The organism is Vibrio tapetis subsp. quintayensis (genome assembly GCF_030409945.1).
Taxonomy (GTDB): Bacteria; Pseudomonadota; Gammaproteobacteria; order Enterobacterales; family Vibrionaceae; genus Vibrio; species Vibrio quintayensis.
The window spans coordinates 1-115,343 of sequence record NZ_JAUFQV010000023.1 but is presented as its reverse complement, the minus strand read 5'-3'; the positions used below and the strand labels follow the sequence as shown (position 1 = coordinate 115,343).

Below are 115,343 nucleotides of genomic sequence, written 5' to 3'. Positions count from 1 at the left end.
AGATAGCCGTTTAGAGGAACACCACTTAAGGCAGCTTCGTCAGCGAATTTCATTCAGTGCTAATCTGCGCAGTTTATCCATGGCTGAAACGTTTGCTTATATTGAACACAGGCTGCAGATCAGTGGTGGCAATACCAAGTTGTTTGATAATACAGTGAAGAAAGCCATTTGGAGAGCGTCAAGAGGCGTACCAAGGTTGATCAATCAGGTATGCCATAAATCGTTACTCTTAGCATTTACACACAAAGATACACATGTGCAAAATAGCCATGTGTTCGATGCGATTAACGATACGTTAGATACGCTAAAGCCAAAATTTAAAAAACCTGTGTTATGGGGATGGGGGCTTGCATGAGTGTAATCAATAAAGCGCTCTCTGATATGACAGAGAAAAAAGGAAGTACTGCACAGCCTCTTGAGAAAGTGAATGTTGCGCCAATTAAAAGCAGCAATAAGGCCGTAAGTCTGCTCGCGGCTGGTGGTTTGGTAGTAGGAGTAAGTGCTGGTCTGTTTTTCTGGTTGAATTCAGCTGAATCAGAAGTTCCGAGTTCGTCGCAAGTTGTTGAGCCAGCAGTAATGGCAAAACAAAGCCCGCAGCCAAGCAGTCAACCGGTAACTACCACGGTTTCTCTCACTACTCCTCAAGACTCACCTCCAGAGAGTGAGCCTGTTTTAGTTAAACCGGCTCCTCGAAAAGTCGAACAAGTGAATATTGAGTCAAGCATTGCTGATGGAACAGAATTAAGTGATGAGGACTTCGCTCAAGTTACCCCCGCAGTAAGCGTGGAATCATCGCCTAAGGCTAAACCAGCGGCTCCGAAAGTCGAGACGCCTAAACCAAAATCCACTCCAGCTAAAACAACAAAGGTTGAAAGCCCGGCTCCTATTGTGAAAAACGAGCCAGCTCAAACAGCCAAACAAAACGTTTTAGAAACGGGTGTGATGGAAGTGGTTCAAGTTGAGTTAACACCACAACAATTGGCAGATAAAGCCAGCTCCCGAGCGAGAAAAGCACTGGATGCTAACGATTATGGCAGTGCAATAAAGGCTTATGAATCCGCACTAAGATATACCCCAAGAGACGAAAACATACGCAAGCGTGTTGCTGCACTTTATTATGGCCGTAGCGACACTCGAAGGGCGGTGAGGGTATTACAGCAGGGCATTGAATTAGATAATGACAGTCAAAACTTACGTTTAGCATTGGTTAATATTCTGATTAAGCAGGAGTTACCTCAAGCTGCACTTGGTGTTATTGAGCATTTACCAGAAAATCCTGATGTTGATTATTTGGCTGCAAGAGCAGGCTTAGCTCAGCAGATAAAAAGACAAGAATTAGCACTAGAAAGCTATCAATTACTGACTGAAAAAGACGGCAACAACGCTAAATGGTGGCTTGGTTTGGCTATTTCCCAAGAGCGAAGTGACCAATTGGATAGCGCAAAGGTTTCGTACAATAAAGCACTGAATCGAGTCGGATTATCCAATAAAACTCATGATTTTATTCGTAGTCGTTTGGTTGTGATTCAAGAGACGAAGAAGGTTCAAAATGCAGATTAAACTGAGAAAACGACTCGGAGACTTGTTGGTTGAAGAGGGGATCATTTCTGAACCTCAAGTTGAGCAAGCATTGGCTCATCAAAAACAAACGGGCCGAAAGCTTGGTGATACCCTGATCCAACTGGGTTTCTTGACCGAAAGCCAAATGCTGAACTTTTTATCTCAACAACTTTCACTGCCGTTAATTGATTTAGGTCGAGCGAATATTGATGTCGAGGCCGTACAACTACTTCCCGAAGTTCATGCGCGTCGTTTAAGGGCGCTGATTGTAGGCAGGCAAGGTGATGTACTGCGGGTCGCGATGAGTGACCCAGCGGATCTATTCGCTCAAGAGTCACTACTTAGTCAATTGCAGCACTACACCATTGATTTTGTCATCGCACCAGAGCGTCAGTTGGTTGATGGCTTTGATCGCTACTACCGAAGAACAAAAGAAATTGCTTCATTCGCTGAACAACTTCACGCAGAACACCAGACCACCGACAGCTTCGACTTTAGTTTTGGTGATGATGAAGACAGCGATGAAGTTACCGTTGTTAAACTGATCAATTCCTTATTTGAAGATGCTATCCAAGTTGGAGCTTCCGATATACATATCGAGCCAGACGCAGGAGTTCTACGGCTTCGTCAACGTATCGATGGTGTGTTGCATGAAACGCTTTTAAATGAAGTTAACATTGCTTCTGCTTTGGTGTTGCGTTTAAAGCTGATGGCTAATCTGGATATATCAGAGAAGCGCTTGCCTCAAGATGGTCGTTTTAACATTCGAGCTAAAGGTCAGTCTGTTGATATTCGTATGTCGACTATGCCAGTCCAACACGGTGAATCAGTGGTGATGCGTTTACTTAACCAGACTTCCGGAGTGAGAAAATTAGAAGAGTCGGGCTTACCAGAAGATCTACTGCTTCGTCTAAGAAAGCAACTCAGACGGCCACATGGCATGATCTTGGTTACTGGACCAACAGGTTCCGGTAAAACAACCACGCTATACGGTGCCTTGTCTGAACTTAACGAGCCCGGTAAGAAAATCATTACCGCGGAAGACCCGGTTGAATACCGCTTAGAGCGAGTTAACCAAGTTCAAGTTAACAGTAAAATTAACCTCGATTTTTCGACCATACTGAGAACTTTCCTTCGTCAAGATCCCGATATCATTTTAGTGGGGGAAATGCGTGACCAAGAAACCGTTGAAATTGGGCTCAGAGCAGCACTAACCGGTCACTTGGTGTTAAGTACGTTGCACACCAATGATGCGATCGACAGTGCGTTGCGTATGATGGATATGGGTGCTCCGGGTTATTTAGTGGCGAGTGCCGTAAGAGCGGTTGTCGCGCAGCGATTGGTTCGTAAAATCTGCCCAGATTGCAGTGGTCATGATGAAGTGGATGAAGCTCGTCATCAGTGGCTTGTTTCTCGATTCCCAAATCAACAGGGTGCTAAATTCTTTAAAGGCATGGGATGCCAAAACTGTAATTTGACCGGCTACCGTGGGCGAGTCGGGGTATTTGAAATGCTTGAGCTTGAAAATCACATGATGGACGCATTGAGATCGAGTGACGCGGTAGAATTTGCTCGTCAAGCAAGGTTATCGACCAATTACAAACCTTTGCTGGCCTCTGCGATGGAATTGGCTTTAGAGGGTGTCGTGAGCCTAGATGAAGTCATGAACCTAGGTGAGGGTGATGCATCCGGTTCTGCTGACCCTATATTGATTTAGAGACAGATAAATGGCGACTTATCAATATCAAGGTAGAAACGCTCAAGGCCAAAAGGTCAATGGCCAGGTTGATGCACCAACGGAAGAACTAGCAGCAGAAGCGCTGGTTAACAAAGGCGTTATCCCAACGGCGATCGTAAAAGGAAAATCAGCCGAAGCGAGCAGTTTTGACATAAATAACCTGTTCGCTCAGGCGATACCGTTAGAGATCTTAGTGATTTTTTGTCGCCAGCTGTATAGCTTAACCAAAGCTGGGGTGCCTTTGTTACGAGCGATTAAAGGCTTAGTGCAAAACTGTGCGAACAAACAATTGAAACACGCTTTAGAAGAAGTGGGGCATGAGTTGACCAACGGGCGCAGCTTGTCTGCGTCTATGCAGCTACATCCTAAAGTATTCAGTCCTTTGTTTGTTTCAATGATCAACGTGGGTGAAAATACCGGTCGTTTAGATCAGGCATTGTTTCAGCTTTCTCAATATTATGAGCAAGAATTGGAAACTCGAAAGCGCATCAAAACCGCCATGCGTTACCCGATATTCGTGTTGAGCTTTATCAGCATCGCGATGCTGGTACTTAACATTAAAGTAATTCCACAATTTACTAGTATGTTTGCAAAGTTTGGTGTGGATCTGCCATTGCCGACTCGAATTTTGATCGCAACGTCTGACTTTTTTGTTAACTACTGGATGTGGTTAATTGCTGCTTTAGTCATGATGTTTTTTGCGTTTAAATCATGGATTGGAACGGAAGTCGGCAGAGAAAAATGGGACAAGTTTCGCCTACGAGTGCCCATTGTTGGCGACATCGTAAATCGTGCCCAGTTGTCTCGATTCTCGCGTACTTTTGCTCTAATGCTAAAATCGGGTGTGCCACTAAACCAGTCTTTGGCCTTATCAGGTGAAGCGCTTGGGAATAAGTTTTTAGAGCTGCGTATTTTAGAAATGAAATCGGCCATTGAAGCGGGGAGCACCGTTTCATCCACCGCGATTCAAAGTGAGATATTCACTCCGTTGGTGATTCAGATGATTTCTGTCGGGGAAGAAACTGGCCGAATTGATGAGCTATTATTAGAGGTGTCAGATTTTTACGATCGTGAAGTTGATTATGATCTTAAAACGCTGACGGCTCGAATTGAACCTTTGTTACTCGTGATTGTTGCGGGCATGGTATTGCTACTTGCGTTAGGTATATTTCTACCTATGTGGGGCATGCTGGACGTCGTTAAGGGATAACATGGGCAATATGATAAGCATACCGAGAGTCGCAATATGGCTTGCGGTCATCGTAGCACTGTTGGCGTTTCTTAATTTCAATTGGAATAAAGTGGATCAGAAAGCAGAAAACACCACCTTTGATGTGGTGGTTGGTCAAATAAATGAACGTGCAAACGGTTACCGCCAGCAATGGCTTGTAAATAAACAGCCAGATGTACTGTCTGTCGCAAAACAGACGGTGCACTACGATCATAATGGTTGGGTAAAGCCGATTAACGGTAACCAAGTTGATTGTGATTGGTGGCTTTCAATATTGTACCCGAATCTTGGGTGGGGCTACGTAGACATACCTAAGTCGACCTTAAAAAGTGACGGGTTGGTTTATCAGTGCCGGTACCAGTTTGAAAATAATAAGGTTTTAAATCTTAAGTTGAGTGACAAAAAATTGGCAATAACTGTCGAAAAATAGACGGCAGAGTAAAGTTTGTGATGGGCTTACATGAAAGCATACGATATAATATGCACCTGTAAGCGGTATGATAATATTAAGAAATAGGTGAAGTCAGTGAAAAAACAGTCGGGTTTTTCATTAGTTGAATTGGTAGTAGTGATTGTGATTCTGGGGTTACTGGCCGCAGCGGCATTGCCTAAGTTCTTGAATGTTACAGACGAAGCAAAAAAAGCAAGTATTGAAGGCGTTGCTGGTGGTTATGCGACGGGCGTGTTGTCTGCGCGTGCACAGTGGGAAGCCAAAGGCCGACCAGGAGATGGCACGGGAAATGCAAAGCAACACTGGATAGAGTACGACGGTGTCGAATTTTGGCTTACTCGTTCATTTGACAACAGTGGCAACGAAAGCGGCTTCCGCGATGGTTACCCAATTGCGTTAAAAGTTAGCGGTGAGACGACAGCACCAACCACATTAACCTCAACTGCATGTGTTGATTTAATGGACAACTTGCTGCAAAATCCGCCAAAAGTTGGTGATGCGAGCGATACAGATTTAAAAAATTTAAAATACACTGCCGAAGCAAATACGTCAGAAAATCCTGACAACACGTGTACTTATGTACAACAAGAAGGCAGTGATCACAAATTCATTTATGAAGTAAAAACAGGTCGTGTGACCGTAGAATTGCAATAACTACCTTTTAGTATTGCGTAAAATTTAAACATAGAGAGATGTAACTATGAAAAAACAAGGCGGTTTCACCCTTATCGAGCTAGTGGTGGTAATTGTAATTCTAGGTATTTTGGCTGTGACTGCAGCACCTAAATTTTTGAACCTGCAAGATGATGCTCGCGAGAGTGCTCTGCAAGGGCTTAAAGGTGCTATGGGGGGAGCTGCAGGTATCGTTTATGGTAAAGCGGCAGTTTCTGGTCTTGAATCTGTATCGCAAGGTAAATCAATATCAGGTGCAGGTACTGCTAATATTGCATTAGTTCATGGCTATCCAAAAGCGAGTTCTGATGGTATTGGTAATGCTGTATCTGGATTATCAGCTGATTGGTCAGTAGTTAGTACTCCATCAAATTCAATTGTTTATGGGTTTAAAGGGGATACTGATACAACTAAATGTGTAGTTACTTACTCTATTACTCCAAGTGCAACAGCTCAGGAACCAACAATTGCTATTACTTCTTGTAAATAGAAGTTAACTTTGTAGTCGCGTAAAATGTAGAAAAGAAGGCTAGCAACCATGTTAGCCTTCGACTGGTTGGCAATTATGATACATTATTGCTCGTCCCACAAAATAGTGTCCCCTTTCGAATAAATCATATACTACCTTGCATATCTTGCGCATTTTAACGGTAACTTATCTAAAATTCTTATATCCTATAAGGGCTTATTTCTCATAAATCCAAGGCAAGCAGTATGTCGTCACTGGGCAAGCGTAGCGCAGGCTTTACTTTAACCGAATTGATCATTGTAATCTTGTTGATTGCGATTATGTCTGCTTACGCTGCAAGTAAGTACAGCGGCCCTAGCCAGTTTTCTGTTTACGCCGCTCGCGAACAAGCCATATCTGTTATTAGACAAATCCAACTTGGCAGAATGCAGTCTAATATCGATCCTACTTTTCTTGGTGCTACTATCCCCGATCGTTATGTTTTAAGTATTAGTGATAACGGCAAGTGCTTGTCAGCTAAAAACAGTGAGTGCCTAGAAAATAACGGCAGCAGTAATTTTGTTTACATCAATAATAGTGATTTTTCATTCAGCCCTAACTCTATGGAATTGTCGTTTGATCTTACGGGCAAACCTTCGTGCCAATTGTTAGGGGCGGCTTGTCCTGCGGCAAATAATGGGGACGGATATAGAATTGATATTGAGAACTCGTTTGATTCCTTAAGTGTGTGCATTAACAGTGAGGGCTTTGTTAATGACTGTCTATAAAGAAAAAGGCTTCACATTGATCGAAAGTATCGTCGCTATTGTAGTACTCGGTATTTCAATGACGGTATTAACCACTGTGCTATACCCTCAAATTGAAAATTCGGCTTCTTCGCATTATCAAGTAAGAGCGTCAGCTCTAGCTCAAGGCATGATGACGGATATTTTATCTCGTTCTTTTGATCATGTTGGAGATATTAATGGCGGGATTTGGCGTTGTGATGAGACTGGGTACTCAACGTGCTCGGTGGTTTTAGGTGCTGAAACAGGAGAAGAGCCTAAAGACTTCAATGATGTCGATGATTACATTGGATGCTGGTATACCAATGACGTAAGTCGTTCAAGTTGTGATTCTTTACCTGAAAGGAGTTTAAAAGATATTTTAGGGCAAGATATTAGCGCTAAATATCCCAACTTTAGAGTTGAAGTGAAAGTGGAGCATGACAACCAGGGGAGCTTAACTCCTGCACCTCAGCCAGCAGGAAAGAAAATATTCAAGCTAATTACACTCACGGTATATCCGGGGAAATATGGTGAATATCGATTTGTAGCGCACAGAGGGAACTATTGATGAAAAGAAGTGGTTTCACCTTAATAGAAATGATCGTGACCATTTTAGTTGTTTCTATCATGTTTCTTGCAATTGCTGGTTTCTTGGAGTTAGGCACCAAAGGATATGCCGATAGTGCCAAACGTCAGGCACTGCAAAATCAGGCTCGATTTGCTCTTGAGAAAATGTCTCGGGAAATCAGACATGCCGTGCCAAATAGCCTTTCTGTGAGCGCCAATAAACAGTGCTTAACGTTTTACCCAATCTTGTATTCTGGTTTTTATAATGTCGATTCAACGACCATAAGCGGTGGCGAAGATACAATTCGTTTTGTTGTCGGTAACGATAACCCAGATGTGCTCGGTGCTGCGGCAAATGGAGCTAGGTTAACAATAAACCCTAGCCGAATTGAAGACTTAGATACTTCAAATTCGGGCTCAATTTCTATTGTCGGTGTCGCTCAATCTGGCTCTGTCTATTCGATTCCGGCTTCGTTTCCTAGTTATTCAGTGGGGAAAAGGCACTATATATACCAGCCAGCGGATAAAGTTGATTACTGTTTTGAACCTTCGAGTCAGTTTATCTGGGTTTGCAGAGGTTTATCCAGTACAGAAGATTGTGCGAGTCTAGTTAATACTCAAGGTGTAAAAATTGGTGAAAAAGCCACTTCAGGGGCTTTCCAATACGAAGACCCGTCATTGATTCGCGGTGGAATCGTTCATATCGATATGACCTATAAGAACGACGATGAAGTGAGTGAATACAAACATGATGTGCAGGTGCTGAATGTCCCGTAAGAAAAATCAATCAGGTAGCGTTTTAATTATCGCCGTATTTGTCATCGTAGTGATGGGGATGCTGGGGCTTACGCTCACGCGACTCCAGTGGTCGAATCAAGACACCCTTACTCGAGAAGTCCTCGGTACTCAAGCGTGGTTTGCTGCAAATTCTGGAAGTGAGTGGGGGCTTACTCACCTTTATCCACTCGATCAAAGTGCTTCAATTGCCAATATACAAGCTAGGTGCACAGAGTTTTCGAGTTACGGCAGCACTATGTCAGTTTCTGCCGCGGCGGCCATTATTCAAACGACCAATGATCGCTGTTCATCTCTAGCCATAAAATGCGCTGAAATAGGATCTGGAGATCTAACTTTTTTCAAAATAAGCTCAAAAGCAGTATGTGGAAATCAACAATATGAAGTGCTACGTGAACAAGAAGTATGGGCTAGAGGGTTAGAGGAATGAAAGTAATGATTAAATGGTGCTTTCTTTCTATTGCTCTTTTTTCCCAGTTTGCTTTTGCACAGTTTCCGTTTCCTAATGGTGAGTGCAAGCTTAAAACAGGGGTTCATACTTGGACGTCGGCAAGTAGCCCAAAGTTGGAAATTGAAGACAAAGCTCAAGTGCTTAATCCTAGTAACTCAAAGTTAGTTGGCTTTTCAGCAATTGAAGATAATCATTCGAATAGTTGCGGTCACCGAAATAGCTGTGAGCCTTCCCCTCAATTGAGAACGGATGAACCTATATTTAACCCAAACAAAAGCTATGGGGAAAGGGAAGAGGAGTTTAAGAAAAACGGTTCTCTCGCTTCAGGTACCTTCAAGAAAGTTGAGATTAAAGATAGTGCTAGAGTCACCTTTCTCGGCGGGATTTACTGGATAAAAAAGTTAGAAATTAAGGAGCACGCTAAGCTCATTGTTAATAATGAGACCGTTATTAACGTGGAAGAATTGGTGGTTGAAGGGAGAATTACCAACAGTGGTGTTCCTGGGGATTTGATTATTGTTGCTCATGATGATGACAAAATAGAAATTAAGTCTAAGAATAGCCACGAGATAAAAGCTTTCTTTATTTCACAGAATGAGATCGAAGTTAAAGAGAAATCTCGCATAAGAGGTGCGTTATTGTCGAGGAAAATAAAACTGGATGATGATGCTAGAGTTACGACTGATTTACGTGGTTGTGATGCTCCACCGCCTCCGGTTGATGACGTGAAACTAAAATTTGGTGTTCAAAGCTGCCCGGATATTCTGACTCTAGGGTGTGAGATAGATTTCGGCCAAACATTTAGTTCAGTTCCTATTTTGGCTGTTATGCCTACTATCGACAAGAACTTCCCAGATCTCGATCAGCCTTCTACTCTCGTAGTGGAGTCTATTTCGTCCACCAAAGCGAAAGTTAAGCAAGTTTTTCCACCTAACCTTCCGTGGGTTTTTCCGCCGACTGCGATGACAAGTGTCTCCTTCATTGCGATGGAAGAAGGGACTGCAACGGTAGATGGGCATACGATTTTAGCTGGAAGTTTTGATACACGAAGTACATTAGATAGCACGAGTGATTGGAACTGGGACACTATGTCTTTCGTGTGGAATTATGGTGTGTGGTTTAATGAGAGACCAGCGCTTATTACGCAAGTTCAATCGGATAATAACAATGGTAGTTGGATGACTTCGGCTATTTCAGGTTTAACAGACGTAGGCTTTTGGGGGGCTTTAGATTTGTCCCGATCTTGGGATATTGGTAGTTACAATAAAGAAAAAGTAGGTTTCATTGCGACAGAGCCTTTTGACGCGATAATCGATGGAAAGAAAATCTCTTTTTCTAATGAAGTGTACACTCTATCGACTAAGGGAAAAAATCCGACAGCTTTAGCTGACGAATGTGATTACGTCTATGACCTTCCTTTCGATGCTCAAGGTGTTGTAGGAAATAAAGTCACAAGGAAAGGCCCCAATGGTGGCTGGGCTAGACGATGTAGGTTGGAAAATAATCAGGTCAGTTTTGTTATTGATGAGGATTTCCACAATCGCGCACATACTCGGGAAGAAATTGGTTATGTAGCCTTTGAAGCCAGCCCCCCTTTACCTGATTTTGATGTATGTGCAGCGTTTCCATATCCTGCGGGCGCTTGGAAGAGTAATTCTAAATTGACAATGAATAATGCTCCGCTATTACCTAAAAATCAGGACCCTAAGTATTTTATTGGAGGTTGGGCTGGTAAGCACTGCTCACCGAACGAGCACAACTGTACATCGGTTTTGACGTCTTTTGATCGAATTACTGATAACACTAACTTAGCACTAACATGTCAATCCGGTGTGTGTAGTACGGGGGGGCAGAAAGTTGATACGTCTGGTTTGCCCAATGTTGCGCTACCTGCTTTGTCAGGAAACGCCATTCTAAATTACTCCCGCCCAGATGAATATCATGGAGCTAACAATGACATTTGTGATGTCACCTTGTTGGGAGATAGCTGCCATGCACCAGGCCAAGGCGATGGAGAGATCACTCTTCGAAATAGTGTTCGTAAATTGCAACCCAACTACAGTGGATTATCAAGCTATCCAGTTACCTATATCGTTCCGGACAATACAACGGTTTATATTGACCAGTTGACCTTTAACTCGACGTACTCAAAGTTGAAAATTGGTAACAATGCCACGCTGGTCGTAAGGCAACTCACAATGAATCACAACACAAATAGCATCGAAGCAGGAATGAATAGTAGAATTTTGGTGAGTCAGTCGCTTACATTGCAAGATTCGATTCCTGTGAATCCGGATGGTAAGCCGGATGATCTCATCATTTATGCCTTGAATGATAATTCTCACGCTACCTTTAATTTCAAAACAGATAATGTTTTAGTAAATGCCCACTTACTATTTGATAAAGTGACAATAAATAGCCAAGGTGGAGACTTTGGCGGTTCAGTGATCAGCAACAATCTCATTATCCATGATCCCAAGACAATTATTCGAGGACAGAATGCTTGTTATAACACACCACAAAACTACACTCTAGAGCTGACACCACTCAAACAATTCTTCTTATTGTGCGAGAATCCGCTCGCAACCTTTAAAGTGCTAAAAGAAAGTGGTGGGGTTGCCGAGAGTTATTCTGGTGACATAGACATTACACTTCCTACTGAACTCTCTGTGAAAGAGGTTGTTGTCGGGCAGTATGTGAGTGGCGGTAAATATCGACCTTCTAAAGGCGTGCTAAAACTTCGCCTAACATCGTCTAAAATTGGTAGTTTTAGCATGCAAGGCCATCTTTCTACAGACACTAAGCAGGCTCAAACCGCAAGCTATTATATTGCGCCATATAAGTTTGATGTACCTGCCGTTGATGCAGTAGCTGGTAAGTCGACTAAATTTGACATTCAAGTGCTCGCGTGTAAAAACGACAAGATAACTCCAGTTACTGGTTATGATGGAGATCGAATACTTACTTATACGGATTCCACATTGGCAAAGCCTATTGGTGGAGCCAACCCCAACCTAGATATATCGGCCAGTGAAAACACGCCAAATTCAAGTAAACAAGTGAAGTTGAATTTCTCTTCAGGCAAAGCGAACGCTTATATGAAATATCACGAAGTTGGTGCAATATGGTCGCAAATTTCTGACTTGAGTTTCAAATGCCCGATAGGTTTCGACTGTGATACTGAAAACTCTGAGCAGTGGTCTGGGTTAAAGGGCACCTTAAATGTGAATCTGCGCCCTTGGACTTTTGCTATCTGTGAATCTAATGCTAATAAAATGAACGGAACAGCAACAAGTGGAGACCCGTTTTTAGCCGCTGGTGAAGAGTTTGATATTCAGTTAAAGCCAGTTATTTGGAAGTCAGGTCTTGATGCTGCTTTACAAAAATCTAAGTATTTGGATTTTTGTTCTCTTGACGTTACCCAGAATTTCTTTCACCAAAATGCCAGAAGCTCTAAAGTGAGTTTACAAGCTGAGCTGCCAAAAGATTTTGTTGGTACGCTAAGTGGGGCCGATCGTGACAAACCGAATACTGAAGGAGAGTCCAAAAAATACATTCCTTTCGAAAAATTGAGTTTCTCTGATGTGGGGCACATGACTCTAAAAGTTGATGCGTCTGGATACGCAGATATTCAGGGGGGGATAGATACAGCGAAACGCGAAATTGGTCGCTTCTATCCTAAGCACATCATCGTGAAAAGTAATCATTGGAACTACGCCAGTAAACACGATGGATTTGCCTATTTAGATCAGCCAATATCGATTGATTTTGTTGCCGAAGCACAAAATGTAACGAATGGGGCTACGCTGAATTACTCTCAATTGGCCTCTTCATATAAAGCGACCTTAATTCCCTTTTCTGCGGATGGTGACGGTAATGCGGATTGGAATACTCGAATGTTAGCTACGTGGGAGGCCCATGCTTGGAATAAGGCTGAGCTTCAAGCCAACGCTCAACCATTTACGTTATTAAGGTTGATAGAAAAGGCAATACCAAAAACGACGCGCATTGATGGCCCATTTAGTGGCGCTAACTTAATGACGGGGATAAAGATAAAGCAGGGGTTTTCTGAACCTACGCTGATGAAAAACCAAGATTCCTCTGCTCATAAAGGAGATAAATTCCCAACACCTCTTAAAGCTCGCTACGGACGCGTTATTCTCGAAGACCTCGGTGGAAGCATTGCTCAAAATTTAACGATACCCCTTCGCACTGAATTTTGGAACGGTAATGAGTTTGTCACTAACACCGACGATAGTGGAACCAAGTTTGATGGCACAGGGTATTGTTCGTTAGGCATATGGCCAAATACGACTTCAACGGCTCACTTATCTGGCGATAGTGACGTTGTTAATGGTCGCTCAAGTAAACTTGTCGCAACTCAAGGTACAGCAGGTCGTGAACAAGTTAGGCTTTGGTTAAGAACGGCGTCTCAAACGCCGAGTGGTGTGGCTACAGGTAATTGTAAGGGTTCTAACAAAGTTCAACCTTGGCTTAACTTCAATTGGCGCGATAAAGGAGATGAAATCCCATCTACTGTTATCACTTTTGGCTCATTCCGAGGCAACGATCGAGTGATATTCCGTGGCGAAAGCCGAATGACGGGGCAATAAAACTGGTTATTTCGGCGCTTATGTAAAGAATCTGCAAGAAAAAGCGAGATTCAGCCCATGTTTACCTACCAATGCCTTGCTGATAACGCGAGGCATTGGTACATTTAATGCAATTTTATGTCTTCTAATGCTCTCAGGATGAACGAAGAATATGTTTAAAAAACTTCGTGGCATGTTTTCAAACGATCTTTCCATCGATCTAGGTACAGCCAACACACTTATATATGTAAAAGGCCAAGGCATCGTCCTTGATGAACCTTCCGTAGTTGCTATTCGTCAAGACCGTGCAGGTTCGTCTAAAAGCGTTGCTGCTGTTGGTCATGATGCTAAGCAAATGCTTGGCCGTACGCCAGGTAATATCTCTGCAATCCGTCCAATGAAAGATGGCGTTATCGCTGATTTCTATGTGACAGAAAAAATGTTGCAGCATTTCATTAAGCAAGTACACGATAACAGCGTGCTAAAGCCAAGCCCTCGCGTATTGGTTTGTGTACCTTGTGGTTCTACTCAGGTAGAGCGTCGTGCTATTCGTGAATCAGCGTTAGGTGCTGGTGCTCGTGAGGTGTACTTAATTGACGAGCCAATGGCGGCGGCAATTGGTGCTGGTTTACGTGTATCTGAGCCAACGGGTTCAATGGTTGTTGATATCGGCGGCGGTACCACAGAAGTTGCGGTTATCTCGCTAAATGGCGTGGTTTACTCTTCGTCTGTACGTATCGGTGGCGATCGCTTTGATGAAGCTGTCATCAACTACGTTCGTCGTAACTACGGCAGCTTGATTGGTGAAGCAACAGCAGAGAAAATCAAACATGAGATTGGTTCAGCTTATCCTGGTGATGAAGTTGAAGAAATTGAAGTGCGCGGCCGTAACCTTGCAGAAGGTGTACCTCGCAGCTTTACATTGAATTCAAATGAAATTCTAGAAGCGCTGCAAGAACCACTGTCAGGTATTGTTTCAGCGGTAATGGTTGCCCTAGAACAGTGTCCACCAGAGCTGGCTTCTGATATTTCAGAAAATGGCATGGTATTAACCGGTGGCGGTGCGCTGCTTAAAGATCTGGACCGTTTGTTAACCGAAGAGACGGGTATCCCTGTCGTTGTTGCAGATGAGCCTCTCACTTGTGTGGCTCGTGGTGGCGGTAAAGCCTTAGAAATGATCGACATGCATGGTGGCGATCTATTCAGTGAAGAATAACGCTTTTTTACGTTCACCGCGTAGGTAAAGGCGATGAAACCGATTTTTGGCAGAGGACCTTCTCTGCAATTGCGTTTGTTTTTTGCCATCGTACTATCAGCCAGCCTTATGCTGGCTGATAGTCGTTTAGATGCATTTTCAAATGTACGCTATTTTTTAAATAGCCTTGTTGCTCCTATTCAATATGCGGCAAATTTGCCTCGCAGTATGTTTGATGGCGTGTATGACCGATTTCATACTCGCGAAACCCTTGTCACTTCCAATCAAACCCTAAAACGTGAAGTACTTCGGCTTAAAAGCGATATGCTTTTACTCGATCAGTACCGTGAAGAAAACAAGCGGTTACGTAAGCTATTAGATTCTCCTTTCGTACGTGATGAAAAGAAAGTCGTGACGGAAGTGATGGCGGTAGACTCTTCTCCATACCGACACCAAGTCGTGATCGATAAAGGCTTGATTGATGGGGTGTATCAAGGTCAACCTGTGATTAATGAAAAAGGTATTGTGGGCCAAGTTACCTTTGTTGCCGCGCACAACAGCCGAGTATTACTGATCACCGACGCCAACAGTTCCATTCCAGTTCAAGTGGTCAGAAATGACATTCGAGTGATTGGGTCTGGTAATGGCAGCATTGATAAAATTCAACTGGAACACATTCCAAGCAGCACCGAAATTGAAGAGGGAGACTTGTTGGTCACCTCTGGTTTGGGTGGTCGCTACCCTGAAGGTTATCCAGTTGCTTACGTTTCAACGGTAGAGCGAGACAATCGACGTCAATTTGCATCAATCATCGCTAAACCTGTGGTTGAGTTTGAACGATTGAGGTATTTGTTACTCGTTTGGCCAAACGAAGGGCGTCAAGCCGATTTAAATATAGAGGCTGAGTCCAATGGCGAATAGAGCATTCAAAGGCCGTATGGTGATTTGGGCGACGTTCTTCATTGCCCTTATTTTTCAAGCGATACCGTGGCCTGGTATGTTGGAAATATTTCGCCCGGCATGGTTGTTGCTGATTGTCTTTTATTGGGTGTTGGCATTGCCTCATCGAGTCAATGTAGGAACCGCGCTGATATTAGGCCTGCTGTGGGATTTGCTAATAGGTTCAACCTTAGGTGTTCGCGGCATGATGATGTCGATAACCGTTTATCTGGTTGCACTTAACTTTCTTGTTCTTAGGAATATGGCGTTGTGGCAGCAAGCGGTGGTTATTGGCGTGCTCACTGCGTTAGCTGAAGTGCTCGAGTTCTTGGGTGAATACCTGATTCAAGATGTGACTTTTAACCCGTTGTCGCTTTGGGCGGCGTTAGTGAACTGCATATTGTGGCCTTGGATATTTTTGCTATTACGCCGAGTAAGGCGACATTGGCATATTCGTTAATTAATAAAGGCAGGTCATATGAGTACTGATAAACGCAAACTTCTGCTCGCGTCAGGTTCCCCAAGACGTAAAGAGCTGCTGTCTTTTCTTGGGCATTCGTTTGATATTGTTGTGCCTGATATCGAAGAGCAGCAGCAAGTCAACGAAAGTGCACCGGACTACGTTCGCCGTCTGTCGGTTGAAAAAGCGCAAGCAGGTTTACGGCTTGTCGCTGATGAAAATGTGGTGGTTCTAGGATCAGACACGATCGTCGTCGTAGATGGCGAAGTGTTAGAAAAGCCGAGAGATTGCGAACACAGTATTCAAATGCTGACTCGGCTTTCCGATTGCCAACATCAGGTGATGACAGCCGTCACCGTTGCCGATAAAAATTCGTGTCAGACAGTTTTGGTTGAAACACAAGTTTGGTTCAAAGCGCTCTCTCGCCAAGAAATGGTAAACTATTGGCAGACAGGAGAGCCGTGTGATAAAGCTGGAAGTTACGGCATTCAAGGGATTGGTGGGCGCTTTGTTGCGCGTATTGATGGCAGCTATCACGCTGTAGTTGGGTTACCACTAATGGAAACAGACCAGCTCTTACAGAATTTTATAAAATAATAATAGAGGCGCGTCATGAGTGCAGAGTTGTTAATTAACGTTACACCGAGTGAAACACGGGTAGCGATGATCGTTGGTGGTATTTTACAAGAAGTCCATATTGAGCGTGAATCCCGTCGCGGCATCGTTGGCAATATCTACAAAGGGCGAGTAAGCCGAGTTTTACCGGGCATGCAAGCCGCATTCGTGGACATAGGTTTAGATAAAGCGGCGTTTCTACATGCATCCGATATCGTTCCGCACACTGAGTGTGTAGCGGAAAATGAGAAAAAACAGTTTCAAGTTCGTGATATTTCCGAGTTAGTCCGTCAAGGGCAAGATATTGTGGTCCAAGTGGTTAAAGATCCTCTGGGTACCAAAGGGGCTCGCCTTACAACGGATATCACGCTGCCATCTCGCTACTTAGTCTTTATGCCTGGAGCAAGCCATGTTGGTGTCTCTCAGCGTATTGAAAGTGAAAAAGAGCGTAATCGTTTAAAGAAAACCGTTGCTGATTATTGCGATGAAAACGGCGGTTTTATCATTCGTACCGCAGCGGAAGGCGCGGATGAAAAAGAATTGGCACAAGATGCGGCATTCTTAAAGCGTTTATGGACTAAAGTGATTGAGCGCCGTGCGAAAAATAAAACCCGCACGATGCTTTATGGTGAGCTTGGGCTTGCACAACGCATAATACGAGACTTTGTCGGTACTGAACTAGACCGCGTACAAATTGACTCTCGCTTAGTATTTGAAACACTGAAAGAATTCACTTCTGAGTTTGTTCCTGAGTTAACTGAGAATTTAGAACTGTATGAGGGTGATAAACCCATCTTCGACATGTACGACACGGAAAATGAAATCCAACGTTCACTTGAGCGTAAAGTTGGATTGAAGTCAGGCGGTTACTTAATCATCGATCAGACTGAAGCGATGACAACAGTAGACATTAACACCGGTGCATTCGTAGGTAGAAGAAATCTAGAAGAAACGATATTTAATACCAACGTTGAAGCGACCCAAGCGATCGCAAGACAACTTAGATTGCGTAACCTCGGTGGTATTATCATTATCGATTTTATCGATATGATGTCGGAAGAACATCGCAAACGTGTTGTTTCTTCACTCGAGATAGCGCTTTCTCACGATCGAGTAAAAACCAACATAAACGGCTTTACTCAGCTTGGCCTTGTGGAGATGACTCGTAAAAGAACCCGTGAAAGTATTGAACATGTGCTCTGTTCGAGTTGTCCTACTTGTGAAGGTCGTGGCAGCGTGAAGACAGTCGAGTCGGTATGTTATGAAATTTTACGAGAAGTGACTCGAGTCAACCGTGCGTATGATGCCGATAACTTCGTTGTTTATGCTTGCCCTGCGGTCGCAGAAGCTCTTGAGGGTGACGAGTCCCATGCGCTTGCTGAACTAGAAGTTTTCATTGGTAAACAAGTGAAGATTCAAGTTGAGCCTTTGTATATTCAAGAACAATTTGATGTCGTGATGATGTAAATGGAGCCGATTTAACTTCCATGCTAGTGCGCTTTTGGCGGTTTGTACTTTGTAGCCTTGTAATTGTAATGGTGATCCTCGCGGTCGCCGTTACTGCTTTACGGGTGGCTTTGCCGCGTCTAAATCAATATCAATCCGAGATAGAACAATGGGTCAGTAGCTCTACTGGCATTCACTTTCAGATATCAGATGTTCAAGGGTATTGGCGTAATACCCACCCGTTTGTTTCTCTACAGGGGCTGCAAGCGGTACTTCCAGACCGTGACAATACGACTATCGCCCTTGATGGGGTTGAAATCGAAATCGACCTTGTTGAAACCCTGCTGCAATTGAAACCAACCGTGTCGACGCTTCGTGTTAGCGGCTTAAATCTTGATATCAGTAAAATTCAGTGGCTGCCAGAAAATAGCGACAAGACATTAGGCCCTACTCAAAAGTCGTTGTCGAATTCTCCTGAGGTTCTGCTTGATCTTCAGCAACTGCTGTTACATCAACTCACCAACTTTTCACTAGAAGATTCGCAAGTCAGTTTTCAAACTTTTACTGGTGAAGTGAAAACTATTGATATTGAATCTCTGAATTGGCGAAACCAAAAGAGCCGCCACCGTGGTGACGGCGTGGTTAGCATTGCCAATACCGATATTAATAGCCTTTCTATTCAAGTTGATTTTGAAGAAACCGATGATTTATCAAAATTGAATGGCGAGTTTTTCATCGCCGCAGACAGTTTGCAAGTCACCCCTTGGTTAACTCGTTACCTCAAAAAAGAAACGGGCATTGATGCTGGTATTGTGAGCTTTAACTCTTGGTTTACTCTTGAAAACGGTGAACCGATCGATGCCTATGTTGAGTTATTGCCGTCTGAATTGACTTGGAGCAAACATAAAGATCACCAGCTATCGATTGATAAAGGCATTCTGATCCTAAAGCCTAGTGAGGATGGATGGCAGGTAAACGGCCATGAGTTAGGTATTCGTACCGACGAGACTCACTGGCCATCACTGGATGTCGCCTTTAATTGGCAGCCAGAACGTTGGGTTCTTAATGCTTCCGAACTCGATATAGGTGCTTTAATACCTATAGGGCACTGGCTTCCTCAAGCTCAAGATTTAACGTCATGGTTGGAAGAAGTGGAGCTTGGCGGTGAACTGGAAGACATTCGAGTCAGTATGGAAGACTCGCTAGAAAGCTTACGTTTCTCTACGGAGCTATCTGGTGGCAATATGAAGCAGTGGGAACTGCTTCCTGAAGTGCACTTGTTGCAAGCATCGATATCAGGCAGCACGAGCCAAATTAATGCTCAGTTAAACCTGGTGGATGACGTGTTGCCTTACGGCGACGTATTTCAGGCGCCGCTGAAAATTAAGCAAGGGCAAGTAGACATCGTGTTTGAACATGATGACAAAGGCTGGTCTCTGTGGGCAGATAAAGTCACCGCCGCGACACCTGACTTGCAAATTCTAGGTGCATTCAAGCTAGATTTTCCTCATGAAGGGAACTCGTTTCTGTCATTTTACGCTGAAGCCGACGCATTTAATGTGAGTGAAACATGGCGTTACCTACCCACATTAGCACTAGGGCAAGATCTTACGGATTACCTTTCTACTGCTATTCAAGGCGGAAAAGCCAAAACGGCGAAGCTACTGTGGTTTGGTGAGCTGGCACAGTTCCCTTATCAAGATAACAACGGAATGTTCCAAGCGCTCGTGAATTTAAAGCAAGCGAAGTTTGGGTTTGATACCGCATGGCCGTTGATCACCGATTTACAGCTAGACTTGTTATTCCAAAACGCCGAAATGCACTTGGACTCAAGCAGTGCGCAACTCATGGATGTAAAAGCCCGTCGTATTACCGGTCGAATTCCAGACCTCGGTGAGGGGGGGCACATAGAGATTGAAGCCAAAGCGAGAGCTGAAGGTCGAGATGTTCGCGATTATATGATGGCAACGCCTCTTATCGACTCTGTTGGTGCTGCGCTGACCGCTATTGATGTGGCCGGCCCCGTCACTTCTGAGTTTCAACTTTTTATCCCGTTTGATGGGGATAATAGCCGTGCGTGGGGTTGGGCTGATTTAGACAAAAATCACATTCACATTCAAACGCCCGAAATGATCTTAGAGCAAGCGTCTGGCCGCATTGAGTTTGATGATGATGTAGTTCAAGCGTCAGGGCTAACTGCGCAACTGCTCGATCAGCCGATAGCGTTAGATTTTAAAGGTGAGTCGGTAGGCAAGAAATACACGGTAAACATCGATACCATTGGTGATTGGGAAGTTGAACCATTAGGCCCATACGTTGGTGAAGGATGGGTGAAGCGTGTTCAGGGGCATTCGCCTTGGACTATGGGGATTGATCTGCAATTGGACGATATTGGTTTTACCTACCAGATTGACGCTAAAGCGAACATGCAGTATCTGGCGAGCCAGTATCCTGCGCCTCTGAATCAACAAGTAGGAAAAAAAGGCCAGGCTCAACTTCAAGTTTCAGGCAATCAACAGACATTGTCGGGTCGATTGCAATTGCCGGGAGTGAAATATCAAGCTGAAATCGATATTAGTAATCGTGCCCCCGTATTCGCAGCGACGAATTTAGTGGTAGGAAAAGGCGCATTTAAAACCAGCCCTATCGTTGGTCACAGCATGTCGGTGCGGACTAATAAGTTCAACTTAGATGATTGGTTTGGGTTATTCGTAGGGCCTGTGAACGGGGCTGAAGTGTTAGCCAGTGAGCTCAGTGTTCCTGAACTGCCAATGCCGACTAAGGTTGATCTGAGTGTACCTACTTTAGTGTTTGGCGGAGTTGATTGGCATGAGATGGAATTTAAAGCGCGTAAGAAAAATCTTGCGTGGCGAATCGACCTTGATAGTGCTGAAGTTAAAGGCCGAGCAAATTATTTAGAGCCTTACGACTTAGCTGTGGCGTTAGAGCATCTGCAAATATACGTCCCCGCACTTGATGAACAAAAAAATGAAGAATCGGTTGTCGCGGAAGTGATTGCTGAGTCAGAAAAGACAAAACCGTTAGAGTTGGTAACGGCGCTTGATCGTCATCTGCACCAGACTTTGCCTAATCTAACGCTTTCTATTAATGAATTTTGGTTTCAAGGTTACAAGGTTGGCAAAGTGAATGTCGACTTCCAACGCCAAGGTGACCGCTTAGTTTGGGACAAAATCTCATTACGCAGTGGCGCGAACAAATTTGATGCAAATGGTTGGTGGAAACTGTCTGATGAAGACAATCAATCGCATTTTGAATTCAGTATGTCAGGTGACAATAATACGGATCTAATGGAACGCTTTGGAATTACATCAGGCATTCAAAAAGCGCCGTTTGAGATGAGTTCGTCATTAACGTGGAGTGGTTCACCTTGGAGCCCACAAATAGAAACACTTAATGGTGATATTAACTCTAAATTAGGCAGTGGTATCATTTCTGATGTCAGTGGAGCAGCACGTTTAATGGGGTTGTTCAGCTTAGATTCCATTTTAAGAAAAATGCAGCTCGATTTTACTGGCGTGTTTGATAAGGGCATGGCATTTAACAGTATTTCTGGCAGCGGTGCGATTGAAAACGGCATTTTTGTGACTAATGACATCGAGATGGATGCGGTTGCGGGTAACATGACGATTCGGGGCCTTGCGGACTTACGAACGCAGCAAGTGGATGCGGAAGTGGAATTTACTCCGGATCTTACTTCGGGTATTCCTGTTATATCTGCCTTTGCAGTCGCACCTCAAACCGCTATTTTGGTGTTTGCAGTAACAACGGCGTTGTCTCCGGTTATCGATGTGATCACCCAAGTACGTTATGAGGTCAAAGGGCCGTTGGAATCGCCTCAGGTGAATGAACTCTCTAGAAGCAAAGGCTCTTATAAAGTGCCAGAAAAAAAATAACCGCGAATATGGATTAAACGCAGGGGGCAGCAATGGCAATGATCGGACTGATTCAAATGACGTCGGGTGCAAACATTGAACAGAACTTTGAATACATTGTGCAAGAGACGTGTACACTGGCTAAGCAAGGCGCTTTGCTCGTTACAACACCTGAAAATGCGTTGTTATTTGCCGGCAGAGAGCAATATCATAATTACGCAGAGCTGCTTGGAGACGGTGAATACCAGACCAAACTAAGCGCGCTGGCTCAATCGACAGGTTGCTGGCTGCACATCGGCAGCTTTCCCATCCGATGGGGAAATGAAGTTACGACGACCAGTTTGATGTTTTCTCCAAATGGAGAGTTAGCAGGCCACTATAGCAAACTGCATATGTTTGATGTTGATGTGGCGGATTCGTACAAAAGCTATCGCGAATCAGATTGCTTTGCCGCAGGTGAATCGGTTTCCTTAGTTAACTTGCCATTCGCACAGTGCGGTTTAACGATTTGCTACGATGTTCGATTTCCGAGCTTGTTCCAGACGCTGAGAGCGAAAGGTGCGAATTTGATGATTGTTCCCGCGGCTTTTACCGCAGTGACAGGTAAAGCTCATTGGGAAGTCTTATTAAGAGCAAGAGCAATAGAGACTCAGTCTTGGGTCATCGGTGTAGGGCAAGCGGGCGCGCACCCATGTGGGCGAATCACACATGGTCATTCGATGGTGGTGTCTCCGTGGGGCGAGATTGCTCTTGAATTAGATGACACCCCTAATAGTGCTGTATGCGATATTGCATTGGAACAAACAGAACAAATCAGACAAGACATGCCTGTGGTGAAACATGCGCGTTTTGTTGTTGAATTAAAAGAAGAGCCAAATAATGACGATTAATTTAGTAGAACAAGAATTGCTAGCGCCGACAGGCCTGACAGAAAAAGACATCAGTAACACATTGGGCATCATAGCAACACGAGATGTGGACTATGCAGATCTGTACTTTCAATCAAGCTGGCATGAATCACTGGTTCTAGAAGATTCCATTATCAAAGATGGCTCATTTAATATCGACCGTGGTGTGGGCATTCGAGCCATCACGGGAGAGAAAACGGGTTTTGCTTACTCAGATCAAATCAACTTGGATAGCCTTAAGCAAAGCGCTATTGCCGCAAGAGGCATTGCACAACAAGGTCAAACCGGCTCTGTTAAGACGTTTAACCGCACCAGTAATCAAACGATTTACTCAGCGGTAAACCCTCTGGAAAGCCTTCAGAAACAACAAAAAATCGAATTACTAAAGCAGCTAGACGCATACATTCGAACCAAAGAACCTATGGTTCAAGAGGTATCCGTGAGCTTAAGTGGTGTTTATGAGCAAGTACTCGTAGCCGCAACCGATGGCACTTATGCTGGCGATGTACGCCCTCTAGTTCGTTTGTCAGTAAGCGTTTTAGTTCAAAAAGGCGATAGCCGTGAGCGTGGTAGCTCAGGTGGCGGTGGTCGTTATGGTTACGAATATTTCCTTGAATCTGAAGCGGGCGAACAACGCGCGTATCACTTTGCTGATGAAGCGATTCGTCAAGCATTGGTAAACCTTGATGCCGATCCTGCGCCTGCTGGAACCATGCCCGTTGTGTTAGGTGGTGGTTGGCCTGGAGTGTTGTTACATGAAGCGGTAGGTCATGGGTTAGAGGGTGATTTTAACCGCAAAGAATCATCGGTTTTTTCTGGAAAAATTGGCCAGCAAGTGACGTCTCCACTGTGTACCATTGTTGATGATGGCACCTTGAAAGACTTACGAGGCTCAATCAACATTGATGATGAGGGTGTTGAAGGGCAATACAATACACTGATTGAAAATGGTGTACTCAAAGGCTACATGCAAGATAAGCATAACGCGAGTTTGATGGGAGTTGCGCCAACGGGTAATGGCCGTCGTGAATCTTATGCGCACTTGCCGATGCCACGCATGACAAATACCTATATGTTGCCAGGTGAGCATACTCCTGAAGAGATTATTTCTACCGTTAAGAAAGGGCTGTATGCGCCTAACTTTGGTGGAGGCCAGGTGGATATCACTTCAGGTAAGTTCGTATTCTCGACCTCGGAAGCCTATTTAATTGAAGATGGCAAAATTACTCGCCCTGTGAAAGGCGCAACTTTAGTTGGCTCTGGTATCGAAGCGATGCAACAAGTGTCTATGGTGGGTAATGACCTGTCGATAGACCGTGGTGTAGGCGTTTGTGGTAAAGCAGGCCAAAGCGTTCCAGTTGGCGTCGGTCAGCCAACGTTAAAACTGGATGCGATTACAGTGGGCGGCACTGAATAAGAGTTAGTTAACTAATGCTCATTGCAGCATGAACAGTGCCAGTTAACATTTTAAGTTAATAAAAAAGCTGCCCAAATAAGGCAGCTTTTTTTGGTTCTGAACTCTATTAAATTTGCTCTTCGTCGAGCAAACCTTTCAGTACTTGGAAAATTTCACGGTAAGACTTTGGTGGCTTACTGTTTTGTTTTTCTTTGGCAGCCTGACGAGAAAGCTGACGCAAGCGCTGACGATCGGCACTTGGAAAACGTTCTAACACGTCTGCGATAGCACTATCACCTTCTTCTACAACTCGGTCACGAAGTGTTTCCAATTTGTGTAATTCAGCGGTCATTTGCGAGTGCTTATTTCGAATCTTATCTAAAGCGGCTTGAATTGGCGCTGGATCTTCAGATCGCATTAACCTACCGATGTATTGCAGTTGACGACGCTTAGCTTCATTTTTAAAGCGTTGACCATTATCGATAGCGTCACGCAGTTCTTCTCGCAATGGAATTTTATCTAGTACTGATGGTTTCAGTCCTACCAGCTCTTCGCCTAGTACTTGCAGAGCTTCCATGTCTTCTTTCATCTCGGTTTTACTTACCCAGATGATTTCCTCTTCCTCTTCCCAAGGCGCTTTTTGGTTTTTACGAGCCATATTTGCTTGCCTATTTCATTATCTGTGTCTAATTGTCGCTTATTTTAGCAAGAATTATGGGGAGAAAGCGAAAACCTTGTTATTCTATTGAAATAAAATTTTAAAAGCAGTTATTTCAGTATGGATGTAAAACAGCAAATCGCTCAACAACGAGTGGAATTAGAAGCCGCTGTAGCAAAAGCGTTAGAGCTAGCAACGGATACCGCAGACGCTGCAGAAGTCGCGATTTCTAAAAGCACAGGCATTAGCGTTTCTACGCATATGTGTGAAGTTGAAAACGTAGAATTCAATAGTGATGGTGCATTGGGGATCACGGTTTATCGTGGTCACCGAAAAGGCAGCGCATCGACTTCTGACTTAAGTGAAAAAGCCATACACCAAACTGTTCTAGCTGCGTTAGATATTGCTAACTACACATCAGAAGATCCTTACGCGGGCCCAGCCCCGAAAGAGCTAATGGTTCAAGATATTCCTGATTTGGATCTTTTCCACCCTGATCAACCGGATCCTGAGCGTGCAGCGGAAGTGGCAATAGAAGCTGAGCGTGCTGCTTTGGCCTACAGTGACAGAATTAAACAAAGTGATGGTGCGAGTTACGATAGCCATTACGGTGTACGTGTTTATGGGAACAGCCACGGTTTACTCGCGAGTTTTCCTTCCAGCCGTCACAGTGTAAGTTGTTGTGTTATCGGTGAGAGTAAAAATGGCGACATGGAGCGCGATTACAGCTATTCCGTTTCAAGACGCGTACAAGATTTGTGGACTCCGCAAAGCGTTGGTATTAAAGCGGCTGAGAAAACAGTAAGCCGCCTTGATGCTAAGCGTCTAGCAACAGGTAAATATCCGGTGATGTTTGCTGCAGATGTCGCGACAGGTTTAATTGGTCACCTTGTCATGGCGATCAGCGGTGGCAGTTTGTACCGCAAGTCCTCTTTCCTGTTAGATAAGTTGGGCGAAAAAATCTTACCGGACTGGTTCAATATTGAAGAAAACCCCCACGTGCTGCGTGGTTTAGCTTCTAGCCCGTTTGATAATGAAGGTGTGTTCACCCAAGATCGACAAATCATTACTGATGGTGTGTTGTCGACGTACCTTTTGACTAGCTATGCTGCGCGTAAAATGGACATGACGCCGACCGGGCATGCTGGTGGTATCCACAACTGGTCTGTTAAATCAACCGGACAAGATTTCGATGCGATGCTTAAAACCTTAGGGACTGGCTTTTTGGTCACAGAGCTTATGGGGCAAGGTGTGAATATGGTCACCGGTGACTACTCTCGCGGTGCCGCCGGTTTTTGGGTCGAAAATGGTGAAATTCAGTACGCAGTTTCAGAAGTGACCATCGCGGGTAACTTGGTAGATATGCTGCAGCAGATTGTTGCAGTGGGTACCGATATCGAAACTCGATCTCAAATTCAAACCGGTTCTATCTTATTGGAATCGTTGAAAGTCGCTGGTGAGTAATCACTTACTATAGCTTTAAAATATAAAGCCGATGCCATTACTGACATCGGCTTTTATGATCTTGTAACTGGTAATGCTATCCAATCATTACCGTCGCTAGGCCTAAGAACACCAATAAGCCGATCACATCGGTGATCGTTGTGAGGGCCATTCCACCAGCCAGTGCAGGGTCTATATTCATTTTCTTCAAGAACAGGGGAATGCTTACCCCTGCAATTCCGGCGACTAGTAAGTTGGTCATCATTGCGGCTGAGATAATGCCTCCAAGCATCCAACTGTCTTTCCAGACCACTACGATACCACCGATGATTAACGCCCATAGAAGGCCATTGAGGAAGCCTATCGCCGCTTCTTTGAGTAGTAACTCTCGTTTGTTCGAGTCACCAATATGACCCAAAGCGATACCACGAATCACTAAGGCAACGGTTTGGTTACCAGCAACCCCTCCCATTGAAGGAACGATGGTCATCAGTACGGCGATGGCTGCCATTTGTTGTAATGTGGCTTCAAATAGGTTTGATACAGAAGCGGCCGTTAATGCGGCCAGTACGTTTGCACCAAGCCAGATACTCCGTTTACGAGCCGATTTAAATACCGGGGCAAACGTGTCTTCGTCGTCGTCCATACCAGCCATACTCATCATGGAGTGTTCTGCATCTTCACGAATAACGTCAACAACATCATCAATGGTGATACGACCGACAAGATGATTATTTTCATCAACTACCGGAGCAGAAACCCAATTGCGTCGCTCAAAAAGGCTGGCTACATCGGCATCACTGGCAGTGACGGAAAGTGCTTCGTCTGGCGTTTCCATGATTTCGCTAATGGCAACATCAGGCTGAGAGGTAAGTAGGGTGGTAAGGTGCAAGAAACCCGTCAGCTTTTCTTCTGAATCCAGCACGTAAAGAGCATCAGTGGCTTCAGGTAATTCGCCTTTCATTCTTAGATAGCGAAGTACAACATCGACATCAACATCGCTACGGATGGTGACAAAGTCGGTGTTCATCATACTGCCGGCGGTGTCTTCTTCGTAAGCAAGAGCGGTTTCTACGCGATGCCTATCGGCACTGTCCATTTGAGAAAGAACTTCCCGTGAGACGTCATCGGGTAGGCTTCGTAAAACGTAAGCAACGTCATCGGTATCCAGACCTTCAGTCGCTTCAGCTAACCGTTCCGGGGCCATTTTCGATACAAGGTTATCTTTTACGTCTTCGGATAATTCATCGAGGATCTCACCGTAATCTTCAGGATCGGTAAGTTGCCACAGCACTTCACGGCTTTTTCGCGGAGAAGCTTCAAGTAAGTGGGCAATGTCTTCTGGCTCCATGTCTTGGAGCATACGGCGTACATGAACAAAGCGGCCACTGTCTAGAGCGTCACTAACTTCTTGTAGGGTTTGATGAGTTTGGTCAAATTCTAACTGCTCGGCCATTCTCGCCCCCTAAATTTGAATTGGTTACAATATGTTGAATAATATCCTAATTCTAGGCCTTGTTTAATAAGATATCGTGAAACCGGGGGATTTTATTTATCGAGTAGTTTATTCATCTTCGTCAAAGCGGTGTTCGATAAGTTCACAAACGGCACTCAATGCGGCCTCTGCTTGTTCACCCGTTGCTGAAATGGTTACGCTTTGGCCCTGGGAGGACTCAAGCATGAGTAACCCCATGACGCTGTCTGCCCCTGCTTGTTTTTCACCATTGCTTACCGATACTTGAGCATCATAGCTTTGCGCTAATTCGACCAATTTAACTGCGGCTCGTGCATGAAGCCCCAGTCGGTTTAGAATTAAAATGGTTTTGCTGCATTGTTTCGGAATGCTTGGGGGATTTGCTGGCATCGACTAACCCTTATGATTCTTTTCTAAGCTAACATGACGGATCTGTACTTGATGGCCCAGCTTTGTGAAGTGCTCGCCAATCTGTTGGGTGATGTAAACTGAGCGATGTTTTCCGCCGGTACAGCCGATAGCGACAGTGAGGTAACTGCGATTGTTTTTTTGCAGTAATGGGAGCCATTTTTCGACAAACCCTTGTATCTCTGATTTTAACTCGAGTACTTCGTCATGAGTTTCAAGAAACGCTTTGATTGGAGCGTCAAGCCCGGTCAATGGACGAAGATCAGGATCCCAATGAGGGTTTGGCAAAAAGCGTACGTCGAATACGTAGTCGGCGTTGTTCGGTAGGCCGTATTTAAAACCAAAAGATTCAAAGACCATGACCAACTCTTTGCTTTCTCTGCCGTCTATGCAGCGTCTTACGGTTTCGCTTAATTCATGTAACGACTGATCACTGCTGTCTAGAACGATATCCGCCTGCTCTTTTAGATCGAGCAATAAGCCTTTCTCAATTTGAATGGCCTGTTCAAGTGACACGTTGCTCAGGCTGAGTGACAAAGGGTGAATGCGACGAGTTTCGCTATAACGTTTAAGCAGGGTAGTTTCTTTGGCATCGAGGAACAGCACGTTAACATCGAAGTGCTGTTTCAACGTTTTGAGTGCGTTAGTGACCAAGCTAGGGTCTTGGGGCAAATTACGAATATCAATGCTTACTGCAATGTTTTGTTTGCTGTGCTTGACGGTTTGTACAAATGAGTCAAGCAAGCTGACAGGGAGGTTATCTACGCAGTAATAGCCGAGATCTTCAAGTACCCGCAGAGCAACACTTTTACCTGCTCCTGATTGGCCACTGATTACAATGAGGCGCAGTTTATTCGATGACATGTTGGTTAACTCGATTTATTGGGTGATGATGTCGTAAAGCTCTTGATCAGATTGAGCGTTACGCAGTTGTTTCAAGGTGCATTTATCGTTGAGACGTTCCGCCATAGCAGATAAGGTTTTTAAATGGGTTTTGCATTGAGCATCGGGAACTAACAAGGCAAATAGTAAGTCAACGGGCCTGTTATCGATAGCGTCAAACTCTATGGGTTCTTGGCACTGAACCAATACAGCAACAGCTTGATCTATTTCTGAATCTTCCAGCATTCGACCGTGTGGTATCGCTATTCCATTACCAATTCCTGTACTGCCCATTTTCTCTCTGTTGAGCATGCACTCAAATAGTTGAGTTGAGTTTCTACCAGTATGGCTTGCGGCTATCTCGCTGATGATTTCAAGAGCGCGTTTTTTGCTGGTGCATTGAACCGCACTTTTTGTGCAGTCCAATGAAAGTACTTCGCTTAATTGCATGATTAATGGCTACTTAATTTCTCTTTGTGCTTATTGAGTTGACGCACAAGTTTGTCGACCAAGGAGTCAATGGCAGCATACATACTTTCGTCAGTTGCATGAGCATGAATATCCCCTTGATTAATGTGTAGGGTAGCTTCGGCGATTTGGTCGACTTTTTCAACACGTAAGACCACATTTACGCTATTTATATGATCAAAGAACCGCTCTAATTTCTGAAATTTGCTCTCAACGTAGTCCTGCATTGAATCGGTAATATCAATGTGATGTCCTTGGATATGTATTTGCATAGACTTTCCTTTTCTTTAAAGGCCTGTTTATAGCAGGCGTTTACGCTGACTTGATGGCGCAATGCCTAGAGATTCACGGTACTTGGCTATGGTACGTCTAGCCACTTGAATTCCTTGGTCAGCCAATAGAGCAGCAATCTTGCTATCACTGAGTGGTTTCGCTGTATTTTCCGCAGCGACTAACTTTTTGATAAGCGCTCGAATTGCTGTCGATGAACACTCTCCACCGTTGTCGGTACTGACGTGGCTAGAGAAGAAGTACTTCAACTCGAAGATCCCTCTTGGAGTGTGCATGTATTTTTGTGTGGTTACCCTCGAAATGGTGGATTCATGCATTTCTACTGCCAGTGCTATGTCGTTAAGCACCATAGGTTTCATTGCTTCTTCGCCATACTCAAAGAAATCGTGTTGGTGCTCTACAATACAACGAGCGACTTTGAGCAAAGTTTCGTTTCGACTTTCTAAGCTTTTAATCAGCCATTTCGCTTCTTGCAAATTAGAGCGGATAAACTGGCTGTCTGCGCTGTTGCCTTTCCCCATTGCCGCATATTGTTGGTTCACTTTGAGCTTCGGTACGCTGTCTGGGTTGATGGAGACGATCCACTGGCCAGCGTCTTTAAATACGGAAACATCTGGAATGACGTACTCTGTGTCATCCGGAGTGATGCGGCTACCTGGGCGCGGATCCAACTGTTGAATGAGGGCCATCACTTCGCGCAATTCCGCTTCTTTCAACTTTGTTTCTTTGCTAATTAATTTATAGTCACGATTACCCAGATGCTCAATGTGGTTTTCAAGTAAAGATTTTGCTTCTGCGAGCCAAGGCGTATTACTTGGGAAAGTTGCGAACTGCAGCAGTAAGCATTCTTGCAAATTACGAGATGCGACGCCTAATGGGTCGAACTGTTGAATGCGTTTTAACACGGCTTCAACTTCATCAAGTTCAACCTCATCGTTACCCATGCTTTCTAATATCTCATCGGTATCAATGGTGAGGTAGCCGTAATTATCAATGGCATCCACAATGGCAGAGGCAATGGTTCGGTCGGTGTCACTAAATGGCGTTAGATCGAGCTGCCATTGGAGGTAGTCTTGTAGGCTTTGAGTAGTTTCGCCTTGATAAATAGGCATGTCATCATCGATGGATATACCGGTATTGCCTGTATTGGCGCTATAGACATCTTCCCATGTGGTATCAATTTCTAAGTCGTTACTGATCTCAGAGGTTTCGATGAGCTCTGAACTGTCTTTAGGTTCAGGTTCACTCGTTACTTCTTCTGTGGACGCTTTCTCATTGGTGGTACTTTCTTTCGCGGAATCATCGTTAGCCGGTGCTTCTTCGAAGCCATCCTCTACATCAAGTAAAGGATTAGATTCAAGGGCTTCTTGAATCTCTTGTTGGAGATCAAGCGTCGACAGTTGCAGCAAGCGAATGGCTTGTTGCAATTGCGGTGTCATGGCTAATTGTTGACCTAGCTTAAGTTGTAATGAGGGTTTCATAGAGTCCTTTATATTTTTTAAAGCCTAGCGAACGAGCAAAACAACATACTTACCATTTAATCATAGACGGAATTGCTCACCCAGATAAACTCGTTTTACTTGTTCATTATTGAGAACTTGTTCCGGTGTCCCATCTGCAATCAAATGTCCTTGGCTTACAATGTAGGCATGTTCACATACATCAAGGGTTTCCCTAACGTTGTGGTCGGTAATGAGTACCCCTAAGCCACGATCTCGTAGGTGTTGAATAATTTTCTTGATGTCGATAACAGAGATAGGATCTACCCCTGCAAACGGTTCGTCCAGCAAAATAAATTTTGGATTTGCTGCTAATGCACGTGCAATTTCGACGCGACGACGTTCTCCACCAGAAAGCGCCATGCCATTGCTGGTTCTTATGTGTTGAATATGGAATTCGTCGAGCAAGTCTTCGAGCTTATCTTGGCGCTCTTCGCGAGACAATTCAGCACGAGTTTCTAACACTGCCATGATGTTGTCTTCAACGGATAGCTTTCGGAAAATCGAGGCTTCTTGAGGTAAATAGCCAATACCTAAACGCGAACGACTGTGCATGGGTAGAATGCTGATGTCTTGCCCATCGATGCTAATGCTGCCTTCATCACGAGCGACTAAGCCAACGATCATATAAAACGAGGTGGTTTTCCCCGCACCGTTAGGACCAAGCAATCCTACGATTTGGCCTGACTTTACTTGTAAGCTAACGTCCGAAACCACTTTGCGTTTCTTGTAACTTTTTGCCAGGTGTTCTGCTTTTAAGATCGCCATATTTTTAACTACTTTTACTGTTGGGTTGGCTGCAGTACCGTTGATACTCTTTCTTTGGCACTGCCATCAGCCATCAATTGCTGTGATGATATTTGATAGCGAATTGTTGTACCTTTTATCAAACTATCATCTTGAGCAAGCTCTGCTTTACCAGTCATGGTCAGTAAGTCTTCTTGAACCATGTACTTGAGCTTCTTTGCTTGACCGGCTAAGGTTTTCCCCTCGTCAGTGAGCTGAGTAAACTTAGCGGTATCACCATAGGCTTCGATCTGTTCTACCGAATCGTCGGCAGGATTTCTCAGTACGATGATCTTGTCAGCTTCAATATTGATGCTGCCTTGTTTAAGCGTTACATCGCCAATAAAGGTGACTTTACTGCTTTTCATATCCAGTGATTGACTGTCTGAATCTATGTAAATAGGTTGCTCTGTGTCGTTGCTTAACGCCCATGCTTGGGTTGCAAACGTGATTAACCCGATAAGGCTAAGGTGTAACAGTTTCATATTTACCTTGCACTTGGTTAAAGAGAGTCGCGGTATTACGGTCAAAATTGCCTTTCATCGCTTGTCCCTCTGTGGTGAATTGCGGACCAAAAAGCGTTACGGGCAGATTGGTGTGAAAATCTTTATTTTGTAGCTGTATCACCAGTTTCTCGGTTGATAGTGTATCAAAACCAGAGTTGGGTAATACGTTCTTCACTAACACATTGCCAGTGAGCTCTAGTTGGTAATCAGAATCCATGACGCCCTTATTGGCCGTCACTGTCCACTCTTCAGTATGACCGTCTCTGAATACACTTAGTTTCAATTGCTCAAATATGGTTTCGCCATTTTTCGAGAAGTGTTCCAAGTATTTGGACTTTATCTCAAAATTGCGCACGCCAGATTGATTGTAACTGGTGTTAGTCAAGGTTCGACCGCTAAAAACAGGTAACTCTACATCAGGCACAACCTGGATCACTTCTTTGTTGTTGTGATCATACAGGTAGTAAGCCGACCAACAAGACACAAAGAACAGTAACAGATAGATTGGGCGAGGTAGCGTCATATGCTCAAGCCTTTGTGGGCATCAAGTTCGCCACGAGCTTCCAATATTAAATCGCACACTTCGCGCACGGCGCCATGACCGCCGTTAATGTGTGTAACATAGTTCGCACGTTGGGCAAGCAAAGGGTGGCCATCGGCTACGCAGACTTTAAGCGCAACGAGATCCATGACTGGCCAGTCGATAAGGTCATCGCCAATATACCCAGTGTGTTCTGGTGAGATATTCAGTTTGCTACAAATATCATGATAGGCCTTTATTTTGTCGTCTTGGCCTTGGTAAATCAATGTAATACCAAGGGCACGCATGCGGTTTTCGACGATCTGAGATTGTCGGCCAGTGATGATCGCGACTTCAATACCGGCGTTCATCAAAGACTTAACGCCATAACCATCGCGAGTATGGAACGTTTTTAACTCTTCACCTTGATTGCCCATGTAGATAAGACCATCAGAGAACACGCCGTCAAGGTCACAGATCAGCAGTTTAATATCACGCGCTGCGTCAAACACGCTTTGCTCAACCTTGCCGTACAGTGTGGTAACCAGTGAATGGCTCATTACATGACTCCTGCTTTCAGTAGGTGATGAATGTTCAACGCACCAACCAGTTTGCCTTGTTCACATAGTAGTAACCCGGTGATGCTTTTCTCTTGCATCATATTCACGGCTTCTACTGCCAACATGTTTGGATTACCTACGGTTGGGTTTTTAGTCATCACATCGCCAATGGTCGTGCTATGCACATCGATACGCTTATCCAGTAGACGACGAAGATCGCCATCGGTAAAAATACCTAAAACTTGCTGAGTATTATCAACAATAGCGGTCATGCCTAAACCCTTTTGTGATATCTCCAGTAAGGCATCTCGAACGAGAGCATCAGGAGTTACCTGAGGAAGCGCTTCGTCCGTTTGCATGATATCACTGAGCTTCAATAGTAATTTACGACCCAGAGCGCCACCGGGGTGAGATAAGGCAAAGTCATCAGCAGTAAAGCCTCTTGCTTGTAATAGTGCAACCGCAAGTGCATCTCCCATCACAAGCGTGGCTGTTGTGCTTGTCGTTGGTGCAAGACCAAGAGGGCAGGCTTCTTCTGGCATACCTATGCATAGATGCACGTCTGCGAGCGTTGCCATGTTTGATGCAGGTTTGCCTGTCATTGCAATAATCTGAATGTTCAGTCTCTTAAGAACGGGAAACAGCGATAAAATTTCTGATGATTCGCCCGAGTTGGAGATTGCTAAAACGATATCACCGGGCTCTACCATGCCTAAGTCACCATGGGAGGCTTCCCCTGGATGAACAAAAAATGCAGACGTCCCGGTACTGGCTAAAGACGCGGCGATTTTTTTGCCTATGTGTCCAGATTTACCCATGCCCATCACAACTACTTTACCTTTGCTGGCAAGGATGGACTGGCATGCACGGCTAAATGACTCATCAAAGTATTGGTTAAGTTGATTAATTCCAGCCACTTCTATTTCTAGTACACGTTTTGCTGCTTGGCAAAAGTCAAAAGAACTTGATTCTAATCGTACAGACATAATATGAACTTCCTTAAATCCGCTTAAGCCGCTAGGTGATAGAGAAGGTAGCCTTGGTAAGCAATGAACACGGTAAGTAATATGCCGCCTTCAATACGATTCACGCTGCGTGATTTACCTAGTGCCATAACCACAAGCAATACTGAAACACCTAGCATGACCCAAAAATCTCGACCCATGGCGAGCTCGTTCAGTACTGATGGGTTAAGAATGCCAGGAATCCCCATTACAGCTAGGATATTAAATACGTTTGAGCCAATGATATTGCCTACTGCCATGTCGTCTTCGCCTTTGAATACACCCGCTAATGAGGCTGCGAGTTCAGGCAAGCTGGTGCCGATAGCGATAATTGTTAGGCCAATAACGAGGTCGCTCATTCCAAAATGCTTAGCAATGATAACGGCGTTGTCAACTAAGAGGTCGGCAGCTACTGGTAATAGAATAAGGCCAACAATTACCCAAAATATGGCATTTTTATTGGGAACCCCAACTGGGATCTCAGCTTCTTGATCTTCAACAAATGCATCGCCTTGAGTTTTCTCACTTCGGCTTATTTTAAGCATCATCAAAATGAATGCTGCGAATAGAACGAACAGTAAAACACCTTCACCAAAACCGAGGTAATTATCAAACAATAATGCACCTGCGATAACGGTGACGACAATCATCAATGGCAGCTCACGGCGGATAACCCCTGAGCTAATTGACATAGGCTTGATAAGTGCCGTAATACCTAAAATTAACGCTATGTTAGCGATGTTTGAACCCAGTACGTTACCAACGGCGGTGTCTGTCTTCCCCTCAAGTGCTGCGGTTGCCGACACCATCATTTCAGGCGCAGAAGACCCCATAGCAAGAATAGTCATACCAATCACCAGCGGTGATATACCAAAATTACGTGCTAACGCGGCGGCGCCATACACTAATTTATCTGCACTCCATACGAGCAAAATCAAGCCTACGGTAAGCAGTGCTGCAGCTACGAGCATGACGATCCCTTTAATTTTTGTTAATAATGATAAGTGTTTTCTGAATTAAGAAAGGTTCAGAATGGGTATAACCGCTAATTTTGACCTGTAGCGTTAGAAAATGGAAGTGGCATAACAAATAAAAACGTGACACTAGCATCTATATGCGTAAAGAATAAGAAACATCGTACTTAAGTGGTACCTAAGTTAAGTTGTTGATACTTATATTCGATAGCGAAAGTTAGGTCAATTTTCTCTCGTATTTATTACCTCAGGTTAAATTACGGTTAAAAACAGGTGCTTTATTTTGAACTTGAACGAATAAGTGCTTATGATTGCATGCACTTGTACTTTTATTGCGTTTTGTAGAAATCTTGGAGTTCTATGTCGACAAAGGATTCGGTCACGATACGAAATTTATCTTTCTCCCGCGGAGACAGGAAAATTTTTGACGACATTAATTTGGATATTCCTAGAGGTAAAATTACCGCGATCATGGGGCCGTCTGGTATTGGTAAAACCACGCTGCTACGCCTGATCGGTGGTCAAATAGCACCAGAGTCGGGTGATATTAATTTTGAACAGTGGAATATACCCTCTTTAAGCCGCAAAGAACTTTACCAAGCTCGTAAAAAAATGAGCATGTTGTTTCAATCTGGCGCGCTTTTTACGGATATTAATGTATTCGATAATGTGGCGTTCCCATTGAGAGAGCACACTGAACTTTCTGAAGCTTTCATCCGTACTATTGTTTTATTGAAACTTGAAGCTGTGGGTTTACGTGGCGCAGCAGAACTCATGCCGAGTGAATTGTCCGGTGGCATGGCGAGAAGAGCTGCGTTAGCGCGTGCTATTGCGCTTGATCCTGAGTTAATCATGTACGATGAACCTTTTGTCGGCCAAGACCCTATTACAATGGGGGTCTTGGTTGAGCTGATCAGCAATCTAAATAAAGCGCTTGGCTTAACGTCCATTGTGGTTTCACATGACGTCCCCGAAGTTATGAGCATTGCTGATAAAGTGTATTTGTTGGCTGATGGCAAAGTGATTGCTTATGGTTCACCTAGTGAACTAACCAATAATCCAGCAGAAGATGTCCAACAGTTCTTGCGTGGGTTCGCAGATGGTCCGGTGCCATTTAGTTTTCCAGCGAAAAGCTTACAAGAGGACTTGTTTGATGAACGCTAACTCAGTACTGGACTATGTAGCAAATATAGGTGACCGAACCTTATCGCTGTGTCGTTCTTGGGGCCGAGCCTCGATGATGTTATTTGGCGCATTGGCTTCAAAGCCTCAGCCTATTAAAAACTTTCCGCTGTTGATTAAGCAGTTATACAGTGTGGGCGTTCAGTCGATGGTTATCATTGTGCTGTCAGGCTTGTTTATTGGTATGGTGCTAAGCCTTCAAGGCTATGTCGTGTTGGTGGATTTTGGTGCGGAAGGCGCACTAGGGCAAATGGTTGCATTATCTTTACTGCGGGAATTAGGCCCAGTGGTTACAGCCTTATTGTTTGCAGGTCGCGCAGGTTCCGCATTGACCGCAGAAATAGGCTTAATGAAAGCAACAGAACAGCTGTCAAGCTTAGAAATGATGGCCGTGGACCCTCTTAAACGTATTATAGCGCCTCGATTTTGGGCTGGCTTTATCTCGATGCCATTACTGACCATGATATTTATGGCTGTCGGCATTTGGGGTGGGCAACTGGTTGGTGTTGATTGGAAAGGCATTGATCAAGGTAGCTTTTGGTCGTCCATGCAAGCTTCGGTAGAACTGGGGCAAGACATTGGCAATAGCTTGATCAAGAGCATGGTATTTGCTTTAACCGTTACTTGGATTGCTTTGTTTAACGGATACGATGCGATTCCTACTTCTGAAGGGATCAGCCGCGCTACAACAAGAACTGTAGTGCATTCTTCTCTCGCTGTACTGGCGTTAGACTTTGTACTTACCGCTTTGATGTTTGGGAATTAACATGCGACAGACACGTAAAACAGAACTACTGGTAGGTGGCTTTGTATTGGCTAGTATTATTGCTGTATTGATAATGGTCATTAAGGTTGCAGACGTGAGGAGCTTCGGCTCTAGTGAAACTTATACCCTGAAAGCTCAGTTCGATAATATCGGCAGCTTGAAATCTCGATCCCCTGTGAAAATTGGTGGTGTGGTCGTAGGCCGAGTGAGTGATATTACTTTAGACTTAGAACAATACTTGCCTGTGGTTACGATAGAAGTTGAAACCAAATACGGCCAATTTCCAGAAACATCAAGCGCTCAAATACTCACGTCGGGCTTAATTGGCGAGCAATATATTGGCTTGGTTCCTGGCTTTGTCGATGAAGATATCGATATGTTAGTAAACGGGGATTTTATTGAAGACACCAAATCAGCGCTAGTACTTGAAGATTTGATCGGCCAAGTACTGTATCGCGTTGGTGGTGATACAGCGACATCGGAGGTTCAATAATGGCGATTTTAAAGCAGTGGATTTCAGCGGCGTTCATTACCATGCTAACCAGCTTTTCGGTTTTTGCGGCGGAAGACATCAATAGAACCGAGCCTTATCAAATGATGAAGGCGGTAGCAGACAAAACATTTACTCGCTTAAAACAAGAACAACCTGAAATAAAACAGAATCCGGATCACTTGAAAGTGATCGTAGAAGAAGAGTTAATGCCCTATGTAAACGACCGCTACGCAGCGTTAAAATTACTGGGTCCAAACTTAAAGAAGGCAAAGAAAGAAGACGTTCGAGTATTTATCGATGCATTTCGAGCATACCTTGTGACTTCTTACGCCCAAGTCCTGACACAATATACGGATCAGCAGATCGTGTTCTCTCCAGAACGTGATCTTGACCCAGAACGAAGAATTATTTCAATTTCTGTAGAAATTGTCGATAAGCCAAATCCTAATATAAAGCTCGACTTTAAATTACGAAAAGACAAGAAAACGTCTGAATGGGCGGCGTTCGACATGGTTGCAGAGGGCATCAGTTTGCTTTCTAGTAAACAATCGGAATGGAACGGAAAAATCAGAAAAGACGGCATTCTTGCGGTAAGTAAAGAACTGCAAAATATTGCAAATCAATCGATTACCGTAAAGGAAAAATAACATGGTGCAACGCCAATGGAATATAACATCAGAGCAGGGCGTTCAGCTATCAGGGGATCTTGATAGAGAAAGCGTCCCTGGCCTATGGCGTACCATTCAGGCGTGGCAACCGAGTACGAATCAAATTAATTTAAACTTATCTCTGGTCCAACGTGTTGATTCTGCGGGTATGGTCATGCTGATACATTTATTAGAGCATGCAAAAAAACAAAACTGTCATATAATGTTCAGCTTTGTGCCCGAACAACTGCACACTTTGTGTCGGTTAAGTAATGTAGAATCAATATTGTTAGACCATATAGAAAGCTAGGCAGGGGTTGACCGTGGACAGCGTAGAAGTAAAAAAACTACTAGACGAAGCATTGAATTTAGATGAAGTGCATGTAAAAGGAGAAGGCAGTCATTATGAAGTGATTGCTGTTGATGCTTGTTTTGATGGTATGAATCGCGTTAAGAAACAACAGCTGATTTATGGCCCGCTTATGGCTCACATCCAACGTAATGACATTCACGCTCTTTCTATTAAGGCTTATACGCCGGAAGAGTGGGCTCGTGATAAGAAACTGATGTCTCTATAAGGTTTATTGATGGAAAAGTTTCGAGTAAAAGGTTCTTCTGCCCCTCTGAGTGGTGAAGTCTCAATTTCTGGCGCTAAAAATGCTGCCTTACCCATTTTATTCGCTGCTATTTTGGCTGAAGAGCCAGTAGAAGTGACCAATGTGCCTAAGTTACGTGATATCGACACCACAATGGAGTTGTTGACACGATTAGGCGCAAAAGTAGAACGAAATGGTTCAGTTCATGTCGATGGACGTGGTATTGACCAATTTTGTGCTCCTTACGATTTAGTGAAAACCATGCGTGCGTCAATTTGGGCTTTGGGTCCATTGGTTGCTCGTTTTGGTAAAGGCCAAGTGTCGCTACCTGGCGGCTGCGCTATTGGTGCGCGTCCGGTCGATTTGCACATTCATGGTTTAGAGCAACTGGGTGCAACCATTACCCTTGAAGAAGGCTACGTGAAAGCGGAAGTTGATGGTCGCTTAAAAGGCGCTCATGTTGTGATGGACAAAGTGAGTGTTGGCGCAACAATTACCGTGATGTGTGCAGCAACACTGGCAGAAGGCAAAACCGTGCTTGATAACGCCGCTCGTGAGCCAGAAATCGTCGATACGGCGGATTTCTTGAATACGCTTGGTGCAAAAATCACTGGCGCAGGAACAGACACCATCACGATTGAAGGCGTTGAACGTCTTGGTGGCGGTAAGCACGCCGTGGTCGCTGATCGTATTGAAACGGGTACTTTCCTTGTTGCTGCTGCCGTGTCTGGTGGTAAAGTCGTGTGTCGCAATACCAAAGCCTCTTTGCTTGAGGCGGCACTGGCTAAGCTAGAAGAAGCGGGCGCTTTAATCGAAACCGGTGATGATTGGATCAGCCTAGACATGACCGATCGTAAGCTAAAAGCTGTTTCTATTCGTACTGCTCCGCACCCGGGTTTCCCTACCGACATGCAAGCTCAGTTTACGTTGCTAAACATGATCGCAGAGGGAAGTGGCGTGATTACCGAAACGATCTTTGAAAATCGCTTTATGCACGTCCCAGAGCTGATGCGTATGGGAGCCAAAGCTGACATTGAAGGTAATACCGTAATTTGTGGTGATACCGATGGGCTAAGCGGCGCGCAAGTGATGGCTACTGATTTACGAGCTTCAGCAAGTTTGGTTATTGCAGGCTGTATTGCCGAAGGCGACACCATCGTAGACCGTATTTATCATATTGACCGTGGCTACGACCGAATTGAAAACAAACTGGCTAAACTCGGCGCAAACATAGAGCGCTTTAGAGAAACGAGCTAATTTGATGACATCATCAAAAGCCGGAATCTTTGGGTTTCGGCTTTTTTGTAATTAAACTGGAATAAAAACAAATGATCGCTTTTTTACGTCTTATCGCTGTCGCGATATTTGCCATATTAATGTTCGTATTTGGCTGTGGCTATTGCCTATTAAGCCCACGAAACCCAAAGCACGTATTCACCTTTGGTCGTTACTTTGGCTATATGTCACGAGTGTTTGGCATTAAGTTAGAGTTGCGGATTCCAGATGATGCTTATGAACGTGGTCAGCATGTTTATGTAGCAAACCACCAGAACTCTTGGGATCTGTTTACTATCTCGTCTGCGGTGACTCCAAAGGTTGTGACCGTTGGTAAAAAGAGCCTGATGTGGTTGCCACTATTCGGTCAGCTTTATTGGATTACTGGTAACATATTGATTGACCGTGCAAATCGTTCTAAAGCGGTAGGTACTATCGGCCAAGTGGTTGAGCAAATCAAAGCGTCTGGTGTTTCTGTATGGATGTTCCCTGAAGGAACTCGTTCTCGTGGTCGTGGTTTATTGCCATTTAAAACAGGGGCTTTTCATGCGGCTATCGGTGCCGACGTTCCTGTTATTCCGATTGTTTGTAGTACGACTCAAGACAAGATAAAACTGAACCGTTGGAATAATGGTCACGTTATAGTGGAAATGCTGCCTCCAGTCAGTGTGGAAGGTTACAGCAAAGAAAATGTTCGCGAGTTAGCGAATGTTTGCCGCGAGCAAATGAAAGAGAAGCTTGCAGAGCTGGATGCAGAAGTAGAAATTCTGAATCAGAAAAAATAGTGAAATTCTTTTCTATGCCTTAAATAAAAAGGAGTGCTTAGCACTCCTTTTTGTCATCTTTATTCAGCCTATTTACGAACCGCAATCGCTTCGATTTCAATCAGTACATCTTTTGGCAGACGAGCAACTTCAACGCATGAACGTGCAGGGTAGTTAGCAACGTTATGTTCGTCAAAGAAAGCACCGTACACTTCATTTACAGCGCCAAAATCATTCAAATCTTTTACGAAAACCGTCATTTTTACGATGTCAGTTACGCTTAGTCCTGAAGATTCTACAACAGCTTTCACGTTATCCAGAGACTGACGGGCTTGGTCTGCAATAGCTTCTGGCACTTCACCAGTTACAGGGTTTACAGGAATTTGGCCTGAAGTCATAACCATGTTGCCAAGGTCAACACCTTGTACATATGGGCCGATAGCAGCTGGTGCTGAGTCAGTATGAAGTACTTTAGTCATTTTCTTTTCCATTAATGGGAGTAGAACAAAAGGAGAGCTGCTAGGGAGCCGCTCTCTATGGGACACTGCCAGTTTATAGGCTCGCTTTCACTTTCGCTAGTACGTCGGCAATTTCCTGCTCAGTCAGTGTGCCTTCTTTAACAAACAGTACTTTGCCCATTTTATCTAATGCGATGATAGCTGAGCTCTCTTCTTCAAGCCCCCATGTTTTGGCAACGACACCATTTTCATCAACGACGATCGAAGACCATGAGAACTCTTGTTTACTGTCTTCTGCTGAAGATTTAACAAACGAACCGGTTCCCCACATTGAATCGTCTTGGTTGATGATAGTTGTGGTTTGGTAGCTTTCTCGAGAAAACTCAGCGGCAGTGATCGCGGCGATTAGAGGCGCGTTCATTTTCTTTGAGCTTTTACGTCCAGCGATGGCTTGAATGATGCGAGCTTTGCCATTTAGCTGTTCGCTTTTCCAGCCTGCATAGGCCGTTTTATCGCCGTCGAGTACCACTTCGCCATGACTTGCTACCATTACGCTTGGTACCGAATGTCCAACTTCAATATTGTGCGCCCAGCTCATCATTGGTGCAGCAGTCAGGCTAAGAGCCAATAGAGTTTTTAGTTTCATAATGATATCCGTCTACTTTGTTGGGGTTTATTTCTGAAGTATCAATAGGGTAGCTCATAATTGAAATTATGTTAGTTCAAAGTCGCACTTTTTGGCGTTAATTTTGCTTGGGTATATAAAAAGACAAAGGCTTGACGTTGGTCGTATTAATTCAATATATGATTCTTCGATTGAAGTCCTTGATATACAAGAATAGGCGGAAACAATTATGGAAAGAGTCTTTACGCACTATCATCCACGGCAGGTGGCAAAATTTGTCAAAACGCTATTTTGTGGCTCGTTCCTCATTAAAGGGATTGGGGTCTTCTTTTTTGAAAAAGGAAAGGTCGTGCTACCTGACCTGAACAACCGAGAAATGCTTTCCATAATGAAAGAAGTCAACCAAACGATTGACTCCTTAAGCCTTGCTAGTACTTAGATTATAGCTCCGGAGGGAAGCACACTCCGGTTCCACCTAGTCCGCAATACCCTTGCGGGTTCTTCGCCAGATATTGTTGATGGTAGTCTTCGGCAAAGTAAAACTCTAGCGCTGATTTGATTTCTGTTGTAATGCTGTCACGCTTTATTTCAGTCAGCGCTTGTTGATAAGCTTGCTTACTCGCCGTTGCTATCTCAAATTGAGAGTCATTATAGGTATAAATGGCAGAACGATATTGAGAACCGCGATCATTACCTTGTTGTAGACCTTGAGTTGGGTCGTGATTCTCCCAGAAGTGGCTCAGTAGCTGAGTGAGGGAAATCACTCGAGCGTCGAACACGACTTTAACCACTTCTGTGTGGGCGGTATTGCCACTGCAGACTTCATCGTAGGTTGGGTTTTTGGTATAACCACCACTGTAACCAACCGCGGTAGATTGAACGCCATCTAACTGCCAAAATAGACGTTCAGCCCCCCAAAAACAGCCCATCCCTAATAGTATCTGTTGTTGTTCACTTTCGATGGGTGCGTTAAGATCACTTTGATTGATAAAGTGTTTTTCACTCGGAATGATCGCAGTTTCTCTGCCAACTAGTGCTTCTTGTGGTGAAACAATGGTGTTTTTATTGAGCATAATGTCTTCCTTGTTATGATATTGCTCAATAGAACCTAATGTCGCCGTGTATTTTATTATCATTAGTTAGGCATGAGTTTAGGTTTATCGAGCATTTTTATATAATCGTGGCTAATGAGGCTAGGTCTCATTTTATATTTTTGCTATGTTAGCGTTACCATCAATACGTGGTTGTATCATATAAGTATCAGCATGTTAAATCTTAGAACTTTTACTCCTTTATTATTCGTATTTGTCCTACTGACTTCTTCCAATGCGCTAGCCACTAAGCTAGATGTCACTGGGCTAGAGGGCGATTTAGCGACAAACGTAGATGCTTACCTGTCTACTATTGATGAAAAAGAATACTCAACTTCATTGAGGTTCCAGTCTCGTCTTGAGGAAAATATTATCAACGCTTTGAAAGCGTTGGGCTATTACCAACCAAGTATTGATTTTCTTGTTGCAGAGGATCAGCAAACGCTGAATGTTCAAGTCGCGCCTGGGCCTGCAACTTTGATTGCTCAAAGTAATATCACCATTCTCGGTGAAGCTGAAAATGACGAAGACTTCCAAGCTCTACTCACCGCTTCCCAAGTCAAAGTTGGGAAGGTTCTTAATCACAGTCACTACGAAGCGCTAAAATCCGGTCTCAGTAACCTTGCTTTGCAAAAAGGCTATTTTGACGGGGAATTTGTTGAAACTTCGATGAAAGTTGCACCAACGCATCAGCAAGCCTTGATTACTATCGTTTATAACAGTGGAATACGTTATCACTTTGGTGCCGTTTCCATTGATGGTAGTCAAATCAATGAAGACAGAATTCAGTCTTTGGTGCCATTTGAAGAAAACGATCCCTATTTGGCGACTCAGGTTGGTGAGTTAAATCAAAACCTCTCTAATACGGAGTGGTTTTCGTCTGTACACGTAGAACCTAATTTATCTGGTGTTGGTGAAACTCGTCAGTTGCCTATGCGGGTGGTTTTGGCACCACAATCTAAAAATCAGTTAGAAACCGGCCTCGGTTATTCAACTGATATTGGCCCTAAAGCGACGTTAACGTGGAAAAAACCTTGGCTAAATGATCGAGGCCATAGCTTTCGAACCTCATTGTCTGTTTCTCAACCCGAGCAAACGGCCACAGCCAGCTATAAGATCCCCTTAGAAGACGTGCTTGATGAGTACTATGAAATTAAGTACGGAATGAAGAACACTAACAAGCAAGATACCAAGAGTTTTGAGAATAATTTGGCAGTAGAGCGCCATTGGCAATTGGAGTCTGGCTGGCATCGCACTGTATACGTTCGGTACTTGTTTGAAGACTATACACAAGCTGATGTGAGTAATCGCTCTAAGATGCTTCTGCCCGGAATATCATTTACACGGGTGCGAGCTCGTGGAGGCTCTATGCCGATGTGGGGCGACAAGCAGGTTGTGAAATTTGAGGCGACAGATAAATTTTTACGCTCCGATGCTGATTTATTCCTTATTCAAGGTAGAACCGCATGGATTCGAAGTATTGGTAATAACCATCGCGGTTTAGCCCGTATTGATGGTGGTGCTATTTATACCGATGAATTGGATAAGATCCCGCCCTCGTTACGTTTTTTTGCTGGTGGTGATAACAGCCTGCGTGGTTATGGTTACGAATCGATTTCTCCTACCGACAGTAGTGGCAAACTTACAGGCGGCCAATATACGGTGACGTCCTCGCTAGAGTATCAATATCGCGTGGTTGGGGACTGGTGGCTTGCCGCATTTGTTGATTACGGTGACGCTTGGATAGACACGCCTGATTGGAAAATGGGCCGCGGTGTCGGTGTTCGTTGGGCATCGCCCGTAGGTCCTATTCGTTTAGATTTTGCATGGCCAGAAGATACAGATAAGTGGGATGATTTTCGCATCCACTTCACTTTAGGGCCTGAACTATGAGAAAAAGTGCAGCTAAATGGTTGGTGAGACTGGCTTTAACCATCCCAACACTTATCCTCATTGTTTTATTGTTACTTGGTGGACTTCTGTTTACCAATACAGGTCTTAAGTTAGCACTCTGGGGAGCTGAAAAAGCGCTACCGCAGCTTCAGGTTACGGATGTTGATGGGGCGTTAATGACGGGCTTTCAACTTTCTAATGTGGCGTTTGTTGATCCTGACCTGTTCATCGATCTGGCAGCAGAGCAGGTCGAATTGAATCTAGACGCTCAGTGCCTACTTACCCCAGCGGTTTGCATTGATAAGCTGCGAGTATCAGGGCTTAAATTTGCATTGACGGGCACCGCTGAAAGCGAGGCTCCGGTGGAAGGTACTCCACCACTGACCGAAATTACTCTACCGTTACCAGTAGCGGTTAAGTCGATCCTGTTAAATGATATACAGCTAGATATTCTTGGTACACAAGTTGAATGGCAACATTTTTCAAGCTCTGTAGCAATGGAATCGCGTTACCTTACATTGGGCAAAACGCTTTGGCAGGATATAGGGCTGACCTTACCGGTTTCAAATGAAGCGGATGCTGAGCAAGTAAAGCAAGTAGGCCAAACCACGGCATCTTCGACCGAGCCAGCGAACATTGAGCTGCCTGAAGTTTGGATACCGTTGGATGTAGATATTGAACAGATAGACATTCAGCGCTTCATTATGAATGGTGATAGTCCTATGAAGGTCAATCATCTTGGTTTGTCCGCAAAGGCGGCGGACCATCATGTCACCATTCGTTCGATCTTATTAGACATGCCTGAAATCGATGCTGATCTAGAAGGATCGATTGATTTACAAGCTGGCTATCCTCTGGACGTTCAATTAAATGCCGCGTTAAAAGAAGGGGACTTAAACGGTCAAACTCTCGCTTTATCGGCGAATGGTAGTGTTGAGCATTTAGGCTTAGATGCTCGTTTTGGTGGGGTAGTAGAAGCCTTGCTCAAAGGGGAACTTGAACCTCTTAATTCTGACTTACCATTTGATGCCAAGTTAACAAAAGGCAAGCTTCAATGGCCATTGAAAGGAAAACCTGGCTATCAGGCACAGATTGAATCTCTAGCATTACATGGGTCGTTATCCGGTTATGATATTGATACCAAATTGGCTGCACAAGGTACTGATATTCCAGACTTAGATTTACAGCTTTCGGGTGCTGGTAGCTTAGAATACATTGACCTTAAGTTACTCAAGTTGGGAGCGCTTGGTGGGCAAGTCATAGGTGAAACCAGTGCTCATTGGGCTGAACAAGTACGCTGGCAAGCGAATATTGGCTTGGAAAATATCCAACCAGGGCTGCAATGGCCAGAATTACAAGGTGCTGTTAGCGGCAATATCACGACTGTTGGTCATTTAACAGAGCAAGGTGGGTGGTACGTTGAATTGCCCTTATTAGCTCTTCAGGGAGACTTAAGAGGCTATCCTCTGTTGGTTAATGGCGATGTCATAGCACAAGACGTATCTGGTAAAGGGGATCTGAAACTGGTTACCGAAAGCCTGAGTATCGCTCATGGGCCAAATACGGTTTTTGCCTCTGGTCAGCTTGATAAAACATGGCAACTGGACCTTGATTTAAAGTTCCCTGATTTTGCGAAATCCCTCCCGGAATTAAGCGGAAATATGCTGGGTAAAATTGAGCTAAGAGGCGAGTTGGAACAACCCGATGTGTTCGTTGATATTGCGATTAATGACACCAACTGGAACCAAGAAGCAAGCTTAGAAGAGTTAACCCTGCAAGGTCAAATCCAGCCATTACCGGTGCCCAAAGGCGATGTTACACTTGCGGCGAAAAACATGGCTTACCAAGGGCAAGTGATTGATTCGGTTGATCTTCGCTTCAAAGGGGATGAACAAGATCACCAACTTACTCTTGATCTCTTGTCCGATATCGCGTCAGCAAGCGTTAAAGTTGCCGGTGCGCTGCAACAAGAACCGCATCTAGTTTGGTCAGGTGCGTTAGAGCGAGCAAAGCTAACTTCAGAGCAAGGGACGTGGCAGTTAGATCATTCAACGTCGATTACATTTGATGGAAAGAGTAATTTAGCCAATGTCGATGCGCATTGCTGGCAACAAGCTGACTCTCAACTTTGTTTGACTGAAAGCATCCAAGCAGGGGAAAGTGGAGAGGTGAACCTGACGCTATCTGCTTTCAATTTTGATCAGATCAAAATGTTCTTACCAAAAAATACCGAACTGACGGGTGGTGTTGATGGGCAGGTTTGGGCTAAATGGGCTCCAGACGAGAAGCCTCAAGTTAAAGCGACCATTGATCTACCGAAAGGGCAAGTGGTTCAAAAACTGGAAAACCCGCTCACTTTAGGTTGGGACAAGATAACGATCAAAACCGAACTGAAAAACAATCAGTTATTTGCCCAGTGGTTGTTTGATTTAACCGACAACGGTGATGTTCAAGGACAAGCTTCCATCGATAAAGTGCTGGCAGACGACAGAACCATCGACGGCAACTTAAAGATAAGCCAGATCGACCTTAATGCACTTAAACCGTTAATCGGAGAGTTCAGTGAAGTGAATGCCAATATCCATTCGGATTTGCGCTTTAGCGGCCCAGTGTTACACCCTGAACTATACGGTGATTTCACAATTGATGACTTGGTAGCAAAAGGAGAAATCACCCCTGTTAATGTCGATTTAGGTAAGTTGGTTGTGGCTCTTAACGGTTATGCTGCAACAGTTAATGCCAGCTTAGCGACACCTGACGGAACGTTAGATATTACCGGTGATGGTGATTGGTCTGATTTATCTGCTTGGAAGAGTAACGTGCGTATTTTCGCAGAAGAACTCAATGTTAATCTGCCGCCAATGGTGCAGATTAAAGTGAAGCCAGATATGGTCGTCACTGCGACACCAGAAGAAGTGCGAATAGATGGTGATATCTCACTACCGTGGGGGCGCATAGACATTCAGGAGTTGCCAGAGGCCGCGATTGGTGTTTCTTCTGACGAGGTACTGCTTGATGATAACTTTGAAGTCGTCAAAAATGACAGCGCACTGCCAATGAATATTGTGACCAACATTAATATTTCTATTGGTGATGATTTTGAACTGAAAGCCTTTGGTTTGGAAAGTGGCCTGAAAGGGAAGCTTAAAGTTTCGCAAAAAGACAACAGCCCTTACATTGTTGGCGAAGTTAACCTTATTGATGGTACCTACCGATCCTTTGGTCAAGACTTGCAAATAAAGCAAGGCAAGATCTTAATGAATGGCCCCGCAGATCAACCTTATGTATCCATAGAGGCGATACGCAACCCAGACAACACTCGGGATGATGTAACCGCTGGTATTAGGGTGACGGGTTCTGCTTCTGAGCCAACAGTGACCATTTTCTCTGACCCATCAATGCAGCAGGCTAACGCTTTATCGTACCTATTAAGAGGGCAAGATATTGACGCGGAAACCGGTGGCAATATGATGACAACGACACTGATTGGGCTCAGCCTTGCCAAGAGCGGTAAAGTGGTTGGAGAGATTGGCCAAGCGTTTGGTGTTCAAGATTTACAACTTGATACCGCAGGATCAGGTGATGATTCTCAAGTGACCGTAAGTGGTTATATTTTACCTGGATTGCAGGTTAAATACGGCATGGGTATCTTTAACTCGTTAGGCGAATTTACCGTTCGTTATCGCTTGATGACGGATTTGTATTTAGAGGCCGTGTCCGGTGTGACGAGCGCTGTAGATCTCTTGTATCAATTTGAATTTGATTAACCTGAATGCTTTAAAGCGTCAAAAAAAAGCCCTCATCATGAGGGCTTTTTGGTATTACGTAACGACAAATTACAAGTTGTCGTTATGGTAGAATTCCATAAAAGATTCTACCTTTTTAACCATGTTCTTTGAACCACAGAAGAAAGGCACACGCTGGTGTAATTCTGTCGGTTTGATGTCTAGGATACGCTGATTTCCGTCCGTTGCTAAACCACCAGCTTGCTCAATAAGCATCGCCATCGGGTTGCATTCGTAAAGAAGGCGCAATTTACCATTAGGATAAGACTCAGTACTTGGGTAAAGGTAGATACCACCTTTGAGCAAGTTACGGTGAAAGTCAGATACTAACGAACCAATGTAACGTGAAGTGTATGGGCGGCCTTTTTCAGGCACACTTTCTTGGCAGTACTTAATGAACTTTTTCACGCCCGTTGGGAATCGAATATAGTTACCTTCATTGATGGAATAGATAAAGCCATCTTCAGGCGTCATTAGCGCTTCATGAGAAAGACAGAATTCACCAATTGAAGGGTCGTAAGTAAAGGCATGGACCCCTTTACCGGTTGTGTAGACCAACATAGTAGAAGAACCGTAAACCACATAACCTGCTGCCACTTGTTCATTACCAGGTTGCAGGAAATCTTCTTGTGTTGGTGGTGTGCCTTTTTCAGAAACACGACGGTAAATTGAGAAAATAGTACCGACGGAAACGTTTACGTCAATGTTTGAAGAACCATCGAGTGGATCCATCAAAACAACGTACTTTGCGTTTTTGTTCAACTCTTTGTTGAACGCAACCGCCTCGTCTTCTTCTTCACTGGCTACACCACAAACTTGATCACGAGCTTCCAATGCTGCTTTAAATTTGTCGTTTGCGTATAAATCGAGCTTTTGCTGCTCTTCGCCTTGAATGTTATCAGTACCAACGGCACCAGTGATGTCAACAAGACCAGCTTTGTTGATTTCACGGTTAACAATTTTAGCAGCCAGTTTGATTGAACCTAGCAAAGAGGAGAGTTCACCGCTAGCATGGGGGAAGTCATGCTGTTTTTCGACAATGAATTCACCTAAGGTGCGAATATCAGACATCTTTTTTCCTTTATCTCAGATGAGTGAGTAAATTATATTGTCGCTTATCCGCTTTGGGAGGTACCTTCTGAGGAAGGTAGGTTAAGTAGATAAACTAATACCAAGTAGACGTAGGTCGATGACCCCTCTTAAGTGGAGGTTATTCGCCACACTTCATATTGTATAAGTTTGATCTTTATTATGGTAATGAAGTAACTCGATTGTTAATGGGTTTATTCGCTCGTTTTTTCATTTATTTACGGCAAAATGACCGTATGTTGAAACAGCAATTAAAGTGGTTAAGCATTCTTAAAGTAATCACATAATGAGCAGTTAGGATTCCAATATGCACATACACATTCTAGGCATTTGCGGCACATTCATGGGCGGCGCTGCCATTTTAGCAAGGCAGCTCGGACATAAAGTAACAGGAAGTGACGCAAACGTTTACCCCCCAATGAGCACCTTGCTTGAGTCTCAGGGGATCGACATCATTCAAGGCTACGAAAGCGCTCAATTAGAGAGCAAGCCAGACCTGGTGGTGATTGGCAATGCAATGAGCCGTGGTAATGAATGCGTGGAATACGTGCTCAATCACAACTTAAAATATATTTCAGGGCCGCAATGGCTACAAGAATTTCTATTACACGATCGCTGGGTGTTGGCCGTTTCAGGAACTCACGGTAAAACCACAACAGCAAGCATGTTGACCTGGATATTGGAAGATTGTGGTTACCAGCCAGGCTTTCTCGTTGGCGGGGTTTTAGGTAATTTCGGTCTGTCAGCTCGATTAGGTGAAAGTATGTTCTTTGTGGTAGAAGCGGACGAATACGACAGTGCTTTTTTTGATAAGCGTTCTAAGTTCGTTCACTACCGACCAAGAACCTTAGTGATGAATAACCTAGAGTTCGATCATGCTGACATCTTTGACGATCTTGAAGCGATTAAGCGCCAATTTCACCACTTAGTGCGAACAGTGCCGGGTAATGGCCGAATCTTCGCACCTAAACAAGACAAAGCGATTGACGATGTTTTACAGCGCGGATGTTGGAGTGAAACGGAGTTCAGTGGCGAAAAAGGTGAATGGCAGGTTAGTAAGCACAAAAAAGATGGCAGCGATTTTGATGTGATATTAAAAAATGAGAGAGTAGGCCGGGTTCAATGGGATTTAGTTGGCGAACATAATGTCAATAATGCACTAATGGCCATTGCAGCGGCGCGACATGTTGGCGTAACACCGGATTTAGCCTGCGAATCGTTAGCCAAATTCATTAATACTAAGCGCCGGTTAGAGCTTAAAGGTGAAGTGAAAGGTGTGACGGTTTATGACGATTTTGCTCATCATCCAACCGCGATAGAACTGACCTTACAAGGTCTGCGTGACAAAGTGGGCGCCAAGCGTATTTTGGCTGTACTAGAGCCTCGATCCAGTACAATGAAGTTAGGCGTGCATAAAGACACACTTGCGGCATCGCTTAATGTGGCGGATAACGTCTATCTTTTTCAACCAGACAACATCACATGGTCAGTTGAAGACATCGCGACACAGTGCTCTTCCCCTGCCTATACAAACCCAGACATGAATGCCTTTGTTGCTCAAATCATTGCAGATGCACAACCTGACGATCAGATTCTTGTAATGAGTAATGGTGGCTTTGGTGGCATTCATCAGAAGCTATTGGATGGCTTAGCAAGAAAATAAGAGGCAACCATGAACAAACATCAAAAATCCATCACCTTGGCATTTACTGGGGCCTCTGGGGCTCCTTACGGATTGAGACTCCTTGAATGTTTATTAGCGGCTGATTTCCAAGTTTTTTTGCTTATTTCATCGGCGGCACGAGTTGTACTGGCAACAGAACATGGTTTAAAGCTGCCAAGTGGCCCTGACGCAGCTAAACAAGCGCTAGTTGAACACCTGCACTGCGACCCTGAAAAATTGGTGGTATGTGGTAAAGACGATTGGTTTTCACCCGTTGCTTCGGGCTCTGCCGCTCCAAAGCAAATGGTGGTTTGTCCTTGTAGTGCAGGCAGTGTTGCTGCCATTGCCCATGGGATGTCTGATAATTTGATAGAGCGTGCCGCTGATGTGGTGATGAAAGAGCGGGGCCAGCTCTTGTTGGTGGTGCGTGAAACGCCATTTTCGACATTGCACCTAGAAAACATGCACAAACTGTCTCAGCTTGGGGTCACCATCATGCCTGCTGCTCCTGGCTTTTATCATCAACCGAAGTCGATTGAGGACTTAGTTGATTTTATGGTTGCTAGAATATTAGATCATCTTGGTGTTGAACAAAAAATGGTACCACGTTGGGGTTACGACCAAAGGCCATCTTAATGATTGAGTGGTAATGCATATAGCTCAATGATGTAGAACAGTTTACAATGCTGCAACGTTTGATACTCATCAAACCAAAACTCTCGGGGTGCTGAGGCATGTTGCCGACGCTGAGAATCATACCCGTATACCTGAACCAGATAATGCTGGCGTAGGAATTGAGCTTGAACCTTTCACCTCAACCCCTGTGCCGCTCACTCATAAAGGATAGGAGCGAGCTGTGAACAAAACACTGATGTCAGTAGCTGTAGCTACACTGATTTCCCCATTCGCCATGGCGAATACCGATACGCTAACCGTTTATACTTACGACTCATTTGCTGCTGATTGGGGCCCAGGCCCAGCGGTTAAAAAAGCGTTCGAAGCACAATGTGGCTGTACGTTAAATTTGGTTGCCTTGGATGATGGTGTCACCATTTTGAATCGCTTGCGCTTGGAAGGAAAAAACAGCAAAGCGGATGTACTGCTTGGCCTTGATAACAACCTAATGGCCGAAGCTAAGCAAACCGGCTTATTAGCTGAGCACAGCGTAGATACTTCAGCGGTGGTGGTACCCGGTGGCTGGCAAGATACCACTTTTGTCCCATACGATTTTGGCTATTTCGCTTTTGTATACAACAAAGAAGCTTTAAAGAATCCTCCTAAAAGCTTAAAAGAGCTGGTTGAGCAACGAGACGATCTTAAAGTTATCTATCAAGACCCTCGGACGTCAACGCCAGGACAAGGCCTGATGTTATGGATGAAATCTGTCTATGGCGATAACGTCAGTGATGCATGGCAGCAGTTAGCGAAGAAAACCGTCACTGTTACCAAGGGCTGGTCGGAAGCGTATAACATGTTCTTGAAAGGTGAGTCTGACATGGTGTTGTCTTATACGACGTCCCCGGCTTATCACATCATCGCAGAGCAAGACGAAAAGTATGCAGCAGCTAGCTTTTCTGAGGGGCACTACACGCAAGTTGAAGTGGCTGCAAAAGTAAAAGCAAGTAAAAACCCAGAGCTAAGTGAGCAATTTATGCAATTTATCTTAAGCTCAGAGTTCCAATCTGCTATGCCTACTGGTAACTGGATGTACCCTGCAACCGACGTTGAATTGCCAAAAGGGTATGACGCGCTTTCTGTTCCAAGTAAGGCTCTGTCTTTTTCTCCGGAAGAAATCGCAAAACAGCGTAAAAGCTGGGTGCGTGAGTGGCAAAGTGCATTAACTAATTAGTTTCGTTATTCGTTTTCGACTCTCGTTAGGTTACTCTCTGTTCTTTATATTGTTTGAGCTGTGCATAATGCGCAGCTCTCTTCTTACTATAAGCGACCTGTCGTGATCAGACGTGTTCCTAAGTCCGGCATCATTGCCGCTATTGGCATTGCCCTTTTCGTTATTGCAGCCTTGAGTGCTTTGTTACTGCACGCCCCTTCTTTTGATCCAAGCTACATCTGGAGCGATCCTTACTATCGCCATGTGACTCAATTTAGTTTCTACCAAGCCTTTTTGTCGACTTTACTCAGTGTCGGCTTTGCGATTCCGGTGGCTCATGCCATTTCAAAACGGAAGTTTTGGGGCAGAAGCCTGCTGCTTAAACTGTTTGCTAGCACCTTGGTCTTACCCGTACTAGTCGGTGTATTTGGTCTACTTGCCATTTATGGTAACAGCGGTTTATTGATAGACGGGCTAAAGGGGTTAGGGCTAGAACCAGACTTTTCTATTTATGGATTAAACGGCATCTTGTTGGCCCATGTCTTTTTTAATTTACCTTACGCAACACGCTTGTTGGTGCAATCTCTGGACGGGATACCATACGAACAACACAAGTTGTGCGCCCATCTAGGAATGAATCACTGGCAAAAATTTCGCTGGGTAGAGTGGCCTAGGCTAATGCAACAGTTACCACATGTTTGTGGCCTCGTTTTTATGCTTTGCTTTACCAGTTTTGCAACCGTCATGGCGTTGGGAGGTGGGCCGAAGTCAACGACAATTGAGTTGGCCATCTACCAAGCGATTAAATTTGATTTTGATCTTCAAGCAGGGGCTTTGTTAGCTATATGGCAAATGTTGCTGTGTGGATTACTGGCTTTGGCCATTCAAAAACTGGCAAAGCCGCAGCCCACATCTATCGGGTCGTCACAAAGTTCGTCAGCGTTTAGAAGAGACAGTAAGTTAGCCAGAGCATGGGACGGGTTTTGGATACTAGGTTCGGTGTTTTTGGTTATTCCGCCGTTATTGATGGTGGTGGTGAGTGGCGTCAACCCAAGCGCCTTAGCGGTGCTACTGGATGGCAATTTTTGGCAGGCACTGGCGGCGTCATTGCAAGTGGCCGTGTTGGCGAGCATTGGATCCCTGACATTAGGTTCGATGATCTTAGCGACGAGCCGAATATGGCGCTTAACCGGAAAAACGTTCAAAGCCGATAAAATAGAATTGATAGGCACCATTATTCTCGTTACCCCCGGCTTGGTGGTGAGTACGGGGTTGTTCTTGCTGATGCGAAGCATTACCGATGTATTTAGTGTCGCATTTTGGGTTGTGATTGCGGTCAACAGCTTAATGGCCTTGCCATATGTGATTAAAACACTGGCTCAGCCGATGTTTCAATTAGTACAGCAATATCAGTACCTAACCGCAAGTTTGGGTGTGGCGGGCTGGGACCATTTGAAGTTAATGGAATGGCGTGCATTACGTAAACCGATTGCTCATGCGCTTGCGATCAGTTTTATGCTATCGATGGGGGATCTCAGCGCCATCGCATTATTTGGTGGTCAAGAATTTAGAACCTTACCTCTGTATCTGTTCCAAATGTTAGGAAGTTATCAAATGGATGCAGCGGCGGCCGTTTCTTTGAGCCTTTTAATTGTGAGCGTATTGAGTTTCATCATTATAGAAAGATTATTAAAAACGGAGGCTACCCGTGGCAATGCTTGAGTTAACGAACGTCAATTACCAATATCAGCAAGAGCTGTTTACGTTTAACCTGCAGGCTGACCAAGGAGACATTGTCGCTCTTATGGGCCCAAGTGGCGCCGGGAAGTCGACTTTACTGGCATTGGTTGCTGGGTTTATTGAGCCGAGCAGCGGTGAGATCAGCGTTGATCAAGCGAGTTTGTTGGGGCTATTGCCACACCAACGACCGCTTTCAATGCTATTTCAAGAGCATAACCTGTTTGCTCATCTCACTATACGAGAAAACATTGGCCTTGGTTTGCATCCAGGCCTTAAGCTCTCGCAAGCGCAGCACCAGCAGGTGAGCGATGCGGCGGAACTTGTCGGGATTGAAAGCTATCTAGGCCGATTACCAGAGCAACTGTCAGGAGGCCAAAAACAACGGGTTGCTTTAGCTCGATGCTTTGTACAGCCTCACCCTATTTGGCTGCTCGATGAGCCATTTTCCGCACTCGATCCCGTTATTCGAGAAGACATGCTGGAGCTGGTGAAAAGGCTCGCCGTCGAAAAAGGGATTACCATCGTGATGGTGACACACCATATTAGTGACGCGAAGGCGATTGCGAGTCAATTTGCCTTTATGCGTAATGGTGAGGTGGAAAGTGTGGGCACCATTGAGGAACTGACTCAAAATCACAACAATCCACACCTCAGTGCTTTTGTTCGCGCTGGGGAGTGATGGTGAATGCGCCCAAAACGTTTTGGGCGCAATGGTTCAAAAAGCCATGAACTATAGGTTTTCTTCAGCAAACTCAGCGAGCCGGCTACGAACCACACCATTTAGATGAATGTTGGCACTACCGGGGAAGTTTTTAAATCGCTCAACCATATACGTTAGCCCTGAGGTTACAGGGGTTAGGTAAGGTGAATCAATTTGAGCCAAGTTGCCTGAACAGACAATTTTCGTTCCTTCGCCACAACGCGTGATGATGGTCTTGATTTGTGAAGCGGTTAAGTTTTGACACTCATCTAATAAAACAAATGCATTTTGAATGGATCGTCCACGCATAAAGTTGATCGATTTAAATTGAATGTTGGCTTTATCGCAGATGTATTTTAATGAGCCTTCGGTACAGTGATCGTTTTTATGCAAGGCTTCGAGTGTATCTGTGATTGCTGCGAGCCACGGCATCATCTTCTCCTCTTCGCTGCCCGGTAAAAAACCAATCGACTCACCTATATCTGGGGTATTTCTTGTTACGATAATTTTGTCGAACATACTGCGTTCAATGTTTTGCTCTAAAGCCGCGGCCATGGCAAGCAATGTTTTTCCGCTTCCTGCTGCACCCGTTAAGATGACCAAATCAATGTCTGGGTCAAGCAGTGCATCTAGCGCCATGCCTTGATAGATGTTCTTTGGCCTGATATCCCACGCCTGACGATGCATTAAGCGTTCATGTCCAATGTCTTTGATGACGATTTTGTCTTCTTCGATGGAATCTACTCGGCCTGCAAAGTCACTTCTCTCATCAATTAAATATTGATTAACAAATGTTGCTTCAAGTTCTTCCTTATCTAAAGTATGGAAGGTTTTACCTGCTAAGCTTTTGCTTTCGACGTTTTCAATTTGTTGCCAGAAGTCGCCAGGGTACTTGTGAAAGCCCTTAGTTAAGAACTGCACGTCATCAATCAGTTGGTCGGTGCGGTAATCTTCGACTAAGCGCACGCCAGCCCCTTTGGCTCGAAGCCTCATGTTGATGTCTTTGGTGATGAGCACCACATCTCGAGGGGAACGTTTGTTCTGTAAATAAATCACACCGTTTAAAATACGATTATCGCCTTCCTTATCAGCAAAAGCTCGTACGGTCTCTTGTAATTCGAAGTCGGCTAAAATAGCGATCGTGCCACTGCTTTGATTGTCTTTATGAAGAGGAATACCTTCTGAAATTTGATCTGGTGTGGCGTCGTGGAATAGATTTTCCATGCTGCGAATCGCCACGCGTGCGTCTCTGGCGACGTCACGTTTGCTGTCTTTAATGCGGTCAAGCTCTTCTAGTACGGTCATTGGAATGATGACATCATGTTCTTGGAAAGAATAAATAGCGAAAGGTTCGTGTAGCAGGATATTGGTATCGAGAACAAAGATTTTCTTATCGGTATCGCCCATAAACGTCTCCTTTCTGCCGTAGCAGATTGCTCAGTTCGATTTGCAAATAGTTTGCAATGAATGATTTGAGCAGAGGCCGAAAAAGCGCTGGGGTGAGGTGTCGTTACCCATCCAATTGAGTGAGCCTTACCCCAAGGTGCTTCTAAACAGCCACATACTTCAAACCCGTTTAGATACCCGTTCAAATGCTTAATCAAACAAATGAACACAGTTCTAGTATATGAAATCTGTGAGAACTTTGTTTTAGGATTGTCACATCTTTCTTACACTTTGATGGCAAATGAGAAACAGCATAAAAAAAGCCACATTTTGCTCGCTTTCAACGTGACCTAAATCACGGCATCAAGTAAGATTAGCGCCCTTTTGAGCAGGTAAGGCTGGAGTTACTCCAGATTCGAATATACTTATCCTTACTTGTGGATTTAGTCATAAAAAATGAGGTAGTCAATCACATGGCATTTGCTTTAGGTCAACGCTGGATTAGTGATACAGAGAGTGATTTAGGTCTTGGTACGGTCGTCGCAATGGATGCTCGTACAGTTACACTAATGTTTGCGGCATCAGAAGAAAACAGAGTCTACGCTCGCACCGATGCCCCAGTGACCAGAGTAACCTTTAACGTTGGGGATGTGATTGATGCTCAAGAAGGCTGGACGTTAAAAGTAGAAGAAGTATCTGAAGACGCAGGTATTCTGACGTACTTTGGTACTCGTCAAGATACTGAAGAAAGTGATGTCGCTTTACGCGAAATATTCTTAAGTCATCAAATTCGTTTCAATAAACCGCAAGACAAGTTATATGCAGGCCAAATCGACCGCATGGATAACTTTGTTTTGCGTTATCGCGCACTTAAAAACCAATTTCAGCAACATAAGAGCCCGATGCGTGGCTTATGTGGTATGCGCGCAGGCTTAATTCCTCATCAACTTTATATTGCCCATGAAGTAGGGCGTCGTCACGCGCCTCGTGTTTTACTGGCGGATGAAGTTGGTTTGGGTAAAACCATTGAAGCCGGCATGATCATGCACCAACAGCTGTTATCTGGCCGTGCTGAGCGTATTTTGATTTTAGTGCCTGAAACTCTACAGCATCAATGGTTAGTCGAGATGATGCGCCGCTTCAATATGCACTTTTCTATTTTTGATGAAGAACGCTGTGTTGAGGCCTATGCAGAAGCAGATAACCCGTTTGATACGCAACAGTTGGTGTTATGTTCTTTAGACTTCTTACGTAAGAGCAAGAAGCGTTTGGACCAAGCGTTAGAGGGTGACTGGGACCTATTGGTTGTTGATGAAGCGCACCACCTAGAGTGGAGCCAAGAAAAACCAAGTCGTGAATACCAAGTGGTGGAAGGGTTAGCTGAGCGTACCGATGGTGTATTACTGCTAACGGCAACACCAGAACAATTGGGGCATGAAAGCCACTTTGCTCGCTTGAGGTTGCTTGATTCTGACCGTTTCTACGACTACGAAGAATTTGTAAAAGAAGAAGCGCAATACGCGCCAGTTGCAGATGCGGTAACAACACTATTTTCTGGTCAAAATCTAGAGAGTGACGCTAAAAAACAGATTGCAGAACTGTTGCACGAGCAAGATGTAGAACCTTTGTTCAATATTATTGAAGGTGACGCGGCGGAAGAAGAGAAAGCCAAAGTCCGCCAAGAGTTGATTGACAGCCTCATGGACCGACACGGCACTGGCCGCGTGCTATTTAGAAACACCAGAGCAGCAATCAAAGGTTTCCCTAAGCGTAACGTTCATATTCTACCTATGCCGATCCCGAGCCAATACACAACAGCGATGCGTGTAGCCGGAATGCTAGGTGGGGCGAAAATGAAGCCTGAAGCTCGCGCAATGAAAATGCTCTACCCAGAAGAAATTTTCCAAGAGTTTGAAGGCGATAGCGCGTCGTGGTGGCAGTTCGATTCTCGTGTGAACTGGTTGCTTGAAAAAATTAAAGAAAAGCGCAGTGAAAAAATATTGGTGATCGCTTCGCGTTCTAATACTGCATTGCAACTAGAGCAAGCATTGCGTGAGCGTGAAGGCATTCGTGCCACCGTATTCCACGAAGGCATGTCTATTATCGAACGAGATAAAGCATCGGCGTATTTTGCTCAAGAAGAAGGCGGTGCACAGGTATTGATCTGTTCGGAGATTGGCTCTGAAGGCCGCAACTTCCAGTTTGCCAACCAATTGGTGATGTTTGATCTGCCGTTTAATCCTGACCTATTAGAGCAGCGTATCGGTCGTTTGGATCGTATTGGCCAACAACGTGATATCGATGTTTACGTTCCTTACCTTGAAGGTACGTCGCAAGGCACCTTAGCGCGTTGGTTCGATGAAGGTTTGAATGCCTTCAGAGAAACATGCCCTACAGGCCGTGCCGTTTACGATCAATTTGTTGAACAGTTAGTGGATATTTTGGCGTCAGGAACCAGTGAAGGTCTTGATGACGTCATTGAAGAGTCAAACAAACTCAACCTTGAGTTGAAATCTAAGCTAGAACAAGGCCGTGATCGTTTGTTGGAAATGCATTCAAACGGCGGCGATCGAGCCCATGAGATTGTTGAAAAAATTGAAAGCACTGATGGCGATACTAATTTAGTAACGTTCGCTTTAGGTCTGTTCGATACCATAGGTTTGAATCAAGATGACAAAGGCGAAAACGCATTGGTGGTCACGCCATCAGAGCACATGATGGTGCCAAGTTATCCGGGTTTGCCATATGAAGGCGCAACCATCACGTTTGATCGTGAAACGGCTCTGTCTCGTGAAGATATGCATTTCATGAGTTGGGAGCACCCAATGATCCAAGGTGGTATCGACTTGCTACTGAGCGAAGGCGTTGGTACATCAGCGGTGTCGTTGTTAAAAAACAAAGCGTTGCCTGTGGGAACCATCTTATTGGAGTTGGTTTACCTTGTGGATGCGCAAGCACCAAAACGCAGTGGTATTTCTCAGTTCCTACCTCAAACGCCAATTCGCATCATGTTGGATGGCCGTGGTAACGATTTGTCTGAACAAGTAGAGTTTGAGGGTTTCAACCGTCAGCTAAGTCCTGTTAATCGTCATTTAGCCAGTAAATTGGTGAACTCTGTGCAAGCACAAGTGCACCAGTTGATTGAAGCGGGTGAGGGGCATGTGGAGCCTCAGCTTGAAAAAGTGAGAGCACAAGCCATGCAAGACATGCAGCAAAATCTGAATGGTGAGCTTGAGCGTTTACAAGCACTAAAAGTTGTGAACCCAAATATCCGTGATGAAGAACTTGAAGCCATCGAGGCGCAGATTAAAGAGCTTACGGGTTTGATTAATCGTGCTCAGATTCAGCTAGATTCGTTACGCTTGATTGTTGTTAGTCATAATTAAAAAAGGCTGAGGGGTTAAGAACGCTTTGCTAAAGGCGAAAGATGATGTGAGTTGGCTTCTAAGATGAATCACACCTTTCGCCAGACTTCTTAATCTTTCTTCGCCCATAAAGCCCTAGGAGTTGTCATAGCTCCTCATTCATTACCGCGAGAACTTTAACGCCATGGCAATGCTTGAATACCTTCCGCCAACAGAGCCTTGGCTCGACATTCAATATGAAGACGACGATATCCTTGTGGCAAATAAGCCACCAGGCTTGTTGTCGGTGCCGGGGCGTTTAGCCGAACACTACGACAGCTTGTGGAGTCGTTTAGTCGCGGTTTATCCAGAGATCCAAGTGGTACATCGACTTGATATGTCGACTTCAGGTTTGATGCTGCTGGCAAAAAACAAAGAGGCCGAACGCCATCTTAAAAAGCAGTTCCAATACCGTTTGACCCATAAAATCTATTACGCGAGAGTTTGGGGACAACCGAACGAGAGCGAAGGTGAGGTGGATTTACCTTTGATTTGTGATTGGCCTAACCGTCCGTTACAGAAAGTGTGTTATGAGCATGGCAAACCTTCTCAAACACGCTATCAAGTGCTCGATAGAGAAGATAAAACCAGCGTGGTACGTCTATTACCAATTACTGGCCGATCTCATCAACTGCGTGTTCATATGATGGAATTAGGGCATTCGATTGTGGGTGATGAGTTTTATGCCAAAGATGAAGCGCTAGCGTATTCAGAACGCTTACAATTGCATTCGGCAGAATTGAGTTTCTATCACCCTGCAACCAATCAACTAAAAGTGATCTTTGTTCCTTGTGATTTTTATCCACAAGCGAAACCTGAGTTGCTCAATGTATTTGAATTTGCGCTAGAATTGCCGGATTATAAAACCCTACCTAAAAATTAGCGCAGCTGGCGAAAGTTAAGTTTGCGTGCAGCGTTACAGGGAGGTAACGATTCAATGAACGTCGTCTTACTCGATAGGGAAACCATTCCCGCACATATTTGCTTTCCTGCACTGAGCTTTGAGCATCAATGGCTTGAACACTCTTTCACTTTTGCAGAAGGGGTCGCCTCTCGGATCGAACACGCTGTTGTGGTTGTGAGTAATAAAGTCCGTCTTGATGAAAGCAATTTGGCTAATGCAAGGCAACTAAAGTTGATTGTTGTTGCCGCTACCGGCGTCAACAACGTTGATTTGGATTACTGCCGTAAGCAGGGGATTGCGGTGTGTAATGTGCAAGGATACGCGACTCGCTCTGTACCTGAGCATGTCATTGCTATGTTATTCACTCTAAGACGAAATCTGTTGGCTTACCATCAAGATGTTCAGGCAGGCAAGTGGGGCGATTCGCGGCAGTTTTGTTTTCTGACGCACCCTATTAATGATGTCGCTGATTCGACCATCGGGATCTTTGGTTCTGGTGCGTTAGGGCAATCTGTCGCAAAACTGGCTGAAGCGATTGGAATGAAAGTCCTGTTTGCTGAGCGGAAAGGTCAAGCTGATTGTCGTGAGGGTTATCTGCCTTTTGAAGAGGTATTGAAACAAGCGGATGTAGTTAGCCTGCATTGTCCATTAAACAACGAGACTCAGAACTTAATTGGCCAAGCAGAACTTACATTGATGAAAGCAAGTGCGACCCTTATCAATACAGGACGTGGCGGGCTGGTGGATGAATTTGCGTTAGTTGATGCCTTAAAATCAGGGCAAATTGGTGCGGCTGGGTTCGATGTTGCAACGCAAGAGCCCGCTCCCGATTCGAATCCGTTAATTGAAAACTCGAGCTTACCTAATCTACTGATCACCCCACATGTCGCTTGGGGCAGTGATAGCGCAATTACGCGATTGTGTGAAATCGTGATTGAAAATATCGAAGCATTTGTCGCCGGCGGAAATCTTAACCGAGTAGTATAAGAGGCAAGGTTAAATACGATTAAGATAAAAAAGAACGCTTAGATTAGTGCAATCTAAGCGTTCTTTTATTTCTATGTAGTCTTCTTTAGCCTTTAGCCTTTAGCCTTTAGACGGAAACACCTTCACCATCTTAATTTTGTTCTCAGTGAAATCCATGATTTCCATCGGGTGGTTGGAAATTTGAATACTGATGTGGCTTTCAGGTATGTCTTCTAAGTGCTCTAAGATGAGACCGTTTAAGGTTCGAGGCCCATCAGTAGGCAATTCCCATTTCAACCCTTTATTAATATCTCGAATATTGGCACTGCCCTCAATGAGAAAACTGCCGTCAGTTTGAGGCGTAATTTCTTCCGCTAAACTTGGTGTCATTGAGGTTGTGAACTCACCAACTATCTCTTCCAGAATATCTTCTAACGTTACCAAGCCGTTGATGTCGCCATATTCATCAACCACCAAGCCAATGCGCTCTTTATTGCGTTGGAATTTAAGTAATTGAACATTCAACGGGGTCGATTCAGGAATGAAATACACTTCATCAGCCGAGCGAAGTAGCGTTTCTTTGGTAAACTCATTTTTTTCTAGCATGATGCGATAGGCTTCCCTCATACGCAACATACCCACCACTTCGTCAATTTGATCACGATAGAGGACAATTCTGCCGTGAGCAGAGTGCGTCAGTTGGCGCACAATCGATTTCCAGTCGTCGTTGATGTCAATGCCGGTAATTTCATTTCTTGGCACCATGATGTCGTTCACGGTGACATTTTCTAAATCTAGAATTGAAACCAGCATCTCTTGGTGACGCAACGGAATGAGGTTTCCAGCTTCATTTACCACCGTACGCAGCTCATCTGAACTTAAATGATCTTCATTAGTGTGCTTTGCTTTGATACCTAAGATACGGATAAAGCCATTGGTAATGAAGTTCACCAAAATAACCAATGGAGAGAGTATCTTCATTAGTAAGCTTAAGACAATGGAACTGGCGTAAGACACGCGTTCAGGATAAAGGCTTGCAAGAGTTTTAGGTGTGACTTCTGCAAAGACGAGTACCACCATGGTGAGGGCACCTGTTGCAATCGCGACCCCGAGATCGCCATATAAACGCATACCAATAATAGTCGCGATAGCAGAGGCTAAAATATTCACTAAGTTGTTGCCAATGAGAATGAGGCCAATCAAGCGATCTGGACGTTCGAGCAGTTTCTCTACTCGGCGAGCCCCTTTATGGCCCTCTTTGGAAAGGTGTTTGAGACGATATCTGTTGAGCGACATCATCCCTGTTTCTGAGCCAGAAAAATATCCTGAGATGATGATTAGAATAGCGAGCACGGCAAATAATATGCCCGTTGATATGTCATCCAAACTGATTTTGTCCTTATGTTCCTATATAGAGGTGCTGGTCATCTTCATTAATTAAATGACAACGACGCAAAAATGCAAATTACATTTATCCGAGAATGATCTCGCGCACAAAGCGGCTACCAAAATAAGCCAGCGTTAATAACGTCGCTCCTGCGACAGTGATCCAGGTTACTCGAGTACCACGCCATCCTTTTTGGTAGTGGCCCCAAAGTAATACGCTGTATACAACCCACGCGATGAATGAGAGAACGGCTTTATGTGCTTTGCCTTGCATGAACATATCGTCTACAAAGAAGTAGCCGGTAATTAATGTGGCGGTTAACAGCACTGTACCGATTAAGATGATCTTGAAAAGTTGTCTTTCCACCTTCATTAATGGGGGAAGGTTAGGGTTTATTGCCAAAGACTTTTTGTTTTTTAACTTATGATCAAGCCAGCCGAGCTGCAGTGCATATAAAGCAGCAATGGTGAGCGTAGAGTAAGAAAATAGAGCCAAAGAAATGTGCATTAACAACTTAGGTGCGTTTTCTAAGTGTGTAATGTAAGCGCTGGGTAAGAATGTGGCCGCCGAAAGGTTTAAAATGGCAAAGCCGTACACAACAGGCAATAAGAACCACAGACGAGTTTTGAACATGGAAGCACTCATCACAAGAGAAATGATGAAGCTGATCAAAGAAGCGACATTTAGAATACTGAGATTCTGGCCACTTCCATTTAGAATAAGGTCACTTAAGAGCCAAGCATGAAAAAACAGTGCAGATAAAGCACAGGCAAACACAGCTCGTGTCTTGATACCGGTATGATGCGCCAAACCTGGCACGATCGTACTGATGGCAAGAGCATAAAGAATTACGGCTGCAACGGCGATCAAGCTTTCCATGGTTTTTCACAATTTTGACTGTCAGAATAGGGGATTATACCCAAGAGACATCCAAGTGCATAGTGGCGTCCTCGCTATTCCTTGCGTTCCTGTGACAGACACTTGCTGAAATCATCAGGCCGATTAATGTATACTCACTTTAATTATCTCATTTACTGAGCGAACTCCTATGTTTGAGAATTTAACGGATAGACTATCCAAAACGCTGAAGAATATCAGCGGTAAAGGTCGACTGACCGAAGACAACATCAAAGAAACGTTACGCGAAGTCCGCATGGCACTACTGGAAGCCGACGTTGCATTACCAGTAATCCGTGAATTCGTAAAACGAGTTAAAGAAGGCGCTGTTGGTGTTGAGGTGTCTAAATCTCTCACCCCTGGTCAAGAATTCATTAAGATCGTTCAGGCTGAGCTTGAAGCGGTCATGGGCGAATCTAACGAAGCATTAGACTTAGCCGCGCAGCCTCCTGCTGTGATTTTGATGGCGGGTTTACAAGGTGCTGGTAAAACCACCAGTGTCGCTAAACTGTCTAAGCTTCTTAATGAGCGTGATAAAAAGAAAGTATTGGTTGTTTCTGCCGATGTTTATCGTCCTGCGGCGATCAAACAGTTGGAAACCTTAGCGGGTGAGGTTGGCGTCGATTTCTTCCCATCTTCAGCGGATCAAAAACCATTGGATATCGCTAATGCAGCGATCGACCACGCTAAGAAAAAATTCTACGACGTATTGGTTGTCGATACTGCCGGTCGTTTAGCCATTGATGAAGCTATGATGGGTGAAATCAAAGAGCTTCATGCGGCTATTACACCTGTCGAAACCTTATTCGTGGTTGATGCCATGACAGGTCAAGATGCGGCGAATACGGCTAAAGCCTTTGGTGACGCACTGCCTCTGACCGGTGTGATCCTAACTAAAGTTGATGGTGATGCCCGTGGTGGTGCTGCATTATCTGTGCGCCACATTACAGGTAAGCCTATCAAGTTCTTGGGTGTTGGTGAAAAAACTGATGCATTAGAACCGTTCCACCCTGAACGTGTCGCTTCGCGAATTCTTGGTATGGGTGACGTACTATCACTTATCGAAGATTTGCAGCGCAATGTTGATACTGACCAAGCTGAAAAACTGGCGAAAAAATTCAAAGAGAAAAAAGGCTTTGATTTAGAAGATTTCCGCGAGCAGCTAGGCCAGATGCAAAACATGGGCGGCATGATGGGCATGATGGATAAGCTACCGGGCATGAGCAACTTACCAGACAACGTTAAAGACAAAGTTGACGATAAGATGTTCAAGCAAATGGAAGCCATCATTAACTCAATGACAATGAAAGAGCGTTTGCGCCCTGAACTCATTAAAGGTTCTCGTAAAAAACGTATTGCTGCCGGTTCTGGTACTCAGGTACAAGACGTAAACCGCATGCTTAAACAGTTCACCCAAATGCAGAAAATGATGAAGAAAATGCAAAAAGGTGGCATGAAAGGCATGATGCGTAACATGCAAGGCATGATGGGTGGCATGGGCGGTGGCGGTATGGGAGGCATGGGAGGCGGAGGTTTCTTCGGTCGCTAATTCCTCTTATTGCGCCTAATCAAGCGTAAAAACTGCATTCATCGCAATGAGTTGAACTAACAATCATCTCATTGCGTGAAGTTCATCACTGAAAAAGCACTTGCCATGTAGTGGTGAAAAAATAGCTAAAAGCCTTGCATTGACTCCTAATAAGAGTAAAATTCCGAGGCTTTATTTTGGCACGAGACCCCAAAAACTAATTTTTTGGGGTCAATTTATTTATTGAGAAAGCAAAGAGGACGACATGGTAACCATTCGTTTGGCACGTCACGGCGCTAAAAAGCGTCCATTTTATCAAATCGTAGTAGCTGATAGCCGCAACGCTGTAACTGGCCGTTTCATTGAGAAAGTAGGTTTCTTTAACCCTACAGCTCAAGGTCAAGAAGAAGGCCTACGTCTAGACCTAGATCGTGTTGATCACTGGGTTGGTCAAGGCGCTACGGTTTCTGACCGTGTTGCTAAGCTAGTAAAAGACGCTAAGAAAGCGGCTTAATTCTTACTTATATAAGAAGAAATTAGCTTATGTCGATGAAGGATAAAGAAACAATGAGTGAGCAAAACGAAAAAATTGTTATGGGCAAGTTTGGTGCTACCTATGGCATTCGTGGCTGGCTTAAAGTTATTTCCTACACAGACAATGCTGAAAACATTTTTGATTATAGCCCTTGGTATTTAAACCAAAAAGGCAAATGGGTTGAGTACAAAGTAGAAAGCTGGAAACGTCATGGTCAAGGCTATGTGTGTAAGCTGGAAGGTCTAGAAGTTCGTGAAGAAGCGCAACTACTGACTAACTTTGAAATTGCTGTTAACCCTGCATCACTACCTGAATTGTCAGAAGATGAGTTCTACTGGCGTGAGTTGTTTGGTATGCAAGTGGTAACCACTAAAGGTTACTCGCTAGGTGAGGTTACTGATCTCCTAGAAACTGGCTCAAACGATGTTTTGGTTGTGAAGGCTAATCTTAAAGATGCTTTTGGCCAAAAGGAACGGTTAATCCCGTACCTTGAAGAGCAAGTGATCAAGAATGTTGATCGCGAAGCTCGCCGGATCGAAGTTGACTGGGATCCTGGCTTCTAAGCCATAATTAATATAGAGCGAGAGAACACATGTGGGTTGGGGTTATAAGCCTATTTCCTGAAATGTTCCGTTCAGTTACTGATTATGGAGTAACAGGTCAAGCGGTTAAAAAAGGTCTTTTGTCTATAGAGACATGGAATCCTCGTGATTTCACTCAAGACAAACATCGCACTGTTGATGATAGACCTTACGGTGGCGGCCCTGGCATGCTAATGATGGTTCAGCCTTTGCGCGATGCTATCCATGCAGCCAAGAATGCATCACCGGGTACGACGAAAGTGATTTACCTTTCACCTCAAGGTCGAAAACTCGACCAGCAAGGTGTTGAAGAGTTAGCTACATATGAGAACCTCGTTCTAATATGTGGCCGCTATGAAGGGGTAGATGAGCGCATCATCCAAGCGGAAGTTGATCAGGAATGGTCAATTGGCGATTTTGTGATGACGGGTGGGGAAATCCCAGCCATGACGTTAATTGATTCAGTGTCTCGGTTTGTTCCGGGTGTACTTGGAGATTTTGCGTCAGCAGAAGAAGATTCTTTTGCAAATGGTTTGTTAGATTGCCCGCACTATACGCGCCCTGAAGTGTTGGACGGAGAAGAGATACCATCGGTACTCAAATCTGGAAATCACAAAGACATTCGTCGCTGGCGATTGAAACAATCGTTAGGCCGAACTTGGCTAAGAAGACCAGAGCTTCTGGAAAACCTAGCTCTGACTGACGAACAGGAACAATTACTAGCCGAATTCGTTAAAGAGCATAAGCTCGCGAGTAATGACAGCAAGTAACCTATTTATTTTAGTATCAGTTTATTCTAGGAATTTACAAAATGAGCAACATCATCAAGGCTCTTGAAGAAGAGCAAATGAAATCAGACCTACCTAAATTCGCACCAGGTGACACTGTTGTAGTTCAGGTAAAAGTAAAAGAAGGTGACCGTGAGCGTCTACAGGCATTCGAAGGCGTTGTAATCGCTATTCGTAACCGTGGCCTACACTCTGCATTCACTGTTCGTAAAATCTCGAACGGCGAAGGCGTTGAGCGTGCTTTCCAAACTCACTCACCTATCGTTGATAGCATTGAAGTTAAGCGCCGTGGTGCAGTACGTCGTGCCAAACTGTACTACCTACGTGAGCGTTCTGGTAAGTCAGCTCGTATTAAAGAGAAACTTACTAAGAAGTAATGCTGTTTGCATTCTCATAGTGAAAGCGGGTTCCCTTCGGGGAGCCCGTTTTTTTTTTGCTAAAAGCGAAGCGGTAAAGAAGGCACGGAATAAAAGATGAGAAGATATTCATTTGACAGTGATCGCGCTAAGGGCAAACTACTTAGCACTTTTAATTAGTAGAAACTTTTGCTCATTTACGTTACATTGATCACATCATTACATATGGAGAAAGAACGCAATGGTTCGAATTGCGATTGCAGGAGCAGCCGGCCGCATGGGTCGTAACTTAGTCAAAGCTACCGTATTTAATTCAGAGTCCACCTTAGGTGCCGCATCTGAACGTCCCGAGTCTTCGTTAATTGGTGTTGATGCAGGTGAGCTAAGCGGTGAAGGTCGCTTGAGCGTAGCGCTAGTAGATGACTTTGCTAAAGCCGTTAATGAATTTGATGTTCTGGTCGACTTTACTGCGCCTAGCAGTACATTGGCAAACATTGAACTGTGTAAGCAACACGGCAAGACCATTGTTATTGGTACTACCGGTTTTTCTGATCAAGAAAAACAACAAATCGAACAAGCCTCCAAAGAAATTCCTATCATCATGGCTCCAAACTACAGTGTAGGCGTCAACCTGGTATTTAAGCTGCTTGAAAAGGCCGCCAAAGTGATGGGTGATTACTGTGATGTTGAAATCGTTGAAGCACACCACCGCCACAAGGTAGATGCACCATCGGGTACCGCTATTGGTATGGGTGAGGCAATAGCCGGAGCGATGGGCAATGATTTAAATGACGTCGCGGTTTATGCTCGTGAAGGCATCACGGGCGAACGAACCAAAGACGAGATCGGTTTTGCTACCATTCGTGCAGGCGATATTGTCGGCGAGCATACAGCTATGTTTGCAGATATTGGTGAGCGTGTAGAAATAACGCATAAAGCGACCGATAGAATGACCTTTGCCAACGGCGCAATCAAGGCTGCGGTATGGTTGGCTGCAAAACCTGCGGGCTTCTACACCATGACTGATGTGTTAGGTTTAAACGAGCTGTAACGTTTATACTCGTTAAGTGAGATAAAAGCAGTTATAAATAATTATGCGCCAGCTTAACGCTGGCGTAGTGCTATCTATTGATATGTTAATTTATAGTATCTTGACCTTTTGTTGTGTTAAATGGCCTGGTTAGCTTGTCTTTATAGCCTCTTCGATTTAAAAGGTCTATCTAACCTTTAAATATGTGTGTTATTGGTGCGTTTTTAACGTTTGCGTATTGTTGATTGTCTTCTCCTGTCCATTACTCAGCCCATTTCTGTAAAATTCTCAATTTCGGCTTCCGAATAGTGCTTCGGTCATGACTAAAGTTATGCTTTTATGGCGTTAATGCTGATTAGTGGGTTTTTATTAGCAAATAACAAATTTCCTGTGCGAGAAATGTTGACACACATCACAGTGATCACTAGAATATCGCCAATTTGTCAAAATTCACTGATTTTGCGCATTCATGCGAAAAAAGTGTTATATTTGCAATTTAAATCAATTTTAATGCATTTTTATTCTGGAGGTTGCCTTGAGTAAGTCAGCACTGTTAGTCCTAGAAGATGGGACTGTGTTCCACGGTCAGTCCATTGGAGCAGATGGTTCAGCTGTTGGTGAAGTAGTTTTCAATACCTCGATGACGGGGTATCAAGAAATCCTTACCGATCCTTCCTATTCCCAGCAAATTGTTACTCTTACTTATCCTCACATCGGCAATACCGGAACGAACTCCGAAGACGAAGAATCTTCTTCTATTCATGCACAAGGCCTTGTGATTCGCGATCTTCCCCTTATCGCTTCTAATTTTCGCAATGAACAAACCCTTTCTGACTACCTAAAATCGCAAAATATTGTTGGTATCGCTGATATTGATACGCGTAAGCTAACTCGTATTTTGCGCGAGAAAGGTGCTCAAAATGGTTGTGTTGTTGCCGGCAACAACTTAGATGAAGCGTTAGCTCTAGCTAAAGCAAAAGAATTCCCTGGCTTGAAAGGAATGGATCTTGCGAAAGAGGTTACAACAAAAGAAGCGTATCAATGGAAACAAGGTTCGTGGACGCTTACGGGTGGACTTCCTGAGGCGAAAGACGACAGCGAGTTGCCATACCATGTTGTTGCTTACGACTTCGGCGCCAAGCGTAACATCTTACGTATGCTCGTTGACCGCGGCTGCCGCTTAACTGTTGTACCAGCTGAAACATCGGCTGAAGACGTTCTTGCTCTTAACCCAGATGGCGTATTCCTGTCGAATGGCCCAGGTGACCCAGAACCATGTACTTACGCTATCGAAGCAACGAAAGTATTCCTAGATAAAGGCCTGCCTATTTTCGGCATTTGTCTTGGTCACCAAATTCTTGCTTTGGCGTCTGGCGCGAAAACAGCAAAAATGAAATTTGGTCACCACGGTGCTAACCACCCAGTAAAAGACATCGACCGCGATGTGGTTATGATTACTTCACAAAACCACGGCTTTGCAGCTGATGAAGCAACGCTTCCAGAGAATCTACGCGCGACGCATAAATCATTGTTTGACGGGTCTCTACAAGGTATCCACCGCACTGATAAACCAGCGTTCAGTTTCCAAGGTCACCCAGAAGCAAGCCCAGGTCCAATGGATGCTGCGCCGCTATTTGACCATTTCATCGACCTTATTAAACAGCACTCAGCGTAATTCGGAGTAGAGAGAAAATGCCAAAACGTACTGACATTAAAAGTGTTCTTATTCTAGGTGCTGGCCCGATTGTTATCGGCCAGGCTTGCGAGTTCGATTACTCTGGTGCTCAAGCTTGTAAAGCTCTGCGCGAAGAAGGTTACCGAGTAATTCTAGTAAATTCGAACCCAGCAACCATCATGACTGACCCAGATATGGCCGATGCAACATACATCGAACCTATTCACTGGGAGGTTGTACGTAATATCATTGCAAAAGAAAAGCCTGATGCTGTCCTGCCTACAATGGGTGGTCAAACAGCGCTTAACTGTGCTCTAGACCTAGAGAAACACGGCGTACTTGAAGAGTTCGGCGTTGAGATGATTGGCGCAACTGCTGATGCAATCGACAAAGCAGAAGACCGTTCTCGTTTCGATAAAGCGATGAAGTCTATCGGCCTTGAGTGTCCGACTGCTGATACTGCTAAAACGATGGAAGAAGCTTACAAAGTTCAAGAAATGGTTGGTTTCCCTTGTATCATTCGTCCATCGTTTACGATGGGTGGTACAGGCGGTGGTATCGCTTATAACAAAGAAGAATTTGAAGAAATCTGTCGTCGTGGTTTGGACTTGTCTCCAACTAACGAACTTCTAATCGATGAATCATTGATCGGTTGGAAAGAATACGAAATGGAAGTGGTTCGTGATAAAAACGATAACTGCATCATTGTATGTACGATTGAAAACTTTGACCCAATGGGTATCCACACTGGTGACTCAATCACAGTGGCACCTGCTCAAACGCTAACTGACAAAGAATACCAGCTAATGCGTAATGCATCGCTAGCGGTTCTACGTGAGATTGGTGTTGAAACAGGTGGTTCAAACGTACAGTTTGGTATCAACCCTGCTGATGGCCGTATGGTTATCATCGAGATGAACCCACGTGTATCTCGTTCATCTGCTCTAGCTTCTAAAGCAACAGGCTTCCCAATCGCTAAGATTGCAGCGAAGCTGGCTGTAGGCTTTACGCTTGACGAGCTAATGAATGACATCACTGGCGGCGCGACTCCAGCCTCATTCGAACCAACGATTGACTACGTTGTTACTAAGATTCCTCGTTTTAACTTCGAAAAATTTGCAGGTGCAAATGACCGTTTGACGACTCAAATGAAGTCAGTGGGCGAAGTTATGGCGATTGGTCGTAACCAACAAGAATCACTGCAAAAAGCGCTACGCGGCCTAGAAGTTGGTGCGAATGGCTTTGATGAAATGGTTGACCTAGACGCTCCAGACGCACTGACGAAAATTCGTCATGAGCTAAAAGAAGCGGGTGCAGAGCGTATCTGGTACATCGCTGACGCATTCCGTGCAGGCATGTCTGTTGACGGTGTATTCAACCTGACACAAATCGATCGCTGGTTCCTAGTACAAATCGAAGAAATCGTTCAGCTAGAGCAACAAGTGAAAGCAGGCGGTTTTGCTGGCTTGAACAAAGATGTGCTTAATAAGCTGAAGCGTAAAGGTTTTGCTGATGCACGCTTGTCTAGTGTTCTTGGTGTCGCTGAAAGCGAGATTCGTCGTCTACGCGACCAATATGATATTCACCCTGTCTACAAGCGCGTAGATACGTGTGCTGCTGAGTTCTCTTCAGATACCGCGTACATGTACTCATCTTACGATGAAGAATGTGAAGCTCAACCGACAGATAAAGACAAGATCATGATCTTGGGTGGCGGTCCGAACCGTATCGGCCAAGGTATTGAATTTGACTACTGTTGCGTTCATGCATCGTTAGCGTTACGTGAAGACGGTTACGAGACCATCATGGTTAACTGTAACCCTGAAACCGTGTCTACTGATTACGATACGTCGGATCGTTTGTACTTCGAACCAGTAACACTGGAAGATGTACTTTCAATCGTACGTGTTGAGAAGCCAAAAGGCGTGATCGTTCAGTACGGTGGTCAAACGCCACTTAAACTAGCGCGTGCTCTAGAAGCGGCGGGTGTACCTATTATTGGTACAAGCCCAGACGCTATCGACCGTGCAGAAGACCGTGAGCGCTTCCAAGTTGCTGTAGACCGTCTTGGCCTACTACAACCAGAAAACGCAACAGTAACGACAATGGAGCAAGCGGTAGAGAAATCTCGCGAAATCGGCTTTCCATTGGTTGTACGTCCTTCGTACGTACTGGGTGGTCGTGCGATGGAAATCGTCTATGATGAGCAAGACTTACGTCGCTACTTCAACGAAGCGGTAAGTGTTTCTAATGAGTCTCCAGTTCTACTTGATAGCTTCCTAGACGATGCTGTTGAAGTTGACGTTGACGCCATCTGTGATGGTGAGCGCGTTGTAATTGGCGGTATCATGGAGCACATCGAGCAAGCGGGTGTTCACTCAGGTGACTCTGCATGTTCTTTACCTGCATACACGCTTAGCGAAGAAATCCAAGATGTAATGCGTGAGCAAGTTGAGAAACTGGCGTTTGAGCTAGGTGTTCGTGGCTTGATGAATACCCAGTTTGCAGTTAAAGACAACGAAGTTTACTTGATTGAAGTAAACCCTCGTGCAGCGCGTACCGTGCCATTCGTATCTAAAGCAACTGGCGCGCCGATTGCTAAGATTGCAGCGCGTGTTATGGCGGGTCAATCTCTTGAGTCTCAAGGCTTTACTAAAGAGATCATCCCACCTTACTACTCTGTAAAAGAAGTGGTATTGCCATTCAACAAGTTCCCAGGTGTTGACCCACTATTAGGCCCAGAAATGCGCTCTACTGGTGAAGTTATGGGTGTTGGTGCGACGTTTGCTGAGGCTTACTCTAAAGCTGAATTGGGTTGTGGCAACATTTACCCTGAAGGCGGTCGTGCACTTCTTTCTGTTCGTGAAGGCGACAAAGAGCGTGTTGTAGACCTAGCTTCTAAGCTAACTAAACTGGGTTACCAGTTAGACGCAACTCACGGTACGGCTGTTATTCTAGGTGAAGCGGGTATCAACCCTCGTCTAGTAAACAAAGTACATGAAGGTCGTCCTCATATTCTTGACCGTATCAAGAACAATGAGTACACCTACATCGTGAATACAGCGGCAGGTCGTCAAGCGATTGAAGATTCTAAAGTACTTCGTCGTGGCGCACTCGCTGAAAAAGTGAACTACACAACAACGCTTAATGCAGCGTTTGCTACCTGTATGGGACACACCGCTGATGCAAAAACCAGCGTAACGTCAGTACAAGAGCTGCACGCAAAAATCAAAGCTGATGCATAAAATTTGATTTAAAGTGATGAAGCCCGCTCAATAGAGCGGGCTTTTTTTGTTTAAGGAACTAGAAATTTAATTGATGAAATAAAGGAATAGATTAAAAGCCCGTGTTTCGCTGTTGCCGCCTGGTGGTGACTGATAGCCTAAAAAGATAAGCAGAGGGTAGGCAAAAAAATATGGATATTTCTTTCGATATATTGGCAATGTTATTTGTGGTCGCTGGCGTCGCTGGCTTTATTGACGCAATGGCTGGAGGTGGAGGTTTGTTAACGCTGCCTGCGTTGTTAGCTGCGGGGATCCCTCCAACGCAAGCTCTTGCAACCAATAAACTGCAAAGCTCATTTGGCAGCTTCTCTGCGAGTTGGTATTTCGTTCGTAATGGCATCGTGAGTGTTAAAGAGATGCGCTTGGCTATTGTCTGTACCTTTATCGGCTCCGCGGTGGGGGCTGAGTTGGTCCAATATATTGATGCCAGCGTGCTTACTAGTGTTATTCCATTGCTGCTTATTTCCATTTCACTGTATTTTTTGTTAGCACCACAAACTAAAGAATCTGACGGAAAAAAGAAGATATCAGAGGCGATGTTTGCTTTTAGCGTTGGTGGCAGCGTTGGTTTTTATGATGGCTTCTTTGGGCCTGGAACCGGCTCTATTTTTACCGTTTGTTTTGTTGTGCTTGGCCATTTCTCTTTAGTTGATGCAACGGCTCGAACTAAGATCCTTAACTTCACATCTAATATTGCCGCGCTTATATTTTTCATTATTGCAGGGTTGCCAATATGGGAGCTTGGCTTAGTGATGGCAGTTGGTGGTTTTATTGGTGCTCAGCTTGGTGCTAAGGTCGTGGTTACAAAAGGGCAGAAGTGGATTCGCCCGCTAGTGATTGTAATGTCGATGAGTATGGCAATTAAACTGCTTTGGGAACAGCACCAGCAATGGATTCTATCAGTGCTTTAACACGATTTGAGCGGTAGCTATTCGGCCTAACACAGACATGAATAGGGCGGATTAATCCGTCAAGCTCTGGAAAACGGAACAGATTTTTTGGCTCGATGTTGAGTGTTTTCACTATTGATAACGGCACCAAAGCGGGCCCGACTCCACCTAGCGCTAACTGGGCGGCAGCAGTATACGCATCCATCTCCATCATCGGTTTTATGTTGAATCGGGCTAAGGCTGCTAGCTGATACGAATTAGCTGGGTTGGTCATATCATTGGTGATCACACGTGGCGGGAGGTCAATGAGTGGCTGAGCGCTGACCATATAAAATGGTTCATCGAAAAGGTGGAACGTCATTAAGCCATGATGAGGAGGCAGTAAGCCCGCGCATAACCCGAGAGTCGCTTTACCAGATTGTACACGCTCAATGATTCTAGGTGTGTGATTGGTCGTGATTGTGATATATCGGTCTTGTTGAAGAAATCCTCCCATCATCTTACCCAAATAACCGGCTATCAATGACTTGGAGCTATCTAAGGTGATAACAGTGGTATCTTCTAGTTCCTGTTGTTCGTAGATCAAGCCTCGCAGTTCACTGAATGTTGGGCCAATGTTCTCTATCAATGCTACCGCGTCAGGGGTGAGTTTTACTTGGCGGCCACTCGGTTCAATCAGTTTTTTTCCTAGCTTGTTTTCTAAGTTGGCAATGCGTTTACTCACAGCCGATTGGCTGATGTATAACAAGCTCCCGGTGCGGCTCATGGTTTTCTCTTTGCTGAGAACAAGGAGTGTCTCGATACCTTCTAGTAGCATAGTAATGATGAGATTATGGAATGATAGTTTGACTGTATCTTATTTGGTGTACGTGAACCAGAAGTGAAAGTGCGGCACCTTATCGTGGCACCGCATTACTAATTGGTTTGATCAGACCATTACTATCGATTTAGGGCAAAGGTTGGCAGCGATAAGTGCCAGCGAATAGCGGCAAGTCGAATTGCGAGTGTAATGAATACGCCCGTTAAGAGTGCGGTGGCGCTATCCAAACCGAAATGCAGTGCACCGGTATGAATTAAACCTCCAGCCAAACAAGCCGTAGCGTACACTTCGCTTCGTAACACCATCGGGACTTCTCGAGCAAGCACGTCTCGAATGATGCCTCCCCCACAACCTGTCAGCACGCCCATGATCACCGCAATAAGATAAGAGTCTTGGTAGAGCAAGGCTTTCTCGACTCCAATTCCGACAAAGACGGCCAGACCAATGGCGTCACATACTGGCAGTACGTACCAAGGGACGCGTTTAGGTCTTCGAACTAGAAGTAAGGTAAGTAAACAGGTAATTAGAATTACCCAAATGTACAAAGTATCTTTTATCCAAAAAATCGGGGTGGCACCTAGTAGCATGTCACGAATTGATCCGCCGCCAATAGCAGTCACACTGGCGAGAACTACAACGCCAAAAGGGTCCATCTTTAACCGGCCAGCCAATAATACGCCAGATATTGCGAAAACGGCGGTGCCGAACATATCAATGAAATATAGAAGAGTGATTTCCATGTGCGGTCCGAATCCAGAACAGTGATTTAAATTTGGGGGAATTGTACGACATCATGTTGATAATTCCGACTAAAATAGACCGCTATTTCAGCATAATTCTCTGGACTATGACCTAGATTAAGCGCTGGAGAATGTCGGTTTAGTCGAGTTTGTTCCTTGCTTGTTCGAAGTAGTCGCATACTTGAACAATAGCTTTTAGTGAGCGCATGGTTGGACGGTTAATCCAACTGGCATTTAGGCTCCATATCTGGTCTTTTCCGACCGCTGGAATTTGCTTGTGCCATTTGGCCCACTGACCATTATCAACCACTGCGTGTCGTGAGGTGAAAATTACTTCTGGCTGCCTTAATACCACTTGCTCTATGCCAACTTGAGGGTAGGGAGTGGCGCTGTCTGCAAAAATATTACGGCCACCACAAAATTGGAACACTTCACTTGGCCACCCTTTCTGGGCAATGGTAATGATTGGGCTGGCACTTAATTGATAAAAGTACGGGACTTCTTTATCAACAGAGTAAGCGCCTTTTAAATTGGTCAACTCGCGGCGAAATGCATCTGCATTTTTGGCTCCAATAGATGGGTCTTCGGCGTACTGGCTCAGAGCATCGACGCTGTTGGCTATTTCTGTGAGCGAGTGAGCTTTGGTTTCAAAAACCGTAAAGCCCAGTTGTTTTAGCTTGTCGAGTTCTTTAGATGGATTGCCATTGGGCCAAGCAATAATTAGATCTGGTTGTAGTGTGATGATACGTTCAAGCTTAATGCCTTGGTAGTTTGCGACGCGCTCCAACTGTTTTGCTTGTTCTGGATAATCACTGTGATCACTCGCGGCAATAAGCTTCTCGCCAAGCCCTGCGCTATAAGCAAGTTCTGTTGCGTGTGGAGCAAGAGATATGACTCTTTCGACTGGCTTTGCGTTGATGATAGTTGGTGCAACAAGAGAGAGTGTGAGCGTTAGTAGGCGAGTTAAAAATTGCATTATATTCCTTGGTAGATCACGATCATGATGGCGCTTTGTATGAGTATCCAGCCACAAATCCGCCAAGCGAGTAGATGCTGGATTTGTGCTAAATGGAAAGCTGACGGGGCAATTCTTCCACCTACTTTAGGGCGAATTGCTTTTTTATCGCCATAGATTGCGGGACCACCTAATGAAAGTTCTAGTTTGTGCCCTACTGCGGTGAGTAACCAACCCGGTCCAGGTAAAGGCCACTGTCTCGCCTGAGAAAAGAGCGCGCTCAATGTCGACGAGCCATTTTTCCCTATGGTTATCATTAGGCTGTATATTTTAAGTGGGAGCCAATCTAAAACGGCTAAAGCGCGAATTGCGAATAAACCAAACGGTGAGTACTCACTACGGCTTGGAGACCATGCTCTGGCAAGTTCCATAATCAAACGATACAAAAATGCGCCAGTGCCTCCAGCGATACCAAACCAAAATAGGACACATACCACATTTCGGCCGTAGCCTAAAATCAAGGTTTCCGCCCCTGCTTTGCCAAGGCCCAAAGAAGAAAGTGAGCGGGTATCACGATTAACAAAGGGCTTCAATTCACTGCGAGCGCGTTTTTTGTCTTCTTTGCCTAAGGCTTCAATCAACTGTTTCGCTAAAGATTCGTTACTTCGCCAATCAATAGCCAGTAAAAGAAGTGCCATTTCGAATGCTTGTGGCTGCCAAACTAAGGGTTTTAAAGCCCAAAGAAACAACCAAGCAGGTAGGATCATTAATGCCCACGCTAGCGTGCCTGAAACATGGCTTTGGTTGTAGCTGTGATTTAAGTTTACTTTGTGGGCAAGAATCTCAGCAAATTTATGCCATAAGGTTGCAGGATGAAGTGCTTTAGGAATAGGAAGAATAAGATGGAATAGGATAGCGCCCCACATTACCAGTAGGGCACCGTTGGAATAAAGCTTACCGAACAGCTCTTCCATCATAGAGTTACTTGCGCAGGATCTCTGCCATGTTGCTTACCATTTCTGATGAGCTTTTTGCAGCAAGAGGCAAGAATTCGTCAAAGCTCATTGGAGATTCTTTGTCGGCAACGTCAGAAATTGCACGTACAACAACAAAGGGTACTTTGAATTGGTGACAAGTTTGAGCGATGGCTGACGCTTCCATCTCTACAGCGATAACACTTGGGAAGTGTTTACGAATGTACTCTTGGCGTTCAGCGCTGCAGACAAACGCATCGCCAGTACAAATTAGACCGCGTACAGCGTGTGTATCGGTCATTTTTTCAAGTGCTTGTTCTGCTACTTGCATCAGTTTTTCGTCAGCTAGGTAAGCTGCTGGTTGACCTGCCATTTGCCCCATTTCGTAACCAAATGCTGTTACATCAGCATCGTGGTGGCGAACTTCAGTAGAGATAACCACATCACCTAGGTTTAATGTGCTATCAAAGCCGCCGGCACTGCCCGTATTGATGACCGCTTCAGGCTGGTAGATTTCTAGCAATAGTGCTGTTCCAACCGCCGCCGCAACTTTACCAATACCAGATTGAAGTAAAATGACCTCAACACCGTTAAGTTGGCCGGTGTAAAAAGTGCAACCACCACGTGATTCTTCTACACAGTTAGTGAGGGCTGATTTTAAAATAGCAACTTCTTGCTCCATTGCGCCAATAATGCCGAGTTTCATCTGTTATCTCTATGTTTGTGGGTTGGTATTTTGCAAATTGTAGCATGGAAAAATGGCGCTGTAGAACTTTAGGTTAAGGCTTAATGATGTTCGCTTCGGTTAATTTAAGACGCAATGTGTCTGCACGTTCTCGGTTGACACCAAAATCAGAATGCCCAGTTCGGGACTCTGAGCGCACCAGTAGCTTGTCATCTTGAATTCGAATTTCTAAATCATCCACAAAGCGAAACAGCGAGCTGGTGCATTCGATACGTAAGTAATCTTGTGTTTGCTCTGCCGTCTCGGCGTTGTGTAAGGTCAGGGCGACTTGTTCAACGGCAGCAATATCGGTGTTAGCACTCACTAACTCATACGTTGCCAACTGAAAATCAGGGCGGGTGTCTTGTGTTGAGACACAGTTTGGTTTGTCTGCACACGGAGCGGCAGTTCTATCCGTCATTGTTGATACATTCTTACTACAGGCGCTCAACGTGATTACGAGCAACGTTGCCGAAAGAGTTTTTAACATGTCCATTGTCTTGCCTTTATAGGTATATTGATTTTGCAAAAAGGTGAAACACCTGAGTATTTCGCCTTTCACGTTTCCTGACTTGACGCCTAAGTTAGATATCTAAGTATGTTATGATGCCTTCAGCCGCTTTGCGACCCTCATCAATGGCAGTAACGACTAAGTCTGAGCCACGTACGGCATCTCCGCCAGAAAATATTTTCTCATGGCTGGTTTGAAATGCAAAGGCTTGGTCTGATGGGGCTTTAATTCTTCCCCACTGATCAAGCTCTACACCAAAGGGTTCTAACCATGGCATTGGGTGTGGTTGGAAGCCAAAAGCCATAATAACCGCATCAGCGGGTAAAATATGTTCACTGCCAGCGACAGGTTCTGGCTTCCTTCTACCTGCGGCATCGGGTTCTCCAAGCGCGGTTTTAACAACCTTAACGCCTGATACCTGACCGTGAGCATCCACTTCAATGCTCAGAGGCTGCAAGTTGAATTGAAACTCAACGCCTTCTTCTTTTGCATTTTTCACTTCTCGTTTGGAACCGGGCATGTTTTCTTCATCGCGGCGGTAAGCACAAATAACGTGTTTGGCATTTTGGCGAATGGAAGTTCTGACACAGTCCATAGCTGTGTCGCCACCACCGAGAACGATGACGCGCTTGCCTGCCATATCGACATAAGGCTCGCTATTGGTCAGGTTCATGACTTTGTATGTGTTAGACACCAAGAATGGCAGGGCATCAAACACACCATCAGCATCCTCGTTGGTTAACCCTGCTCGCATGTTTTTATAGGTGCCGACACCGAGGAAAACAGCGTCATAGTCATCAATGAGTGATTGCAGTGAAATGTCTTTACCCACATCGACATTGAGTTGAAATTCTACCCCCATGTCAGAGAATATCTTTCTGCGATTGGTCATGACCTCTTTTTCTAACTTAAAAGAGGGAATACCAAACGTAAGCAGGCCGCCAATTTCAGGATAGCGATCAAACACGACCGGTTTTACGCCATTTCGAACTAATACATCGGCTGCCGCTAGCCCTGCAGGGCCCGCACCAATTATGGCGACTCTTTTATCGGTCCACTCAACTTCAGATAGATCGGGCTTCCAACCCATTTTGAACGCTTTATCGGTGATGTACTTTTCAATGTTGCCTATGGTTACGGCACCGAAATCATCGTTTAACGTACATGAGCCTTCACATAAGCGATCTTGTGGGCACACGCGGCCACATACTTCAGGCAAGCTGTTGGTTTGATGAGAAAGTTCTGCCGCTTCGATGATTCTTCCTTCATTGGCGAGCTTTAGCCATTGGGGAATGTAATTGTGAACCGGGCATTTCCATTCGCAATAGGGGTTACCACAATCCAGACATCGATCGGCTTGTGCAGTGGCTTGTTGTTTCGTAAACGGTTCGTATATTTCTACAAACTCGATCTTACGGATCTTAATTGGCTTTTTGGCCGGATCGACGCGTTGTACATCGATAAACTGGTAGACATTTTGGCTCATCTTTCTTGCTCCTTAAGATGTTCCATTACTGTGCTTGCACACGTAATTCAGCGGCGCTTCGGCTTTGATGCCCGAGTAAGGTGCTGAGTTCTGAGGCATGGGGTTTCACCAAGTAAAATTGAGGAATCCATTCGTCAAAATTAGCTAGGATGTGCTCTGCATGTGCTGAGTGGGTCAGCTCTAGGTGTTCTGCGATTAAGCCACGAAGATGTTCTTGGTGGATGGGCAGTTCACTTAAAGCAACGGCTTCTACCGACTCGGCGTTTACGCGGCCTTGGAAGTCTTGATTCTCATCTAAAACATAGGCAAACCCACCGGTCATGCCCGCGCCAAAGTTGACCCCTGTGGCTCCAAGAATGGCAATAATGCCCCCTGTCATGTATTCGCATGCATTGTCACCGGCCCCTTCGATGACCGAAATGGTGCCTGAGTTTCTGACACCAAATCGTTCGCCTGCTTTACCCGCAGCAAACAACTTGCCACCAGTTGCGCCATATAAGCAGGTATTGCCTATGATGGTTGCTTCATTACATTTAAAGGTCGTGCCGACGTGAGGGTGAATAACAATTTTGCCACCCGCCATGCCTTTGCCAACATAATCGTTCGCATCGCCTGTTAGATAGAGTTCAACACCACCGGCATTCCAGACCCCAAGGGATTGACCTGCCGTGCCATTAAGATGGATTTTAATTGGGCTAGCTGCTAAACCTTGGTTGCCATACCGCTTGGCAATTTCACCAGACAAACGAGCACCGATAGATCTGTCTGTATTGATCACGTCATAGTAGAGGCTGGTGCTTTGTCTTTTTTGTACGGCTTGCTGTGCGTCGTCAACAATTTTGCTGTTGAGCTCAGCTCGGTCAAATGGTGCGTTGGGTTCACTCCAAAATACGGGATGATTTTCAGGTGAAACTGGGGCCGCTAAGATGGGTGAAAGATCGAGCTTGGTTTGTTTTGCTGTTTTCCCTTCAATGACTTCAAGTAAATCAGTTCTGCCAATCAGGTCGGTGAGTTTTTCTACTCCCAGTTCTGATAGCAATGCACGAACTTCATCCGCGAGACCAGTGAAGTAATTGACGACCATTTCAGGTAAGCCCTTAAAGTAGGTGTTTCTTAGGGTTTCATCTTGCGTTGCTACACCCGTAGCGCAGTTGTTTAAATGGCAGATACGTAAGAACTTACAGCCGATAGCGACCATAGGTGCCGTGCCAAATCCGAAGCTTTCAGCCCCTAAAATCGCGGCTTTGACGACGTCCAATCCAGTTTTTAATCCGCCATCAACTTGAAGGCGTATTTTATGCCGTAACCCATTTGCAACAAGTGCTTGTTGAGTTTCCGCTAAGCCAAGCTCCCATGGGCTACCTGCGTATTTTACGGAGGTGATTGGGCTTGCTGCCGTGCCGCCATCGTAGCCTGAAATGGTAATGAGATCAGCGTAGGCTTTGGCTACACCAGTTGCTATGGTGCCAACCCCCGGCTCTGATACTAACTTGACCGAGACTAAGGCCTCTGGGTTCACTTGTTTTAAATCGAAGATCAGCTGAGCTAAATCTTCAATGGAGTAGATATCATGATGTGGTGGAGGAGAGATCAAGGTTACGCCTTGCACAGAATGACGAAGTTTGGCGATTTCAGCCGTTACTTTATGGCCAGGTAATTGACCTCCTTCTCCGGGCTTTGCCCCTTGTGCGACTTTTATTTGCAGTACATCTGCGTTGGTTAAATAGTGGGGGGTGACACCAAAACGACCGGATGCAATTTGCTTGATTCGAGAGTTTCGATTAGTGCCAAAACGAGCCGGATCTTCACCGCCCTCACCGGAGTTTGAGTATCCACCCAATTGGTTCATTGCGATTGCGAGGGCTTGGTGTGCTTCAGGGCTTAATGCTCCGATAGACATTGCTGCAGAGTCAAAGCGTTTGAATAGCTCTGAGTTGGGTTCAACTTGTTCCAGTGCTAAGGGATGTTCTGACATCTTCAATTGCATTAGGTCCCGTAGTGTCGTGACGGGCCTAGAGTTAACTTGTTTTGCATAGCTTTGGTAATCTTGTTTATCACCAGATTTTACAGCCGTTTGTAACGTGCTGACCACGTCGGGGTTGTAGGCGTGGAACTCGCCATCATGCACATACTTTAGTAAGCCACCATGATCAATAGGTTTACGTTTTGCCCAGGCTTTGCGGCCAAGGTTAATAAGATCTTGTTGGAATTCAGGGAAGCTTGCCCCTTGAATACGGGCTGATACTCCACTAAAACATAAGTTAACCACATCATCGTGCAGCCCCACCGCTTCAAATAGTTGTGAGCAACGATAAGAGGCGATGGTGGAAATGCCCATTTTGGACATGATCTTAAATAACCCCTTGTTGATGCCGTTACGATAGTTAAGCATCGCTTGGGCATAGCTTTTATCAATGACCGCATCGTCGATAATTTTTGCTAGAGTTTCATAGGCTAAATACGGGTATATAGCGGTCGCACCAAAGCCAAGTAAGACGGCAAATTGGTGCGGATCTCGAGCAGTAGCCGTTTCAACAATGATATTGGCATCACACCTAAGGTTAGCATTGGCCAATCGAGTTTGTACCGCGCCCACAGCCATCGCTGCTGGAATCGGTAGGCTGCCCTTTGTGATTGCTCGATCCGAGAGCACAATCAAAACGGAACCATCACGTACCGCGATTTCGGCTTGGTCGCACAGAGTCAAAATAGCGTTTTCTAATGAAACGGCTGCCGAGTCAAAGTTGATGTCTAGCAGATAGTGTTGATAATACGCTTTGTCCAACTCCAGCAATTGCTGCATGTCTGAGTAGAGAAGGATAGGGGAGTCAAAACTTACTCGGTGTGCGTGGCCGTCGGTTTCACAAAATACATTCATCTCTTGGCCGATGCTGGTGGCCAAAGACATCACGTGTTTTTCTCGTAAAGGATCGATCGGTGGGTTGGTTACTTGTGCAAATTTTTGTCTGAAGTAATCGGTTATTAGACGTTCTTTAGATGACAACACCGCCATTGGGGCGTCATCGCCCATAGAGCCAGTTGCTTCTTGGCCCATGTCGGCTAAAACCCGTAATACGCTATCAATTTCTTCACGATTCATCGCAAATTGTTTTTGATAGACTTTTAGCTGGCTGTCTTCAAACTGTCGTTGACCTATTTTAGTTTCACCGAGTTCAGAAAATGGCGTTAGTCGATGGACGTTTTCTTGCATCCACTGTTTGTATGGATGTCTATTTTTTAGGTCATTATCTATCTCATCAGATAACCATAGCTTGCCTTCTTTGGTATCGACTACCAGCAATTCGCCAGGGCCTACTCTTCCTTTTTCCGCCACTTCATCGGGAGCGTAATCCCAAATGCCCACTTCTGAGGCTAGGGTGATGAGATTATCTTTGGTGATGACGTAGCGTGCTGGCCGGAGACCGTTTCGGTCGAGATTACAGGCAGCATAACGGCCGTCAGATAATACGATGCCAGCGGGGCCATCCCATGGTTCCATGTGCTTGGAGTTAAAGTCGTAAAATGCGCGCAGGTCTTCATCCATATCTGGGTGGTTTTGCCACGCAGGCGGTACGAGCATTCTCATGGCGCGGAAGATATCCATGCCGCCAGCCAAGAAGAGATCCAACATGTTATCTAGGCTGGAAGAATCGGAGCCGACTTCATTAACAAATGGCGCAGCGGTGTGTAAGTCGGGTAGCAATGGAGAGCTGAACTTATAAGCTCGTGCTTTTGCCCACTGGCGATTACCCTCAATGGTGTTGATTTCACCATTGTGGGCTAGGTAGCGAAATGGTTGAGCTAAGGGCCACCTCGGCTGAGTATTGGTTGAGAAACGCTGGTGGAACAGGCAAATAGCCGATTCCATACGTAAATCCGCCAGATCTAAATAGAACCTTGGTAGGTCTGCGGGCATACAAAGCCCTTTGAAGACAATAACCTGAGTGGAAAGGCTACAAATATAGAATTCGTTATCGTCGGTAATACGTTTTTCTATTCGACGCCTTGCTATATAAAGGCGGCGTTCGATATCGCGGTTTTGCCAACCCGCAGGGGCATTGATAAAAACTTGTTCGATATTCGGGACAGACTGTTTTGCAATTGGGCCGAGTACTTCGGAATTGGTTGGCACTGAGCGCCAACCTGCAATGGTCAGCGTTTCTTTGGCTAATTCTTCATTGATGATGGCTTTGGTTGCGGCGGCTTTGACCGGGTCTTGGTTGAAGAAAACCATGCCGATCGCGTATTGCTTACCCAGATTCCAGTTTTGTTCTTGGGCAACTAACCGTAAATAGGAGTCAGGCTTTTGTAGCAATAAACCACAGCCATCACCGGTCTTTCCATCCGCAGCGATCCCGCCACGATGGGTCATCCTATCGAGTGCGGATATAGCCGTGCGAACGAGTTTATGGCTTGGCTTTCCTTTCATGTGGGCGATTAACCCAAAACCGCAGTTATCTTTTTCAAGATAAGGATCGTAAAGCGTCATTGCAATTCTCCCTTTGCTGACTGCCTTCCTAGCAGAAAATGACTGATTCTTATGAGGTTGCGCGAGTAAATCGCGTTATTCTTATTTTAATATTTTGTTGCTAATTTGTTTTTACCGACATTACAACGTATAGGGAATGACATTAAAGGTCAAGTATTCAGCAATTTGTTTGGTGTATCTGGATTTTTTAGGGAATAACTCGGAATTAGGTAAGAGGTCTTATTTTGGTTCTAGATAATTGAAGAGACGTATTCTGCGCTGGCTGATGGATGGCTTAAAGTAAAACGGTGAGCAATAGGAAAGATATAAAACGAAAAAAGGCCAACAGAGGACAATCTGTTGGCCAATAGGAAGGAACTATTTATAGTTATTTATGCTGAAAGCATGAGCGAGTTCGCTCTGGCTTCTAGATTGGTACCGCCCATGAGGTAGGCATCAATTTCGCGTGCACATTCACGGCCTTCATTGATACAACGCACGACCAAAGATTGGCCTGTGCGCATATCACCAGCTGCGAATACGCCTTTTTGGCTTGTAGCATAACCTTCAGTTGCTACATTGCCGCGCTCATCAAGTTTTATGTCTAGTTGAGCAAGCACACCGGTTGGCTCTGGGTGTAAGAAACCCATCGCTAGGAATGCCATATCACAAGGAATGACGCGTTCAGTTGCTGCAACTTCTTCAAACCCTGGGCGTTCACCAGGTTTCGCGTCTTGCCATACAATGTCGGCAACACGCAAGCCAGTGACTTCACCTTTATCATTACTGATGAACTCTTTGGTCAGAATATTCCAATGACGCTCACAGCCCTCTTCGTGAGAAGTGGTTGTTTTCATGATCATTGGGTACTGAGGCCAAGGCATATTTGCTGGACGTTTCTCAGGTGGGATCGGCATGATCTCCACTTGAGTAATACTCGCTGCTTTATGACGGTTTGATGTGCCGACACAGTCAGAACCAGTATCACCCCCACCAATAACAACAATGTGTTTGTCTTTAGCGTGGATCTCTTCAGTCTTAAGATCTAAGCCGTTAGCGCGACGGTTATTTTGCCCAAGGAACTCCATGGCAAAATGCACGCCTTTCAGCTCACGGCCTGGAATTGGTAAATCGCGAGGAACAGTAGAGCCACCCGTTAGCAACACAACATCGAAATCTTGACGAAGCTGTTGGGCATTAACATCAACACCAATGTGCTGGTTGACTTTGAACTCAACACCAGCGTCTGCCATTAGGTTGATCTTACGGTCAATCACATCCATACCGAGCTTAAAGTCAGGGATACCAAAGCGCAGTAATCCACCCACTTTCTCGTCACGTTCAAATACCGTAACCGTATGTCCCGCGCTGTTCAGTTGTTCTGCCGCAGCAAGACCTGCAGGGCCAGAGCCGATGATCGCAATGGTTTTACCCGTGCGAGAGCGCGGTATTTTTGGCTTAGCGTAGCCTTCGCGATAGGCGGTTTCTACAATGGTTTTCTCGATATTACAAATCGTGATTGGATCTTGGTTGATACCAAGCACACATGCACTCTCACATGGAGACGGGCATACACGACCGGTAAACTCAGGGAAGTTATTGGTAGAGCTTAGAATGTTCCAAGCTTCTTCCCAGCTATCACGATAAACCGCATCGTTAAACTCAGGAATGATGTTACCAATAGGACAACCGCTGTGACAAAACGGTACGCCACAGTCCATACAACGTGATGCTTGAGTACCGATTTTTTCGCCAAATTCGTCGTTGAGTACGAATTCTTTGTTGTCTTCAATTCGAACGGACGGGTCGAGCTTCTTTGGAAGCTCGCGACCATGTTCTAAAAATCCAGTAGGCTTACCCATTATACTGCCTCCACTTGTTCCGTTTGTGCTTGCGCCGCTTCCGCTTTACGTTTTTGTAGCACCGCTTTGTAGTCACGCGGCATCACTTTAACCAAAGAGGCTAAGCTAGCTTCAAAATTGTCTAGGAAAGACTGTGCAACTTCACTTCCTGTGAATTTCACATGTTTCGTTAGCATGTCTAATAGAAGATCTTTATCTTCTTGTTCGATTGGGTCTAGGTCGACCAGTTCAGCATTAAGCTTGGTTTCAAAATCACCCGCTTTATCCCAAACATACGCAACACCGCCACTCATACCTGCCGCAAAGTTACGACCAGTAGAGCCTAGGATAACTGCTGCACCGCCTGTCATGTATTCACAACCGTGGTCGCCAATACCTTCAACAACGACTTTCGCGCCTGAGTTACGAACACAGAAACGCTCACCAGCCATACCACGGATGAAAGATTCACCTGACGTTGCGCCATAGAAACAGACGTTACCAACCACGATGTTGTCTTCTGCAACGATGGTCGATTTGGTGTCTGGGTACAGTACTAGCGTACCGCCAGATAGTCCTTTACCCCAGTAGTCATTCGCGTCGCCTTCTACTTCAAACTTAACGCCTTTCGCTAGGAATGCACCAAAGGATTGGCCAGCACTGCCGTAGAACTTAACGTTCATTGGCTTTGGTAGACCTTTATCTTTATACACTTTCGAAATCTCGTTCGACAGCATGGTGCCCGCAGAGCGGTCAGTGTTAATGATAGGGAACTCAGCGGTAACGGCTTCGCCTTTTTCTAACGCAGGAATCGCCGCTTGGATTAACTTACGATCCAGAACGTCTTCAAGATTATGGTTCTGCTGTGTCTGGTTATAAATACCGTCTTCGTCACGAGCCGGTTCAATGTGCAGAACAGGCGTTAAATCTAGGTTTTTATATTTCCAGTGTTTGATGTCTTCACGCACTTTTAGCTTATGTGATTGGCCAACCATCTCTTCGATAGTACGGAAACCAAGTTCAGCCATTACTTCGCGCATGCCTTCTGCCATGTATTGGAAGAACGTCACGACATCATCTACGCGGCCATCAAAGCGCTCACGCAGTGTTTTATTTTGTGTTGCGATACCAACAGGGCAGGTGTTTTTATGACACTTACGCATCATGATACAGCCTTCAACAACCAATGCCGCCGTTGCCACACCCCACTCTTCAGCACCTAACAACGTCGCTACGATTAAATCGCGTGGCGTTTTCATTTGGCCATCAGACTGAACAACGATACGGTTACGCAAACCGTTTTTCAGCAGAGTTTGGTGCGTTTCCGCCAGCCCTAGCTCCCATGGTAGACCTGTGTGGCGAATCGATGACATTGGTGATGCACCAGTACCGCCATCAAAACCTGCAATCAGTACTACATCGGCTTTAGCTTTTGCTACACCAGAGGCAATCGTACCAACACCGGCTTCAGACACGAGCTTAACGTTAACACGGCCATCACGGTTGGCATTTTTCAGATCGTAGATCAATTGAGCCAAATCTTCGATTGAGTAAATATCATGGTGTGGCGGTGGTGAAATTAGGCCGACGCCAGGAGTCGAGTGACGTGTTGCACCGATCCAGTCATCTACTTTATCGCCAGGAAGTTGTCCGCCTTCACCCGGTTTCGCGCCTTGAGCCATTTTAATCTGAATTTCATCAGAGTTAGTTAGGTAGTAAGACGTTACGCCGAATCGACCAGAAGCAACCTGCTTGATAGCAGAGCGTTCCCAATCGCCGTTTTCTTTCGGTTCAAAACGTGCTGGATCTTCACCACCCTCACCAGAGTTCGATTTCGCGCCAATGCGGTTCATCGCGACAGCCAGTGTTGAGTGCGCTTCATAAGAAATTGAACCGAATGACATGGCACCGGTAGCAAAGCGCTTCAAGATGCTTTCGATTGGTTCTACTTCTTCAAGTGGAATAGAACCTGCTGGATTTTTAACGAAATCTAGCTGGCTACGCAGTGTTGCTGCGTTGTCGCCTTGAGCATCGACGGCTTGTGCGTATTGCTTAAACTGAGAGTAATCTTTATTGCGAGTAGACTCTTGTAATAAAGAAATGGTCTCTGGGTTAAACAAGTGTTTTTCACCACGTTGTTTCCATTGGTAAACACCACCAACATCCAATACTTGGACTGGGATTTCACGTGTCGGGTAACCAAGGCGGTGACGAACTAATACTTCTTTTGCAATATCATCAATGGTTAAGCCTTCGATACGAGTAACCGTACCAGTGAAGTACTTATCAACCACTGATTTGCTGATACCAAGCGCTTCAAAAATTTGAGCACCATGGTAAGACTGAAGCGTGGAAATGCCCATCTTCGAGAAGATTTTCAGTAGACCGCCGTTAACACCTTTACGGTAGTTATCGAATAGTGCTTCTGCTGATAGTGATGGGTCTAGCTTCTTAGTACGCTGAAGATCAATGATGGTTTCAGTCACTAAGTATGGGTTAACAGCGTTAGCACCGTAACCAACTAATGTGGCGAAATGGTGCGTCTCACGAGCATCGCCAGTCTCAATCACGATGTCACACTTCGCACGTAATCCTTTACGAATTAGGTGATGGTGAACTGCGCCTACGGCCAGCATTGCTGGAATCGCTGCGTGGTTTGAGTTAACGGCACGGTCAGTCAGTAGGATGATAGAGTAACCGTCGTTTACGGCATCTTCAGCGTATTGACAAACACGTTTAAGAGCGCGCTCTAGCTTGCCTTTTTCTTCGCTTGCGCGGAATACGATATCCAGCGTTTTAGCTTGTAAGTGCTCGTTATCAATCGCGCGCAGTTTTTCTAATTCCGCGTTTGATAATACTGGCGACTCAAGCTCAACTTTTTGACAGTGTTCAGGCGTTTCTGCAAGTAGGTTTTGGTCTTTACCTAAGTACGTATTTAACGACATAACCATGCGCTCACGGATCGGATCGATCGGTGGGTTGGTTACTTGAGCAAACAGCTGCTTAAAGTAGTTTGAAAGGTGCTGAGATTGGTGCGACAAAATCGCTAACGGCCAATCGGCACCCATGGCTGAAAGTGGCTCGTAGCCAGTTTTTGCCAGAGGAACAATGATCTCGTTGACTTCTTCAGAACTCACACCAAAAGCTTGCTGATGATGCAGTAGACGTTCAGGTGAAGGCTGAGAGTGAGAGTTATCGGCTTCTGGCAGCTCTTTCAAGCTCAATAGGTTGTCTTTAACCCATTGCTCATAAGGCTGTGCTTTAGCGATGTCGTCTTTCACTTCTTCATCTGAAATGATGCGGCCTTGTTCAAGGTCAGCAACAAAAATACGACCCGGTTGTAGACGACCACGGAACTCAACGTTCTCTGGTTCAATTTCTACAACACCAGATTCAGATGCCATGACTAGGAAGTCATCTTTAGTCACTGTGTAACGAGATGGACGCAGGCCGTTACGGTCTAGCGTTGCACCTACTTGAACACCATCGGTGAAACAAACTGATGCAGGGCCATCCCATGGTTCCATTACGTTAGCGTGGTATTGATAGAACGCTCGACGTGTTGGATCCATGTTTTTGTTTTCTTGCCATGCTTCAGGGATCATCATCATCAATGCATGAGGCAAGCTACGTCCAGAAAGAACTAATAGCTCAAGCGCCATATCAAAGTTAGATGAATCTGAGCTACCTTCTTGACAGATAGGCAGCAGCATGTCGATTTCTGCTTTAGTGAAAAGATCGGATTCAATGATCGCTTCACGTGCTTTCATCCAGTTTAAGTTACCGCGAACCGTATTGATTTCGCCATTATGGGCAATATAACGGAACGGTTGGGCGAGGCGCCAACGTGGGAACGTATTGGTAGAAAAGCGAGAGTGAACCAAGGCTAGTGCAGTAACCATGGTAGGGTTTTGTAAATCTAGGAAGTACTGAGGTACTTGCTCGGTCGTTAACTGACCTTTATAAACCAACGTCTTGTATGACATTGAGTTAATGTAGAAGTCGTCACCGATATTTGAAATGCTTTCTAGGCAGACACGAACGGTATAGTTACGCAGAACATACAGTTTACGTTCTAGCTCTTCTGGTTTAATACCAGGGCCACCAGAGATAAATACATGCTCAAATTGTGGCTCAGTGCTCAGTGGGTCTGCACCGATCATTGAATTATCAACAGGCAGTACACGGTAGCCGATGACTTCAAGCTCAAGGCGTTTTGCATTGCGCTCTAGAATGTCTCTACATTGAGCGCGTTTGTGTTCGTCCTTCGGGAACAACACCACACCCACACCATACTTTTCAAACGAAGGCAGAGTAATGCCTTGTTTGACGGTTTCTTCTAAGAGAAATTCATGAGGTTTTTGCAATAAGATACCTGCACCATCGCCGCTGCATGGATCACAGCCTTGACCACCACGGTGTTCCATACGAGCAAGCATGTCGAGTGCTTGAGTAACAACAGCGTGAGATTTGCGGTTCTTAAGATGAGCAACAAAACCGATACCACAAGCGTCATGCTCCAATTCTGGAGTATATAGACCTTGTGAATTCTGCTTATCTACCATAGATAACATCCTTCCAGTTATATTCGGGCGCGGGTTGCTAAGGGCAACAGCCGACCCTGTCCTTTTTTAATTATGAAATCGAAACCGTTTTTTTGTTAAAAACAGTCAGAATCCTTTCTGTCCTTCGCGGGAAATTATGAGCGAAGAAGACTATTCCTTGGAGATACGCACTCAAATAAACCAATATGATAGGTTTTGATGTTGGTGGGGAGTGGTATCTGCCTATTTAACTCTGTTTCATCAGACACAAAAATGCCTGATAAAAGGTGACGCGTGTAACTATCCTACAATTTTGCCTAGTTAAATTCCATTTAAACTTACCTTGAATTGAGCATTTTTTCGACCAGTTTTTGCATATATAGTTTAACAAATCGATAACAAGGCCACTATTTATAGGATTTTATGCATCTTTATTGATTTCTGTCGGGGTTAAAAAAAATACGTGCCACTAGAATTCGGCCCTATTTCTTGCAGATATGTAATTTTGTTTCACAAGATGGCGTTTGCGCCCAGAGTACTTTTAAATGGCAAAGCAGCTACACGAATTAGTAAATACGATTGGTCAGGATTTACAGCGTCGATATAAAGAGAAGGTGCATAAACTTACCTTACATGGCGGTTTTAGTTGTCCTAATCGAGACGGTACGATTGGCAGGGGGGGGTGTACCTTTTGCAATGTGGCGTCCTTTTCTGATGAGCAAACACAAATTAAAAGTATTCGTGAACAATTGACTGATCGTGCAGGGGAAGTGAAGCGAGCCAAAAAATACTTGGCTTACTTTCAAGCCTACACAAATACCTACGCCGAAGTGCAAGTGTTAAAAAACATGTATGAGGAAGCCCTGACGCAAGCAGATATCGTGGGATTGTGTGTGGGTACTCGGCCTGACTGTGTGCCGCAAGCCGTATTAGATTTATTATCGGAGTATCGCCAACAAGGCTATGAGATCTGGTTAGAACTTGGTTTGCAAACCGCCAATAACGATACTTTAAAGCGCATTAACCGCGGCCATGATTTTGAGTGCTACGCCGAGATTACCAAGAAGGCCCGAGCACTTGGTATTAAAGTTTGCACGCACTTGATTATTGGCTTGCCAAAAGAGACCGAACAGGATTACCACGAAACGTTAAACAAAGTCATCGAAGTGGGCACTGACGGCATAAAACTACACCCTCTGCATATTGTAGAAGGAAGCACGATGGCCAAAGCGTGGCGAGCTGGAAAGATAGAAGAACTCGTGCTTGATGATTATATCAACATAGCCACTGATTTAATTCGTCATACGCCACCAAGCATTGTGTTCCATAGAGTCACGGCGACCGCACGTAGGCCAACCTTACTAGCGCCTTTGTGGGGGGAGCAACGTTGGTTAGCGATGACCAGTATTGGTAGCCAGTTGGATGAACTGGGTGCCCAAGGTAGCGCTTTGAATGATTCTTTTCATTATACGTTACCAATTTTGAAATAAATAACCTCAATGGTTCTTGGGGGAAACATCAGGAACACTGCTTAGAAGTGAGGCGAGAGAGCAGGCTTTTGTGTACACTGTAAAAGTCTGTTTAAAAAGCGAATCTTGGATGGAAACGATATACCACTGGTTATGGGAAACCACGCGTGAATTTGGCTTCGAATACGCGGTAGTGACACTTAGTGTCATCATGGTGTTTTATTATCGACACCGCTCGCAGCGCCAAGCTGAACGTTTTTTATCTGACGTACCCATTGCTGTACTGATTGTTGATGCTAAAAACGGTCAGTTGCTTAAGGCTAACCGTCATGCATTACAGCTGTTTTCTATTCGAATAGTCGGAGAGCAGTTTCGCTTCCCAAGCATGATCAGCCCGGATTTCTTGCTCAAGATCTTCCGTCCCTTTCGGTCTAATGCCAAGTTCAGCCAGCATGTTCAGTCGTTTCCTGTTTCAGAGCATCTGTCTCGGAAACTATGTCTATCCGGTCGATTAGAAAAGTACCGTGGCAACTTGGTGTGGTATCTCTATGCAGAGTTGGAGCGAAGCTCTACCGATGAGGCGCCTATGCTTCAGCATGAAGTGACCACTCGAGTATTGGATTCGATGTCTGAATTGGTGTTCTTCAAAGACAAAAACAATCAATTGCTGGGAACCAATAAAGCCCACGATCGTTTTTGGCATGACCGTTTAGAAGAAGCTGAGCACTTATCCCTAAACCACAAAAATGGGCGCTTTAGTCAGCGAAAGTGGACCACGACGCCTGACGGAAAAAGTTGTTTATTAGAAACTCACATCAGTGTGTTAATGGACGATAAAGGCAACCCCATGGGCACCTTGGGTATCAGCCATGATGTGACGGATTGGAAGCAAACCCAACAAGCACTCAGAGATGAGATGGAGCGTCATAAAGATACCGAAGTAGCGCTGGCTCAGCGGGACACTATTTTACAATCCATATTATCGGCTAGCCCAGATCCGATCGGTATGTTTAACGAAAATATGATTTACGAAGCGTGTAATCAGCCGTTTGTTGAAGCGCTCGGCATTACCGACCCTGCAGAGTTGCTGGGTAAAAAGTTGGATCAGGTCGTGCCTCAAGATAACTATCTCAATTATGAAAATAGCGATCAGCAAGTGATGAACCAAGGCCAAACACTGAGGTATATCAGCAAAGTGGAGCGCACAAGTGGTGATGCCAGTTGGTATGATGTGGTTAAGTCGCCTTATCAAGACCCTGCATCTGGAACCAATGGCGTGTTAGTGATCACTCGTGATGTGAGCGAGCGTTACCTTGCCGAACAAAAGCTAGCGAGTGCTAACTTAGAGCTTGAGAAGCTGAGTTTTATTGATGGTTTAACCAAGGTAGCAAACCGTCGTCGATTTGATGAGCAGTTGGACATATTGTGGCGCTTGCACGTTAGACAGCAGAAGCCACTAACTATCATGTTATGTGATATTGACTATTTTAAAGACTATAACGACAGTTACGGACATCAAAAAGGGGACGATGCCCTTATTCAAGTGGCGCAGGTGTTTGCCCAAGTATTATCGAGACAATCGGATTTCGTTGCGAGATACGGTGGTGAAGAGTTCGCCTTTTTGCTGCCTGATACCGATGTAGACGGGGCGGAAAATGTCTCGCTGCGTATTCATGAAGCCATTCAAGAATTGAAAATCGACCATGAGCAGTCGTTAGTATCCGATTGGGTAACGTTAAGTATTGGGATTGTTTCTTATGTCCCTAACAATGAGGAAACCGCCAGCTCGTTAGTTGCTATGGCCGATAAAGCCCTTTATCGCGCCAAACAAAGAGGTCGAAATCAATCTCAGTTCTACTAACCGTCGCTATGGACAGGCAAATCAGCAGGTCAGAATAAAATCATCATTATTTCATTTGGTTAGTTGTGAGCCTTTTACGGGACGAAAGGTCATAACCTAGTTACAATTGACCCTCATTTTCGAAACAGGAACGTTGAATGAAGCCAATAAAAAACCTAGCCCAGTATTATGTCGACTTACTCGTAAAGCTGGGCATTGTGCGTTTCTCTATTTTATTGGCGCTGGCACTGGTCGCGCTAGCGGTCTTTGTTCAGGTGGGCATTACGCTGGCGCTTCAAGGCAGCGTTGATGATATCGACATTGTTCGATCCGTGTTCTTTGGTTTGATCATTACCCCTTGGGCGGTTTACTTTCTATCTGTTGTGGTTGATCAGTTAGAAGAATCTCGTCAGCGATTGTCTAAATTGGTTTCCAAGCTCAAAGACATGCGTTCTCGCGACCAAGAGCTTAATTATCAACTGCAACAAAATATCGCTCGCTTGAATTCAGAAATCGAAGAGAGGCAGCGAGCAGAAGAGGCTCGAGGTGAAGTTCTTGCTGATCTCGAAAACGAAGTGTATCAACGGGAAAGAGCGCAAGTGGAGCTTGCGGAGCGTACCGCATTATTGCGTTCATTTATCGATGCTTCTCCTGACCTTATTTATTACCGTAACGAACAAGGTGAATTTTCTGGCTGTAACCGAGCGATGGAAAACCTGACTGGTAAAGGTGAGCATGAGTTAGTCGGGCTAACCCCGTGGGATGTATACAGCAAAGAGGTCGCAAGACAAATTGTCGAAACCGATAAGCAGGTATTTGATGGTAATCACTCACTCACTTATGAACAGTGGCTTGAATATCCCGATGGTAAGAAAGCATACTTTGAGCTAAGAAAAGTGCCGTTTTATAGCAAGGAAGGGAAGCACCTTGGCTTGGTTGGATTCGGCCGAGATATTACTGAACGTAAGAAATATCAAGATGCGCTGGAAAAAGCCAGCCAAGATAAAACCACCTTTATTTCTACTATTAGTCATGAATTACGTACGCCTCTTAACGGCATTGTTGGCCTGAGTCGTATGCTGTTGGATACAAAACTGACAGAAGAGCAGCGTCAGTACCTACAAACGATTAATGTGAGCGCCGTTAGTTTAGGTAATATTTTCAACGATATTATTGATATGGATAAGTTTGATCGACGCAAACTGGAGCTGTTCCCTAAAGCGCTTGACTTTAACGACTTCATTACGGAAATAGAAAGCTTATCCAGCCTGATGGCAGAACAAAAAGGCCTGCGCTTTGATTTGGAGCGTTTGACACCATTACCGAGCGGCATTGAGGTCGATGCCACTCGCTTAAGGCAAGTGCTTTGGAACTTAATTAGTAACGCTATGAAGTTTACTAAAGAGGGCGGCGTTGTCATGAGTGTGAGTACTGAAACTCAAGGTGACATGGTTGAAGTGACGCTAGAGATAGAAGACACAGGCATCGGCATTCCAGATGGCGAGTTAGATAAAATATTTGCTATGTATTACCAAGTAAAGTCGGGCAAAGACAATCTACATGCCGTGGGTACGGGTATCGGTTTAGCCGTATCTAGGCAGCTCATTAATATGATGAATGGTGATATTGTCGTGTCTAGCGAAGAAGGATTTGGTAGCACCTTTAGTGTGACTATTTGTGTGCCCGTTGTGCAAGGTGAAGTAGACAAAACGAGTAAGTACTTAGAAGTACAAGGATCGCTGCGTATCTTCATGTTGGAAGACATCGAGTTAAATGTCACGGTTGCCCGCTCATTACTTGAAAGCTTGGGCCATACCGTCGATGTAGCGATGACTGGGCAGGAAGCGATAGATAACTTTGAGCCACATTTGTACGACTTAGCTTTGCTTGATATTCAACTGCCAGACATGACGGGCTTTGACGTTGCAGAGTTTTTTAGAAAGACGCACAGTGAATTACCGCCATTAGTCGCTCTCACGGCCAATACGTTGAAAGATAAGGATGAGTATCTACGTAAAGGCATGGATGATGTTATAAGCAAGCCCTTATCCGTTAAGGGAGTGAAACGGGCACTAGCGCATTGCGCGGCTCAAGACAGCAGCGTTCAAGTTCCAGTGAAATCGATGGAAAACAAAGGGCCTACAGAGCCATCGTCGAAAGTGTTCAACAAAGTGCTCGACTTGCCAATGTTAGAATCGTATGTCGAAATAGTGGGGGCTGGCCCGGTGTTGCAAAGCATCAAAATGTTCGAAGACATGATGCCGAGTTATATCGAGATTCTGGATTCAAATATGATCGCTAAAGATCAAGATGGTATTGTGTCTGAGGCGCATAAGATTAAGGGAGCCGCGGGCTCAATTGGACTTAAGCACATACAAAAAGTCGCGCAGAAAGCTCAATCTCCTGAGCATGCCGCGTGGTGGGAGAATATTCAAGATTGGGTTGATGAAATCAGAAACGGTTACCAACACGATATTGGAATCCTTAAAGATTGGCTTAAAAGCAGCGAAGGTAAATAAAATGAAAACAAAGATGGCAACAGCAGCAATACTAGGCTTTACGTTACTCACAGGGTGTGCAGCAATGACGCCTGCTGCCGAACAAGCGCCGTGGGGAGAAAACAATACCGTGATGATTGCGCAAGCAAAGGTAGCGCTATCGAGTAACCTTTGGATTAATGCTATGCCTTCTACAAAGGCAAAAAGCGATCACATGGTTAATGCGGCGTTATACATCGAATCTAAGCAGGGCTTGCCAGCCAACTTAGAAGTAACCAGTGTAACATTTCGTCAGGGTGATCAAGTGTGGGTAGTATCGGAAGATGAGTTTGAGCTGCGAACTCACTCAGATACTCAATGGGAAGTTGCTTTGATGGTGGAAGCCAACGTTGATGACAGCCAACCCGTAGACGTTGCAGTTAACTTTGGTAGCGATGGCAAAACGTTTTGGTTAATCGATCGTAACATCAAGGTGGATACGGTTTACTAAACAAGCGATGTATACGTGAGATATAAAAAAGCCCTGAACGTTATCGTTAAGGGCTTTTTTGTATGCAGCGTTGTGGTTCAGACTTACTCGTCTAAATCACCACAAAAGCGATAACCTTCACCGTGAATTGTCGCGATGATTTCTGGGGTATCAGCAATGGATTCGAAGTGCTTACGAATACGACGAATAGTCACATCAACAGTACGATCGTGTGGTTTAAGCTCGCGACCAGTCATTTTCTTCAGCAGGTCAGCACGCGTTTGAATCTTGCCTGGGTTTTCACAGAAGTGAAGTAGGGCACGGAATTCAGAGCGAGGCAGTTTATAACCTTCGCCACCAGGGCTGACGAGTGAACGGCTGTTGATATCCAGCTCCCAACCATTGAACGTATAACTTTCTACTGTGCGCTTCTCTTCAGGTGCAGCACCAATGCTCATTGAGCGGCCTAGAAGGTTACGAGCACGGATAGTCAGTTCACGTGGGTTGAATGGTTTGGTGATGTAATCATCAGCACCAATTTCAAGACCTAAGATCTTATCAACTTCGTTGTCACGACCCGTTAAGAACATGAGAGCAACATTCGCTTGTTCGCGTAGTTCACGAGCAAGAAGCAATCCGTTTTTACCTGGCAAGTTAATGTCCATGATAACTAGATTAACTTGGTTTTCAGACAGTAACTGGTGCATTTCTTCACCGTCACTGGCTTCAAATACAGTGTATCCCTCTGCTTCGAAAATGCTCTTTAGAGTATTACGGGTCACTTGCTCATCTTCAACGATGAGAATTTGTGGGGTTTGCATTGGCGGTACCTAAATTGTAACTAAATTGTTTAAATAAATAGATTCTAGGCAAAAAAAATAACGTTTGGAAAGATGTTAATGATAAAAATCGAAAGTCATCTTTCTTAAATGGTACGCCGTCCGTGGGAGCCTTTTGATACTAAGGCTCAGTCCTAATACGTTTGCATATTGATTTCTGCCGTCAATTGTTACTGATTCTATATTGTTAACAGCTTGCTAACAATGGCTGATTGTTATTTCCATTCAGTTTGTTGATTTATATCAATAGATGAAATTAAACTAGAATAGATAGTAGATTAGCGAATATGGAATGTCGTGTTCAAAAATTAAAACTTCGGTTTTCAGGGCTTGAATGAGCTCGATTACCAGGCTAAATGCGGTGAAAAATGCGGATAAAGGTGATGACTGTGTTAAGCCTTTCCCCTTTAATACCAAGGATCTTGGTGTGTTTCTCTTGTTAATTTCATAAATGTTACCTGACGTTTTTTTGGTGAAAAAAATGTTTAAAAATTGGAATTAGCTCGCAAGAACATACGGCTTAGAGCTGAGGTTTTTGTAGGAAAATCACCACAAAATAGATTCAAATAAGCGCTGAATCGAGTTAGAAACATCATTCCATACGCAAAATTAATGAATTTTTTCTCGTCATCGCAGCTTAGAAAGTGTGCGTGACTCTACAATTTTACGAAAAATTGAACAACTTATAGAAACAAGGACAAAATTAACCACATTAACGCTGAATCAAAGTTTCAGCATTAGAGGAAGACTTCCAAGGAGGAACAATGAAAGACTTACTACCCGATCTGTGTGATCAGTACGAAGAGCAAGTTAAATTGCTCGATTTACCGCTGCAAAATTTTGGCATGCGGTCGGCTTTTTGGGGGCAAGTGGTCACAGTTCGCTGTTTTCACGATAATTCTAAAGTGCGAGAAGTACTGAGTCAGAATGGCAAAGGAAAAGTATTGTTTGTGGATGGCAATGGGTCCTGCCAAAAAGCCCTATTGGGTGATCAGCTCGCCATATTAGCCATTGAGAATCATTGGGAAGGTGTCATTGTTTGGGGCGCAATCAGAGATGTTGCTGCTATGTCTCAAATGGATCTCGGTGTGAAAGCCATTGCAGCCTGTCCGTTTAAGACCGATAAACGTGGTATCGGTGAAGTTGATGTTGGCTTAACAATACAACGACAGATGATTCAGCCTGGGGACTATATCTATGCTGACTGGAATGGAACCTTATTATCAAAGGACGAATTAGTGGTTTAGAAACTGAACCCTAGTCCCACTTCAACACCTTGCTGCCACTCTTCGTAATCGAAAGTGGCATGCAAATCTACGTGATCAGAGATTTTTAGCCGGCTGGTCACTTCTGCAGATAGCTGCTTTTCTTCCGTTGGATCATTTTTATTGGCTTGCGCTCTCAAGCTACTCTTCAGGGTAATGTTTTCACTGAACTGATAGCTCATACCACTCAAAAAACCATTCTTTTTTTCAGATGAAGCACTTGTGATGCTCGCACCGACATAGAGATCTAACGATTCAAAAACATTGTATGAATAGCCACTGTCAATTTGCCAAATATCAAATTGTTCAGTGTTGGTGTTTGAGTTGCTTGAAATAAAAAGCTTATGCGAAGAGGCTTTTTCAGGGCCGAGAGTGAATGGAGCACTTAGACAAACACTAGGCAGCAAAAGAAAGACTGGTAACAGAATTCGTTTCATATTGCCTCCTTGCTAAATTATCCACTTAGTGAATATAGCGTAAGTTCCCTATCTGAACGATCTTTTTTTGTTTCCTCACATTTAATTGAGATCCTTCTCACCTAATTGTGATCTTTGATGTGTTTTATCTTTCTCAATTAGCACCTTTCAACTAAGTGCATAATAACGTGAGCCTTAGAAATAAGCGCGGAATGGTTTTATAAAGGCAATTTTATTTATTGGGATACTATTTTCTCATTTAATCATTATTAATCAGTGTGTTATTTGGTATTTTTTGGTTTTTTTCTATGAGAGTCTTTGTCGAACATATGAATAAAAACAAGTTTTATGTTGACTTGGTAGCACAAAATCGGTAAACGTAAAGTTAAGCAAACAGACAATATTGATAATAGATTAAAATAATTATGTTACTTACCCGCTCTACCATGACCACCATTATTATTACCAACACAACCATTGTTGGGGCGGCCTTGTAAGCGAAAGTTTTTCAAAAAAAGGCCTGTATCCCCAGAGATGCAGGCCTTTTTTTATGCAGATTTAAAATTAATACCGGAGGAAGGGATGCGAGTATTGAAGTTTGGCGGTTCATCATTGGCGGATGCTGATCGATTTTTAAGAGCTGCAGATATTATTGCGAATAATGCACAACAAGATGACATAGCCGTTGTGCTATCGGCACCGGGCAAAACAACCAATAAGTTGGTGTCAGTGATTGAAGGGGCGCTGCGAAACGGAGAAGCAGAGCTTCAAATCGCAGAGTTAGAATCATCGCTACAAGGATTGTATGAAGAGATTCTAACGCACGTACCGAATGTCGATGGAATAGGCTTCTCTAATCAACTGAAGACGTCGTTATCGCAACTTCGCCAGTTTGTTCACGGCATTAACCTGTTAGGTATGTGCCCAAATAATGTTAATGCACGAATCATCAGCAAGGGCGAGCGAATCTCGATTCAGCTGATGAAAGCCGTATTGGAAGCAAAAGGCCAAGCGGCAGCACTGATCGACCCTGTGCAGTACCTTTACGCACAAGGCGATTACTTAGAAGCGATGGTTGATGTTGATGTATCAACCCAAAATTTCAGGCAACAACCGCTTGCCGCTAACCATGTCCATATCATGCCTGGTTTTACAGCAGGTAATGCACAAGGAGAGTTAGTTACTTTAGGTCGTAATGGCTCAGATTACTCAGCAGCAGTGCTTGCAGCGTGTTTACGTGCAGAGTGCTGTGAGATTTGGACCGACGTTGATGGCGTATATAACTGTGACCCACGTTTAGTCGATGATGCTCGCTTACTGAAGTCACTCAGCTATCAAGAAGCGATGGAGCTTTCCTACTTTGGTGCCTCTGTTTTACACCCAAAAACCATTGCACCTATCGCTCAGTTCCACATTCCTTGCTTGATTAAAAATAGCTTTAACCCACAAGGTGAAGGCACGCTAATCGGTCAAGATACCGGTGAAGATAATCTGGCGATTAAAGGCATTACAACCCTTAATAAGCTAACGATGGTGAACGTTTCAGGCCCAGGAATGAAAGGCATGGTTGGCATGGCGAGCCGCGTGTTTGGTTCTATGTCGGCATCTGGTGTATCAATTGTGCTTATCACGCAATCATCTTCTGAATACAGCATCAGCTTCTGTATTGAACAAGCGGATAAAGCCAAAGCGAAGAAAGCCCTAGGTGAAGCGTTTGAATTAGAATTGAAGGATGGCCTATTAGAGCCTGTTGATTTCATTGATGATGTTGCCATCGTGACCTTGGTTGGTGACGGTATGCGTACTTCTCGTGGTGTTGCTTCTCAGTTCTTTGCGTCATTAGCTGAAGTGAACGTTAACATTGTCGCGATTGCTCAAGGATCATCCGAGCGAGCTATTTCCGCAGTGATCCCTGAAGATAAAATTGCCGAAGCGGTAAAAGCTTGTCACGAAAACTTATTCAATTCTAAGCACTTCCTTGACGTATTCGTTGTCGGTGTTGGTGGCGTTGGTGGTGAGTTGGTTGATCAAATTGAAAGACAACAAGCGACGTTAGCTGAAAAAGGCATTGTGCTTCGTGTATGTGGTCTAGCAAATAGTAAAGGGTTGTTACTCGATAGCGAAGGTTTACCATTAGATCACTGGCGCGATCGCATGAAGAATGCCAGCCAAGAGTTTAATTTGGCACAACTGATTGCATTGGTTCAGCGTAATCACATCATCAACCCGGTATTAGTTGATTGTACTTCAAGCGAAACCATTGCAAATCAATATGCTGATTTTTTAGCGGCGGGATTCCACGTGGTGACGCCGAATAAGAAAGCCAATACAGCAAGTATGGCTTACTACCACCAATTGCGTAATGTTGCACGTTCATCACGTCGTAAGCTGATGTATGAAACAACGGTAGGTGCTGGCTTACCTGTTATTGAAAATCTACAGAACCTGATTTCAGCAGGTGATGAGCTAGATAAATTTAACGGAATTTTATCGGGTTCTTTGTCTTACATCTTTGGTAAGTTGGATGAGGGAATGACGTTAAGCCAAGCGACCAACATTGCTAAAGATAACGGCTTTACTGAGCCAGATCCTCGTGATGATCTTTCTGGAATGGACGTTGCTCGTAAGTTGCTTATTTTAGCGCGTGAAGCCGGGTTTGAGTTAGAGCTTGAAGATGTCGTGGTAGAGCAAGCTCTGCCACCAGGTTTTGATGATAGCGGCTCTGTTGATGAGTTTATGGCTCGCTTACCAGAGGCGGATGCCTACTTCTTAGAAGAGTCGGCAAAAGCGGCGAAAGAAGGCAAAGTACTGCGCTACGTTGGTGAAATTTTAGAGGGCCAATGCAAAGTACGCATTGCTGCTGTTGATGAAAACGATCCAATGTACAAAATCAAAGATGGCGAGAATGCGCTTGCGTTCTACAGCCGTTATTACCAACCGATCCCATTGGTTCTACGTGGCTATGGCGCAGGAACTGAAGTAACCGCTGCAGGTGTGTTTGCAGATGTGATGCGTACCCTTGGTTGGAAATTAGGAGTATAACGATGAGCGTTGTAGTTTATGCCCCGGCATCGATTGGTAATGTGAGCGTCGGATTTGACGTATTGGGAGCGGCGGTTTCACCTATTGATGGTTCATTGTTGGGTGATCGCGTTAAGGTGGAAAGTGGTGAGCAAGGCTTCTCACTTGCCACTGCAGGCAGCTTTGTCTCTAAGCTTCCCTCAGATCCTAAAGAAAATATTGTATACGATTGCTGGCGTGTGTTTGCTCGTGAACTGTTGAGCAAAGAGGTCGCACTTAAAAATGTGCACATGACGCTAGAGAAAAACATGCCTATTGGCTCAGGACTTGGATCGAGTGCTTGTTCCATTGTTGCAGCGTTAGATGCCTTAAATCAATTTCATGATAACCCGTTGTCAGAAATGGAATTGCTAGCCTTAATGGGCGAGATGGAAGGGCAAATATCCGGTGGTATCCACTATGACAATGTGGCACCTTGCTATCTTGGTGGTGTGCAGTTAATGCTCGAAGAGATGGGGCACATCAGTCAGTCGGTACCTAGCTTTGATGAGTGGTATTGGGTAATGGCTTATCCGGGTATCAAAGTATCGACTGCTGAAGCGAGAGAAATCCTGCCGTCTCAGTACCGTCGTCAAGATATCATTGCCCACGGTCGTCATCTGGCGGGCTTCATTCATGCATCCCATTCGGGCCAGCCTGAGTTAGCCGCAAAAATGATCAAAGACGTGATTGCTGAACCATATCGTGAGAAACTTCTCCCTGGTTTTGCCGATGCGCGTAAATACGCACTCGGTGCTGGCGCGTTAGCTACCGGTATTTCTGGTAGTGGACCAACATTGTTCAGCATTTGCAAAGATAAAGATGTCGCCGAGCGAGTTGCTCGCTGGTTAGAACAAAATTACGTACAGAATGAAGAAGGATTCGTTCACGTTTGTCACCTAGATAAACAGGGTTCGAAAATAACAGGAAGTGAGCTATGAAGCTTTACAACATCAAAGAAAATGAAGAACAAGTCTCCTTTGGCCAAGCCGTGCGCCAAGGGTTAGGTCGAAACCAAGGGTTATTTTTCCCATCAGAATTGCCGAAATTTGACGATATCGATGCGCTACTGGCTGAGGACTTCATTCCTCGTAGTAGCAAAATTTTGTCTGCATTGATTGGTGATGAACTCAGCAAAGAGCAAGTTCATCAATTAGTTGATAATGCATTCCAATTTCCAGCACCGATCAAATCTGTAAAAGAAGGCGTTTACGCATTAGAGCTTTTTCATGGTCCGACGCTCGCGTTTAAAGATTTTGGCGGCCGTTTCATGGCGCAATCTTTGGCTGCGGTATCTGATGGCGGTCAAATTACCATTTTGACCGCAACATCGGGTGATACTGGCGCAGCGGTTGCTCATGCATTTTACGGCATGGAAAACATCAACGTCGTGATTCTGTACCCTAAGGGTAAAATCAGCCCGCTACAAGAAAAGCTGTTCTGTACATTAGGTAAGAATATCCATACGGTTGCCATTGATGGCGATTTTGATGACTGTCAGGCGCTGGTTAAGCAATCATTTGATGATGCAGAGCTGCGTAAAGAGATTGGCTTGAATTCGGCTAATTCTATTAATATCAGTCGTTTAATGGCGCAGATTTGTTACTACTTTGAAGCGGCAGCTCAAATGACAGCCGCCGAGCGTGAGAACCTGGTTATTTCTGTACCAAGTGGCAACTTCGGTAACTTAACGGCTGGCTTGCTGGCTAAATCGTTGGGCCTGCCAGTCAAACGCTTTATCGCTGCAACTAACGTGAATGACACGGTACCTCGCTACCTAGAAACCGGAGAGTGGCAACCGAAAGCGACCATTGCAACGACATCCAATGCGATGGATGTAAGTCAACCAAACAACTGGCCTCGTATTGAAGAGCTATGTCAATTGAAAGGTTGGGGCCTAGATACGCTAGGCAAAGGCGCTGTCACTGACGAGCAAAGCGCTCAATCTGTAGTTGAGCTTAATGAACAAGGTTACTTATGTGAGCCACACGGTGCGATAGCTTACCGTATCTTACAAGAGCAACTGCAGGAAGGTGAAACCGGCTTGTTCTTGTGTACCGCGCACCCTGCTAAGTTTAAAGAAGTGGTCGATGACATCTTGGGAGCAGACATTGATGTGCCAGCGCCGTTAGCTAAGCACGCGGCAATGGACCTGTTGTCTGAAGATCTTGCCAATGACTTTGACGCATTGAAAGTCGTACTAAGACGAGTACAACCATAGTCAGTAAAAATCGGGCTTCGTTGAGGCCCGCCGTTTTACACACATAAAAAAACGGCGCTCATTGAGCGCCGTTTTTGTATTCTTAGCTAGTGCTTACTGATCTTATAGAGACTCAGTGAAAGTACGTGCGATAACGTCTTTTTGCTGTTCAACCGTTAGAGAGTTGAAACGTACAGCGTAGCCTGAAACACGGATAGTTAGCTGTGGGTAGTTCTCTGGGTGTGCAACTGCATCTTCAAGAGTTTCACGCTTAAGAACGTTAACGTTTAGGTGTAACGTTGCGACTCCAGTATGACTTAAAATATTGTTTATATAGATCTATAAAATCATGACTTATGTTCTCTTGAAGAAGATAGCCATATAGAGATTTTAAGTTTTATTCATTTTAGTTGATTGAGTGTCCGTGCTACCAAATTATGATCTAATATATGCGCGATAAATATTGTTGATCTTACGATTCATCGATGACGTTTCCTGCGAGAACTCTCTATCATAAAATGATTCGCCATAGTCGAGGCTCAGGTTATGACGTTGACTACCAGTCAAACTATTCCAGCTCGATACGTATGTGAATATTGATTTTAGCAGTTGATGGAAAGCATCTAGGTCGACTACTAAAGTAAATGTCATTAGAGACGGAGGAGAGCCCTCACTAGTTTGATATCTTATAAAATTTAGCTTTAAATGATCTCTGCTCAACCTTGAAGTGATTAACTCAACTTTGGTATTCAAAATACGCAACAAACTGTCATTGATTGTTTGATATCTAGGTTCAAAATTTTTGGTTATACGTGGGTTAGTCAACATAAGGATCTCCTCTGTGGTAAACATAATTAGACCACCACGATATGCTTGCTTTTTGTCCAAAAATAAAAGCAGCGCGATCAATATAGGTAGATCTGAGAACATCATAATTTGATACTTCTCGGCAGAACTAAGAGCTGTGTATTCAAAACGAAACTTTAACTCATCCTCGTTGGGATGCGATACGTCATAAATCAATTCGTTGAAGGCTTTTGAGATGGGCTCATTTGGTAATCGCCACGCCAATTCTTCTAAAACTGAAGGCACTGTGGTCATATTACTAGCTAGATGACGATGCGTGACTCTAGATCCATGAATCAGCTTCTGTGGGCAAGTTGAGTTCAGAGCAGACTGTTTATAAGGAGTTAAATTTGGATCTGTAGCTTTAACGGACAATAGTTCACTAATAGGTTCATTCGTTGAAGATAGGAGATGATTTTTCGTTGGGATCGACATTTTGCCCTCAAAAAGCGGCCAATACTTCCAGTTATTGATGGTATTGTCAATTGTTGTTCGTGGGTGAGAGTACTATCATCTCTTTACCCGATCAGGTGTATAATAAATATTTTGAATCATACACTTATTACGCAACCAAAGTTTGGTCACCAAACCTTGGTTGCGTGAGTTTTCGATTCAGAGCTTATAAATGACCCAAACTTTAGTAGCGTCGTAGATGACATACAATGCCTAGTAGCGCAGCTGTATTTACTCATCAATATTGGGCATCTGGAGTTACCTCTATTAATGATTCCTAGCACACTTTCCCCCCAAAGCTTGTTAGACCTTTTTCAATAAGAAAACTGCTAGCTTGATTTATCCCTATCTATGCTAATGTTTCAACATGGCACACAGAACAAACACAAAAACCTTCGTATATTCAATCCAGTATTTAGGTATGCTTGGGGTGAAAAGGATGTGATAAACATCCAACATCGACATATTGAGCTGTTAGGCATTTGCGTTAAAACACTCCAAAAACAGCAAGTACTCTTGAAATATATACAATGATTTAGAGTCGAAGAAATCATAAATATAGGCAAGCATTATGAGTGAAAAAGAAGAAGTAGTATTGAAAATACTGGATTACCTAAATGAAATTGAAGTGCGTGCTACTTATGGCGCTGTTGCTGAGGTGTTGGGAGTATTACCTCGCTCTGTTGGACAGCAGTTTTTAGGTGAAAAGCGACCATATGCTTCTTGGGTTGTTCGTGAAGACACGGGTTTACCTACAGACTATTTGGAAGACCAACTACATCCTAAGTTACTTTCCAAGAAAAGCCTTATAAAGTCTGGTTCTGTGTTGAGGCGTAACATCGGACTGAGCCAGAGTATCTAACAAGGCGTTAGCATTCAGGAGCAATATGAATATTTTTGAGGTTGACTATGGCCTTGGCCCATTAATCGATGTAGAGGAAACGATCCAAGCAGGTATCGCAAAGTTGTTTGAGAGGAACCGCACTGAACCTTGGTTCGATGGGGTGTGGATGAACGAATACGGTGAAGTTCTTTACGGCTCTTTGCTTGTTTCAGCTCAAGCTTACTGCATCAGTAGCTTACGAGATATTAACGAAATCCGAGTCAGCTTAGGGCTCAATAAATTGACCAAAGAAAAAGCATATCAAAATCACCGTGTAAAAGTTCAGGGTTATTCTCTAATAGAGATGGTTAATTGTACTGCCAATTATTTCAAGCACCGAGATGAGTGGAGCGATACTTGGCCTGATAATTACACTACACGTGTTCTAACAGCATTCTCAATGGACTGTGAATTTCTGATAAATGAATTTCAGGGGTTAATTGACTCAGAATATGGTTATAAAACACTTTCCGACTTAGTTTCAGAGTGGAGAAATGATCTAATTGATCAATCGAAAAATGAAAGCTAACAAGGCGTCAACTAAATTGAGGCAATTATGAAGTACTTTAGTGATCAAGAAAGAGGTACTGCGCCTCGAACAAACAATGAGATCCCGCACAATGTTTGGTGTGGGCTCGTTGCTTTAATTCAAAAGCTAATCAATACGGGATATTTTGGAGAAAATTTTCCAGAGCTTTGCCTTGATGGACAAGGGTGCTGTGGTACTGATGAGACAGGGTTTACCTTTGCTCTAAAAGCTGAAATATTGGGAATTGAATACCCACTTGTTACAGAAAAAGACGAAAATCCTGATGGTTGGTCGCATAAAAAAGTCCCGTTTGTTCCTAACTATTTGGACGCACTAGATTTAGTACAGTTTTGCTACGCAAATGTATCTAAGCCTACACAAGGAAGTTATCATTCGTACTATAGGCATCACCATATAGATTCGTTTGATCGTACAACTGGACGAGCCGATTTCTTAGAGAAGGTTAATACCATTTTCACTCGAAATGGTTTGGCTTATGAACTACTAGCTGACGGCCAAATTAAAAGGGTTATGAGTGGGGCTCTAAGTTCTGTTATTCAACAAGCCCCGAAAACATCTGAGCAGGAGCTAAATGACCTACTTGAGCATGCAAATAGAAAAATTTGTAATACTGACGTACGAGTTAGGTATGAAGCTTTAAAAGAGCTTTGGGACGCTTTTGAACGCATAAAGACAGTCGCTGAACCAGAGAAAAGAAAAAAGCAATCATTGGCCACCTTACTAGACAACTGTTCATCTGACCCTGATTTTCGAGCAGAACTAGAAGCAGAAGCTAAGGCTTTGACAAATATAGGAAACGCATTCTTCATTCGTCACTCAGAGATAAGCCAGATTAAACTTACTGATAGCAGTCATATTGAATATCTCTTTCATCGACTTGCAAGTTTAATGTTGTTGCTGGCTAAAAATCTAGAGTAAATCAGGGAAGTCTAAGTAAGTATAGTAAGGAGAGGGCTACCCGCTAGCTGTTGAGCTAGCGAGCGGGTTTACCTTACCAACCCTATAAGCGTGACAGAAATCCTGTCGCACTCAATGCACACACAAAAGCTGTAACGGGTTCAAAGCTTGCAACCAAAATTACAAACAATCCCCCAAAAGCAGTGATGAGCTTTGGTAAGGATGCTGAACCCGCATTATCTCGTTTCACCATAGGCTACTCCTCAAATACGTTCCTCTCAGTCTCATGAAGAGTCAGGAAGAGGAGTTCAGACTTTGCCATCTATTTTGTTTACGAGCAGTCGCAATGGTGATGGCAACCTGACTGCACTGATTTGCACATTATATAAATCAGTTGATTGCAGTCAATCAAAAGCCGAACTTCTTGTGAGTGAAAATTTTCAATACGTGAGCTAATACATAAATAACGAATCTAGCAATCCTTTTAACCATTTATCCCCAATACAGAGGCTACTACTTTACGTTGCGTATATGTTGATTCTTACGACTCAACGGTTACAGTTCTATGAGTTCTTCCGTTCACTGAGAATATAAATTATCAGTGTTATTAGCAGAAGGTTTTCTGTAGGTAGATCGGCTAAAACCTTTATCAAATCAATCATAAGTTACCTTTGCCGGTTGTGGGTCGATTTAGGTAAATTAAAACTTATTAGAGGGGAGGTTAGGCAAGTGGGGTTACCTGTTAAAAGGCTAGGGGTTACCTAGGTTACCCCTAGTTTTTCTCCTACCTAGATTTGATCATTGAAGCTATTCGCTCTAGCTTTACTTGGCTCAATCCCTGAACTTGATCAGAACCATCCTTGTGGGTGATTCCTCTCTGTTTGCTTTCTGCTTTCAGCCAGTGTTGTATTACTTTGTTTGTTGGAGGAGTAGCTTCGTTTAAACATAGCTCTTCATAAGCATCAATAGCTATTTGTAATTCAGGCGGGTATGAGTTATTTGTGGTTTCTGGAGTCATCGAATCTTCATTAATGAGTAAATCTCTTAATCGTGAAATTTCCTCTTCTGATTCAGAAAGTCTCATCTCTAGTAATTCAACTGACTTGCTTATGCTTTCAGGTTGATAATCCAAACCAATATCTAATCTTTGATATTCAGACCATCTTAAAAATTCTTGCTTTGAGATTATTGTAAGCTCGTAATCCAATACTGCTCGCTGTTTTAGTAACGTTCCATTCTTGTAATTTTTAGAATACCTTTCACCGAACTCATCATTACATGATGTCCAAAGCTCTACTGTATGCAATTTAAATCCATGTTGATTTGTTCCTTTTATACAGTCGCTTAATAGTTCAAGGTAGTGATTGTATGAGTACCTCTGTGATGGCATTTCTATTGATGTCGTAGGTTCAATATTCGCAGCTATTTTTGCGGCGGCACTTAAAGTAAAGTTACTTTTTTGGTTGATAACCTTCACATCATAAGCATGGTCTTTTGCGAGAAGTTGAAGTTTTTCGATTGGCTTAGGGTATCCAATTTCTGATGCTATTTTGCAAAGCTGTTCATATGAGAATAACGCTTCATCTTCTACCTCGGTCTTAGTTTTTAGTAGGTAAACATTCCCAATTAATTCCTCGTTATTGCTGTATTTTGTGCCTTTAACCTCAACTACGAAATTAAAAACTGGCATATCCGGATCACAGATCGCATAGCCACTTTCGATTTCCTCTAGGGTAAATTTGGGACCAACGACTTCAGTTTTGTTGACTATAAAATAACCGTCAACATAACTGATTTTGTCACCTTTAAAAATTAGGCCTTTGAAGTATATGTAGGGGTCTAGCATCTCTTCTATATCAGCGAATGGAATCGAAATAGACCTAGCTATTTGCGATGCCGTAAAAAAGTTTGTGTCCTTATCCATACTGTCTTCGTACCTTTACTCAAATTACAAGGCCCCAAATTGGTAGGTGAGCAATTTATTTTGGGACTTTCCCCAAGCCTTAGTAAAACTAGATTTTTGTAATTATCACAGATATTTAGGTGGAATTAAAGGTGTGGCTAGAGACTGTAGATTGCGAAACTCTTTCGTACTTAAGGTGGGGGTGGGTGTCGCAAGTTAGCACACATAAACTAATGTAGTGGTTGGTATTTAGGCGATCGAATTTAAATGATTTCTGTCCGGAAACCTCTCAGCGCGATCATCGCTAACAAATCTTTGCCCCATTTTCAGTTAGTGCTTTTACTCATTCACACCTTGTTAATGTGCGTTTTCCATACTAAAAGTTATCCGAGTTCAGCATATCCAGAAATTCTCTCTCAAAGAGTAAACTAACTTCTCAATTCGAGTGCTAAGCTGTTGATTTAAAATTGAATGCCCAAGAGAAAGAATGCATTATAGGAGGATGAAAAGCGCCTTTTAACCGTCTAGTAAGCGTTTGGCTTACATCGATATAATCAAATTTTCAACAGAGTCATCAGTATGGAAGTACAGAAAAAACTAAAGTCAGTTGATGTTAAGTTACTTGATGAAATATTCGAGATGGGGGCTGGGTATGTCCTTGATTTTTCGAATCGAACATTCTCAGAATTCTTTATTGAAGAGCTAGGTATTAATATCGACAGTCCTAGCTATGCCGTAGATGGCGGTAGTAAAGCCAAAAGGTTACGTTGTTATCTACGTCAGGCAAATACTAACGAGGTTATAAAAGTATTGCTCGCATTATGGGATTACCGTGAGGCTATACGTCGTCGTTCGGGTCAAGAAGAGGCCATGGATCTGGCAAAATCTGAGTTCTATTTGCTGATTGAAAAGCTAGGAGGAAAGGCTCCTGAAAGTGTTCACTATAAAGCAACGAGAACAAGCTTTTCAAACATACCGAGTCACGTAGCAGATGAATTTTTAAACAAGCTAATTACTGTTAGCAGCTTGGAGCCGCAAGCTAGAGGCTATGCATTCGAGAAATTCTTAAAGGAATTATTTGATGCTAATGGTTTAGATGGTAGATCTTCATTTCGGTTGATAGGGGAACAGATTGATGGCAGTTTTGAAATGTCAGGCGAAACTTATCTTTTAGAAGCTAAGTGGACCAGTAAACCTGTTGATGCCGCAGATCTACGTTCTTTTAATGCAAAGGTTGAAGACAAAGCTTCATGGGCAAGGGGACTTTTCATTAGTGATTGTGGCTTCTCCGAAGAGGGGTTATTAGCTTTTGGCAAAGGGAAAAGTTTAGTTTGCATGGACGGTCTAGATCTTTGCAATATGTTGCAAGAAAGGCTTTCGTTGCAAGAGGTATTATCTAAAAAGGTACGTCGCGCAGCAGAGACTGGTAAGCCTTTTGTTCGTCTTAGAGATCTTTTTTAGCGCCCAAAAAATAGGGATCAGATCTTGCCTTTTTCTAGTCTAGACAGAGCGAGTACTCCGGATGCTCTTATAGACAGAGACACGATTTTTCCCATAACTTAAAGGGTTACTTCAAAGTGTGGTAATACATATTTGATTTGAAGCGACATTGTAAGGACTTTACGAATCATAGGCAAAAGGCAAGATCTGACCCTGCTAGTTTGTTAATACACTTCTGCCCCAAAATGAGCCAGAGAGGGATTGAACTCAGTTTGAAATCCTGCAACTTGCCTTGCTTTCCCCCATGCCTAGAGCTCCAACAATGTAGCTAAATGTTCTAATCCACAACAGACTAACCTTCAATCACACTCACGCACGAATACGTTGTTCAACTATTTCTAAGCTATTGAATAATTAAGAACTAAAGGGAAGTTTTTGATTGATAGCATGCCTTGAATTGGAAGCAATATGTGCTTGCACGGTTTTCAACTAGAAATTAGATTCAAACTAATTATATGAATAATTTTCAGTTGGTTAGATAGGATATCTTGAGATATGTTGGATACATAAATTCGTGCTGGCACGATATTAAAATGTTATGTGTATTAGTAAAGATCGAGTTAATTTTTATGTTTGAATGGTTTAGTAAAACTTTTGAATCATCGTCTCAACAGGCGACGTTGTTTTCAATAGCAGTTTCAACAACATTAGCGGTGATTCTATTATTGCTAAATCAGTGGTTTAGTACCCGAAAAGATAAACGAAATCTTCGAGTTTCTAAGCTGGAGGAGTTTGCGACTACAATCTATGCATACGAAAGGCTTTGCTTTGATATTCTTTCGCGTCTCTATCAGCAGTCTCCATCAGATCAAATTACCATTAACAAGATGGTGGAGAGCGTAGAGCTCTCAGATAAAATCGAAATGCTGTCATCATTGTATTTTTCAAACATCCCATTTGATTCAAAGTTGACGCAGAAGACAATATACAAAGTTCATCATCAATTCGATATGTTAGAGCTTAATAATAAATCAGACCCAAGCACTTATGTATCTTATGGAGACGCAACAAAAGCGGTTAAAGAAGTGTTGGCAGGACTAAAGGTGTCAGTAAAAGTTGAGATGGAAAAATACACATAACAAACGCTTCAAGTGGGACAACCAACGCTGGGCGAGTTCAATATTAATTGCTAACTCATGTGGTTACGGTGTATTACTTAAATTTTAGTGAAGCGTTGCTTGCCCCTTAAGCAGGCGTTATATGAAAAAGAGGCTTCGGAGAAACTATGAGAAAATATGATCGCGACAATGCGTTTTCTGTTGAAGTAAAAGATCCCGATAACCTTGATATGCAAGAACCTATTATTGAATTGTAGTGGCATAGTTAATTTGGCCACCTAGTTAGAGGTGATATCATCACCTCATAAGT

The 115,343-nt window shown here is 44.3% G+C and carries 98 protein-coding genes and 1 other annotated feature (1 of these 99 running past the window's edge); of the genes, 62 read left to right on the top strand and 36 right to left on the bottom strand.

The genetic code is table 11. From position 1 onward, the window contains the following. The 20 genes from QWZ04_RS08760 to tldD all read left to right on the top strand — a co-directional run. A protein-coding gene (locus QWZ04_RS08760; RefSeq protein WP_290327044.1) for an ExeA family protein crosses the window boundary here: on the top strand, positions 1 to 355 show its 3' portion. Its footprint begins 491 nt before the window's first position; 355 of the gene's 846 nt are visible here — the last part of the coding sequence; its start codon lies off the left edge, out of view; its stop codon occupies positions 353 to 355. After that, the gene (locus QWZ04_RS08755) at positions 352 to 1,560 is read left to right on the top strand and encodes a tetratricopeptide repeat protein (RefSeq protein ID WP_290327042.1); all 1,209 of its coding nucleotides are present in this window, start codon (positions 352 to 354) and stop codon (positions 1,558 to 1,560) included. The genes QWZ04_RS08760 and QWZ04_RS08755 overlap by 4 nt, the downstream gene beginning before the upstream one ends. Further along, complete coding sequence (gene mshE / locus QWZ04_RS08750; protein ID WP_290327040.1) at positions 1,550 to 3,277, top strand: MSHA fimbrial ATPase MshE; 1,728 nt, start codon at positions 1,550 to 1,552, stop codon at positions 3,275 to 3,277. Before QWZ04_RS08755 ends, mshE begins: the two co-directional genes overlap by 11 nt. Before the next feature lie 10 nt (positions 3,278 to 3,287). Further along, a complete protein-coding gene (locus QWZ04_RS08745) occupies positions 3,288 to 4,508 on the top strand; it encodes a type II secretion system F family protein (protein ID WP_290327037.1) in 1,221 nt (406 codons plus the stop codon). A gap of 1 nt (position 4,509) precedes the next feature. Continuing rightward, positions 4,510 to 4,959, top strand: a complete 450-nt coding sequence (locus tag QWZ04_RS08740; RefSeq protein ID WP_290327034.1) for a hypothetical protein — start codon at positions 4,510 to 4,512, stop codon at positions 4,957 to 4,959. A gap of 96 nt (positions 4,960 to 5,055) precedes the next feature. After that, a complete protein-coding gene (locus QWZ04_RS08735; protein WP_290327032.1) occupies positions 5,056 to 5,634 on the top strand; it encodes a prepilin-type N-terminal cleavage/methylation domain-containing protein in 579 nt (192 codons plus the stop codon). Between the two features lie 46 nt (positions 5,635 to 5,680). Next, entirely contained in the window at positions 5,681 to 6,142 is a 462-nt protein-coding gene (locus QWZ04_RS08730; RefSeq protein ID WP_290327030.1) for a prepilin-type N-terminal cleavage/methylation domain-containing protein, read from the top strand. 224 nt (positions 6,143 to 6,366) lie between these two features. Beyond that, on the top strand, positions 6,367 to 6,888 hold the full coding sequence (locus QWZ04_RS08725) for a prepilin-type N-terminal cleavage/methylation domain-containing protein (RefSeq protein WP_290327028.1): 522 nt from the start codon (positions 6,367 to 6,369) through the stop codon (positions 6,886 to 6,888). Beyond that, positions 6,875 to 7,456 carry a prepilin-type N-terminal cleavage/methylation domain-containing protein gene (locus QWZ04_RS08720; RefSeq protein ID WP_290327026.1) on the top strand — a complete coding sequence of 194 codons (582 nt, stop codon included), beginning with the start codon at positions 6,875 to 6,877 and terminating at the stop codon, positions 7,454 to 7,456. The genes QWZ04_RS08725 and QWZ04_RS08720 overlap by 14 nt, the downstream gene beginning before the upstream one ends. Then, positions 7,456 to 8,232 (top strand): PilW family protein, encoded by a 777-nt coding sequence (locus tag QWZ04_RS08715; RefSeq protein WP_290327024.1) that lies wholly within the window; start codon positions 7,456 to 7,458, stop codon positions 8,230 to 8,232. The genes QWZ04_RS08720 and QWZ04_RS08715 overlap by 1 nt, the downstream gene beginning before the upstream one ends. Further along, positions 8,222 to 8,680 (top strand): MSHA biogenesis protein MshP, encoded by a 459-nt coding sequence (locus tag QWZ04_RS08710; RefSeq protein WP_290327022.1) that lies wholly within the window; start codon positions 8,222 to 8,224, stop codon positions 8,678 to 8,680. Before QWZ04_RS08715 ends, QWZ04_RS08710 begins: the two co-directional genes overlap by 11 nt. After that, positions 8,677 to 13,314, top strand: a complete 4,638-nt coding sequence (locus QWZ04_RS08705) for a DUF6701 domain-containing protein (RefSeq protein WP_290327020.1) — start codon at positions 8,677 to 8,679, stop codon at positions 13,312 to 13,314. The genes QWZ04_RS08710 and QWZ04_RS08705 overlap by 4 nt, the downstream gene beginning before the upstream one ends. Before the next feature lie 151 nt (positions 13,315 to 13,465). After that, positions 13,466 to 14,509: a rod shape-determining protein gene (locus QWZ04_RS08700; protein WP_102523117.1), complete on the top strand. Its 1,044-nt coding sequence runs from the start codon at positions 13,466 to 13,468 to the stop codon at positions 14,507 to 14,509. 33 nt (positions 14,510 to 14,542) lie between these two features. Further along, positions 14,543 to 15,409 (top strand): rod shape-determining protein MreC, encoded by an 867-nt coding sequence (gene mreC / locus QWZ04_RS08695; RefSeq protein ID WP_290327016.1) that lies wholly within the window; start codon positions 14,543 to 14,545, stop codon positions 15,407 to 15,409. Beyond that, a complete protein-coding gene (mreD, locus tag QWZ04_RS08690) occupies positions 15,399 to 15,887 on the top strand; it encodes a rod shape-determining protein MreD (protein WP_290327014.1) in 489 nt (162 codons plus the stop codon). The genes mreC and mreD overlap by 11 nt, the downstream gene beginning before the upstream one ends. Before the next feature lie 18 nt (positions 15,888 to 15,905). Then, the gene (locus tag QWZ04_RS08685; RefSeq protein WP_290327012.1) at positions 15,906 to 16,484 is read left to right on the top strand and encodes a Maf family protein; all 579 of its coding nucleotides are present in this window, start codon (positions 15,906 to 15,908) and stop codon (positions 16,482 to 16,484) included. Positions 16,485 to 16,499: 15 nt separating this feature from the next. Beyond that, positions 16,500 to 17,969 carry a ribonuclease G gene (gene rng, locus QWZ04_RS08680; protein ID WP_290327010.1) on the top strand — a complete coding sequence of 490 codons (1,470 nt, stop codon included), beginning with the start codon at positions 16,500 to 16,502 and terminating at the stop codon, positions 17,967 to 17,969. A 20-nt stretch (positions 17,970 to 17,989) separates the two neighbouring features. Then, complete coding sequence (locus tag QWZ04_RS08675; RefSeq protein ID WP_290327008.1) at positions 17,990 to 21,862, top strand: YhdP family protein; 3,873 nt, start codon at positions 17,990 to 17,992, stop codon at positions 21,860 to 21,862. Between the two features lie 32 nt (positions 21,863 to 21,894). Beyond that, a complete protein-coding gene (locus tag QWZ04_RS08670; RefSeq protein ID WP_290327006.1) occupies positions 21,895 to 22,731 on the top strand; it encodes a carbon-nitrogen hydrolase family protein in 837 nt (278 codons plus the stop codon). Then, positions 22,721 to 24,166: a metalloprotease TldD gene (tldD, locus tag QWZ04_RS08665; protein ID WP_290327004.1), complete on the top strand. Its 1,446-nt coding sequence runs from the start codon at positions 22,721 to 22,723 to the stop codon at positions 24,164 to 24,166. Before QWZ04_RS08670 ends, tldD begins: the two co-directional genes overlap by 11 nt. A gap of 106 nt (positions 24,167 to 24,272) precedes the next feature. Here the strand turns inward: tldD and yjgA are convergent, their stop codons facing one another. After that, a complete protein-coding gene (yjgA, locus tag QWZ04_RS08660; protein ID WP_290327001.1) occupies positions 24,273 to 24,803 on the bottom strand; it encodes a ribosome biogenesis factor YjgA in 531 nt (176 codons plus the stop codon). A gap of 120 nt (positions 24,804 to 24,923) precedes the next feature. Between yjgA and pmbA the strand changes: the two genes are divergently transcribed. Beyond that, positions 24,924 to 26,267, top strand: coding sequence for a metalloprotease PmbA (pmbA, locus tag QWZ04_RS08655; protein WP_290326999.1), 1,344 nt, complete (start codon positions 24,924 to 24,926; stop codon positions 26,265 to 26,267). 76 nt (positions 26,268 to 26,343) lie between these two features. On the opposite strand, the gene mgtE is transcribed toward pmbA, so the two are convergent. From mgtE to QWZ04_RS08595, 12 genes are all read right to left on the bottom strand, one after another. After that, positions 26,344 to 27,702 carry a magnesium transporter gene (mgtE, locus tag QWZ04_RS08650; protein ID WP_290326997.1) on the bottom strand — a complete coding sequence of 453 codons (1,359 nt, stop codon included), beginning with the start codon at positions 27,700 to 27,702 and terminating at the stop codon, positions 26,344 to 26,346. Positions 27,703 to 27,810: 108 nt separating this feature from the next. Then, complete coding sequence (locus QWZ04_RS08645) at positions 27,811 to 28,110, bottom strand: HPr family phosphocarrier protein (protein WP_290326996.1); 300 nt, start codon at positions 28,108 to 28,110, stop codon at positions 27,811 to 27,813. A gap of 3 nt (positions 28,111 to 28,113) precedes the next feature. Then, a complete protein-coding gene (gene rapZ / locus QWZ04_RS08640; protein WP_290327080.1) occupies positions 28,114 to 28,977 on the bottom strand; it encodes an RNase adapter RapZ in 864 nt (287 codons plus the stop codon). A gap of 30 nt (positions 28,978 to 29,007) precedes the next feature. After that, positions 29,008 to 29,460 (bottom strand): PTS IIA-like nitrogen regulatory protein PtsN, encoded by a 453-nt coding sequence (gene ptsN, locus QWZ04_RS08635; RefSeq protein WP_290326994.1) that lies wholly within the window; start codon positions 29,458 to 29,460, stop codon positions 29,008 to 29,010. Positions 29,461 to 29,462: 2 nt separating this feature from the next. Beyond that, the gene (gene hpf / locus QWZ04_RS08630; protein ID WP_102523104.1) at positions 29,463 to 29,750 is read right to left on the bottom strand and encodes a ribosome hibernation promoting factor; all 288 of its coding nucleotides are present in this window, start codon (positions 29,748 to 29,750) and stop codon (positions 29,463 to 29,465) included. Between the two features lie 27 nt (positions 29,751 to 29,777). Next, entirely contained in the window at positions 29,778 to 31,250 is a 1,473-nt protein-coding gene (locus QWZ04_RS08625) for an RNA polymerase factor sigma-54 (RefSeq protein ID WP_290326991.1), read from the bottom strand. 60 nt (positions 31,251 to 31,310) lie between these two features. After that, positions 31,311 to 32,036, bottom strand: a complete 726-nt coding sequence (gene lptB / locus QWZ04_RS08620) for an LPS export ABC transporter ATP-binding protein (protein ID WP_290326989.1) — start codon at positions 32,034 to 32,036, stop codon at positions 31,311 to 31,313. 14 nt (positions 32,037 to 32,050) lie between these two features. Further along, on the bottom strand, positions 32,051 to 32,539 hold the full coding sequence (lptA, locus tag QWZ04_RS08615; RefSeq protein WP_290326987.1) for a lipopolysaccharide transport periplasmic protein LptA: 489 nt from the start codon (positions 32,537 to 32,539) through the stop codon (positions 32,051 to 32,053). After that, a complete protein-coding gene (lptC, locus tag QWZ04_RS08610) occupies positions 32,520 to 33,083 on the bottom strand; it encodes an LPS export ABC transporter periplasmic protein LptC (protein ID WP_290326985.1) in 564 nt (187 codons plus the stop codon). The genes lptA and lptC overlap by 20 nt, the downstream gene beginning before the upstream one ends. Continuing rightward, the gene (gene kdsC / locus QWZ04_RS08605; RefSeq protein WP_290326983.1) at positions 33,080 to 33,640 is read right to left on the bottom strand and encodes a 3-deoxy-manno-octulosonate-8-phosphatase KdsC; all 561 of its coding nucleotides are present in this window, start codon (positions 33,638 to 33,640) and stop codon (positions 33,080 to 33,082) included. The genes lptC and kdsC overlap by 4 nt, the downstream gene beginning before the upstream one ends. Then, entirely contained in the window at positions 33,640 to 34,626 is a 987-nt protein-coding gene (gene kdsD / locus QWZ04_RS08600) for an arabinose-5-phosphate isomerase KdsD (RefSeq protein WP_290326981.1), read from the bottom strand. The genes kdsC and kdsD overlap by 1 nt, the downstream gene beginning before the upstream one ends. Before the next feature lie 23 nt (positions 34,627 to 34,649). Next, positions 34,650 to 35,615, bottom strand: coding sequence for a calcium/sodium antiporter (locus QWZ04_RS08595; RefSeq protein WP_290326979.1), 966 nt, complete (start codon positions 35,613 to 35,615; stop codon positions 34,650 to 34,652). A gap of 363 nt (positions 35,616 to 35,978) precedes the next feature. On the opposite strand from QWZ04_RS08595, the gene mlaF reads away from it, so the two are divergent. The 8 genes from mlaF to QWZ04_RS08555 all read left to right on the top strand — a co-directional run bounded on the left by mlaF (position 35,979) and on the right by QWZ04_RS08555 (position 41,362). Beyond that, positions 35,979 to 36,782, top strand: a complete 804-nt coding sequence (gene mlaF, locus QWZ04_RS08590; protein ID WP_290326977.1) for a phospholipid ABC transporter ATP-binding protein MlaF — start codon at positions 35,979 to 35,981, stop codon at positions 36,780 to 36,782. Further along, a complete protein-coding gene (mlaE, locus tag QWZ04_RS08585; RefSeq protein WP_290326975.1) occupies positions 36,772 to 37,566 on the top strand; it encodes a lipid asymmetry maintenance ABC transporter permease subunit MlaE in 795 nt (264 codons plus the stop codon). Before mlaF ends, mlaE begins: the two co-directional genes overlap by 11 nt. A gap of 1 nt (position 37,567) precedes the next feature. Next, a complete protein-coding gene (gene mlaD / locus QWZ04_RS08580; RefSeq protein ID WP_290326973.1) occupies positions 37,568 to 38,059 on the top strand; it encodes an outer membrane lipid asymmetry maintenance protein MlaD in 492 nt (163 codons plus the stop codon). Beyond that, on the top strand, positions 38,059 to 38,706 hold the full coding sequence (gene mlaC, locus QWZ04_RS08575; protein WP_290326971.1) for a phospholipid-binding protein MlaC: 648 nt from the start codon (positions 38,059 to 38,061) through the stop codon (positions 38,704 to 38,706). Before mlaD ends, mlaC begins: the two co-directional genes overlap by 1 nt. A gap of 1 nt (position 38,707) precedes the next feature. Continuing rightward, complete coding sequence (locus tag QWZ04_RS08570) at positions 38,708 to 39,016, top strand: STAS domain-containing protein (protein ID WP_290326969.1); 309 nt, start codon at positions 38,708 to 38,710, stop codon at positions 39,014 to 39,016. A 13-nt stretch (positions 39,017 to 39,029) separates the two neighbouring features. Beyond that, positions 39,030 to 39,284 (top strand): BolA family iron metabolism protein IbaG, encoded by a 255-nt coding sequence (gene ibaG / locus QWZ04_RS08565; protein WP_290326967.1) that lies wholly within the window; start codon positions 39,030 to 39,032, stop codon positions 39,282 to 39,284. A gap of 9 nt (positions 39,285 to 39,293) precedes the next feature. After that, positions 39,294 to 40,559: a UDP-N-acetylglucosamine 1-carboxyvinyltransferase gene (murA, locus tag QWZ04_RS08560; protein WP_290326965.1), complete on the top strand. Its 1,266-nt coding sequence runs from the start codon at positions 39,294 to 39,296 to the stop codon at positions 40,557 to 40,559. 71 nt (positions 40,560 to 40,630) lie between these two features. Then, entirely contained in the window at positions 40,631 to 41,362 is a 732-nt protein-coding gene (locus QWZ04_RS08555; RefSeq protein ID WP_290326963.1) for a 1-acylglycerol-3-phosphate O-acyltransferase, read from the top strand. Between the two features lie 68 nt (positions 41,363 to 41,430). Here QWZ04_RS08555 and QWZ04_RS08550 read toward each other — a convergent pair whose 3' ends face one another. Together QWZ04_RS08550 and QWZ04_RS08545 are read right to left on the bottom strand one after the other, a co-directional pair. Then, positions 41,431 to 41,820 carry a RidA family protein gene (locus QWZ04_RS08550; RefSeq protein WP_290326961.1) on the bottom strand — a complete coding sequence of 130 codons (390 nt, stop codon included), beginning with the start codon at positions 41,818 to 41,820 and terminating at the stop codon, positions 41,431 to 41,433. A 73-nt stretch (positions 41,821 to 41,893) separates the two neighbouring features. After that, positions 41,894 to 42,445, bottom strand: coding sequence for a YtfJ family protein (locus tag QWZ04_RS08545; protein WP_290326960.1), 552 nt, complete (start codon positions 42,443 to 42,445; stop codon positions 41,894 to 41,896). A gap of 208 nt (positions 42,446 to 42,653) precedes the next feature. Here QWZ04_RS08545 and QWZ04_RS08540 point away from each other — a divergent pair, with 208 nt between their 5' ends. After that, positions 42,654 to 42,863: a DUF1107 domain-containing protein gene (locus tag QWZ04_RS08540; RefSeq protein ID WP_290326958.1), complete on the top strand. Its 210-nt coding sequence runs from the start codon at positions 42,654 to 42,656 to the stop codon at positions 42,861 to 42,863. A gap of 1 nt (position 42,864) precedes the next feature. On the opposite strand, the gene msrA is transcribed toward QWZ04_RS08540, so the two are convergent. Next, complete coding sequence (gene msrA, locus QWZ04_RS08535) at positions 42,865 to 43,497, bottom strand: peptide-methionine (S)-S-oxide reductase MsrA (protein WP_290326955.1); 633 nt, start codon at positions 43,495 to 43,497, stop codon at positions 42,865 to 42,867. 192 nt (positions 43,498 to 43,689) lie between these two features. On the opposite strand from msrA, the gene tamA reads away from it, so the two are divergent. Next, positions 43,690 to 45,408: an autotransporter assembly complex protein TamA gene (tamA, locus tag QWZ04_RS08530; protein ID WP_290326953.1), complete on the top strand. Its 1,719-nt coding sequence runs from the start codon at positions 43,690 to 43,692 to the stop codon at positions 45,406 to 45,408. Further along, positions 45,405 to 49,175, top strand: coding sequence for an autotransporter assembly complex protein TamB (gene tamB, locus QWZ04_RS08525; protein WP_290326951.1), 3,771 nt, complete (start codon positions 45,405 to 45,407; stop codon positions 49,173 to 49,175). The genes tamA and tamB overlap by 4 nt, the downstream gene beginning before the upstream one ends. 69 nt (positions 49,176 to 49,244) lie before the next feature. Here the strand turns inward: tamB and fbp are convergent, their stop codons facing one another. Next, on the bottom strand, positions 49,245 to 50,264 hold the full coding sequence (gene fbp / locus QWZ04_RS08520) for a class 1 fructose-bisphosphatase (protein ID WP_290326949.1): 1,020 nt from the start codon (positions 50,262 to 50,264) through the stop codon (positions 49,245 to 49,247). Between the two features lie 325 nt (positions 50,265 to 50,589). On the opposite strand from fbp, the gene mpl reads away from it, so the two are divergent. The 5 genes from mpl (at position 50,590) to thiQ (ending at position 56,192) form a co-directional block, all read left to right on the top strand. Continuing rightward, on the top strand, positions 50,590 to 51,945 hold the full coding sequence (mpl, locus tag QWZ04_RS08515; protein WP_290326947.1) for a UDP-N-acetylmuramate:L-alanyl-gamma-D-glutamyl-meso-diaminopimelate ligase: 1,356 nt from the start codon (positions 50,590 to 50,592) through the stop codon (positions 51,943 to 51,945). 9 nt (positions 51,946 to 51,954) lie between these two features. After that, positions 51,955 to 52,581 (top strand): flavin prenyltransferase UbiX, encoded by a 627-nt coding sequence (locus QWZ04_RS08510; RefSeq protein WP_290326945.1) that lies wholly within the window; start codon positions 51,955 to 51,957, stop codon positions 52,579 to 52,581. Between the two features lie 235 nt (positions 52,582 to 52,816). After that, the gene (gene thiB / locus QWZ04_RS08505) at positions 52,817 to 53,794 is read left to right on the top strand and encodes a thiamine ABC transporter substrate binding subunit (RefSeq protein WP_435433596.1); all 978 of its coding nucleotides are present in this window, start codon (positions 52,817 to 52,819) and stop codon (positions 53,792 to 53,794) included. Between the two features lie 102 nt (positions 53,795 to 53,896). Continuing rightward, positions 53,897 to 55,495, top strand: a complete 1,599-nt coding sequence (thiP, locus tag QWZ04_RS08500) for a thiamine/thiamine pyrophosphate ABC transporter permease ThiP (protein ID WP_290326940.1) — start codon at positions 53,897 to 53,899, stop codon at positions 55,493 to 55,495. Further along, the gene (gene thiQ / locus QWZ04_RS08495) at positions 55,488 to 56,192 is read left to right on the top strand and encodes a thiamine ABC transporter ATP-binding protein (protein WP_290327078.1); all 705 of its coding nucleotides are present in this window, start codon (positions 55,488 to 55,490) and stop codon (positions 56,190 to 56,192) included. Before thiP ends, thiQ begins: the two co-directional genes overlap by 8 nt. A gap of 51 nt (positions 56,193 to 56,243) precedes the next feature. Here the strand turns inward: thiQ and QWZ04_RS08490 are convergent, their stop codons facing one another. Then, complete coding sequence (locus tag QWZ04_RS08490) at positions 56,244 to 57,620, bottom strand: PhoH family protein (protein WP_290326938.1); 1,377 nt, start codon at positions 57,618 to 57,620, stop codon at positions 56,244 to 56,246. 452 nt (positions 57,621 to 58,072) lie between these two features. On the opposite strand from QWZ04_RS08490, the gene rapA reads away from it, so the two are divergent. From rapA to QWZ04_RS08475, 3 genes are all read left to right on the top strand, one after another. Continuing rightward, on the top strand, positions 58,073 to 60,985 hold the full coding sequence (gene rapA, locus QWZ04_RS08485) for an RNA polymerase-associated protein RapA (RefSeq protein WP_290326936.1): 2,913 nt from the start codon (positions 58,073 to 58,075) through the stop codon (positions 60,983 to 60,985). A gap of 163 nt (positions 60,986 to 61,148) precedes the next feature. Continuing rightward, positions 61,149 to 61,886 carry a bifunctional tRNA pseudouridine(32) synthase/23S rRNA pseudouridine(746) synthase RluA gene (gene rluA / locus QWZ04_RS08480; RefSeq protein ID WP_290326934.1) on the top strand — a complete coding sequence of 246 codons (738 nt, stop codon included), beginning with the start codon at positions 61,149 to 61,151 and terminating at the stop codon, positions 61,884 to 61,886. A gap of 54 nt (positions 61,887 to 61,940) precedes the next feature. Continuing rightward, on the top strand, positions 61,941 to 62,894 hold the full coding sequence (locus QWZ04_RS08475; RefSeq protein WP_290326932.1) for a D-2-hydroxyacid dehydrogenase: 954 nt from the start codon (positions 61,941 to 61,943) through the stop codon (positions 62,892 to 62,894). A 99-nt stretch (positions 62,895 to 62,993) separates the two neighbouring features. Here QWZ04_RS08475 and QWZ04_RS08470 read toward each other — a convergent pair whose 3' ends face one another. Together QWZ04_RS08470 and QWZ04_RS08465 are read right to left on the bottom strand one after the other, a co-directional pair. Continuing rightward, positions 62,994 to 64,259, bottom strand: coding sequence for an HlyC/CorC family transporter (locus tag QWZ04_RS08470; RefSeq protein ID WP_290326930.1), 1,266 nt, complete (start codon positions 64,257 to 64,259; stop codon positions 62,994 to 62,996). Positions 64,260 to 64,344: 85 nt separating this feature from the next. Next, positions 64,345 to 65,139, bottom strand: a complete 795-nt coding sequence (locus QWZ04_RS08465) for a cytochrome C assembly family protein (RefSeq protein WP_290326928.1) — start codon at positions 65,137 to 65,139, stop codon at positions 64,345 to 64,347. Positions 65,140 to 65,308: 169 nt separating this feature from the next. On the opposite strand from QWZ04_RS08465, the gene ffh reads away from it, so the two are divergent. The 9 genes from ffh to QWZ04_RS08420 all read left to right on the top strand — a co-directional run bounded on the left by ffh (position 65,309) and on the right by QWZ04_RS08420 (position 75,845). Next, positions 65,309 to 66,706, top strand: coding sequence for a signal recognition particle protein (gene ffh, locus QWZ04_RS08460; RefSeq protein WP_290326925.1), 1,398 nt, complete (start codon positions 65,309 to 65,311; stop codon positions 66,704 to 66,706). A 244-nt stretch (positions 66,707 to 66,950) separates the two neighbouring features. Next, on the top strand, positions 66,951 to 67,199 hold the full coding sequence (gene rpsP, locus QWZ04_RS08455) for a 30S ribosomal protein S16 (protein WP_290326924.1): 249 nt from the start codon (positions 66,951 to 66,953) through the stop codon (positions 67,197 to 67,199). A 29-nt stretch (positions 67,200 to 67,228) separates the two neighbouring features. Then, positions 67,229 to 67,783 carry a ribosome maturation factor RimM gene (gene rimM, locus QWZ04_RS08450; protein ID WP_290326922.1) on the top strand — a complete coding sequence of 185 codons (555 nt, stop codon included), beginning with the start codon at positions 67,229 to 67,231 and terminating at the stop codon, positions 67,781 to 67,783. 29 nt (positions 67,784 to 67,812) lie between these two features. Next, a complete protein-coding gene (gene trmD / locus QWZ04_RS08445) occupies positions 67,813 to 68,571 on the top strand; it encodes a tRNA (guanosine(37)-N1)-methyltransferase TrmD (protein ID WP_290326920.1) in 759 nt (252 codons plus the stop codon). A gap of 41 nt (positions 68,572 to 68,612) precedes the next feature. After that, positions 68,613 to 68,966, top strand: coding sequence for a 50S ribosomal protein L19 (gene rplS, locus QWZ04_RS08440; protein ID WP_102523068.1), 354 nt, complete (start codon positions 68,613 to 68,615; stop codon positions 68,964 to 68,966). A 220-nt stretch (positions 68,967 to 69,186) separates the two neighbouring features. Beyond that, positions 69,187 to 69,996, top strand: coding sequence for a 4-hydroxy-tetrahydrodipicolinate reductase (gene dapB, locus QWZ04_RS08435; protein ID WP_290326918.1), 810 nt, complete (start codon positions 69,187 to 69,189; stop codon positions 69,994 to 69,996). Positions 69,997 to 70,510: 514 nt separating this feature from the next. After that, a complete protein-coding gene (carA, locus tag QWZ04_RS08430) occupies positions 70,511 to 71,650 on the top strand; it encodes a glutamine-hydrolyzing carbamoyl-phosphate synthase small subunit (RefSeq protein WP_290326915.1) in 1,140 nt (379 codons plus the stop codon). Positions 71,651 to 71,667: 17 nt separating this feature from the next. Further along, positions 71,668 to 74,895 (top strand): carbamoyl-phosphate synthase large subunit, encoded by a 3,228-nt coding sequence (gene carB / locus QWZ04_RS08425; protein ID WP_290326913.1) that lies wholly within the window; start codon positions 71,668 to 71,670, stop codon positions 74,893 to 74,895. Between the two features lie 170 nt (positions 74,896 to 75,065). Next, on the top strand, positions 75,066 to 75,845 hold the full coding sequence (locus QWZ04_RS08420) for a TSUP family transporter (protein WP_290326911.1): 780 nt from the start codon (positions 75,066 to 75,068) through the stop codon (positions 75,843 to 75,845). On the opposite strand, the gene QWZ04_RS08415 is transcribed toward QWZ04_RS08420, so the two are convergent. The 10 genes from QWZ04_RS08415 to gltB (QWZ04_RS08370) form a co-directional block, all read right to left on the bottom strand. Beyond that, positions 75,796 to 76,641, bottom strand: coding sequence for a LysR family transcriptional regulator (locus QWZ04_RS08415; protein WP_290326909.1), 846 nt, complete (start codon positions 76,639 to 76,641; stop codon positions 75,796 to 75,798). The genes QWZ04_RS08420 and QWZ04_RS08415 overlap by 50 nt on opposite strands. A gap of 122 nt (positions 76,642 to 76,763) precedes the next feature. Further along, the gene (locus QWZ04_RS08410) at positions 76,764 to 77,384 is read right to left on the bottom strand and encodes a TRIC cation channel family protein (protein WP_290326907.1); all 621 of its coding nucleotides are present in this window, start codon (positions 77,382 to 77,384) and stop codon (positions 76,764 to 76,766) included. A gap of 139 nt (positions 77,385 to 77,523) precedes the next feature. After that, a complete protein-coding gene (locus QWZ04_RS08405; RefSeq protein ID WP_290326904.1) occupies positions 77,524 to 78,360 on the bottom strand; it encodes a cobalamin-binding protein in 837 nt (278 codons plus the stop codon). After that, the gene (locus tag QWZ04_RS08400) at positions 78,360 to 79,313 is read right to left on the bottom strand and encodes a cobalamin biosynthesis family protein (RefSeq protein ID WP_290327076.1); all 954 of its coding nucleotides are present in this window, start codon (positions 79,311 to 79,313) and stop codon (positions 78,360 to 78,362) included. Before QWZ04_RS08400 ends, QWZ04_RS08405 begins: the two co-directional genes overlap by 1 nt. Positions 79,314 to 79,320: 7 nt before the next feature. Next, positions 79,321 to 80,019: a 5'-methylthioadenosine/S-adenosylhomocysteine nucleosidase gene (mtnN, locus tag QWZ04_RS08395; protein WP_290326902.1), complete on the bottom strand. Its 699-nt coding sequence runs from the start codon at positions 80,017 to 80,019 to the stop codon at positions 79,321 to 79,323. A gap of 73 nt (positions 80,020 to 80,092) precedes the next feature. Next, a complete protein-coding gene (locus tag QWZ04_RS08390; RefSeq protein ID WP_290327075.1) occupies positions 80,093 to 80,527 on the bottom strand; it encodes a DUF1499 domain-containing protein in 435 nt (144 codons plus the stop codon). A gap of 94 nt (positions 80,528 to 80,621) precedes the next feature. Further along, the gene (locus QWZ04_RS08385) at positions 80,622 to 82,034 is read right to left on the bottom strand and encodes an FAD-dependent oxidoreductase (protein WP_290326900.1); all 1,413 of its coding nucleotides are present in this window, start codon (positions 82,032 to 82,034) and stop codon (positions 80,622 to 80,624) included. A 25-nt stretch (positions 82,035 to 82,059) separates the two neighbouring features. Continuing rightward, complete coding sequence (gene gltB, locus QWZ04_RS08380; RefSeq protein ID WP_290326898.1) at positions 82,060 to 86,523, bottom strand: glutamate synthase large subunit; 4,464 nt, start codon at positions 86,521 to 86,523, stop codon at positions 82,060 to 82,062. A 371-nt stretch (positions 86,524 to 86,894) separates the two neighbouring features. Next, positions 86,895 to 88,364, bottom strand: coding sequence for a glutamate synthase subunit beta (locus QWZ04_RS08375; protein WP_290326896.1), 1,470 nt, complete (start codon positions 88,362 to 88,364; stop codon positions 86,895 to 86,897). Next, on the bottom strand, positions 88,364 to 92,908 hold the full coding sequence (gene gltB / locus QWZ04_RS08370) for a glutamate synthase large subunit (protein ID WP_290326894.1): 4,545 nt from the start codon (positions 92,906 to 92,908) through the stop codon (positions 88,364 to 88,366). The genes QWZ04_RS08375 and gltB (QWZ04_RS08370) overlap by 1 nt, the downstream gene beginning before the upstream one ends. A 524-nt stretch (positions 92,909 to 93,432) precedes the next feature. On the opposite strand from gltB (QWZ04_RS08370), the gene mnmL reads away from it, so the two are divergent. From mnmL to QWZ04_RS08350, 4 genes are all read left to right on the top strand, one after another. Then, positions 93,433 to 94,377 (top strand): tRNA modification radical SAM protein MnmL/YtqA, encoded by a 945-nt coding sequence (gene mnmL / locus QWZ04_RS08365; RefSeq protein WP_290326892.1) that lies wholly within the window; start codon positions 93,433 to 93,435, stop codon positions 94,375 to 94,377. A gap of 109 nt (positions 94,378 to 94,486) precedes the next feature. Then, positions 94,487 to 96,217 carry a diguanylate cyclase domain-containing protein gene (locus QWZ04_RS08360; protein ID WP_290326890.1) on the top strand — a complete coding sequence of 577 codons (1,731 nt, stop codon included), beginning with the start codon at positions 94,487 to 94,489 and terminating at the stop codon, positions 96,215 to 96,217. 137 nt (positions 96,218 to 96,354) lie between these two features. Continuing rightward, the gene (gene arcB / locus QWZ04_RS08355; RefSeq protein ID WP_290326888.1) at positions 96,355 to 98,715 is read left to right on the top strand and encodes an aerobic respiration two-component sensor histidine kinase ArcB; all 2,361 of its coding nucleotides are present in this window, start codon (positions 96,355 to 96,357) and stop codon (positions 98,713 to 98,715) included. A gap of 1 nt (position 98,716) precedes the next feature. After that, positions 98,717 to 99,184 carry a hypothetical protein gene (locus QWZ04_RS08350; protein WP_290326886.1) on the top strand — a complete coding sequence of 156 codons (468 nt, stop codon included), beginning with the start codon at positions 98,717 to 98,719 and terminating at the stop codon, positions 99,182 to 99,184. A gap of 83 nt (positions 99,185 to 99,267) precedes the next feature. On the opposite strand, the gene arcA is transcribed toward QWZ04_RS08350, so the two are convergent. After that, the gene (arcA, locus tag QWZ04_RS08345; RefSeq protein ID WP_290326884.1) at positions 99,268 to 99,984 is read right to left on the bottom strand and encodes a two-component system response regulator ArcA; all 717 of its coding nucleotides are present in this window, start codon (positions 99,982 to 99,984) and stop codon (positions 99,268 to 99,270) included. Positions 99,985 to 100,766: 782 nt separating this feature from the next. On the opposite strand from arcA, the gene QWZ04_RS08340 reads away from it, so the two are divergent. After that, a complete protein-coding gene (locus QWZ04_RS08340; RefSeq protein WP_290326882.1) occupies positions 100,767 to 101,249 on the top strand; it encodes a putative 4-hydroxy-4-methyl-2-oxoglutarate aldolase in 483 nt (160 codons plus the stop codon). Here the strand turns inward: QWZ04_RS08340 and QWZ04_RS08335 are convergent. Then, complete coding sequence (locus tag QWZ04_RS08335) at positions 101,246 to 101,704, bottom strand: ribonuclease regulator (protein ID WP_290326880.1); 459 nt, start codon at positions 101,702 to 101,704, stop codon at positions 101,246 to 101,248. The two genes, QWZ04_RS08340 and QWZ04_RS08335, sit on opposite strands and share 4 nt — an antisense overlap. A 414-nt stretch (positions 101,705 to 102,118) precedes the next feature. After that, positions 102,119 to 102,234: a sequence feature (Thr leader region), on the top strand. 31 nt (positions 102,235 to 102,265) lie between these two features. Between QWZ04_RS08335 and thrA the strand changes: the two genes are divergently transcribed. From thrA to thrC, 3 genes are read left to right on the top strand one after another with little or no spacing between them, the layout of a single operon-like run. Continuing rightward, positions 102,266 to 104,725, top strand: a complete 2,460-nt coding sequence (thrA, locus tag QWZ04_RS08330) for a bifunctional aspartate kinase/homoserine dehydrogenase I (protein ID WP_290326878.1) — start codon at positions 102,266 to 102,268, stop codon at positions 104,723 to 104,725. 2 nt (positions 104,726 to 104,727) lie between these two features. Then, positions 104,728 to 105,684 (top strand): homoserine kinase, encoded by a 957-nt coding sequence (gene thrB, locus QWZ04_RS08325; protein WP_290326876.1) that lies wholly within the window; start codon positions 104,728 to 104,730, stop codon positions 105,682 to 105,684. Further along, entirely contained in the window at positions 105,681 to 106,964 is a 1,284-nt protein-coding gene (gene thrC, locus QWZ04_RS08320) for a threonine synthase (RefSeq protein ID WP_290326874.1), read from the top strand. The genes thrB and thrC overlap by 4 nt, the downstream gene beginning before the upstream one ends. Positions 106,965 to 107,066: 102 nt before the next feature. On the opposite strand, the gene QWZ04_RS08315 is transcribed toward thrC, so the two are convergent. Continuing rightward, complete coding sequence (locus QWZ04_RS08315) at positions 107,067 to 107,282, bottom strand: autonomous glycyl radical cofactor GrcA (RefSeq protein WP_290327074.1); 216 nt, start codon at positions 107,280 to 107,282, stop codon at positions 107,067 to 107,069. Between the two features lie 96 nt (positions 107,283 to 107,378). After that, positions 107,379 to 108,224 carry a hypothetical protein gene (locus QWZ04_RS08310; RefSeq protein WP_290326872.1) on the bottom strand — a complete coding sequence of 282 codons (846 nt, stop codon included), beginning with the start codon at positions 108,222 to 108,224 and terminating at the stop codon, positions 107,379 to 107,381. Positions 108,225 to 108,813: 589 nt separating this feature from the next. Between QWZ04_RS08310 and QWZ04_RS08305 the strand changes: the two genes are divergently transcribed. From QWZ04_RS08305 to QWZ04_RS08295, 3 genes are read left to right on the top strand one after another with little or no spacing between them, the layout of a single operon-like run. Next, positions 108,814 to 109,104 (top strand): hypothetical protein, encoded by a 291-nt coding sequence (locus tag QWZ04_RS08305; protein WP_104216230.1) that lies wholly within the window; start codon positions 108,814 to 108,816, stop codon positions 109,102 to 109,104. 25 nt (positions 109,105 to 109,129) lie between these two features. After that, on the top strand, positions 109,130 to 109,654 hold the full coding sequence (locus QWZ04_RS08300; RefSeq protein WP_104216229.1) for a hypothetical protein: 525 nt from the start codon (positions 109,130 to 109,132) through the stop codon (positions 109,652 to 109,654). A 27-nt stretch (positions 109,655 to 109,681) separates the two neighbouring features. Next, on the top strand, positions 109,682 to 110,593 hold the full coding sequence (locus QWZ04_RS08295; RefSeq protein ID WP_290326867.1) for an AbiJ-NTD4 domain-containing protein: 912 nt from the start codon (positions 109,682 to 109,684) through the stop codon (positions 110,591 to 110,593). Between the two features lie 82 nt (positions 110,594 to 110,675). Here the strand turns inward: QWZ04_RS08295 and QWZ04_RS08290 are convergent, their stop codons facing one another. Beyond that, positions 110,676 to 110,825, bottom strand: a complete 150-nt coding sequence (locus QWZ04_RS08290; protein WP_172443113.1) for a hypothetical protein — start codon at positions 110,823 to 110,825, stop codon at positions 110,676 to 110,678. Positions 110,826 to 111,356: 531 nt separating this feature from the next. Beyond that, the gene (locus tag QWZ04_RS08285) at positions 111,357 to 112,496 is read right to left on the bottom strand and encodes a hypothetical protein (RefSeq protein ID WP_290326864.1); all 1,140 of its coding nucleotides are present in this window, start codon (positions 112,494 to 112,496) and stop codon (positions 111,357 to 111,359) included. A gap of 558 nt (positions 112,497 to 113,054) precedes the next feature. On the opposite strand from QWZ04_RS08285, the gene QWZ04_RS08280 reads away from it, so the two are divergent. Beyond that, complete coding sequence (locus tag QWZ04_RS08280) at positions 113,055 to 113,936, top strand: restriction endonuclease (protein ID WP_290326862.1); 882 nt, start codon at positions 113,055 to 113,057, stop codon at positions 113,934 to 113,936. Positions 113,937 to 114,544: 608 nt separating this feature from the next. After that, entirely contained in the window at positions 114,545 to 115,054 is a 510-nt protein-coding gene (locus QWZ04_RS08275; RefSeq protein WP_290326860.1) for a hypothetical protein, read from the top strand. Positions 115,055 to 115,343 lie beyond the last annotated feature (289 nt).

Bases quoted from the DNA above. Each gene is read 5' to 3' on its own strand.
- msrA (WP_290326955.1), bottom strand. From the start codon at position 43,497: ATGCTCAATAAAAACACCATTGTTTCACCACAAGAAGCACTAGTTGGC.
- QWZ04_RS08390 (WP_290327075.1), bottom strand. From the start codon at position 80,527: ATGTTAAAAACTCTTTCGGCAACGTTGCTCGTAATCACGTTGAGCGCC.
- QWZ04_RS08705 (WP_290327020.1), top strand. From the start codon at position 8,677: ATGAAAGTAATGATTAAATGGTGCTTTCTTTCTATTGCTCTTTTTTCC.
- thrC (WP_290326874.1), top strand. From the start codon at position 105,681: ATGAAGCTTTACAACATCAAAGAAAATGAAGAACAAGTCTCCTTTGGC.
- ffh (WP_290326925.1), top strand. From the start codon at position 65,309: ATGTTTGAGAATTTAACGGATAGACTATCCAAAACGCTGAAGAATATC.
- trmD (WP_290326920.1), top strand. From the start codon at position 67,813: ATGTGGGTTGGGGTTATAAGCCTATTTCCTGAAATGTTCCGTTCAGTT.
- QWZ04_RS08420 (WP_290326911.1), top strand. From the start codon at position 75,066: ATGGATATTTCTTTCGATATATTGGCAATGTTATTTGTGGTCGCTGGC.
- rplS (WP_102523068.1), top strand. From the start codon at position 68,613: ATGAGCAACATCATCAAGGCTCTTGAAGAAGAGCAAATGAAATCAGAC.
- QWZ04_RS08415 (WP_290326909.1), bottom strand. From the start codon at position 76,641: ATGCTACTAGAAGGTATCGAGACACTCCTTGTTCTCAGCAAAGAGAAA.
- thiB (WP_435433596.1), top strand. From the start codon at position 52,817: ATGTCAGTAGCTGTAGCTACACTGATTTCCCCATTCGCCATGGCGAAT.
- QWZ04_RS08465 (WP_290326928.1), bottom strand. From the start codon at position 65,139: ATGGAAAGCTTGATCGCCGTTGCAGCCGTAATTCTTTATGCTCTTGCC.
- mnmL (WP_290326892.1), top strand. From the start codon at position 93,433: ATGGCAAAGCAGCTACACGAATTAGTAAATACGATTGGTCAGGATTTA.
- QWZ04_RS08670 (WP_290327006.1), top strand. From the start codon at position 21,895: ATGGCAATGATCGGACTGATTCAAATGACGTCGGGTGCAAACATTGAA.
- QWZ04_RS08715 (WP_290327024.1), top strand. From the start codon at position 7,456: ATGAAAAGAAGTGGTTTCACCTTAATAGAAATGATCGTGACCATTTTA.
- QWZ04_RS08675 (WP_290327008.1), top strand. From the start codon at position 17,990: ATGCTAGTGCGCTTTTGGCGGTTTGTACTTTGTAGCCTTGTAATTGTA.
- QWZ04_RS08280 (WP_290326862.1), top strand. From the start codon at position 113,055: ATGGAAGTACAGAAAAAACTAAAGTCAGTTGATGTTAAGTTACTTGAT.
- QWZ04_RS08290 (WP_172443113.1), bottom strand. From the start codon at position 110,825: ATGGTGAAACGAGATAATGCGGGTTCAGCATCCTTACCAAAGCTCATC.
- QWZ04_RS08645 (WP_290326996.1), bottom strand. From the start codon at position 28,110: ATGCCAGCAAATCCCCCAAGCATTCCGAAACAATGCAGCAAAACCATT.
- mlaD (WP_290326973.1), top strand. From the start codon at position 37,568: ATGCGACAGACACGTAAAACAGAACTACTGGTAGGTGGCTTTGTATTG.
- QWZ04_RS08740 (WP_290327034.1), top strand. From the start codon at position 4,510: ATGGGCAATATGATAAGCATACCGAGAGTCGCAATATGGCTTGCGGTC.
- mtnN (WP_290326902.1), bottom strand. From the start codon at position 80,019: ATGAAACTCGGCATTATTGGCGCAATGGAGCAAGAAGTTGCTATTTTA.
- kdsD (WP_290326981.1), bottom strand. From the start codon at position 34,626: ATGTCTGTACGATTAGAATCAAGTTCTTTTGACTTTTGCCAAGCAGCA.
- kdsC (WP_290326983.1), bottom strand. From the start codon at position 33,640: ATGAGCCATTCACTGGTTACCACACTGTACGGCAAGGTTGAGCAAAGC.
- thrA (WP_290326878.1), top strand. From the start codon at position 102,266: ATGCGAGTATTGAAGTTTGGCGGTTCATCATTGGCGGATGCTGATCGA.
- QWZ04_RS08545 (WP_290326960.1), bottom strand. From the start codon at position 42,445: ATGAAACTAAAAACTCTATTGGCTCTTAGCCTGACTGCTGCACCAATG.
- rpsP (WP_290326924.1), top strand. From the start codon at position 66,951: ATGGTAACCATTCGTTTGGCACGTCACGGCGCTAAAAAGCGTCCATTT.
- ptsN (WP_290326994.1), bottom strand. From the start codon at position 29,460: ATGCAATTAAGCGAAGTACTTTCATTGGACTGCACAAAAAGTGCGGTT.
- QWZ04_RS08350 (WP_290326886.1), top strand. From the start codon at position 98,717: ATGAAAACAAAGATGGCAACAGCAGCAATACTAGGCTTTACGTTACTC.
- QWZ04_RS08700 (WP_102523117.1), top strand. From the start codon at position 13,466: ATGTTTAAAAAACTTCGTGGCATGTTTTCAAACGATCTTTCCATCGAT.
- QWZ04_RS08595 (WP_290326979.1), bottom strand. From the start codon at position 35,615: ATGCTCGTAGCTGCAGCACTGCTTACCGTAGGCTTGATTTTGCTCGTA.
- dapB (WP_290326918.1), top strand. From the start codon at position 69,187: ATGGTTCGAATTGCGATTGCAGGAGCAGCCGGCCGCATGGGTCGTAAC.
- mlaE (WP_290326975.1), top strand. From the start codon at position 36,772: ATGAACGCTAACTCAGTACTGGACTATGTAGCAAATATAGGTGACCGA.
- yjgA (WP_290327001.1), bottom strand. From the start codon at position 24,803: ATGGCTCGTAAAAACCAAAAAGCGCCTTGGGAAGAGGAAGAGGAAATC.
- arcB (WP_290326888.1), top strand. From the start codon at position 96,355: ATGAAGCCAATAAAAAACCTAGCCCAGTATTATGTCGACTTACTCGTA.
- QWZ04_RS08405 (WP_290326904.1), bottom strand. From the start codon at position 78,360: ATGCAATTTTTAACTCGCCTACTAACGCTCACACTCTCTCTTGTTGCA.
- rimM (WP_290326922.1), top strand. From the start codon at position 67,229: ATGTCGATGAAGGATAAAGAAACAATGAGTGAGCAAAACGAAAAAATT.
- QWZ04_RS08555 (WP_290326963.1), top strand. From the start codon at position 40,631: ATGATCGCTTTTTTACGTCTTATCGCTGTCGCGATATTTGCCATATTA.
- lptB (WP_290326989.1), bottom strand. From the start codon at position 32,036: ATGGCGATCTTAAAAGCAGAACACCTGGCAAAAAGTTACAAGAAACGC.
- mreC (WP_290327016.1), top strand. From the start codon at position 14,543: ATGAAACCGATTTTTGGCAGAGGACCTTCTCTGCAATTGCGTTTGTTT.
- QWZ04_RS08570 (WP_290326969.1), top strand. From the start codon at position 38,708: ATGGTGCAACGCCAATGGAATATAACATCAGAGCAGGGCGTTCAGCTA.
- QWZ04_RS08285 (WP_290326864.1), bottom strand. From the start codon at position 112,496: ATGGATAAGGACACAAACTTTTTTACGGCATCGCAAATAGCTAGGTCT.
- tamA (WP_290326953.1), top strand. From the start codon at position 43,690: ATGTTAAATCTTAGAACTTTTACTCCTTTATTATTCGTATTTGTCCTA.
- rng (WP_290327010.1), top strand. From the start codon at position 16,500: ATGAGTGCAGAGTTGTTAATTAACGTTACACCGAGTGAAACACGGGTA.
- QWZ04_RS08510 (WP_290326945.1), top strand. From the start codon at position 51,955: ATGAACAAACATCAAAAATCCATCACCTTGGCATTTACTGGGGCCTCT.
- QWZ04_RS08730 (WP_290327030.1), top strand. From the start codon at position 5,681: ATGAAAAAACAAGGCGGTTTCACCCTTATCGAGCTAGTGGTGGTAATT.
- QWZ04_RS08275 (WP_290326860.1), top strand. From the start codon at position 114,545: ATGTTTGAATGGTTTAGTAAAACTTTTGAATCATCGTCTCAACAGGCG.
- QWZ04_RS08685 (WP_290327012.1), top strand. From the start codon at position 15,906: ATGAGTACTGATAAACGCAAACTTCTGCTCGCGTCAGGTTCCCCAAGA.
- QWZ04_RS08340 (WP_290326882.1), top strand. From the start codon at position 100,767: ATGAAAGACTTACTACCCGATCTGTGTGATCAGTACGAAGAGCAAGTT.
- QWZ04_RS08745 (WP_290327037.1), top strand. From the start codon at position 3,288: ATGGCGACTTATCAATATCAAGGTAGAAACGCTCAAGGCCAAAAGGTC.
- thiQ (WP_290327078.1), top strand. From the start codon at position 55,488: ATGCTTGAGTTAACGAACGTCAATTACCAATATCAGCAAGAGCTGTTT.
- QWZ04_RS08305 (WP_104216230.1), top strand. From the start codon at position 108,814: ATGAGTGAAAAAGAAGAAGTAGTATTGAAAATACTGGATTACCTAAAT.
- QWZ04_RS08410 (WP_290326907.1), bottom strand. From the start codon at position 77,384: ATGGAAATCACTCTTCTATATTTCATTGATATGTTCGGCACCGCCGTT.
- hpf (WP_102523104.1), bottom strand. From the start codon at position 29,750: ATGCAAATACATATCCAAGGACATCACATTGATATTACCGATTCAATG.
- lptA (WP_290326987.1), bottom strand. From the start codon at position 32,539: ATGAAACTGTTACACCTTAGCCTTATCGGGTTAATCACGTTTGCAACC.
- QWZ04_RS08295 (WP_290326867.1), top strand. From the start codon at position 109,682: ATGAAGTACTTTAGTGATCAAGAAAGAGGTACTGCGCCTCGAACAAAC.
- carB (WP_290326913.1), top strand. From the start codon at position 71,668: ATGCCAAAACGTACTGACATTAAAAGTGTTCTTATTCTAGGTGCTGGC.
- tamB (WP_290326951.1), top strand. From the start codon at position 45,405: ATGAGAAAAAGTGCAGCTAAATGGTTGGTGAGACTGGCTTTAACCATC.
- mpl (WP_290326947.1), top strand. From the start codon at position 50,590: ATGCACATACACATTCTAGGCATTTGCGGCACATTCATGGGCGGCGCT.
- fbp (WP_290326949.1), bottom strand. From the start codon at position 50,264: ATGTCTGATATTCGCACCTTAGGTGAATTCATTGTCGAAAAACAGCAT.
- pmbA (WP_290326999.1), top strand. From the start codon at position 24,924: ATGGATGTAAAACAGCAAATCGCTCAACAACGAGTGGAATTAGAAGCC.
- tldD (WP_290327004.1), top strand. From the start codon at position 22,721: ATGACGATTAATTTAGTAGAACAAGAATTGCTAGCGCCGACAGGCCTG.
- arcA (WP_290326884.1), bottom strand. From the start codon at position 99,984: ATGCAAACCCCACAAATTCTCATCGTTGAAGATGAGCAAGTGACCCGT.
- murA (WP_290326965.1), top strand. From the start codon at position 39,294: ATGGAAAAGTTTCGAGTAAAAGGTTCTTCTGCCCCTCTGAGTGGTGAA.
- QWZ04_RS08300 (WP_104216229.1), top strand. From the start codon at position 109,130: ATGAATATTTTTGAGGTTGACTATGGCCTTGGCCCATTAATCGATGTA.
- gltB (WP_290326894.1), bottom strand. From the start codon at position 92,908: ATGGTAGATAAGCAGAATTCACAAGGTCTATATACTCCAGAATTGGAG.
- QWZ04_RS08475 (WP_290326932.1), top strand. From the start codon at position 61,941: ATGAACGTCGTCTTACTCGATAGGGAAACCATTCCCGCACATATTTGC.
- mshE (WP_290327040.1), top strand. From the start codon at position 1,550: ATGCAGATTAAACTGAGAAAACGACTCGGAGACTTGTTGGTTGAAGAG.
- mgtE (WP_290326997.1), bottom strand. From the start codon at position 27,702: ATGGCCGAGCAGTTAGAATTTGACCAAACTCATCAAACCCTACAAGAA.
- thrB (WP_290326876.1), top strand. From the start codon at position 104,728: ATGAGCGTTGTAGTTTATGCCCCGGCATCGATTGGTAATGTGAGCGTC.
- QWZ04_RS08400 (WP_290327076.1), bottom strand. From the start codon at position 79,313: ATGGAAGAGCTGTTCGGTAAGCTTTATTCCAACGGTGCCCTACTGGTA.
- gltB (WP_290326898.1), bottom strand. From the start codon at position 86,523: ATGACGCTTTACGATCCTTATCTTGAAAAAGATAACTGCGGTTTTGGG.
- QWZ04_RS08540 (WP_290326958.1), top strand. From the start codon at position 42,654: ATGGAAAGAGTCTTTACGCACTATCATCCACGGCAGGTGGCAAAATTT.
- rluA (WP_290326934.1), top strand. From the start codon at position 61,149: ATGGCAATGCTTGAATACCTTCCGCCAACAGAGCCTTGGCTCGACATT.
- mlaF (WP_290326977.1), top strand. From the start codon at position 35,979: ATGTCGACAAAGGATTCGGTCACGATACGAAATTTATCTTTCTCCCGC.
- QWZ04_RS08710 (WP_290327022.1), top strand. From the start codon at position 8,222: ATGTCCCGTAAGAAAAATCAATCAGGTAGCGTTTTAATTATCGCCGTA.
- QWZ04_RS08385 (WP_290326900.1), bottom strand. From the start codon at position 82,034: ATGAGCCAAAATGTCTACCAGTTTATCGATGTACAACGCGTCGATCCG.
- QWZ04_RS08490 (WP_290326938.1), bottom strand. From the start codon at position 57,620: ATGGGCGATACCGATAAGAAAATCTTTGTTCTCGATACCAATATCCTG.
- QWZ04_RS08755 (WP_290327042.1), top strand. From the start codon at position 352: ATGAGTGTAATCAATAAAGCGCTCTCTGATATGACAGAGAAAAAAGGA.
- QWZ04_RS08720 (WP_290327026.1), top strand. From the start codon at position 6,875: ATGACTGTCTATAAAGAAAAAGGCTTCACATTGATCGAAAGTATCGTC.
- QWZ04_RS08375 (WP_290326896.1), bottom strand. From the start codon at position 88,364: ATGGGTAAGCCTACTGGATTTTTAGAACATGGTCGCGAGCTTCCAAAG.
- QWZ04_RS08335 (WP_290326880.1), bottom strand. From the start codon at position 101,704: ATGAAACGAATTCTGTTACCAGTCTTTCTTTTGCTGCCTAGTGTTTGT.
- mreD (WP_290327014.1), top strand. From the start codon at position 15,399: ATGGCGAATAGAGCATTCAAAGGCCGTATGGTGATTTGGGCGACGTTC.
- QWZ04_RS08725 (WP_290327028.1), top strand. From the start codon at position 6,367: ATGTCGTCACTGGGCAAGCGTAGCGCAGGCTTTACTTTAACCGAATTG.
- QWZ04_RS08550 (WP_290326961.1), bottom strand. From the start codon at position 41,820: ATGACTAAAGTACTTCATACTGACTCAGCACCAGCTGCTATCGGCCCA.
- QWZ04_RS08310 (WP_290326872.1), bottom strand. From the start codon at position 108,224: ATGTCGATCCCAACGAAAAATCATCTCCTATCTTCAACGAATGAACCT.
- QWZ04_RS08625 (WP_290326991.1), bottom strand. From the start codon at position 31,250: ATGAAACCCTCATTACAACTTAAGCTAGGTCAACAATTAGCCATGACA.
- mlaC (WP_290326971.1), top strand. From the start codon at position 38,059: ATGGCGATTTTAAAGCAGTGGATTTCAGCGGCGTTCATTACCATGCTA.
- QWZ04_RS08360 (WP_290326890.1), top strand. From the start codon at position 94,487: ATGGAAACGATATACCACTGGTTATGGGAAACCACGCGTGAATTTGGC.
- lptC (WP_290326985.1), bottom strand. From the start codon at position 33,083: ATGACGCTACCTCGCCCAATCTATCTGTTACTGTTCTTTGTGTCTTGT.
- rapA (WP_290326936.1), top strand. From the start codon at position 58,073: ATGGCATTTGCTTTAGGTCAACGCTGGATTAGTGATACAGAGAGTGAT.